This is a genomic window from Aeromonas rivipollensis (genome assembly GCF_037811135.1).
GTDB classification, from domain to species: domain Bacteria; phylum Pseudomonadota; class Gammaproteobacteria; order Enterobacterales; family Aeromonadaceae; genus Aeromonas; species Aeromonas rivipollensis.
Window position 1 is genome coordinate 80,001 of the sequence record NZ_CP149130.1, and the last position, 113,482, is coordinate 193,482.

Consider the following 113,482-nt stretch of genomic DNA (forward strand, 5'->3'; position numbering starts at 1 on the left):
TGTTGTACGACAACAAGCCGTGCCGGTTTCACCGACACTTCTTGGGGTTGTATGGTTAAGTGACTAAGCGTACATGGTGGATGCCTTGGCAGTCAGAGGCGATGAAGGACGTACTAACCTGCGATAAGCTGTGAGAAGTCGGTAAGAGACGCTATTACTCACAGATTTCCGAATGGGGAAACCCACCCAAGATAACTTGGGTATCGTTGCATGAATACATAGTGCAACGAGGCGAACCGGGAGAACTGAAACATCTAAGTACCCCGAGGAAAAGAAATCAACCGAGATTCCCTCAGTAGCGGCGAGCGAACGGGGATTAGCCCTTAAGCATCTTGGAAGTTAGTGGAACGGTCCTGGAAAGGCCGGCGATACAGGGTGATAGCCCCGTACACGAAAACAACCTTGATGTGAAATCGAGTAGGGCGGGACACGTGACATCCTGTCTGAATATGGGGGGACCATCCTCCAAGGCTAAATACTCCTGACTGACCGATAGTGAACCAGTACCGTGAGGGAAAGGCGAAAAGAACCCCTGTGAGGGGAGTGAAATAGAACCTGAAACCGTGTACGTACAAGCAGTGGGAGCCCTTCGGGGTGACTGCGTACCTTTTGTATAATGGGTCAGCGACTTACATTTTGTAGCGAGGTTAACCGTATAGGGGAGCCGTAGGGAAACCGAGTCTTAACTGGGCGTCTAGTTGCAAGGTGTAGACCCGAAACCGGGTGATCTAGCCATGGGCAGGTTGAAGGTTGAGTAACATCAACTGGAGGACCGAACCCACTAACGTTGCAAAGTTAGGGGATGACCTGTGGCTGGGGGTGAAAGGCCAATCAAACTCGGAGATAGCTGGTTCTCCCCGAAAGCTATTTAGGTAGCGCCTCGGACGAATACTACTGGGGGTAGAGCACTGTTTGGACTAGGGGGTCATCCCGACTTACCAACTCCATGCAAACTCCGAATACCAGTAAGTAATATCCGGGAGACACACGGCGGGTGCTAACGTCCGTCGTGAAGAGGGAAACAACCCAGACCGCCGGCTAAGGTCCCAAAGTTCTGGTTAAGTGGGAAACGATGTGGGAAGGCTCAGACAGCTAGGATGTTGGCTTAGAAGCAGCCATCATTTAAAGAAAGCGTAATAGCTCACTAGTCGAGTCGGCCTGCGCGGAAGATGTAACGGGGCTCAAACCAGGCACCGAAGCCGCGGATTCATACTTATGTATGAGTGGTAGGGGAGCGTTCTGTAAGTCTGCGAAGGTGTATCGAGAGGTATGCTGGAGATATCAGAAGTGCGAATGCTGACGTAAGTAACGATAAAGGGGGTGAAAAGCCTCCTCGCCGGAAGACCAAGGGTTCCTGTCCAACGTTAATCGGGGCAGGGTGAGTCGACCCCTAAGGTGAGGCCGAAAGGCGTAATCGATGGGAAGCAGGTTAATATTCCTGCACGACTTGTAATTGCGATGGGGGGACGGAGAAGGCTAGGTGGGCCAGGCGACGGTTGTCCTGGTGAAAGTGCGTAGGTGGTGTTTCTAGGCAAATCCGGAGACACAACACTGAGACACGAGACGAAGCCACTACGGTGGTGAAGCCATTGATGCCCTGCTTCCAGGAAAAGCCTCTAAGCTTCAGATTACAAGTCATCGTACCCCAAACCGACACAGGTGGTCGGGTAGAGAATACCAAGGCGCTTGAGAGAACTCGGGTGAAGGAACTAGGCAAAATAGAACCGTAACTTCGGGAGAAGGTTCGCTCTTGACAGTGAAGTCCCTTGCGGATGGAGCAGTTGGGAGTCGCAGTGACCAGATGGCTGGGACTGTTTATCAAAAACACAGCACTCTGCAAACACGAAAGTGGACGTATAGGGTGTGACACCTGCCCGGTGCCGGAAGGTTAATTGATGGGGTTAGCGCAAGCGAAGCTCTTGATCGAAGCCCCGGTAAACGGCGGCCGTAACTATAACGGTCCTAAGGTAGCGAAATTCCTTGTCGGGTAAGTTCCGACCTGCACGAATGGTGTAACCATGGCCATGCTGTCTCCACCCGAGACTCAGTGAAATCGAATTCGCCGTGAAGATGCGGTGTACCCGCGGCTAGACGGAAAGACCCCGTGAACCTTTACTACAGCTTGGCACTGAACATTGAACCTACATGTGTAGGATAGGTGGGAGGCTTTGAAGGCGTGACGCCAGTTGCGCTGGAGCCGTCCTTGAAATACCACCCTTGTATGTTTGATGTTCTAACGCAGGGCCCTGAATCGGGCTCGCGGACAGTGCCTGGTGGGTAGTTTGACTGGGGCGGTCTCCTCCCAAAGAGTAACGGAGGAGCACGAAGGTTGGCTAATCCTGGTCGGACATCAGGAGGTTAGTGCAATGGCATAAGCCAGCTTAACTGCGAGACGGACAGGTCGAGCAGGTACGAAAGTAGGTCATAGTGATCCGGTGGTTCTGAATGGAAGGGCCATCGCTCAACGGATAAAAGGTACTCCGGGGATAACAGGCTGATACCGCCCAAGAGTTCATATCGACGGCGGTGTTTGGCACCTCGATGTCGGCTCATCACATCCTGGGGCTGAAGTCGGTCCCAAGGGTATGGCTGTTCGCCATTTAAAGTGGTACGCGAGCTGGGTTCAGAACGTCGTGAGACAGTTCGGTCCCTATCTGCCGTGGGCGTTGGATGATTGAAGGGAGTTGCTCCTAGTACGAGAGGACCGGAGTGAACGAACCTCTGGTGTTCGGGTTGTCACGCCAGTGGCACTGCCCGGTAGCTAAGTTCGGAATCGATAACCGCTGAAAGCATCTAAGCGGGAAGCGAGCCCTGAGATGAGTCATCCCTGACCCCTTGAGGGTCCTAAAGGGCCGTTGGAGACCACAACGTTGATAGGTGGGGTGTGTAAGCGCGGCGACGTGTTGAGCTAACCCATACTAATTACCCGTGAGGCTTAACCATACAACACCCAAGAAGTGTTCTAAGGCTTGTAGCAAGTGAACGAACTACTTACCTAATTCAGTGATAGCGACGAGGCAACAGCCAATCAGTCGTTACTCACGTCAGCTTTCCGAGATTGAAGAATTTGCCTGGCGGCCATAGCGCCGTGGAACCACCTGATCCCATGCCGAACTCAGAAGTGAAACGCGGTAGCGCCGATGGTAGTGTGGCATTCGCCATGCGAGAGTAGGACACTGCCAGGCACCCAATTAGAAGAAACCCCGCTCAATGAGCGGGGTTTTTTATTGCCTGACATTCACGGTCTTCATCTCTATCTGGTTGATTGGTAACCGGACTCTATCTTTATCGGCCCTGATCTGCACAGGGCAGCACCATATTGACTACGCCGTCTTCCAGCTGGATATCGATCTGGAAACCCAGCCGCTTGGCCAGGTTGATCATGCCGCGATTGCTGGGCATGGTCATGCCCGACAGCTGGCCGATGCCGCGATCTCTGGCGTAGCGCACTATCTTCTCCATCATCAGCTTGCCGAGCCCCAGCCCTTTCATATCCGATCGCACCAGGATGGCAAATTCCGCGTCAGACTGGTCCGGATTGGAGATGGCGCGCACCACCCCCAGGATCTGCTGGCTGAAGGCGCCGTCCTGTCCGACCGCGACGAAGGCCATCTCCCGGTCGTAATCTATCTGGGTCATGCGGGCCAGTTCCTCGTGCCCCAGCTCCCCCACGTCGGCGAAGAAGCGTTTGTATCTGTCCTCATCGGAGACCTTGAGCACGAACTGCTTGTGGGCCGGTTCGTCCTCCGGCCGGATAGGGCGCAGCAGGACATGGCTCTGATCCTTGAGCCAGGCGCCCTCCTCCAGCTCGGTAGGATAGGGGCGAATGGCCAGTGGCAGCATCTGCCGACCCTCTTCCATCAGTACCAACCTGGCATCCAGGATCACCATCTCTTCGCCACACGCCTGCAGTGGATGCAGGTCCAGCTCCTGGATTTCGGGGAAGGCCAGCAGCAGTTCGGACAGCTGGCACAAGACCTGGCCGAGGGCATCGATGTCGAGTCGTATCGGACTGGCCTGTTCGCGGATCTTGCCGTTCTTGAGGGCTCCGATGATCTGGTAGCGAGCGAGCGCCTGGTTGAGCGGCGGCAGGGCCGCGACCATCTCGTGGGGTTCTGCGCCGGACTCCCCGAGCAGGATGACGGGGCCGAACACGGGATCCTGCTGCAAGCGGATCCGCAGCTCCAGACCCCCGCTGCGGCGCGCCATGCGCTGCACCAGCAGGCCTTCTATTCGGGCCCCAGGGTCGTGCTGACGAACCCGGTCCAGGATGGCATCCGCCGCCTGGGCCACTTCCGCTGAGGTACGCAGATTCAGCATGACACCGTGCACTTCGGACTTGTGGGCTATGTCCGGTGAGCGCAGCTTCACCGCTACCGGGTAGCCTATCTGTTCTGCGGTCAGCGCCGCTTCGATGGCATCGGAAACGATCCAGGTCGGCAGGGTGGTGAGACCGGCCGCCTGCATTATGGGTTGTGCCAGGTGGGTGTCCAGTACCCGCTGCTTGCGATCCAGTGCCTGGCGGAACAACTGCTGGCAGCGCTCGACGTCGAGCCTGTCCCCTTGGAGGGAGGCCGGGGTCTCCATCAACTGCTTCTGGTTGCGGCGATATTCCACCATGTGCATGAAAGCGGTGACGGCACTCTCCGGTGTACGGTAAGTCGGGATCCCCGCCTCATTGAACAGGCGGCGACCCTCTTGAGCCGAGTATTCACCCGCCCAGTTGGTCAGTATGTTGAAACGCCTTGCCCTGGGGTGCTGCTTGAGGAAATCGATCAGGCTGCTGGCCAGAGTTGCCCCGCGGGCGGTGAGGGAGGGGGCGTGGATCAGCAGAATGGCATCGGCCCCGTCCCCTTGCAGCAGCTCGTCCAGCGCGGTTATGTAGGCCTCCACATCGGCATCGCTGCCTATGTCCAGAGGGGGCATGGCCATCTTGCCACCGCGCGCCAGCAGCACGTCAACGGCCATGTTGGCCAGACCGCGCCCGTTGGAGAGGATGGCGAGTCGCTCCCCCTTGAGGGTCAAGGAGTGGCTCAGGGTTTCGACGGTGGCAAACAGCTCATGGGTGTCCCGGACCCGCAGCATGCCGGCCCGGCGGATGGCGGCGTCATAGACGTTGTCGAGGCCGTTGGCCGGATCGTGGCGGCCGCTCTTGAGCACCAGAATGGGCTTGTTGCGGGAGGCGGCACGGGCGGCGGAGAGAAAGTGGCGGGCATCGTGCAGCTTGTCCATGTAGATCAGGATGGCGCGGGTTGCCCCGTCGCGGGAGAGCTGATCCAGCAGCTGGCCGAAGTCGATGTCGCAGTGATCCCCAAGCGAAATGAAGGCCGAAAAGCCAATCTCCCGCTGCTTGGCCCAATCGAGAATGGTGGTGCTGACCGCCGCCGACTGGGACAAAAAGGCCACCTGACCCGGGGTGGCGGCTATGGGGGAGAAGCTGGCGTTGATGCCCTGTCTGGGCAACAGCATGCCCATGCTGTTGGGGCCGAGCAGGCGGATGCCGTATTGCTGGCAGAGCTGCCTGAGCCGCTGGCGCTCGTCGCCGGAGAACTGGGCGGCCAATATGATGGCCGCCCCTGTACCCTTCTTGCCGAGCTCCTCGATGAGCGGCAGCACCCGCTCGCGCCGGGTGCAGACGATGGCAAGATCCGGGGAGAGGGGGAGGCTCTCGATATCGGGATAGGCGAGCACCCCGGCGACGGCCCGGCAGTGGGGGCTGACCGGCAGTATGGGGCCCTTGAACTGGCCCGCGAGCAGATGCCGGATGACTACATACCCGGCCTTCTGGGGGTCACTGGAGGCACCGATGACGGCAATCGATTGGGGTTTGAAGAGCCGATCCAGGCCGCTCGGTTTCATGGGCACTCCTCATGGCGACCCCCAAGGCGAGGGTGACGTATGGTGCCAGTCTAATACGCTTTAGGCGTTCGTTCTGTGACCCATTGCGGATCACGACCGGGCCAGGGCATTGGCACGCAGATAAAATCTCAGCTCACCCTGGATGCGCCGCACAGTGGCCAGGTGCCTGTCCTGCACATAGATCTCCTGCTCCCGATCGAGCGGGGTGCGCTGGACTCCGAGGCTCTGCAGGTACTCTGCAAACAGGATGGCACTCTGGATTTCGACAAGATGCTGGCTCACGGCATGGTCCTCTGTGGTGGATGGGGTTGCCGGCCAGTGTCCCCTCTTCTCCAGGGGTTTCATACTGACACATTTGACACTGATGCTGGGGCCATCCCGGAGTCAGCGCAGTCCTCCCTGACCGCGGGCCGTGTCCCAGAAGGCGCGGATCAGCGGCTCTTCCAGCCGCTTCTTGAGCACGGCGATGCCGACATCGAACGGCTTGAGGGCAGGCTTGGGGTCGACGATGCGCACCTTGTCCCCCATGGGGCTGTGGTCGATCACGGCAGCAGGCACCAGGCCTACGCCGAAGCCGAGGGCCACCATGGCGACTATGCCCTCGTTGCCCGCCACTTCGGCATAGATGTTGGGGGCTATGCCCTTGTTGCGAAACCACTGATCACAGCGTTTGCGGGCCAGCCCCTGCTCCGAGAGGATGAGCGGCAGCCGCTCCCAGTCGGGCTCTCCCTGCGAGAACCACTGGCTCGATTGCGGTGCGGCCCGGGGGGCGATGAACACCAGCGGCACCTGTTGCAGACTGGCGAACTCCAGCTTGGCGGAGAGCGCATCCGGCCTGGCGGCGATGGCGAGATCGGCCTCGTCGGCCAGGATCTTGTCTACCGCCAGGGCGGGGTCGCCGGTCTCGAGCTTGATCTCGAGTTGGGGGTAGCGGCGACGAAAGCGCTCCAGCACCTCGGGCAGCAGGAAGTAGCTGGCAGTGACCGAGCAGAACACCCGCAGCCGGCCCTGCAACGGCTCGTCGCTGCGCCTGAGTTCCTGCTTGAGCCGTCGCCACTCCTGCAGCAGGCTGCCACCGAACTCCCGCAGCTTCTCTCCCGCCGGGGTGAGCCGCACGCTGCGGTTGTCCCGCTCGAACAGCACGCAGCCGGTCTCCTGCTCCAGCCGCTGGATGGCGCGGCTCAGGGTGGAGGGGCTGACCGCCATGGCATCGGCGCTCTTGCCGAAGTGGAGGGAGTCGGCGAGGTGGAGAAACAGTTCGAGATTACGAAGGTCCATCTTTGAATTCCTGCAACGGCGCTTGTGCCGACTATATCCGTTCAGGCAGCTGCACCGGGCGGGAAAAACGGCCTGAGATTGCCAAGAGTAACATTTCAATTTATGCAACGTACTGTTTCGAATATATCAGTTCAGGCAATAAGTGTCCCGCGCTATAGTGGTTTAGACAACGCCGCTACCCGGCATGGAATCAATCGAACGGAGCAATCACCATGGCTAACTATTTCAACACCTTGAACCTGCGTCAGCAGTTGGCCCAGCTGGGCAAGTGTCGTTTCATGCAGCGCGAAGAGTTCGCTGACGGTTGTGCGGCGCTCAAGGGCAAGAAGGTGGTGATTGTGGGCTGTGGCGCCCAGGGTCTGAACCAGGGCCTGAACATGCGCGACTCCGGGCTGGACATCTCCTATGCCCTGCGCAAGGCCGCCATCACCGAGAAGCGTGCCTCCTGGCAGAAAGCCACCGACAACGGCTTCGTCGTCGGTACCTACGAAGATCTGATCCCGACCGCCGACCTGGTACTGAACCTGACTCCGGACAAGCAGCACTCCGACGTGGTGAAGACTGTCATGCCGCTGATGAAGCAGGGTGCTGCTCTGGGTTACTCCCACGGTTTCAACGTGGTGGAAGAGGGTCAGCAGATCCGCGCCGACATCACAGTCGTCATGGTGGCGCCCAAGTGCCCGGGTACCGAGGTGCGTGAAGAGTACAAGCGCGGTTTCGGTGTGCCGACCCTGATCGCCGTCCACCCGGAGAATGATCCCCAGGGCGAAGGCATGGCCATCGCCAAGGCCTGGGCCTCAGCCACCGGCGGCGACCGTGCCGGCGTACTGGAATCCTCCTTCGTGGCGGAAGTGAAATCCGACCTGATGGGCGAACAGACCATTCTGTGCGGCATGCTGCAGGCCGGTTCCCTGCTCTGCTACGACAAGCTGGTTGCCGAAGGGACCGACCCGGCCTACGCCGGCAAGCTGATCCAGTTCGGCTGGGAGACCATCACCGAAGCCCTGAAGCAGGGTGGCATCAGCCTGATGATGGACCGTCTGTCCAACCCGGCCAAGCTGCGCGCCTTCGAGCTGTCCGAGCAACTGCGCACCCTGATGCGTCCGCTGTTCGAGAAGCACATGGATGACATCATTGCCGGCGAATTCTCCCGCGGCATGATGGCCGACTGGGCCGAAGACGATGCCAAGCTGTTCGGCTGGCGTGAAGAGACCGGCAAGTCCGCCTTCGAGAATGCCCCTGCCTATGCCGGCAAGATCGCCGAGCAGGAGTACTTCGACAACGGCGTGGTCATGGTGGCCATGGTCAAGGCGGGTGTCGAGCTGGCGTTCGAAACCATGGTGGCCTCCGGCATCTATGAAGAGTCCGCCTACTACGAATCCCTGCACGAGTTGCCGCTGATCGCCAACACAGTCGCTCGCAAGCGTCTGTACGAGATGAACGTGGTCATCTCCGACACCGCCGAGTACGGCAACTACCTGTTCGCCAACGCCGCCGTGCCGCTGCTGCGCGAGCACTTTATGCCGACCCTTCAGGCTGGTGATCTGGGCAGTGCCCGTGCCGAGAGCAAAGCCGTGGACAACCTGGCGCTGCTGGCCGCCAACGAGGCGACCCGCAATCACCCCATCGAGAAGATCGGCCAGACCCTGCGCGGCTACATGAAAGACATGAAGCGTATCGCCGTCGGCGGTTAATCGGAGATGACCGCCGCCATGCCTCGAGCGAAAAACCGGTCAGGTACTGCGGTGGTTATATGAAAGACATGAAGCGTATCGCCGTCGGCGGCTAACGCCCGATAGGTCAGACGATGGGAGGACGGGGGTGACGATCCCCGTCTTCTGGCTGGCTTGGACACCTGGCCAGATCTCCACAGGATGGCAACGCCGGCTCCCGGCAATAAAAAGCCCCGCTCTATGAGCGGGGCTTTTGCATTCAGAAAGACTTGGAAAATCAGGCTTTCCACGCTTTCCAGGTGTTGATAAGGCCATTGGTGGAGCAGTCGTGGCTGGTGACAGCCTCGTTGTTGCCCAGCTCCGGCAGTATCTTGTTGGCCAGCTGTTTGCCCAGCTCCACGCCCCACTGGTCGAAGCTGAAGATGTTCCAGATTGCGCCCTGTACGAAGATCTTGTGCTCGTACATGGCGATCAGGGCACCCAGGGTCTTCGGGGTCAGGCTCTTGAACAGGATGGAGTTGGTCGGGCAGTTGCCTTCGAATACCTTGAACGGCACCAGATCCTTGACCTGTTCCAGCGTCTTGCCTGCAGCCAGGAACTCGGCCTCGACCTGCTCCTTGCTCTTGCCGAAGGCCAGCGCTTCGGTCTGGGCGAAGAAGTTGGCCAGCAGCTTCGGATGGTGGTCACCGATCGGGTTGTGGCTGATGGCCGGCGCCAGGAAGTCGCAGGGGATCAGCTTGGTGCCCTGGTGGATCAGCTGGTAGAAGGCGTGCTGGCCGTTGGTGCCCGGCTCACCCCAGATGATGGGGCCGGTCTGGTAGTCGACCTTGTTGCCGTTGCGATCCACGTACTTGCCGTTGGATTCCATGTTGCCTTGCTGGAAGTAGGCAGGGAAGCGGTGCATGTACTGATCGTACGGCAGAATGGCTTCGGACTCGGCACCATGGAAGTTGTTGTACCAGAGGCCGATCAGCGCCAGCAGCACCGGCACGTTCTGCTCATAGGAGGCAGTGGCGAAGTGCATGTCCATCTCGAAGGCGCCTTGCAGCAGGGCTTCGAAGTTGTCGAAACCGACGGACAGGGCGATAGGCATGCCGATGGCAGACCAGGAGGAGTAACGGCCGCCAACCCAGTCCCAGAACTCGAACATGTTGTCGGTGTCGATGCCGAACTCGGCCACGGCCTTGCCGTTGGTGGAGAGCGCAGCGAAGTGCTTGGCAACGTGGGCCTTGTCACCGGCGATGTCGATGAACCAGTCGCGGGCGGTCAGGGCGTTGGTCATGGTCTCCTGAGTGGTGAAGGTCTTGGAGGCCACCAGGAACAGGGTGGTTTCCGGATCGATCTTCTTCAGGGTCTCGGCGATGTGGGTGCCATCGACGTTGGAGACGAAGTGCATCTGCAGGTGGTTTTTGTAGGGGCGCAGCGCCTCGGTGATCATCACAGGGCCCAGATCGGAACCGCCGATGCCGATGTTGACCACGTGCTGGATCGCCTTGCCGGTGTAGCCCTTCCACTCGCCGGAAATGATCTTCTCGCAGAAGCCCTTCATCTTGGCCAGCACGGCCTTCACTTCCGGCATCACGTCCTTGCCGTCGCACTCGATGGGGCGGTCGGAGCGGTTGCGCAGGGCCACGTGCAGCACGGCGCGGCCCTCGGTCATGTTGATCTTGTCGCCATTGAACATGGCATCGATGGCGCTGCGCAGATCGGTCTCTTTGGCCAGATCAATGAGCAGCTTGAGAGTCTCCTCGGTGATCAGGTTCTTGGAGTAGTCGACCAGGATGTCGCCTTGATAGGTGAGGGAGAACTTGTCGAAACGCTGGGGATCCTGGGCGAACAGATCTTTCAGCCGGGTCTCTTTGTTCGCTGCAAAGTGGGCTTCCAGTGCCTGCCAGGCCTGGGTCTGGGTTGGATTGATGTTTTTCATAGGATTATCAGTCTTCCAAGTTGTGTATGAACCTTGCTGGCAAGGCTCCCGCCAAACCTTATTATTCGAGCACTATACCGGGCCCATTATACCGAGCACATGGTGCGGCCCGTGTAACAGAGCTTTACCAATTGTCTGCATCGAAGGAGTTTACAACCAAAACGCTGCGATTATGAGTCAGCAGGGGTCACGAGATCTTGCGTTGGCTCATGCTTCGCCGGTCTCGTCAGGTTGAAAGGGGTTTCAGTGTGGCAGGGGGGAGGCGGGGCGCACCAGGTGCCGGAGATGGGGTGAAGCGGTCGCCTTTCGAGCGGATGTCGGGCAGGGGTCAGACTGATCTGGCGGCCCTGCCCCGGAAACGACAATGCCAGCCCGGAGGCTGGCATTGTGGCCATCATGACTGGATTCAGGCCTGGGTCTTCTGCATGTGCATGACCATCTGGGGGAAGGGGATCTCGACGCCCTCGGCATCGAAGGCCAGCTTCACCTTCTCGTGGAAGTCGAACCAGACACCCCAGTAATCGCCCGTCTTGACCCAGGGGCGCACCACTATGTTGACCGAGGAGTCGGCCAGGGCGGCGACGGCGATGACGGCTTCCGGATCTTTCAGGATGCGTGGGTCCTCGTTCACCAGTCGCTCCAGGATCTGCTTGGCTTTGCGCAGGTCAGAGCCGTAGCCGATGCCGAAGGTCATGTCGACCCGGCGGGTCTCCATGCGCGAGTAGTTGACAATGGTGCCGTTGAGGATGGCGGAGTTCGGCACCACCACCATCTTGTTGTCACCGGAGGTGAGGGTGGTGGTGAACAGCTGGACGGATTGCACCACGCCATTGGTGCCCGCGACCTCAATAAACTCGCCCGCCTTGATGGGGCGGAAGATGATCAGCAGGAAACCGGCGGCGAAGTTGGAGAGGGACCCCTGCAGCGCCAGGCCTATGGCCAGACCGGCGGCACCTATGATGGCGACGAAGGAGGCAGTCTGCACCCCGACCCGGCCAAGGGCCGCTATCACCACGAACACCAGAATGGTGTACTTGAGAATGCTGCCGACGAAGTGGGTGACGGTGGCATCCAGCTTGCGGGTCTGCATCACTCTGACCACGCCACCGCTGAGAATATTGGCGGCGATGTAACCGACCAGCAGGGTGAGCAGGGCGGCAGCGATGTTGACCGCGTACTCGATGATCAGCCCCTGGTTGTTGACCAGCCAGGTCTGCGCTTCGGTAATGATCTCGGGTTCCATAGGATGTCCTGTTGGTATAAAGGTTTATGGCGCATGAATCTAACACCGGAACGCGACAACCTGGGTCGCATCTGGTGCTTATTTTGTGCCATAAAACGCTGCCACAAAAAACAAGGGAGGCCAAGGCCTCCCATTGTATTCGAACCGGTCTTGCTCAGCTTTGCAGCAGCTGGCTGCGCATAAACTGCCACTGATCTTCAAAACCGGCGGTGGGCTTGAGCTTGAACTCGGAACGGACGCCTTGGTCGATCCGCTCCTCTGGCTACTCAGCTTTGCAGCAGTTGGCTGCGCATAAACTGCCACTGATCCTCGAACCCGGCGGTGGGCTTGAGCTTGAACTCGGAACGGACGAACTGGCTGATCCGTCCCTCGGCATAGGCCAGCAACAGGTTGGCCAGCATGGTCTCATCGAGCTGGAAGCCCTGGCCTTCCCGCAGCCGCTTCTCCCTCAGCGCCTGCTTGAGCTGGGTCTCCAGCTTGTCAAACAGGGCGCTGATGCGATCCCGCAGCCGATCGTGCTCGCCCAGCAGGGCATCGCCGTTGAGGATGCGGGTGATGCCGGGATTGCGCTCGGCGAACACCAGCAGCAGCTGCAGTATATGGTGGCAGCGGGCCATGGTGTCCTTCTCTTCGGCCATGATCAGGTTGACCCGTGACAGCAGGGAATCCTCGATAAAGTCGATCAGCCCCTCGAACATCCGCGCCTTGCTCGGAAAGTGTCGATAGAGGGCCGCCTCGGACACACCCACCTCGGCCGCGAGGCGCGCCGTGGTGATGCGCTGACCCGGACTGGTTTCCAGCATATGGGCGAGTGCCTGCAGGATCTGATCGCGCCGACTCTGTTTCTGGTTACTGCTTGCCATGGATTCCCCTAAAAAAACAATGGCTTGATTCTGTTATTAGACACAGACCCCAGGGGCCTGTGTGGTCTTGTTATTGGCGACCAGAAGAACCAAACCCGCCTTCACCCCGTTCACTCTGATTGAATTCGTCGACCAGCTGGAAGCTGGCCTGCACCACGGGCAGGATCACCAGCTGGGCGATGCGCTCCCCTGGTTGCATGGTGAAGCTGTCGTTGCCGCGATTCCAGACCGAGACCATCAGCTGGCCCTGGTAGTCGGAATCGATGAGACCGACCAGGTTGCCGAGCACTATGCCGTGCTTATGACCCAGGCCGGAGCGGGGCAGGATGGTGGCGCACAGACCCGGATCCTGAATGTGGATGGCGAGCCCGGTCGGCACCAGGGTGGTGTCGCCCGGTGCCAGCGTGATCGGTGCATCCAGCAGGGCGCGCAGATCCATGCCGGCGGAACCCGGGGTGGCGTAGGCAGGCAGCGGGAAGTCGGTGCCGATGCGGGCATCCAGGATTTTCAGTTCAATTTGTGTCGTCATGAATCGTTTTTCAATTGGATCGCCCGGGGGAGATCGAGTGGTTCAGTGGGCGCCCTTGGGTCGCCAGCATGTTGTCAATGCGATGCCGATCGCCGTGAGTCCGCCGCCAGTGGCAGTGGCTCAGGGTCGATAGTGGCGTGCAATCAGGGCGACAAGATGACGAGCCAGCGTCAGCTTGTCGGCCAGGGGCAGGGCGGCCTGACCCCCTTGCCAGAAGACGGTCAGGGCGTTGTCATCGGCATTGAAGCCTTGGCCCGCGCGGGACACATCGTTGGCGGCGATCATGTCCAGCCGCTTACGTCGCAGTTTGTCGAGGGCGTATTGTTCCACATCCACGGTTTCGGCGGCAAATCCGACGGTGAAGGGCTTGTCTGACAGTGCGCCCACGGCGGCGATGATGTCGGGATTCTTGACCAGGCTCAGCGCCATCTGGTCGTTGTCACCTGTCTTCTTGATCTTCTGGCTGGCGACCTGGGCCGGGCGGTAGTCCGCCACGGCGGCGCAGCCGATGAAGAGATCGCACTCATGAACCCGGCTCATCACCGCCTGGTGCATCTGCAGGGCGCTTTCCACGTCGACCCGCTCAATCCCCTGGGGCGTGGCCAGGGCGACCGGGCCGCTCACCAGCGTCACCTCGGCACCCGCCTCGCGGGCGGCGCGGGCGATGGCGTAACCCATCTTGCCGGAGCTGTGGTTGCTGATGTAGCGCACCGGATCCAGCGCCTCTCGGGTCGGCCCTGCGGTGAGCAGCAGTTTGACCCCCGCCAGCAGAGGCTCGGCAGTCAGCTGCTGGCAGCAGCGCTCCACCAAGTCCAGGGGATCCAGCATCCGGCCCGGACCCACGTCACCGCAGGCCTGGCTGCCGGAGTCCGGCCCCCACAGCAGAATGCCGCGGCTGGCCAGGGTATCGAGATTGGCCTGGGTGGCGGCGTTGCGATACATCTGCTGGTTCATGGCCGGGGCCAGCGCCACTGTTGCCGGGGTGGCCAGACAGAGGGTGGTCAGCAGCTCGTCCGCCATGCCGGCGGCCATGCGCGCCATCAGGTTGGCACTGGCGGGGGCGATCAGCACCAGATCCGCCCACTTGGCCAGCTCGATGTGGCCCATGCCCGCCTCGGCGGCCGGGTCCAGCAGGCTGTCGGCGACCGGGTGGCCGGAGACGGCCTGCAGGGTCAGGGGAGTGATGAACTCCTTGGCGGAGCGGGTCATCACCACCCTTACCTCGGCACCCTGATCTTTCAGGCGGCGTACCAGCTCGGCACTCTTGTAGGCGGCGATCCCGCCACTGACACCCAACAGGATGCGTTTATCGGCCAATCTCATCTGCTGCTTCTCTTTCGGCTCACTCTGACTGGTCGGCTAAGATAGCACAGGCGATGGACGACGACAGAGGCTGACATGGGGGAGTTGTGGTCGGGCTCCCGTGATTTTTTGCTATTTTTTCTCTCAATAGCCATGGGGGAGAGACAAATGAGCATCAAGGAGTGGCCGGAAGATGAGCGCCCCCGGGAGAAGCTGTTGCGCCGTGGGGCGGGGGTGCTGTCCGATGCGGAATTGCTGGCGATCTTCCTGCGCACCGGGGTCAGCGGACTGAGCGCGGTGGATCTTTCCCGCCAGCTGTTGCGGCAGTTCGGATCCTTGCGGGCGCTGCTTGGGGCCGAGCAGCAGGCTTTTTGCGGCGCTCACGGGCTGGGGCCGGCCAAATATGCCCAGTTGCAGGCGGTGCTGGAGATGGGCAGACGGCATCTTGCCGAGCAGTTGCAACGGGGGGAGGCCCTCACGTCTCCCCAGCTGACCCGGGAGTATCTGCAGGCTCAACTGCGGGACAGGCCGCGGGAAGTGTTTGCGCTGTTATTGCTCGATAACCAGCACAGAGTGATTCAATTTGTTAAACTTTTCTACGGCACCCTGGATTCGGCAAGCGTCTGGCCCAGGGAAATCGTGCAGATCGCGCTCAAACATAATGCAGCCGCCGTGATTCTGGCGCATAATCACCCGTCCGGCGTAGCCGAGCCCAGTCGGGCCGACCGCCAGATCACGGATCGGATCCTGGCCGCCCTGGCCTTGGTCGATATCAGAGTGCTGGATCACTTGGTGATCGGTGACGGCATCACGGTTTCTTTCGCAGAGCGTGGTTGGTTATGACTGGGCTCTGGCACTGTATTAGTTGATCTTTGATCACGGATGCTGTATAAAATGCCGCCTTCTGTTTGCCCCGCAATCGAAGGCCAGCGGGGCAGATATTTGCTCGAGCAATGAAGTAAGATTTGGAGAGACTGACATGTCTAGAGTATGCCAAGTAACCGGCAAGCGCCCGGCAGTTGGTAACAACCGTTCGCACGCTAACAACGCTACCAAGCGTCGTTTCCTGCCGAACCTGCACACTCACCGTTTTTGGGTTGAGAGTGAAAAACGCTTCGTAAGCCTGCGCGTATCCGCAAAAGGCATGCGTATCATCGACAAGCGCGGCGTTGAAGTGGTTCTGGCTGAACTGCGTGCCAGCGGCGTTAAGGTATAAGGAATTAGATCATGGCTAAAGGTATTCGCGATAAGATTCGCCTGAACTCCAGCGCCGGTACTGGTCACTTCTATACCACTACCAAGAACAAGCGCACCATGCCCGAAAAAATGGAGATCAAGAAATTTGATCCCGTTATTCGTCAGCATGTGATCTACAAGGAAGGCAAAATCAAGTAATCACTTGATGCTGCACTCCCAAAAAACCCGGCTTAGTGCCGGGTTTTTTTATGGATGGAATTCAGTACACTGCCGCTTCGAAGGGAGGCTTGCCATGTTCAAATTGAGCCGTAAAGGCTGGAATAACGTGATCATAGTGGTGGTGCTGATAGTGATCACCCTGCTGCACCGGCTGGAGCAGGCCCAGCAGGAGAACAGCGCCCAGCGACCGCGTCCGCTGTTGCCGGAGAGCGCCGTGGTGCTCACCTGGCAGGGGCCGAGCTGGCAGATAGAGCGCATCGGCCAGGGCTGGCGCAGCGGGCCGGATCTGGGGCTCAGCAGCGCCCAGCTGGCCGCCCGCATCGAGGCCTGGCAAGGCTGGCTGCTGCCGCCGAGCGGGGCCGTGCGCGGCACCCCTGTTACCCTCAAGATATGGGTCGCCGGTCAGAGCGATCCCGTGGAGGTGGGGCTCTATCAGGACGACGGCAAGTTTGCCGCCCTGCTGCCCCCCTCGACCTGGCTCACCCTGAGCCAGGAGCAGTACCGCGACCTGCTGCGTCCCACCCCCTGAACCCTGCCGTGAGCGAGAGGCCTGTCTATGCCTGAATTACCGGAAGTCGAAGTCAGCCGCCAGGGGATCTCTCCCTGGCTCACCGGCATCAAGGTGACCCGAGTGGTGGTCAGGGATGGCCGACTGCGCTGGCCCGTGCCTGGCGAGATCCAGGAACTGGTGGATCTCGTCATCCACAGGGTCAGTCGCCGCGCCAAGTACCTGCTGCTGGAGACCGATTTTGGCACCGCCATCCTGCACCTTGGCATGTCCGGCAGCCTGCGGGTGCTGGACATAGGCACCCCGGCCGAGAAGCACGATCACGTGGACATCGAGCTCGCCAACGGCAAGCTGCTGCGACTCAACGATCCGCGCCGCTTCGGTGTCCTGCTGTGGACCCGCGAACCGGCCGAGGCCCACGCCCTGCTCGCCAAGCTGGGGCCGGAGCCGCTTACCGACGCCTTCAGCGCCGACTACCTGCGGGCGCGGGCCAGGGGGCGCAGCACCGCCATCAAGCAGTTCCTGATGGACAACCAGGTGGTGGTCGGGGTGGGCAACATCTACGCCAACGAGGCCCTCTATGCCGCCGGCATTCACCCCAAGCGGGCGGCGGGCAACATCAGTGGTGAGCGGCTGGGTACCCTGGTGGCCGAGATCAAGCGGGTGTTGACCGAGGCCATTCGCCAGGGGGGCACCACCCTCAAGGACTTCACCAGTGCCGATGGCAAACCGGGCTATTTCGTGCAGCAGTTGCAGGTCTATGGCCGGGGCGGCCAGCCCTGTTTCCACTGCCATACCCTGCTGACCGAGGTGAGGATGGGCCAGAGAACCACGGTGTTCTGCTCCCACTGCCAACGCTGAATTGCCGTTTTTTGGGCCATATCCGGCCAAGTTGTAAGAGAGTATTGCCAGTCTGTTGATGCCGCTTTCGTCCATGACTACTATCTCGCCAGTTCAGGCTGCGAGGTAATAAAAATGACAGCAGAATCAATAGACTGGGATCATCTATCCCGGCAGGGGCACTATTGCGCCCAAAAAATGGCCCGCTTCCTTTATCCCGATGATAGCGCCCGCAAGACCTTCAATCGCGGCAAGTTCGTGCTGCGCAGTCTGCTCTACCGGCCGCAGTTGAACCGGGTGTTCGAGCTGTTTCAGACAGAACCCCTGAGGGCCCTGCCTGCCCACTACCCCGAGCTGCTCGACAAGCCGATGCGACCCTATCGCTTCGCCTGCTCGACCGTGAACCAGCGAGTCAGGATGATGGAGGATCACTACCGGCTGCTGCTGGCCCGTTATCCTGACCTGATCGACCCGCTCTATCTGGGGGAGGGGATCGAACTCGGCCGCTACCCCGAGGGCGGCTGTCGCCTGGTGCTGCGCCACGACGGCACCTTCCGGCGGGAGGCCGAACTGGCCCTCTCCATCGTCAACGAACAGGGGGAGCGGCTCTACAGCTGCGCCTTCTCGCTGGCGGGCAGCGAGCACGATCTGGCGCTGGTTATCGGCTCGGTGCAGGGGCCCGAGCCCGGTGTCGAGCAGCCCCAGGAGCAGGTACGGGCACTGACCAAAGCGGGCCATGGTCTGAGACCCAAGTCGCTGGTGGTGATGCTGGTGATGGCGCTGGCCGGGGCCATGGGGGCAAGCCGTGTCTCGGCCGTGCGGATGAAGGCGCACATCTTCCAGGCCAGACGCTACAGCAAGAAGAAAAAAGCCTGCCTGCAGGCGGATTATGACGAGCTGTGGCAGGAGTTCGGTGCCCTGGATCAGGATGCCAACTTCGTGCGGTTGCAGCCCGCGGTGCGCAAGCCGCTGGAAGAGGTGGCCGCCAAGAAGCGCGCCATGTACCGGCGTCGCTACGCCTGGCTGGACGAGCTGACGCTCAACTGTCAGCAGGCGCTGAACCGCGCGCCGGACTGACGGCAGGGGCGGGAGACCGGGGCTGCGCCAGCTGCCCCGACAAACAGGCTACCCTCGGGTAGCCTGTTTGCGTTGTCACTTGCCCTGTTTGGCGGCGATGGCCTGCGCCACCAGGGGATCGACGAACTGGTGGATGTCGCCGCCGTGCAGGGCGACTTCCTTCACCAGGGTGGAGGAGATGAAGGAGTTCTCTTCCGCCGGGGTGAGGAAGACGCTCTCCAGCTCCGGCATCAGGCGGCGGTTCATGTTGGCCAGCTGGAATTCGTACTCGAAGTCGGAGACGGCGCGCAGGCCCCGGATCAGCACGTTGGCCTGCTGCTCTTTGGCAAAATCCACCAGCAGGCCGGAGAAGCCCACCACCTTGACGTTGGGCAGGTGGGCAGTCACCTGCTGGGCCAGCAGGACGCGCTCCGCCAGATCGAACAACGGCCGCTTGCTCGGGCTGTTGGCGACCCCGACCACCACCTCGTCAAACAGCCTGGCGGCCCGGCCAATCAGGTCGGTGTGGCCGTTGGTGATGGGGTCGAAGGTGCCGGGATATATTACCTTGTTGGTCATGCTGCTGATTCCTGCAACCGGGAAAATTGGTCGCATTATAGAGTCTGTTGGTGGTTTGTCGCGACCGGGATGGCGCGGATTTCTGGCGCGACGCCCAAGGTTTGATCGCCCTAATCAGGGCCCCTCGGCGTCTTCGCTTGAGAATAGCCCTGCATCAGGCAAGAATACCCGCACCGCGCATCAAGCCTCCCTGCATTGGTGACAGGGAGCAAAGGGATTTTTTATGAAACGTATTCTGGTAGTACGCAATGACAAGATTGGTGACTTCATGCTGGCCTGGCCGAGTTTTGCCATGCTCAAGCGTTCCATGGAGTGTCATGTGACTGCCCTGGTTCCCGCCTACACGGCGCCGCTGGCCCGCCTCTGTCCCTGGATCGACGAGATCATCCTGGATCCGGGTGCCCGGGCCGACAAGGAACAGCAACGCGCCTTGCTGGCCCGCATCAAGGCGGCCGCTTTCGATGCCTCCATCTGCCTCTTCTCCAACACCCGTAACGCCAAGCTGGTGTGGAAGGCGCACATTCCCTACCGGCTGGCTCCGGCCACCAAGCTGGCCCAGGTGCTCTACAACCAGCGGCTGGTGCAGCGCCGTTCCCGCTCCCAGAAGCCGGAGTACGAGTACAACCTGGATCTGGTGCGCCGCTTCCTGGCCGACCAGCAACTGAGCGCGGTGGAGCCCCGGGGGCCCTACCTCAGTTTCGATCCCGAGAGCCTGCAACAGGTGCGCGAACAGGTCGCCAGCCGGCTTAGGCTGGATGCGAGCCGCCCCTGGCTGATGGTGCATGCCGGCAGCGGCGGCTCGGCCAACAACCTCTCCATAGAGCAGTACTCGCGCCTCATCATCAAGCTCAACCAGGCCTGCCCTGAACTGCAGTGCGTGCTGACGGCGGGGCCCGGGGAGGAGAGCAAGGCGGAACAGCTGGCGGCCGAGCTGCTGGCCCACGGCGGCAACGGCTGGATCTACCGCTCAGACGAGGGGCTGCCGAAGTTCTGTCAGGTGATGGCCAATGCCGCCCTGTTCGTGGCGGGCAGCACTGGACCGCTGCACATAGCAGCGGCGCTGGACGTGCCCACCATCGGCTTCTTCCCGGCACACCGCTCCGCCACGCCGCTGCGCTGGCGTCCGCTCAACAGCGAGGGGCGTCATCTGGCCTTCAGCCCGCCGGAAGACAGCGATCACCCGGAAGACATGAGCCAGCTCGATCCCAAGACGATGGCGGCGGCGATCGCCCGCTGGGCACCGCCGTTCTGGCGGGCAGAGAGCTGAGAATGCAGACAGGGCCCCTCGGGGCCCTGTCTCGTCATGGGGGGGTCGCGATGCTTGCTTACTTTTGGGCCTGGTCCGGCGCCTGTGGCTGCTGGCGGATCCAGAGGTCGGCGTACTTCGCGAAGGTGGAGTGGGCCGAGAGGATGGCCAGCAGCAGCCCCTGCTTGCCGTCGAGGAAGCCGGCCTTGAGCAGGTACATCTTGAGGAAGCAGCCGACGGCGTGCACCAGCCCCTGGCCGAGGGAGCCTTTCTTGCCACGGGCGGTGCGCTGATCGGCCCAGGCCCTGGCGTAGCCGGCGGATTTGACCAGATAGTGCTCCAGATCCCGGTAGGTGAAGTGCAGCAGGTCGCCGTGCAGGTTGACGATCTTCATGTTGGCACGCACCTCCACCTTCTCGTGCACCAGCGCCTCGTTGTAGCCGGTGAGCGCCCTGGGATAGAGGCGCAGCACCCGATCCGGATACCAGCCGCTGTGGCGGATGAAGCGGCCGAACACCCAGGAGAGGCGGGGAATCGAGTAGATGGTGTCGTCAGCCGGGTTGGCCATGACCCCCTTGATAGCGTCCTTGAGCTCGGGAGTGAGCCGCTCGTCCGCATCCAGCCACAGCACCCATTCCGACTGGACATGGGACTGGGCGAGGCGGCGCTGGCGGCCGAAGCCAGGCCAGGCCGTGTTGACGAAGAAGCGGGCGCCGAATTCGGCGGCGATGGCGGGGGTGTCATCCTGACTGCCGGAGTCCAGGATGACGATTTCGTCCACCAGGCCATCGAGGGAGGCGAGGCAGGCGCGCAGGTTGTCGGCTTCGTTCTTGACGATCAGGACGGCCGCCAGGGTCGGTTTTTTCACGGGTTCTGGACTCTTGTTGGCGCCCGGCGGGCGGGTCATGCTCGGATTGGCGCCCATTCTAGCCTAAAACCCCGGCGGGGGCATGGGCCCGCTGGCCATGGCGAGCCGCTTTCGACGGGGGGAGAGGGCGCCGGTGCTGACAAGAGGGAGCATCCACGTCCCGCAGCGCGGCCCTGAAGGCCTCTTGCGCATCAGGCAGGGATCTTCTGTTATTTCTTCGGCCTTTCTTGGGGCATAATCTCGCCCAGTAACGATTAACAGCCGGGCCAGTCCCGAGAGAAGACGTGCGATGAAGATATTGGTGATCGGCCCCTCCTGGGTCGGCGACATGGTGATGTCCCAGAGCCTCTACAAGGCGCTCAAGAGCAATCACCCGGACAGCGAGCTGCATGTGATGGCGCCGGCCTGGTGCGTGGCCCTGCTGGAGCGGATGCCCGAGGTGGACAAGGCTATTCCCATGCCGCTCGGCCACGGTGACTTCAAGCTGGGGGCCCGCCGCCGGCTCGGCAAGCAGCTGGCCGCCGAAAAGTACGATCAGGCCATCATCCAGCCCAATTCCATGAAGTCGGCGCTCATCCCCTGGTTTGCCAGGATCCCGGTGCGTACCGGCTGGAAGGGGGAGCACCGCTTCGGCCTGCTCAACGACATGCGCAGCAACAAGCAGGCCTTCCCGCTGATGGTGGAGGCCTATCTGGCGCTGGCCTACCCCAAGGCACAGATGAAGAGCAGGAGCGACATTCCGTCCATCCCCCATCCGTCCCTGCACGTGGATCTCGTCAACCAGGGCAAGGCCCTGGAGCGGCTCTGCCTGAATCGCGCCCGCCCCGTGCTGGTGCTCTGCCCGGGGGCCGAGTTCGGCCCGGCCAAGCGCTGGCCCGAGGGGCACTACGCCGTGGTGGCCCAGAAGCATCTGGATGAAGGCTGGCAGGTGTGGATCTTCGGCTCCGGCAAGGATGTGGAGGTGGCCAACACCATACGGGACCGGATCAACCCCCTGTCCCGTCCCAATTGTCACGTGCTGGCGGGCAAGACCAGCCTGCACGAGGCGATCGATCTCATGGCCCTGGCAGGTCGGGTCATCGCCAACGATTCGGGCCTGATGCACGTCGCCGCCGCCCTCAACCGGCCGCTGATCGGCGTCTATGGCTCCACCTCGCCGCTCTACACGCCGCCCCTGGCGGACAGGGTCGAGATAGTCCACACCGACATCGAATGCCGCCCCTGTTTCAAGCGCACCTGCAAGTTCGGCCACCTCAAGTGCCTGATCGAGTTGATGCCGGAGCAGGTCATAGAGGCGGGCAAACGGCTGGAGCGCAGTGACGGGGCGGACCTGATCATAGCGCTGCAGCCGGTGGCTGAGCCCGCGACCGGCGGCGAAGGCCAATAGCATGATCTATCGGCTGCTCTACAACCTGCTGATCCACCTGGGCCTGCCGCTGGCGCTGCTGGCGCTCTACAAGCCCAAAAAAGGCAAGCCCGGCTTCGGCAAGCGCTGGGCCGAGCACCTGGGGCGGGCACCTGCCACCGGGCAGGAGGCGCCGCTCTGGATCCATGCGGTGAGCGTGGGGGAGACGCTGGCCATCAGCCCCTTCATCCGCGCCCTCAAGGCGGAGCAGCCCTCCTTGCCCATACTGCTCACCACTACTACCCGCACCGGCGCCGAGCAGGCGGCCAAGCTCGGGGATCTGGTGGTGCATCGCTATGCGCCCCTGGACTACCCCTGGGCGGTCTCGGCATTTCTGGCCACCTTCAAGCCCCGCGCCCTCTGGGTGATGGAGACCGAGCTGTGGCCGAACTGGCTGGCGGCCTGCGAGGCGCGCCACCTGCCGGTGACCATCCTCAATGCCCGCCTCTCCGAGCGATCCTGCCAGCGCTATGCCCGTTTCCAGGGCGCCTTCGATGCCCTCAGCCATCCGCTGACCCATCTGCTGTGCCAGCACCAGGACGACGCGGATCGCTTCCATCGTCTGGGCATAGGCCGCGAGCGGCTGGCGGTGACCGGCTCCATCAAGTTCGACATCCAGTTTGGCGACGAGGTGCAGGCCCGGGGCCGCGCCCTGCGCCAGCAGCTTGGGCAGGAGCGGCCGATCTGGATCGCCGCCAGCACCCATCAGGGGGAAGACGAGCAGGTGCTGGCCGCCTTCGATCGGGTGCTCAAGGCACATCCGTCTGCCCTGCTTATCCTGGTGCCGCGCCACCCCGAGCGCTTTGCCCGGGTGGCCGAGCTGTGCGCCCCCTACGGCTGCGTGCTGCGCTCTCATTGCCAGGGTCAGGGCAAGCCGGTGAGCGAGACGGACAAGGTCTATCTCGGCGATACCATGGGCGAGTTGCCGCTGATGCTGGCGGCGGCTGATGTGGCCTTCGTCGGCGGCAGCCTGGTGAAGATTGGTGGCCACAACCTGCTGGAGCCGGCGGCGCTCGGCAAACCCTGCCTGACCGGCCCCGCCTATTTCAATTTCAGCGACATCACCCGCCAGCTGGTGGCTCAGGGTGGGGCCGCCGTGGTGGCGGATGCAGATGCCCTGGGCGACAAGGTGAATATGCTGCTCGGCGATGCGGGCGCCCGTCGCCAGATGGGGGAGCAGGCCCGTGCCGTGGTGCTGCATAACCAGGGGGCGCTGGCGCGCACCCTGTCCCACTGCCTCGCCGCACTGGAAAACGACTAGCGCGGGTGGCCCTGGTGGCCACCCAGTGCCTTATCCCGTACCCGCTCATAGTCCCGCCTGATCCCGGGGCAGGGGCAAAACGCCGCAGGCAATCCGGCCTGCTTTCCTTTATGCTCTGCCCTTTGCCTTGACCCTGTGATGCCCCGATGAACCGCGCTCCCCTGCTGCTGATGATACTGGTCACCCTGCTGGCCGCCGCTGGCTGGCTCTTCTCGAAAGAGGCTATTCGCGAACTGCCCACCGCCGCCTTTATCGGCAGCCGCTTCCTGTTGGCCGCCCTGCTGCTGCTGCCACTCGCCTGGCTGCGGGAGCCGCCCCCCAGCCGTTCGCAACTGCTGCGTGCTGCCGGGTGCGGCACCCTGCTCGGGGCCAGCCTGCTGTTCTGGGTCACCGCCATCAGCCAGAGCGATGCGCTTGGCAGTGGCGCCTTCATCATGAGCGTGGCCACCCTGATGGCGCCGCTCGCCGCCTGGGCCGCCTTCAAGGCCAGGCCCGGCCGCCACTACTGGCTCACCCTGCCCATCGCCGTGGCCGGCCTGCTGCTACTCTCCAGCAGCACCCAGTGGGGCGTGTCCCTGTCCCTGTTCTGGTTTCTGGCCGCTGCTGCCACCCTGGGGGTTCAGCTCGCGGTGCACCGCCACTTCGCCCAGTCCATTCCCCCTACCTGGCTCACCTGCATCCAGCTGGCGGTGACCGGCCTGATCGGCACCCTGCTCTCCCTGCTGACAGAGCAGTGGCCCGCCGACATCAGCCAGGGAATCTGGGGCTGGTTTGCCGCCAGCGTCCTGATCGCCACCACACTGCGTTACTGGCTGCTCACCCATGCCCTGAGCCGGATGACCACGGCCCACGCCGCCCTGCTGATGCTGCTGGAACCCGTCTGGACCCTGATCCTGAGCACCCTCTTCTATGACGAGCCGCTGGGCCCTGCCAAGCTGGCCGGCGCCGGTCTGGTGCTGGGGGCTCTGGTGCTCTACCAGCTCCCCCTGTTGCTGCGAAGCCGCAAATTCAAAGCATCCAATGGATAAGTGGCCGCTCCATCGACAGTAACGGGGTGGCTATCGGAAATGAAAACGGGCCTGCACTTGCAGGCCCGTTCTTTTGGGCAGGGCGTCGTCCCATGGCCGCGCCGCCATCGCCTCGATGACAAGGTGGCTCAAGTTGCGGTGGATTGTGCGACGAGGCCATGCCGTAGAGCGTCCTGGGGATATGACATAAAAAAGCCCCCGCATGGCGGAGGCTGGTGCATCGGCGAGAGGGATCACTCGATGTTCTGAATTTGCTCGCGCATCTGTTCGATGAGGACTTTCAACTCGACGGCGGACTGGGTCACCTCGGCGTTGATGGATTTGGAGCCCAGGGTGTTCGACTCGCGGTTGAACTCCTGCATCATGAAGTCGAGGCGACGGCCGCAGGCGCCACCCTTCTTCATGATCTTGATGGTTTCGCTGATGTGCATCTCCAGGCGATCCAGCTCCTCGGCCACGTCGATCTTCTGGGCCAGCAGCACGATTTCCTGCTCGATGCGTGCAGGGTCCAGCTCCACCTTGGCCTCGGCCAGGCGGTCGGTGAGCTTCTGGCGCTGCCACTCGATGATTTGCGGCAGGTGGACGCGCACCTTCTTCACTTCCACCTGGATGCCGTCCAGACGCTGCTGGATCAGCGCCTTGAGGTTGGCCCCTTCGCTGGCGCGGGAGGCGAGGAAATCTTCCATGGTCAGATCGAAGCCGCCGAGCAGCTCGGTGGCCACCGCGTCCATGTCCTGCTCGGCGGCAGCCATGACACCCGGCCAGCGCAGCACGTCCACCGGATTGAGCTGGCCCTGGCCCGCCTCTTTCATCACCCAGTTGGCGCTGTCGATGATCAGCTTGGCCAGCTCTTCATTGATGTGGAGCTGGCTGGCGGCGGCTTGGGCTGCCTCGAACCTCAGGTTGCACTCCACCTTGCCGCGCTGCAGCTTGGCACGGAAACGCTCACGCAGTACCGGCTCCAGGCTGCGCAGCTGCTCCGGCAGGCGGATGTAGGTTTCCAGATAGCGCTGGTTGACCGAACGAATTTCCCAAACGGCTGTGCCCCAGTCGCCCTTGAATTCCTTGCGGGCGTAGGCGGTCATGCTGTGAATCATTGATTGTTCCGGGCTTGATGAAGTGTGCGGCCAGTATACTCAGCCAGGCTTGCCCCGTCAGCCGATGCCGTGGTTTTAGCGGCTGATATTTGGGGCGGGATCACTTATAATCCCCCGCCAATTTGAGCCAGCCCAGAGGTCAGTCCCATGTCCCGTCCCAGCGATCGCAGTGCCGCGCAAGTGCGCCCGGTTACCATCACCCGCAACTTCACCAAGCATGCGGAAGGATCTGTGCTGGTGGAGTTCGGCCACACCCGCGTGCTGTGCACCGCCAGCGTCGACACCAGCGTGCCGCGCTTCCTGAAAGGCAAGGGTCAGGGCTGGGTCACCGCCGAGTACGGCATGCTGCCGCGCTCCACCCATTCGCGCATGAACCGCGAGGCGGCCGCCGGCAAGCAGAGCGGTCGCACCCTGGAGATCTCCCGACTGATCGCCCGCTCCCTGCGTGCCGCCGTGGACTTGACTGCCCTGGGCGAACACTCCATCACGGTGGATTGCGACGTGCTGCAGGCCGACGGCGGCACCCGCACCGCCGCCATCACCGGTGCCTGCGTGGCCCTGGTGGATGCGTTGAACTGGATGGTCGAGAAGGGCATGCTCAAGCAGAGTCCGCTCAAGCAGATGATCGCCGCCGTCTCCGTCGGCATGTATCAGGGCGAAGCCATCTGCGATCTGGAGTATGTAGAAGACTCCGCCGCCGAGACCGACATGAACGTGGTGATGACCGAAGACGGCCGCATCATAGAGGTGCAGGGCACCGCCGAGGCCGAGCCCTTCACCCACGAGGAGCTGCTGGCGATGCTGGCGCTCGCCAAGGGCGGCATCGACGACATCATAGCGCTGCAGAAGCAGGCGCTCTCCTGAATTTCTGATTTGAAAAACGCGGCATTGACCGCGTTTTTTTATACCCCCACACCAGTAAACGACAAGCCAAGCAAGGAGCCAGAATGAAAGCCTACCAGCGTCAATTTATCGAGTTCGCCCTGGAGAAACAGGTTCTCAAATTCGGTGAGTTCACCCTGAAATCCGGCCGCAAGAGCCCCTACTTCTTCAACGCCGGCCTGTTCAACAGTGGCCGCGATCTGGCCCGCCTCGGCCGCTTCTATGCCGCCGCCCTGATGGATGCCGGCATCGAATTCGATGTGCTGTTTGGCCCGGCCTACAAGGGGATCCCCATCGCCTCCGCCACCGCGGTGCAACTGGTGGAGCAGCACGACGTAGACGTGCCCTGGTGCTTCAACCGCAAGGAGGCCAAGGATCACGGCGAGGGCGGCAATCTGGTGGGCAGCCCGCTCAAGGGGCGCATCATGCTGGTGGACGACGTCATCACCGCCGGGACCGCCATCCGCGAATCCATGGATCTGATCCAGGCCAACGGCGCCTCCCTGGCCGGCGTGCTGATCGCCCTGGACCGTCAGGAGAAGGGCAAGGGCGAGCTCTCCGCCATCCAGGAAGTGGAGCGTGACTACGGCGCCCACATCATTGCCATCATCCAGATGAGCGACCTGATCCAGTATCTGGAAGAGAAGCTGGCAGAGCAGCCCGCGCTGGCCGAGCAACTGGCGGCCATGCAGGCCTATCGCGCCCAGTACGGCATCTGACGACCCGCTTTCCCCTCATCCCCGTCCCTTCTCCCGCGAGGGGAGAAGGGAGCAAATCGGTATGCTGCAGATCGCATCAGCGGCGCCAAAAGGCGCCGTTTCTTATTTGCACAAAAAGTTGGTGCGCTCACTTGAGCTTGCCCTTACAGTAAAGGTTAAGGTTTGCTGGTCTATCCGAGGAGGATTGTCATGACCATGCATATTCAACTTCCCGTCAGCGGCATGAGCTGCGCCAACTGCGCCAGCCGCATCACCGCCGCCCTCAATCAGCTCGATGGGGTATCGGCCAGCGTCAACTTCGCGCTGGAGCAGGCGGCCATCGAGCTCGCCAGCAGCGATCGTCTGCCAGCTGTGCTGGACAGCATAGCCGCGCAGGGGTACGGCTATGGCAGTGAATCAGTGTCGTTTCAAATCAGTGGCATGACCTGTGCCGGTTGTTCGGCGCGGCTGAACAAGATGCTGGCTGCCTTGCCTGGCGTCATCTCGGCCGAGGTGAATTTTTCCCTCGAGCAGGCCCGCATCCTGTTGGTGCCCGGCACCCAGACCCCGGCTTCCCTGCGCACCCGGATTGAAGCGCTGGGCTTCGGTGCCCAGCTGGCGCAAGGCTCCGTCAGCCAGCGTCGTCAGCAACTGCTGGCCCGTGAGGAGCAGGAGGCCACCGCCGCCCGCCAGGCGCTGACTCAGGTGGTGATCTCGGCCCTGCTCACCCTGCCGCTGCTGGTGGGCATGGTCGCCATGGCCGGCCTGCTGCCCTGGCATCTACCCGCCTGGCTGGAGCTGGTGCTCGCCACTCCGGTGCAGTTCTGGATCGGGGCCCGCTTCTATCGCGGCGCCTGGCTTGCCCTCAAGAACCGCGCCGCCAACATGGATGTGCTGGTGGTGACAGGCACCAGTGCCGCCTATTTCTACAGCCTCTATCTGTTGCTGACCCTGGGGATGGCCGCCAGCGGCAAGCTCTATTTCGAGGCGAGTGCCATCATCATTACCTTGATTTCACTCGGGAAACTGCTGGAGGCGAGAGCCCGCCGCAGCACCCAGTCCGCCATTCGCGAGCTGATGGCGCTGCGGCCGGACACCGCCACCGTCTGGCGCGGCGAGGCCTGGCAGAGCGTCGCCATCGACGAGGTGCTGCGCGGCGACAGGTTGCGGGTGCTGGTGGGGGAGCGGGTGCCGGTGGACGGCAAGATCCTGAGTGGTGAGAGCGAGCTGGATGAATCCATTCTCACCGGCGAGAGCCTGCCGGTGCCGCGCGCACTGGGGGATGCCGTGCTGGGCGGCGCCATCAACCGCTCCGGCGTGCTGGAGATAGAGGCCACGACCGTGGGTGAGGACTCCAGCCTCAGCAAGATCATCACCCTGGTGGAGCGTGCCCAGATGGGCAAGGCGCCGCTGCAGCAGCTGGTGGACAAGGTCTCCGCCATCTTCGTGCCTGTGGTCATGGCCATCGCCCTGTTCACCCTGCTGGCCTGGTATGCCTACAGTAACGACTTCGGCCAGGCGCTGCTCGCCGCCGTTGCCGTGCTGGTCATCGCTTGCCCCTGCGCCCTCGGCTTGGCGACCCCGGCCGCCATCGTCACCGGCACCGGGGTGGCGGCTCGCCACGGCATTCTGATCAAGGATGTGGATACCCTGCAGAAGGCCCACGCCATCAAGGCGCTCATCTTCGACAAGACAGGCACCCTCACCCAGGGCAAACCCGTGCTGGCGAGCTGGAGCGGCACCGACGAACAACTACGCCTCGCCGCCGCCCTGCAACAGGCGAGCGAGCACCCGCTGGCGCTGGCGATGCGCGAGGCGATCGGCAAGGAGGTGGCGCTGCCCCAGCCCGAAGCCGTGGAGGTACGGGTCGGTGCCGGTATTCTCGGTCAGGTGGCGGGTCACAAGGTGGCCATCGGCAACGCCTCCCTGCTGGCTCAGCTCGGCATTGAGCCGCCACAACAGGATGAAGCACCCGCCGACGGCGCGACCCGGGTCTGGGTCGCCATCGACGGCGTTGCGGTGGCTATCGCCGCCCTGGCCGATACCCTGCGCCCAGAGAGCCCCGAGGCTATCGCCATCCTGCGCCAGCGCGGCATTGCCAGCTGGCTGGTGAGCGGCGACGCCCCGGCACCGGTGGCCCATATCGCCGCCAAACTGGGGCTGGACGGGGCTTTTGACTCTGTGCTGCCCGCTGGCAAAGTGGAGAAAGTGGAGGCGCTGCGCGCCCGCACCCAGGGCCTGGTGGCCATGGTGGGGGACGGGGTGAACGACGCCCCGGCGCTGGCGGCGGCAGACGTGGGGATCGCCATGGGCTCAGGCTCGGATGTGGCGATGGAGACCGCCTCCATCACCCTCATGCGATCCGACCCGCGGCTGGTGGCCGATGCCATCGACATCTCGGCGGCCACCTGGCGCACCATACAGCAGAACCTGTTCTGGGCCTTCGTGTTCAATGTGATCGGCATTCCGCTGGCGGCGCTGGGCTATCTCAGCCCCGAGCTGGCGGGGGCGGCCATGGCCCTGAGCAGCATCACGGTATTGAGCAATTCCCTGTTACTGAAACGCTGGCAGCCCAGGGCGGGTGGCCAGCGCCAATCTGAATCGCAAAGGAGTCATCCATGAACATCAGCAAGGTTGCCAAGGCCACTGGGCTGTCCGCCAAGACCATTCGCTACTACGAGAGCATCGGCCTCATCTCGGCTCCGGTGCGCAGTGACAACGGCTATCGCAGTTACACAGACGGTGCTCTGCGGGAGCTGCGCTTCGTCAAGCGGGCGCGGGAGACCGGCTTCAACCTCGAGGAGTGCCAGGAGCTGCTGGCGCTCTATCGGGACGAGCACAGGACCAGCGCCCAGGTGAAGAAGCTGGCGCAGGAGAAGATCGTCGATCTGCGGGCCCGGATCGCCGGTCTGCAGGCCATGCTCAGCTCCCTGGAGGAGGTGGTGGGGTGCTGCCACGGGGACGCGAATCCCCAATGCCCCATCCTCGACGAACTCGAAAAGGGCTGAGGGAGCCCGGGCAGGCTGGAGTGTCCCGGGATCCTGCCTGTGCTGCGCGGCGCACGGCGGATTGGGGGCTGAGTGGCTGCTTAATAGCGGGCGATTGATTGTTGAGCAGGAAAAGGGAGTGTTAAACTGTGCGGCTCTTGTACAGGGAGTACCCAGTTGACCCAGAGTGTGAATCACCAGGTGCGGCGGGCCATCATGGTCCAGCTCTATACCCACGCCTCCTTCAGCCTGCCTTGTCTGGCGCTGCTGGCGATCAGCTGGAGCCTGCTGTTCCACGACTACCTGCCCGCTAGGGAGGCGCTCGGCTGGCTTGGCCTGGTCTTCCTGCTGTTGCTGGGGCGCTGGTGGCACCTGCGCTGGCGTCAGCCACGGCTGGCAGAGCTCCCGCTGCCGGTGCTGGAGCGGGAGCTCTTCATAGGGGTGACCATCACCTCCATCATCTGGGCGCTTGGCGTGCTGCTCTACATGGACAGACTGCCGGACACCTACCGCGCCGCCATGATGATGCTCACCAGCCTGATCCTCACCGGCAGCGCCATCATGCTGTTCGGCAGTCGCCGCACCCTCTATGGGGCAGTGCTGCCGCTCGGGTTCGCCATGCTGTTCGAGCTCAGCGACGGCAACGAGCAGGAGCGGATCGTCTCCTGCATGCTGGCGGGTTACCTGTTCGTGTTCCTGCCGACCCTGCTGCGCCGGTTGCGCCGGGATCAGGTAGCCTCCCTCTACCACAGTTTTTCCAACGCCGACCTGGTGGCCGAACTCAAGGTGGTCTCGGAGCATCTCAAGCTCACCTCCCGCCTGGACGGCCTGACCGGCATCGCCAACCGGGCTCACCTGGACGACACCCTGGCGCGAGCCTGGCGCCGCTGTCACAGGGCCAGGGCGCCTCTCTCCCTGGTGCTGGTGGATGTGGACTACTTCAAGCAGTTCAACGATCACTATGGCCATCAGCTGGGGGACCAGTGCCTGCAGCAAGTGGCGGGCCTGCTGGCCGAGGTGCTGCGGCGGGAAGACGATCTGGCCGCTCGTTACGGCGGGGAGGAGTTCGCCCTGCTGCTGCCCTGCACCACCTTGCAGGGGGCCATGCAGATCGCCGAACAGGTGCAAACGGCCCTGCGAACCCTGGGCATTCCCCACCACAAGTCCCGGGTATCCGGCCGGGTCAGTTGCAGCTTCGGGGTGGCGACCCTGGTGCCGGATCAGCACAACTCCATCACCGAGCTTATCCAAAAAGCGGATGCGGCCCTCTATCAGGCCAAGCATAATGGCCGGGATCGTATCGAAGTAGCCTTGATGGGTAAGGTTGCCTGAGTTTCACATGACAGATTAAAGAGGTCGTCTATGCAATGTCATCGTATCGAAGAGCTGCTGGAGCTGCTGCAGCCCGCCTGGATCAAGGAGCAGGATCTCAGCTTGGTGCAATTCATCGCCAAACTGGCGGCCGAGGCCGGCTATGAGGGCGCCCTGTCCGAGCTGACCGACGACATGCTGATCTACCACCTCAAGATGCGCGAATCCGACAAGCAGGCGATGATCCCGGGCCTGGCCAAGGATCATGTTCCTGACTTCAAGGAAGCCCTGCTCAAGGCCCGCGGCATCAAGTAACGCGACCGCCGGGTTGCCGGAAGAGGAAGGTTTCAAGAGAATCTCTAAAAAGGCCCATAGTCAACTGGCTATGGGCCTTTTTTGTTGCCTGAAATTGCGACGGCACTCGAACTATAGATACATTTAACCCACACAATTAGCAGGCTGTTTAAGATATAATCGCCTTCATAACAATATGAGTGGAGCTATGTGCTGCAATGGCCGACCAGGACAAGATCGATATCAAGGATGTGACCGACAAGAACGTCACCGGGACCTTCAATCCCCACACGTTCAAGGCGGGCGATGACAGGTTCAATCCCGGCAACCGCATCTACGTCAGGTCCCAGACCGGCTACTGGCAGCGGGTGCGCAAGGTCATGGGCTGGTTCTTCGTCGCCCTCTTCGTCACCTTGCCCCTGCTGCGCTACGACGGCCGCCAGGCGGTACTGTTCGATCTGGAGCATCAGCAGTTCCACATCTTCGGCGCTACCATCTGGCCGCAGGATCTGACCCTGCTGGCCTGGGTCTTCATGATCGCCGCCTTCGCCCTCTTCTTCGTCACCACCTTCCTCGGCCGGGTCTGGTGCGGCTATCTCTGCCCCCAGACGGTGTGGACCTTCATGTTCATCTGGTTCGAGGAGAAGCTGGAAGGCGCCGCCAACAAGCGCCGCAAGCTGGATGCAGCCCCCTGGAGTGGCGAGAAGCTGGCCCGCAAGGGCGCCAAGCACCTGGCCTGGATCCTGCTGTCGCTGGGCACCGGCCTCACCTTCGTCGCCTACTTCCAGGATGTGTTCCAGCTGGTGCCTGACTTCTTCACCTTGCAGGCGAGCGGCTGGGTCATCTTCTGGGTGCTCTTCTTCGCCGCCTGCACCTACGGCAACGCCGGCTGGATGCGCGCCATCATGTGCATCCACATGTGCCCCTATGCCCGCTTCCAGTCCGCCATGTTCGACAAGGACACCTACATAGTCGGCTACGACAGCAAGCGCGGCGAGACCCGTGGCGCCCGTGGCCGCAAGGCCGATCCCAAGGCGCTGGGGCTGGGGGACTGCATCGATTGCGATCTCTGCGTGCAGGTCTGCCCGACCGGCATCGACATCCGCGACGGCCTGCAGTACGAGTGCATCAACTGCGGCGCCTGCGTCGATGCCTGCGATCAGACCATGGATCGGATGGGCTATCCGAAGGGGCTGATCAGCTACACCACTGAGCACAAGCTGGCCCACAACCAGACCCATGTGGCCAGGCCCAAGCTGCTCGGCTATGGCCTGGTGATGGTCATCATGCTGGGGGTCTTCGTCTACAACGCCATGTCCATCATGCCCATGGGGCTCGACATACTGCGGGATCGCAACCAGCTGTTCCGGGAGAACAGCGAGGGGCTCATCGAGAACACCTATACCCTGAAGATCCTCAACAAGACACTGCAATCCCAGACCTATCAACTGGATGTGGAAGGGTTGCCGGAGCACCAGTGGTTCGGCCCGCGGGAAGTGACTCTCAAACCAGGGGAAATCTTCACCCTGCCGGTGAGCCTGGCGGTGGATCCCTTCAACCTGAAGCGGCCGACCCTGGATGTCCAGTTCGTGCTCAAACGGGAAGGAGCCGCACCGGACGACAGCAAGGGCACCCTGCGCCAGCCCAGCAAGTTTATCAGCCGGCTCTGAGGGGCCGTCCCGGACAGCTGATCCGGCGTGCCACGGGCGTCCGTGGAATGTTCCGGATCGGGATCATGGGCGGCATTGATTGGCTATCTCGGATAGAATGGGGCGCAACAGCGCCCCTTTCTCATGGTGGATGACATGCGTTTCAACTATTCCGACCTCAATCCCGACCTCATCATGGATGCGATCGATCTCAGCGGCCTGCGCATCGACTCCGGCCTCATCGAGCTCAACAGCTATGAAAACCGGGTCTACCAGTTTCAGGATGAGGAGCGTCGCCGTTACGTGGTGAAGTTCTACCGCCCCGGTCGCTGGAGCCGGGCCCAGATCCTCGAGGAGCACGAGTTTGCCGCTCGCCTGCGTGAGACGGAGATCCCGGTCGCCGCCCCCATCGCCTTTGCCGGCGAGACCCTGCTGGAGCATCAGGGCTATCCCTTCGCCATCTGGCAGAGCGTCGGTGGCCGTCAGTTCGAGGTGGACAACCTGGATCAGCTGGAGTGGGTGGGGCGCTATCTCGGCCGCATCCACAGGGTCGGGGCCAGTCACTCCTTCCATCATCGGGTCCAGCTGGACGTGGAGAGCATGCTGCACGAGCCGCGTCAGTTGCTGGCGGCCGGAGAGTGGGTGCCGAGCGGCCTGGCCAAGCAGTTCTTCGGGGTGCTCGACGAGCTGATCCGCCATGTGGGCGACGCCATGAGCCTGGATGTGGCCCGGATCTCCCTGCACGGAGACTGCCACCCCGGCAACATACTGTGGCGCGATGGCCCCCTGTTCGTCGATCTCGACGACTGCCGCACCGGTCCCGCCATCCAGGATCTCTGGATGATGCTGAGCGGCGAGCGCCACGAGCAGCAGATCCAGCTCGACACCCTGCTGGCCGGCTACGAGGAGTTCATGGAGTTCGACCCGCGGGAGCTGGCGCTGATCGAACCGCTGCGCGCCATGCGCATAGTCCACTACATGGCCTGGCTGGCCCGGCGCTGGGAGGATCCCGCTTTCCCCCGTCACTTCCCCTGGTTCAATACGGATCACTACTGGCGCCAGCAGATAGCGACCCTGCACGACCAGCTGGAAGCGCTCAAGGCGCCGCCCCTGACGCTGATGCCGAACTGGTAAGGCAGACTGTCGCGGTACCCGCAGTACGACCAGCAGGATGCGATCCAGCTACTGCTGCTGACGTTGATGCCGGCCGGGCAAGCCCTGGCAACCGGACCCAGGATGCCGCGGCCAGGAGGTCGCCCAGCCGCCTTTGCCATTGACGGCGGGAGGGGGACGCAATAGGCTTGGACTGCTTCGGTTCGCCGGGCGTGCCTCACAGTGATCCCTTAACAGGAAACGTCATGAAAAAAGTACTATTTTTCCTCGCTGCCATGCTGATGATCCCCATGGTTCACGCCGCCCCGCAATTCAAGGAAGGCGTCAACTATGACGTGGTCACCCAGACCGGCAGCGCCCAACCGGAAGTGCTGGAGTTCTTCTCCTATTTCTGCCCGCACTGCGCCAAGTTCGAGCCGATCGCCGAAGATCTGAAGAAGAGCCTGCCGGAAGGCGTGCCGATGAAGAAGAACCCGGTGGCCTTCCTGGGCCGTGAGATGGGCCCGGAGATGCAACGCGCCTACGCCGTCGCCAACCTGCTGAACGTCGAAGGCAAGCTGACTCCGGTCATCTTCGACAAGATCCACACCCAGCGTCAGGTGCCGCAGAGCCGTGCCGACGTGAAGCAGATCTTCGTGGACAACGGCGTACCGGCCGAAGAGTTTGACGGTGCCGTCGACAGCTTCGCCGTCTCCGGCATGGTCTCCCAGTTCGATCGCAACACCGAGAGCTACAACATTCGCGGTGTGCCGGCCTTCCTGGTCAATGGCAAGTACCTGGTGAAGATTGAATCCATCACCTCCCAGGAGCAGTTCAACCAGCTGGTGAAATTCCTGCTGGCCAAGAAAGACTGACCCCTCCTGGGTCGATAAAAAAGCCCGCCGGTGCGAACCGGCGGGCTTTTTGTTGTCTGCTGTTCCCGGGCGGTCACACCCCGACGTGGAAGGCCTGCTTGAGGTTGCGGATGAAGTCCGCGTCCCGACACAGGGTCTTGCCCGGGCTGTCGGAGATCTTGGCAACAGGGCCGCCGTTGCACTCCATCAGCTTGAAGACGATGTTCATCGGGCTGACGCCGGGCAGATCGCAGGTGAGCTTGGTGCCGATACCGAAGCTGGTGTTGATGCGGCCACGGAAGTGACGGAACAACTCGACCGCCTTGTCGAGGTTGAGGCCGTCGGAGAAGACCAGGGTCTTGTCTTTGGGATCTATGCCGAGGCGCTGGTAGTGGCTGATGGCCTTCTCGCCCCACACCACGGGGTCACCGGAATCGTGGCGCAGTCCCTGATAGCGGCTGGCCAGCTCGAAATCGAAGTCGCGCAGGAAGGCATCCATGGTGATGCAGTCGGTCAGGGCTATGCCCAGATGGTTGGTGAACTCGTCAAGCCAGCTGATGAGGGCGGCGCGCTGGCTGTGTTCCAGCGGGAAGCCGAGCTGCTGGTGGGCCTGGAACCACTCGTGGGCCTGGGTGCCCACCGCTGGCAGCCGGTACTTCTGGGCCAGCTGGTAGTTGCTGGTGCCCCGAAATGCCGGCAGGCGCTCCTTGAGGCGGCCCACCACGGCATCTTGCACGGCATGGGAGAAGCGGCGGCGGGTGCCGAAGTCGATGAGGTTGAACTCGCTCATCTCCTCGGGGCTGAGTTCCCGCTCCAGCTTGTCGATCTTCTGATCCAGCCGCGCCAGGGCATGGCTCACCCCGAACTGGGGATAGCGGAAGCGGTTGCGCATCTCGCTGATGATAGCGAGCACCGGGATCTCCCACAGGATCACATCCTGCCAGGGCCCCTCGACCCGCACATTGATGCGGCCATCCTGCTCGAACACCTTGAGCAGGGAGGCATCCAGCGGCTTGCGGCGCAGGTGATCGAGGTAATCGGCGGTGAAGAAGGGGCGCTCGGCCAGGAAATCGAGTTCGGAGCCGGTCAGGCGCAGGGAGCCGGCGAGGCGCAGTTGCTCCTCGATCTCGCCCATCATGGGCAGCAGATCTTCCTCGTTGCGGCTGTGAAACTCGGCCACCACCTCGGCATCCGGGTAGCGATGGAACACCGCCTGCTGCATGTGCAGCTTGTAGGCGTCGGTGTCGAGCAGGCTGGTGAGGATAGGGGGCATATCAGTATCCTGGCAGGCGGGTGACCTGCCGCATGGGTAATTTGCGGGCGCCGGGCAGGCTGGTGAGAATGGGTGACATATCAGGCGTCCAGCAGGCGTTGTACATCGACCAGGGTCTGGGCCAGTTCGGCGCCAGCCTCGATCATCTGGGTGTGGGCGCTGGCAACAGTCTCTGGGGCTATGCCACGGCAGGCATCGAGGTGCACTATGACCCGCAGACCGGCACGGCGCAGTTGCAGCACGCTGGTCTTGACGCAGTAGTCGGTGGCGAGGCCGCCCACCAGTACTGTGCTGACGCCCCGTGCTTGCAGGAATTCGATAAGCCCTGTGCTGCGGCGCTCGGCCAGGTCATGGTAGCAGGCGCCATAGGGATGCAGGTCCGGCTCGACCCCCTTCCAGACGAAGAAGTCATAGTCGATGGGGGCGGGCAGGCCATCGAGCAGCTCGAAGCCAGGAGTGCCCGGTACGCAATGGGTCGGCCAGGTGAGATCGGCGTTGGGCAGGTCCAGCGGTTGCAGCATGGCGGCGGGGGTTGTCACCACCCAGGCGGCGTTCGCTGGGTGGGCGTCCTTGCTGCCGATCCGCAGGCAGGCGAGGGCGGCTTGCGCGTTGAGAGCGGCCACTATGTCAGCCCCGCCCGCGACGGGCAGCTCGTTCGGGCAGAGGGGGGTAAAGCCCTTCTGCGCATCTATATCCAGGCTGGCGATGGTTCCCATGGGTGGCTCCTGCACATAATATTCTTGTGATATTATCTACCAAACATTATTAGAAGGCGAGCAGGTCGACCAGGATGCCGAGAATGAGTCTGGATATGGTGGTGCTGCGGTTGAACGAGGAGCGGCTCGAACTGCTCCTCGAAACCCGGGATCGCCCCCCCTTTAGCCACTGCTGGCAGTTGCCGGCCCTGCGCATCGACGAGACCCGGGATCGGGATCTGGATGCCGCCCGCCACCGCCTGCTGGGGGAGTGGGGGCTGGGTCATTGCTACAGCGAGCAGGTCTGTACCCTCGGAAATCTGGAACGGGATCCCCGTGGCTGGTCCACCACCCTCGTCTATCTGTGTCTGGTGGAGCCGGAGGCGGAGGCCGTGCGAGGTCATTGGCACCCGCTCTCGGCCCTGCCTGGCCTCGATCTTGCTTTCGATCACGGCCAGCTGGTCGCCATGGGGCTGGAGCGGCTGCGCATCAAGAGCCGCTACAGCACACTGCCGCTGCAACTGCTGGGGGCCGAGTTTACCCTCTCCGAGGTGCAGCGGGCCTTCGAGATCGTTCTTCAGACCCCCATGAACACGGCGGCGTTTCGCAAGCGGATCCATCGTGCCGACATCCTGGTGGATACCGGCCGCAAGCGTACCGGCAAGCAGCGTCCCGCCATCCTCTACCGGCTGGAGAGCCCCTGCTGCGTGATGTTCGATCAGGTGATGCACGGAGCGGAAGCATGAGTAAAACGCCGCCCCGGGTGCTGGTGAGTGCCTGCCTGCTGGGTCAACCAGTACGTTACGACGGCCAGAGCAAGGGGATCGTCAGTGACTGGTTGAATGCGCTTGGGGCCGAGGGGAGGGCGCTGGCGTTCTGCCCCGAGGTGGCGGGCGGCCTGCCGACCCCGCGTCCGCCCGCCGAGCGGCAGGGTGAGCTTGTGGTAACCGAGAGCGGGCTGGATGTGACCGCCGAGTTCGATCGCGGCGCCGAGCTGGCGCTCGGGCTCTGCCTGGCGCAGGGCATTCGTTTTGCCCTGCTCAAGGAGGGGAGCCCCTCCTGCGGCAGTGGCCGCATCTACAGCGGCAGCTTCGAAGGAGTCTCTATGGCGGGAGAGGGCAAGACCACGGCCCTGCTGCGCCGTCACGGCATTGAGGTGTTCAGCGAAGATCAGTTGCCCGAGCTGGCACTGGCACTCTCCCTGGCGGCCACCATAGCGGGCTCCTGAGCTCGCTGCCACCCTTCCAATACCCCGTCCTTCTCCTGCCAGCGCTGGTTCAGCCACGCCTGAAAACCGCGCTTGAACTGCTTGTCGTTGAAGTAGTCACCCACCAGTGCCTCATCCACCGGCAGCTCCTCGATGCGCACCTGAATGCGCTTCATCCGCCCCATCAGAAAGTCCTTGAACGGCGTTTCGCTGTTGTCCGGGTAGCGGATGGTGACGTTGATCAGGCTGTCGAACTGCTCCCCCATGGCCGCCAGGGTGAAGGCCAGCCCCGCCGCCTTGGGCGGCATCAGGTGGCGGTAGCGGGAGCGGGTCGCCTCTCGCTTTTGCTCGGTGAAGCGGGTCCCCTCCACGAAGTTGATGACGGTGGTGGGGATGTGGCGAAACTTCTCGCAGGCGTTGCGGGTGGTCTCGATATCCTTGCCCCTCAGGTGCGGGTTGCGCAGCAAAAACTCCCGTGAGTAGCGACGCATAAAGGGCATATCGAGCCCCCAGCAGGCGAGCCCCAGCAGCGGTATGTAGATGAGCTCGTGCTTCATGAAGAACTTGGGCACCGGCAGCCGGTCGCGGAACAGGTGGCCCAGCACCACTATGTCGGTCCAGCTCATGTGGTTGCTGATGATGAGGTACCAGCCATCCTTGCGCAGCAGGGTCTCATCCTCGAGCTGCCAGTCGATACGGGTGGTGAGGCGGATCACCAGGGCGTTGCAACCCAACCACAGCCTCATGAAGCCATTGTTGAGCCGGCTGCAGGCGCGGCCAAAGGCCGGGAGGGGCAACAGCAATTTCGCCAGGGAGACCAGCAGGATCAGGCTGGCGCACAGGGCGGTGAACAATATGGTCAGGCCGGCGCTGATGAACAGCACCAGGGGGCCGGGGAGCAGGCTTAGCATGGGCGTCGTTTACTGCGTCTTGTCCGCCAGCAGCTGACCCAGTGTCTGGTCCTTCTCGCGCCAGATCCCGTTCAGCCACTGTTGAAACTCTTGTTGGAACTCGGGGTCATTGAAGTAATCCCCCACCAGATTGCGTTCGATCGGCAGAAAGCGGACCCGAACCTTGATCTCCTTGACCCGACCGCACATGAAGTCCCAGTAACTGGGGATGCCGCCCGGATAGGCGATGGTCACATCCACCAGCTTGTGCAGTTGGTCCCCCATGGCCGCCAGGGTGAAGGCGATGCCGCCAGCCCTCGGGTGCAGCAGGTGGCGATAGGGAGCGCCCTGTTTGTCATGCTTGTGGGCGGTGAAGCGGGTGCCCTCCACGAAGTTCATCACACTCACCGGAATGTGGCGGAACTTGGCACAGGCCTTGCGCGTCGTTTCTATGTCTTTTCCCTTCAGATGCGGCTTCTTTTCCAGCAAGCTGCGTGAATATCGCCGCATGAAGGGGAAGTCGAGCGCCCACCAGGCCAGCCCGAGAAAAGGTACCCAAATCAGTTCTTTCTTGAGGAAAAACTTCAGGAAGGGGATTTTTTGATTAAAAATCCGCTGCAGTACCAGTATGTCGACCCAGGATTGATGGTTGGCAACCACCATATACCACTCGTTCCGGCGCCCTTTGTCCACTCCGACCACCTCGAAAGGGGTTCTGATGATGGTTTTCTGGATCAGATTGTTGAAACCTATCCAGCAGCTGGCACAGCCGTCCAGCAGGGCGTTGCAGAGGGTGCGCCAGCCCTTGAGGGGCAGCAGCAGCTTGATGAGGCCGAGCAGCAGTATGGGGACAAACCAGAAGAGGGTGTTGAGGAAATAGAGCAGGGTCGAGAGGCAGCCGCGCAGCCGCTCTATCAGCTTGTTGTGCATGAATCGGATCCGTTTTCGTGTCTGTGGGTGGCAACCAAGTGGTCAGATCTGTGGCCATAATATCAGCCGATCCGACGCTAGACCATGGATGTACCGCACTGATGCCGGGATCTCCTGGCGCTCACTGGCCGCTGCGCAGCCGTGACAGCAGCCGGTCCATGGCTCTGTAGCCGAGCGCTTCGATCAGGTGCTCCTTCTCGATGGCGGGCCGTCCCGCCAGATCCGCTATGGTACGCGACACCCGCAGTATGCGGTGCCAGGCCCGGATGCTGAGCCCCAGCCTCTGGATGGCATTCTCCAAAAACTCGGCATCCTGCGGTGATAATCGGCAAATATCCTCTATCTCGCGACTATCAAGCAGGTTGTTGAGCTTGCCGTTGCGGTTTTGCATTCGCTCCCGCGCTGCCAGCACCCGATCGCGGATCTGCCGGCTAGACTCACCCCGTTCCGCCTTGCCGGTCAGGCTCCCCTTGGGCAGCAGCGGCACCTCCACCGTCAGATCGAATCTGTCGAGGAAGGGGCCCGAGAGCTTGCCGAGGTAGCGCAGTATCTGATCCGGGCTGGAGCGGGTCTGGCCATCGCCATAGTGGCCGCAGGGGCTGGGGTTCATGGCACCCACCAGCTGGAAACGGGCGGGGAAATCCACCTGGCGGGCGGCCCGGCTGATGGTGATGTGGCCGGTTTCCAGCGGCTCACGCAGGGAATCGAGCACCTTGCGTTCGAACTCCGGCAACTCGTCGAGAAACAGCACGCCGTTGTGGGCTAGCGAGATCTCCCCCGGTCTTGGGTGGCTGCCACCGCCCACCAGGGCCACCGCCGAGGCGCTATGGTGCGGCGTGCGATAGGGCCTGTGATGCCAGTGGCCGGCGCGGGGGGTGAGGCCGCCGATGGAGTGGATGGCGGCGGTCTGCTGCGCCTCTTGCTCGCTGAGCGGCGGCAGTATGCCGGGCAGGCGGCTTGCCAGCATGCTCTTACCGGTGCCGGGCGGGCCAATGAACAGCAGGTTGTGGCTACCCGCGGCAGCGATTTCCAGCGCCCGCTTGGCCTGGGACTGGCCGATCACATCCTGCAGATCCGGCACATCGGGCAGGGCGTCCGTGGTCTGGGGCTCCGGCAGGGGCAGCTCGTACTGACCCGCCAGCCAGGCGGTGACGGCCAGCAGCTGGTGGGCGGTGCGCACCTCGGCATCCTGGATGAGGGAGGCCTCGGGGCCGTTCTCTCGCGGCACCAGCAGGGTGCGCCCGGCGTCGCGGCAGGCGAGCACGGCGGGCAGCACCCCGAGCACGGGGCGGATCTCGCCGGTCAGGGCCAACTCCCCTAAAAATTCGTGATCGAGCAGGTATGTTGCCGGTATCTGCTTGGAAGCGGCGAGAATGCCGATGGCGATGGCCAGATCGAAACGGCCTCCCTCCTTGGGCAGGTCGGCGGGGGCCAGATTGACTGTGATGTGCTTGGAGGGGAACTCGAAGTTGCCGTTGAGCAGGGCGCTGCGCACCCGATCCCGCGACTCCTTCACCGAGGTTTCCGGCAATCCCACCATGTTGAAGGCGGGCAGCCCGTTGGATAAATGGACTTCCACCGTGACTTGCGGTGCCGCTATTCCCAGGCTGGCACGGCTATAAACCACAGCTAATGACATAAATCCCGTCCTTGGTTTGATGTATGTGCTGGTTAACCGTTTTTTATTAGTTTTTTGTTCCAGAGAGCAGCTTGCTGATCAGTCAAAATCAGAGTCTTGTCAGGTAAAAAATGCTTGCCCAATAAAAATCACCATGCTAGTTCTAATAGTCATTCGCGGTGCAAATCGCCCCCATTTCACAGGATTTCCGGTTGTAACTATGAACATGGCCTCCCGTTTCGTCAGCATTATTGTGGTCCTAGTGGTGATTATTATCTCACCGCTCGGGGCTCGTTTAGCTGCACGGAACAAGGGATAGACCCACCACCGGACAGAACGAAACAAGCGACCCCCGAGCCTCATGGCCCGGGGGTTTTTTTTCGACCAAAGGACAGGATTTCCACATGAACGGCGCGCAGTTTTTGGTACAGGCTCTCAAGAAACAGGGTGTGACCCAGGTGTTTGGTTACCCGGGCGGGGCCATCATGCCGGTCTATGACGCCCTGTATGACGGTGGCCTGGCCCATCAGCTCTGCCGTCACGAGCAGGGGGCCGCCTTGGCCGCCGTGGGTTATGCCCGCGCCTCCGGTCAGGTGGGGGTCTGCATCGCCACCTCGGGTCCGGGCGCCACCAACCTGGTGACCGGCCTGGCGGAGGCGCTGCTCGATTCCGTGCCGCTGGTCGCCATCAGCGGTCAGGTCGCCTGCGCCGCCGTGGGCACCGATGCGTTTCAGGAGGTCGACGTGCTCGGCATGTCCCTCTCCTGCACCAAGCACTCCTTCATGGTGACCGATGCCGCCGATCTGGGTCGGGTGCTGGCGGAAGCCTTCGCCATCGCCACCGAGGGGCGTCCGGGTCCTGTGCTCATCGACTTTCCCAAGGATGTTCAGCTAGCCGCCGTGCCGGCCCAGAGCCCGCTGTTTGCGGTGGAGGAGCCAGAGCCCCTCAATCCGGCCGAGCTGACCCTGGCCCGCACCCTGCTGGCCGCTGCCGAGCGCCCGGTGCTCTACGTCGGGGGCGGGGTGGGCATGGCCAATGCGGAGCAGCAACTGCGTGATTTTGCCGCCGCCACCGGCATGCCGGCGGTCACCACCCTCAAGGGGATAGGCGCGCTCGACCCCGACAGCCCCGTCTACCTCGGCATGCTCGGCATGCACGGCACCAAGGCCGCCAACTATGCGGTGCAGCAGTGCGACCTGCTGCTGGTGGTAGGCGCCCGTTTCGATGACCGGGTGACCGGCAAGCTGGAGGAGTTCGCCCCCGAGGCCAGAGTGATCCACCTGGACGTGGATGCCGCCGAGTTCGGCAAACGCCGCGCCGCCGATGTGGGCATCACCACGGATCTCAAGCGGGTGTTGCCCGCCCTGGCCATGGCGCTGGCGATCGATCCCTGGCGTGAGCACTGCGCCGCCATGGCTCGCGAGTATGCCTTCCGCTACGACCATCCCGGCCAGCCCATCTATGCCCCGGCCCTGCTCAAACAGCTTTCGGCACTGCTGCCCGAGACCAGCGTGGTGGCCTGCGACGTGGGTCAACACCAGATGTGGGTGGCCCAGCACATGCGCTTCACCAGCCCGCGCAACCACCTCTCCAGCGCCGGCCTCGGCACCATGGGCTTCGGCCTGCCCGCCGCCATCGGCGCCAAGATGTCGCGCCCGGATGACGAGGTAGTGCTGGTGAGCGGTGACGGCTCCTTCATGATGAACGTGCAGGAGCTCGGCACCATACGCCGGGCCCAGCTCAAGGTGAAGATGGTGCTGATCGACAATCAACGTCTCGGCATGGTGCGCCAGTGGCAGGAGCTGTTCTTCGACGGCCGTTACAGCGAGACCATACTCTCCGACAACCCGGATTTCATCGCTCTGGCCGCCGCCTTCGGCATCCCGGGCGAAACCATCACATGCAAGGATGAGATAGCACCGGCGCTCGATCGCCTGCTGACAAGCGAGAGCGCCTACCTGCTGCATGTGGCTATTTCAGAGGAAGAAAACGTCTGGCCCCTGGTTCCGCCGGGAGTCGCCAACCACAAGATGATGGAGCAACGCCCATGAAGCAGCACAGCTTTCACCAACCCGGATGTGCGCAGCACACCCTGCATATTCACGCCCAGCCCAGACCCGAAGTGATGGAGCGGGTACTGCGGGTGGTGCGTCACCGTGGCTTCGCCCTCTGCGCCCTTAACATGGAGCAGGATTGCCAACAGCTGCGGATCACGGTTACTGTCGAGTCAGAGCGTCCCATCCAGCAGTTGTGGAGCCAGCTGGTCAAGCTGGTGGATGTCTCCCGGGTCGATGCACTGGAACAGCAACCCCGGATCAGCGCTTAAGGAGCCAAGCCAATGTCACAGCCTTCCCAATCCGCCAATCACCCTCAATACATCTGGTTCAACGGCAAGCTGGTGCCCTGGCAGGATGCCCAGGTCCATGTCATGAGCCATGCCCTGCACTACGGCTCCTCGGTGTTCGAGGGGGTGCGCGCCTACGATACCCCCAGGGGCACCTGCATCTTCCGCCTGCAGGAGCACACCCGCCGCCTGTTCGACTCCGCCAAAATCTACTGGATGGACGTGCCCTACAGCGAATCCGAAGTGAATGAAGCCTGCCGCACAGTGGTGCGCGAGAACGGCCTGAAGAGCGGCTATCTGCGCCCGCTGGCCTTTGTCGGCAACGTGGGGCTGGGGCTGCATCCTCCGCTGGATGCCAAGGCGGATCTCATGGTTGCGGCCTTGCCCTGGGGCGCCTATCTGGGGGAAGAGGGGCTGAAGAACGGGGTGGATGTGTGCGTCACCTCCTGGAACCGGCTCGCCCCCAATACCATTCCCACCGGCGCCAAGGCGGGGGGCAACTACCTCTCGTCCCAGCTCATCAGTCGTGAGGCCAAGCGCAACGGCTTCGCAGAGGGGCTGGCGCTGGACGTGAACGGTTACCTGAGCGAAGGGGCCGGTGAGAACCTGTTCCTGGTGAAAAACGGCGTGATCTTCACCCCGCCCGCCACCGCCGCCATCCTGCCCGGCATCACCCGCGACACCATCATGACGCTGGCCCGGGATCTCGGTTACGAGGTGCGCGAGCAGGCGCTGCCCCGGGAGGCCCTGTATGTCGCAGACGAAATCTTCATGACCGGCACCGCCGCCGAGGTGACCCCGGTACGCTCGGTGGATCGGATGAAGGTGGGCGCCGGCAGCCGTGGCCCGGTGACCGAGCAGTTGCAGAATGCCTTCTTCGGCCTGTTCAACGGTCAGACCGAGGACAAATGGAACTGGTTGACCCCAGTTAACGATTGAATCAGCAGGGGCAGCATTTGCCCCCATGCAACGGCCAGACCGAGGACAAATGGAACTGGTTGACCCCGGTCAACGACTGATTGAGAACGAGCGGGCGACCCGTCGCCCGCTCGCGCCAGCAAGAGTCGGCTATGGCAAGGGCAGATCCCTTGCCACAACCGATTTGAAGCGACAGCTTCGCACCATAAGTTTGCCCAGTCGGGCTCATGTATTCAGGGAGTAGAGACAATGCCGAAGTTGAGATCCGCCACCACCACCCACGGACGTAACATGGCCGGGGCCCGCGCCCTCTGGCGTGCCACCGGCATGACAGATCAGGATTTCGGCAAGCCCATCATCGCCGTGGTCAACTCCTTCACCCAGTTCGTACCCGGTCACGTGCACCTCAAGGATCTCGGCCAGCTGGTGGCCCGGGAGATCGAGGCCGCCGGCGGCGTCGCCAAGGAATTCAACACCATAGCGGTCGATGACGGCATCGCCATGGGCCACGGCGGCATGCTCTATTCGCTGCCGTCCCGCGAGCTTATCGCCGATTCTGTGGAGTACATGGTCAACGCCCACTGCGCCGACGCCATGGTCTGCATCTCCAACTGCGACAAGATCACCCCGGGGATGCTGATGGCCGCCCTGCGTATCAACATACCGGTGATCTTCGTCTCCGGCGGCCCCATGGAGGCGGGCAAGACCAAGCTCTCCGATCAGATCATCAAGCTGGATCTGGTGGACGCCATGATCCAGGGGGCCGATCCCAAGGTCTCCGACGCCCAGAGCGATCAGATAGAGCGCAGCGCCTGTCCCACCTGCGGCTCCTGCTCCGGCATGTTCACCGCCAACTCCATGAACTGCCTGACCGAGGCCCTGGGCCTTTCCCAGCCGGGCAACGGCTCCCTGCTGGCGACCCACGCCGATCGGGAACAGCTGTTCAAGCTGGCGGGTCAGCGCATCGTCGCTTTGGCCAATCGTTACTACCAGCAGGATGACGAGAGCGCCCTGCCGCGCAACATCGCCACCAAGGCGGCGTTCGAGAACGCCATGGCCCTGGACATCGCCATGGGCGGCTCCACCAATACGGTGCTGCACCTGCTGGCGGCGGCCCAGGAGGCCGGCGTGGACTTCACCATGGCCGACATCGACCGCATGTCCCGCAAGGTGCCCCAGCTGTGCAAGGTGGCGCCGTCCACCCAGAAGTACCACATGGAAGACGTACACCGCGCCGGTGGCGTGGTCGCCATCCTGGGTCAGCTGGAAAAGGCGGGCCTGGTGCACGGCGATACCCGCAACGTGCTCGGCACCAGCTTGCACGAGCTGCTGGAGCAGTACGACGTCAGCCGCTGCGATGACAAGGCGGTGCATGACTTCTACCGCGCCGGCCCGGCCGGGATCCGCACCACCAAGGCATTCAGCCAGGATTGCCGCTGGCCAGAGCTGGATCTGGATCGGGCAGAAGGCTGCATCCGCTCCCTGGACAACGCCTACAGCCTGGAAGGGGGCCTGGCCGTGCTCTCCGGCAACCTGGCCCTCGATGGTGCCATCGTCAAGACCGCCGGGGTGGATGACGAGAACCTCTGCTTCCGCGGCCCGGCCCGGGTGTTCGAGAGCCAGGACACGGCGGTCGCCGGCATTCTGGATGGCACAGTGAAAGCCGGTGAAGTGGTGGTGATCCGCTACGAAGGCCCGAAAGGAGGCCCCGGTATGCAGGAGATGCTCTACCCCACCACCTATCTGAAATCCATGGGCCTCGGCAAGGCCTGCGCCCTCATCACAGACGGCCGTTTCTCCGGCGGTACCTCGGGTCTCTCCATCGGCCACGTCTCCCCCGAGGCGGCGTCCGGCGGCACCATAGGGCTGGTAGAGGATGGCGACATCATCAACATCAACATCCCGGCCCGCAGCATGGTGCTGGAGGTGGCTGATAGCGTGCTGGCCGCTCGCCGCGCCGCAGTCGAGGCCCGTGGCTGGAAGCCGCTCAATCGCCAGCGCCAGGTCTCCTACGCCCTGCGCGCCTATGCCATGCTCGCCACCAGCGCAGATAAAGGCGCGGTGCGCGATTTAAGCAAGCTGGAGGAGTGATGATGAGCGCGACGACAAATCATTCATGCAAAGTGCTGCTCGCCTCCTCCTGTGCCGACAAAGGTGCGGTACGTGATTTAAGCAAGCTGGAGGAATAGGACATGGTTTCAGCGGCAGATTATCTACGCAAGGTGTTGCTCTCCCCCGTCTATGAGGCGGCGCGGGTGACCCCCTTGCAGACCCTCAAGAAGCTCTCCGAGCGACTCGGCAACCAGGTGGCGCTCAAGCGGGAAGACCTGCAGCCGGTGCACTCCTTCAAGCTGCGCGGTGCCTATCACAAGATCGCCACCCTGAGCGCCGAGCAGAAATCCCACGGTGTGGTGGCGGCCTCGGCGGGCAACCATGCCCAGGGGGTGGCGCTGTCGGCGGCCAAGCTCGGCATCAAGGCCATCATAGTGATGCCCAAGACCACGCCGGACATCAAGATAGATGCGGTGCGTCGCCTGGGCGGCAACGTGCTGCTGTTTGGCAATAGCTTCGACGAGGCCTATGCCGAGAGCCGCCGCCTGTCAGAAACCGAGGGCTACACCCTGATACCGCCGTTCGACGACGTCGAGGTGATCGCGGGCCAGGGCACCATCGGCAAGGAGCTGCTGGAGCAGGACACCCACCTGACCCACGTCTTCGTGCCGGTGGGGGGCGGCGGCCTGGCCGCCGGGGTGGCTGTCTACATCAAGCAGTTGCTGCCGGACGTCAAGGTGATAGGGGTGGAAGCCGAGGGCTCCGCCTGCCTCAAGGCCGCCATGGAGGCCGGCGAGCCGGTCAATCTGGAGCGGGTCTCCCTGTTTGCGGACGGGGTGGCGGTCAAGCGCATCGGCACCGAGACCTTCCGCCTGTGCAACCAGTATCTGGACGAGGTGGTGACCGTCTCCAACGACCAGATCTGCGCGGCGCTGAAAGACATCTTCGACGACTGCCGTGCCATCGCCGAGCCGTCGGGGGCCCTGTCGCTGGCGGGGCTCAAGGCCTACAGCGAGCGGGAGCAGGTCAAGGGCGGGCGGATGGCGGCCATACTGTCGGGCGCCAACGTCAACTTCCACAGCCTGCGCTATGTGTCGGAGCGCTGCGAGATCGGCGAGAAGCGCGAGGGCATGCTGGCGGTGACCATACCCGAGCGCAAGGGGGCCTTCCTCGACTTCTGCCGTCAGCTTGGGCCCCGCATGGTGACCGAGTTCAACTACCGCTACGCGGATGCGGCCCAGGCCTCCCTGTTCGTCTCGGTGCGCCTCAGCGGGGGCGACGAGGAGCTGGGCCAGATCATCGATCAGCTCGGTGGCAACGGTTACCCCGTGGTCAACATGACAGAGAGCGAGCTGGCCAAGAACCACGTGCGCTACATGATTGGCGGCCGCCCGGCCCGGCCCCTCGGCGAGCGTCTCTACAGCTTCAAGTTCCCGGAGCAGCCGGGCGCCTTGATGCGCTTCCTGGAGACCCTCGGTTGTCGCTGGAACATCAGCCTTTTCCACTACCGCAACCACGGCGCCGACTATGGCCGGGTGCTCTGCGCCTTCGAGCTGCCGGACGAGGACGTGGCCGCCTTCCACGACTACCTGCACGAGATTGGCTATGGCTGGAAGGAGGTGAGCGAGGATCCCGCCTATCGCCTGTTCCTGGCGAGCCAGGGCAGTCAGTGACTGCGGCTTGACCATCCCCATCCCGAGATGAAAACGAAGAGCCTGGCTCTTCGTTTTTTTATGGGCGCTCCGGGGGGCGCATCTGCCGATAATGTCGCCAATATCACACTCCTGAGTCCCTGGTCGTTTGAGGCTGGTTGCAGATGGGATAATCTCAATGCGGGGCTTGGGTTCAGGGCCCCGTCAGGGAAGAGAGGCGCATCCGCGTCATAACAATTCATTGCAGGGGCTCATCCATGAACAGATCTATGCTCGCCGTCCTGATCGGCGCTCTGATGGCAACGGGGACGGTGCAGGCTGCCGCCCAGGACAACACCTGGTATGTCGGCGGCAAGGCCGGCTGGTCCAATTTTTACGGGGTGGATTACGACGAGCAGGTCAAGGAGCTGTTCGATGCCTTTGATCCCGGCCAGGACCACAGCGACCTCGGCCTGGGGCTCTTCGCCGGCTATCAGGTAAACCGGAATGTGGCCGTCGAACTCGGTTATGACTGGCTCGGCAAGTATCAGGTCGATCAGCGCTTCAGCGGCAACGGGGTGGAAGCAGGACTGGATGGGGAGGCCAAGGCCCAGATGATCCAGGCCACCATGAAGATCGGCTTCCCGGCGACCGAGGCTCTGGACATCTACGGCCGGCTGGGGGGCGCCTACGCCTGGACCGACAGCTCCATCAGTGCCTGGGCCAACGATGGCACCAGCAACCTCTCGGCATCGGGTGGGGGCAAGTATCACGGCGCCGCCTTTGTGGGGGCATTGGGCATCGAATATGCCATCGACAGGGATTGGGCCGCCCGCCTCGAATACCAGTACACCACCCCGCTCGGCAAGACCTCGCTGGATGAATCCGGCATAGAGCTGGATAACGGCCTGCTGGCGGTGGGCATGCTCTATCGCTTCGGTCAGGTCGGTGACGAGCCGGTGGCGCCGACGCCGGCTCCCGTACCTGAGCCTGCACCGGCTCCCGTGCTGGTGGAGAAGCAGTTCAGCCTGGACTCGGACGTCTTGTTTGAATTCAACAAGGCGACCCTGAAGCCGGCCGCGAGCCAGGCGCTCGACAACCTGTTTGCCCAGATCCTGGCGGCCAACCCGAAAGACGGCGTGGCCACTGTGATCGGTCATACCGACCGCATCGGCTCCGATGCCTACAACCAGGCCCTCTCGGAGCAGCGTGCCCGCACCGTGGCCGACTACCTGATCGCCAAGGGATTGTTTGCCGACAAGGTGCGGGCCGAGGGGCAGGGCGAGTCGTCACCGGTGACGGGGGGCAGCTGCCCGGACGGTGCCAAGGCGCAGATGATCGCCTGTCTGGCCCCGGATCGCCGGGTCGAGGTGCGGCTGACCGGGGTCTCCCAGGTCGCCGAGTAAGCCATCTTTGCCTTGCTATTAAACAACGAGGGGGCCTTGGCCCCCTCGTTGCATTCTGGCTCCCCCCCTCATCCCCAACCCTTCTCCCGCGAGGGGAGAAGGGAGCAAAGACGCCATGGTGGGTGCGCACTATCGCAAGATCCGTAGGTTTGATTAGCGAAGCGTAATCGGACCAGCGCAGCGACCCTTAATTCAACTCCGTGGGATCTATGTCCAGACTCCAGCGCACCTTCTTGGTCTCCGGCCAGCCGTCCAGCTCCTTCACCGCCCAATCCAGCAGTTGCGCCAGGGGGGGGCGGCTGGGTCCCTGCACCAGCAGCTGCATGCGGAACTTGCCTGCCTTGCGCTCCATGAAGCCGCTGATGGGCCCCAGCACCTGCACCTGGGGATAACGGGCGCTGCGCAGGGTATCGGCGAGCCGGCCGAGGAACAGCTGCACCTCGTCCCGGCCGTTGGCCTCGGCCCGGAACAATCCCTGATAGCTGAAGGGCGGCAACCCCAGCAGGCGGCGCTCTTTGAGCGCGGTATCGGCGAAGTGGCCGTAACCGTTCTGGGTCAGATCCTGCAGCAGGGCGTGCTCGGGGTGGTGGCTCTGCAGCACCACCAGCCCGGGTTTGCTGGCGCGACCGGCGCGGCCCGCCACCTGGGTGTAGAGCTGGGCCAGCTTCTCGGCGGCGCGAAAATCGGCGGAAAACAGGGCGCCATCCACATCCAGCAGGCCCACCAGGGTTACGTCCGGGAAGTGGTGCCCCTTGGCCAGCATCTGGGTGCCGATCAGGATCTTGTACTTGCCCGCCTTGATGTCGCCGAGGTGGGTCTCCAGCTCCCCCTTGCGGCGGGTGTTGTCCCGATCGATACGCACCACAGGGTATTGGGGGAATACGGTGGTGAGCAGCTGCTCCAGTTGCTCGGTGCCCACTCCCGAGCCGATCAACTCATTGCTGCCGCACTCCGGACAGCTATGGGGCAGCGGGCGCACGCTGTCGCAGTGGTGGCAGTGCAGCCGACGCCCGGCCTGATGCCAGGTGTACCAGGCGTCACAGCGCTCGCAGGCGGCGCTCCAGCCACACTGGTGGCAGATCAGCGAAGGGGCATAGCCGCGCCGGTTGAGGAACAGCATCACCTGATTGCCGGCCACCAGGTGCTCCGCCATCAGCTGCTCCAGCTGGGGGGAGAGCCCGGCCTGCAAGCGCACGCTCTTGATATCCAGGATCACCTGGCGGGCGGTCTGGGCGTTGCCGGCACGTCGCGTCAGGCTGAGGTGGTGATACTTGCCAGTGCGGGCGTTATGCAGCGTCTCCAGCGACGGAGTGGCCGAGCCAAGCAGGATCGGAATACCGGCACGGTGGGCCCGCATCACCGCCAGATCCCGGGCGTGGTAGCGAAAACCGTCCTGCTGCTTGAAGGATCCGTCGTGCTCCTCGTCGATGATGATGATGCCGAGGTTCTTGAACGGGGTGAACACCGCAGAGCGGGTGCCGATCAGGATGGCGGCGCCACCGTCGCGACAGGCGAGCCAGGCATCGAGCCGCTCCCGATCGTTCATGGCGGAGTTCATCGCCACCACCGGTACCTTGAAGCGGCGGCGGAAGCGGTTGATGGTCTGGGGGGTGAGGCCGATCTCCGGCACCATCACCAGGGCCTGCTTGCCCGCACGGAGCAGGGGCTCGAGGATGCTCAGGTACACCTCTGTCTTGCCGGAGCCGGTGATGCCGTCCAGCAGGAAGGCGCCGAACTTGTCGCTCTGGCTGGTGACGGCGGCCACCGCCAGCGCCTGCTCGCCGTTGAGGCGCAGCCCCTCACCGGCGTCAAAATGGGCTGCCCAGTCGCCGTCGTGGCTCGGCTCCAGCGAGCGTTTCTCCAGCAGCCCCTTCTTTTCCAGTGCAGTAAGGGCGGCACTCTGGATCTCCTCCTGTTTGAGGGCGGAGGGAGTCTGAGGCCCCTTGCGCAGCAGGGCGAGGGCCTGTTGCTGCTTGGCAGCCCGCTTGAGCTCGTTGAGATCGACTGCCATCCCGGCTTCTGTGGCAAACCAGAACTCCAGCTCCCGGTAGGCGGCGGGCTCCCCCTTGCGCACCAGCACAGGCAGGGCGTGAGGCAGCACCTCACCCAGGGGATGCTGGTAGTAGCCGGCGCTCCAGGCCATCAGCGCCAGTATGTCGGGCCCGAGCACAGGAGTGGTGTCGAGTACCCGCTTCAAGGGCTTTAATTTGGCGCGAGGCACCTGACTCTCGGTCGGGTGATCCACCACCAGACCGACCAGGGTCTGGGGGCCGAAAGGGATCTCGACCCGGCAACCGGGCTCAGGCAAGGGCAAGGGGGAGAGATAGTCGAAGTGACGGCGCAAGGGCACCGGGACAGCGACACGAACCAGATCCAGCATTTGGGAAGAATTCACCAGGGGTTGCCTATTTTTTCTGCGAAGCCACTTGCCTGATCTCAGGCATTTCCTATATTATTCGCAGCCTTTGAAACTGTGTTCAACAATCGTGTGGTGTCCGACAAGAGATCGGATGGCGACACGGCCTGATAATCGAGGTTGTCCATGAAAGCTGGTATCCATCCCGAGTACGTAGCCATCACCTGCAAGTGCTCTTGCGGTAACGTCATCAATACCTTCTCTACCCTGGGTAAAGATCTGAACCTGGACGTGTGCTCCGAGTGCCACCCGTTCTATACCGGCAAGCAGAAAGAAGTTTCTAGCGGCGGCCGCGTAGACAAGTTCAACAAGCGTTTCGGTGGTCTGACTGCCAAGAAGTAATCTTGCTTCTGAAGAATTCTGAAAAAGGCGCCCATCGGGCGCCTTTTTTATTGGCTGGCGTTCTGTATTGCCCCGCTTTGTCCTATGGTGTTGGCTCAATCATGGGAGAAGAACAGATGCGCACATGTCTGGTGATGGGGGCGGCCGGTTACATCGGATCTTACCTGGTGCCCCACCTGCAAACGCTGGGCTACAGGGTGATCGCCGGGGCCCGCCGCCCCTGCCGCCTGCCGGAGGGGGTGGAGTTTCGTCTCGCCGACAGCCTCAAGCCCATCACCCTGCTGCCGGCCCTTGCCGGGGTGGATACCGTCTTCTATCTGGTGCACGCCATGGGGGCAGGCGCCGGTTTTCACCGGCTGGAGCAGCAAGGGGTGAAGAACTTCGCCGCCGCCGCCCGCGCCGCCGGGGTGCGCCGCATCATCTATCTCGGCGCCATCCAGCCAGAGCGCTGCAACAGCCGCCATCTCAACTCCCGTCGCCACTGCGGCGAGCTGTTTCGGGAGGCGGGCGTGCCCACGGTGGAGCTGCGGGCCGGCATCATCATAGGCCCTGGCTCGGCCGCCTTCGAGGTGATGCGGGATCTGGTGTTCAACCTGCCCATGATGGTGACGCCCAAGTGGGTGCGCTCCCGCACGCCCCCCATCGCCCTCTCCAACCTGCTTCACTATCTGGGCGGGCTGGTGGAGGCGCCAGGGGTGGATGGCCAGATCTTCAACGCGGCGGGCCCCGAGCTGCTCAGCTATCAGCAGCAGTTGCAGAGGTTTGCCGCCCACATCGGCAAGCGTTGCCCCATTGTTCCCATCCCCTTCCTGAGCCCGCGCCTCTCCGCCTGGTGGCTGCAGTTTGCCACCTCTGTGCCCCAACCCATCGCCAAGGCGCTGGTGGGCGGCCTCAAGCACGACATTCCGGCCGACGATGGTCCACTGCGGGCCCTGTTGCCCCAGCACCTGCTCAGCTTCGACGAGGCGCTGACGGAGAGCCTGGCGCTGGAGCAGAAGCTCGGCGCCGAGCAGCAGGGGGAGGAGACGCCACTCGGCCTGCGCTGGCGACATCCCGAGTACGGTTTCTACGATCGCACCGCCAGCGGGGAGGCCGAGTGCCTCGCTTCCCCCGAGGTGGTGTGGCAGGTGCTGCAGCAGCTGGGGGGTGAGCAGCGCTACTTCTACATGAATGAGCTGTGGGTGGTGCGCGAATGGATGGATCACCTGATTGGGGGCCCGGCGCTCACCCGGGGTCGCACCAATCCGGATCGCTTCGTGAAGGGAGACATGCTGGACTCCTGGCAGATCCTCGGGGTGGACGAGGGGCGCAGGCTGGATCTGCTGTTCAACATGAAGGCCCCCGGCGTCGGGCGACTGGAGTTCAACATCCAGCCCCAGGAGTCCGGCCTGACCCGGCTCAGGGTGACCGCTCACTGGCACCCCCAGGGGGCCTGGGGGCTGGCCTACTGGCTCGCCATGCTGCCCTTCCACCTCTTCATCTTCCAGGGGATGACGGAGGCCATCGCCCGCCAGGCGGAGGCGAGGGCCGGCATTCCCGTGATGGACTGAAATCGCATCTATAACTAAATAGGTATTTATGCGTGGCAGGAGATGCTGCTGAGTCGACTGTCAGTGCGACTTGGCGATATTTTCTGCTGTGAAAGGGGGCGGGTTTTCTTTATGATCCCCAGCCCTCGCCACAGGCGAGCCAATGCACCACTCATTCACTTCCGTATCGGGGTCCCCCATGTCCGATCTGCGTCACGATCTTCGTCAACAAGCGCTCGATTACCACGCCCAGCCCATTCCCGGCAAGATAGCCATCGCCCTCACCAAGCCCGCCGAGACCGCCCGCGATCTGGCCCTGGCCTACAGCCCGGGCGTCGCCGAGCCGGTGCGCGAGATCGCCGCCAACCCGGCCGATGCCTACCGCTACACCGGCAAGGGCAACCTGGTGGCCGTCATCTCCAACGGCACCGCCATCCTGGGGCTGGGCAATCTGGGGCCGCTGGCCTCCAAGCCGGTGATGGAGGGCAAGGCCCTGCTGTTCAAGCGCTTCGCCGGCATCGACGCCATCGACATCGAGGTCAAGCACGAGACCAGCCAGCAGTTCATCGACACAGTGGCAGCCATCGCCGACACCTTCGGTGGCATAAACCTGGAAGACATCAAGGCCCCCGAGTGCTTCGAGATAGAGCAGGCGCTGATCGAGCGCTGCGACATACCGGTGTTCCACGATGATCAGCACGGTACCGCCATCGTCACCGCCGCCGGCCTGCTCAATGCGCTGGAAGTGCAAGGCAAGCGCATCGAGCAGAGCCGCATCGTCTGCATGGGGGCCGGTGCCGCCGCCACCGCCTGCATGGATCTGCTGATCAAATGCGGCGCTGCGCCACAGAACATCTTCATGCTGGACCGTCAGGGGGTGATCCACAGCGGTCGCACCGATCTCAACCAGTACAAGCAGCGCTTCGCCAACGACACGCCCCTGCGTACCCTGATGGATGTCATCGACGGGGCGGACGTGTTTGTCGGCGTCTCCGGCCCGGATGTGCTGCCTGCCGAGGCGGTGGCGCTGATGGCCCCCAATCCGGTGATCTTCGCCTGCTCCAACCCGGATCCCGAGATCAAGCCCGCCCTGGCGCACTCGGTGCGCGACGATCTCATCATGGGCACGGGCCGTTCCGACTATCCGAACCAGATCAACAACGTCATCTGCTTCCCCTTCATCTTCCGCGGCGCCCTGGACGCGCGCGCCAGCCGCATCAACGATGCCATGAAGGTGGCTGCGGTGGAGGCCATTCGTGGCCTGGTCAAGGAGCCGGTCCCGGCCGAGGTGCTGACCGCCGCCGGGGTGAGTGCGCTCACCTTCGGCAAGGAGTACGTCATTCCCAAGCCGATGGATGCCCGTCTGCTGCCTCGCGTGGCCCGCGCCGTGGCGCTGGCGGCGGTGGCCTCCGGCGTGGCGCGCATCGCGCTGTCGGCAGATTACATGCAAGATTGAGCCGACTGAGCACGACAAAAGGGGCCCCATGATGGGGCCCCTTTTCATTGGGAGCTTGTGCGCCTGTTACTTGGTCTTGGGGGCCACTTTCACGGCCGGTGCGGCATGGGTTGCCTTGTGATGTTTTTTCACCACCTTGGTCTGGGTGGCCTGGGGTGCGGCAGCCTTGGTCGGGGTGGCAGCCATGGTGAAGCCGGAGGTCAGGGCGAAGACAGCGGCCAGGCTCAGGGGGATCAGCTTTTTCATATTCCAGTTCCTCGTTCGGTTTGATGACATGGAGCGGCTCTCCATGACGTCATCCTAGGGCTGCCGGGCCTGAGGTTCAGTGAGTGGCTGGTGACGGTTTGTATCCAAATGTACGGGCAGCCTGAGGCAGAAGCGGGCCCCCGTCTCGGCGGGCAGCAACTGCACCTCGCCACCGTGGTGGCGCGCTATGCTGCGCACTATGGCGAGGCCTAAGCCGGTGCCGCCGGTGCGCCTGTCCCGGCTCTGGTCCAGCCGCACGAAGGGCTCGAAGATCTGGGGTGCCAGCGCCGGATCTATGCCGGGACCGTCGTCGGCCACCTCCAGCAGATAGTGATCCTGCTGCCGGCTCATGGTGAGGCTCACTCGGCTGGCGGCATGGCGCAGGGCGTTGCCGATGAGGTTCTCCAGCGCCCTGTCCAGCAGGCGGATGTCGCCGCGCCAGGGCAGGGGATGGGCGGGAAGCAGGAGGGCGAGTCGTCTGTCCGGGCGCAGCGCCTGCCAGTCCGGGAGTCGCTCCCCGGCCCAGCGACTCAGCTCGAGATCGCTGCACTGCAGCGGCAGCTCGGGGCGATCCAGCTTGGCATAGGTGAGCATCTCCTCGATGAGGGCGTCCAGCGCGCCGAGATCCCGCTCCAGCCCCTGCTGCTCCTCGGCGGTGGGAGGCTCGGCCAGCATGGCGAGTCGGTAGCGCAGCCGCACCAGGGGGGTGCGCAGCTCGTGGGCGATGGCGTCGGTCAGCTGCTTGCGGCTGGCCAGCATGGCCTGCAACTGCTCGGCCATCTGATCGAAGGTGCGTCCCACCCGGCCCAGGCTGCTGCCGGGAGGCAGGCCGGTGCGGCAGGAGAGATCCCCGTCACCAACTCGGCGGGCGGTCTGTTCGAGCCGTTGCAGGCCGTGCCAGTGGGGGCGCAGCCAGAGCAGAATGGGCAGGCCGAGGGAGAGGCCGATGAGCAGCAGCAGGCCCACGTCCACCCAGTGCAGCTCGTGCAGGTAGGAGAGATAGGGGACGGGGCCGACGATCAGCACCTGGTCGGTGCCCGGAATGCGCTGCAGGAAGGTGTCATCCTCCTCGACGATGACGATGTTGCCCGCCTCGAGGAAGGCCTGATCCTCCCTGGCCAGCGGCTGGTTGGCCAGGGCGCCGAGTTGCAGCGGCAGCTTGAGCTGCTGGCTCTGCTCCCCCATGCGGACGGGCCAGCGCGCGGGTGGCAGCCGGGCCAGCTCGCCGGTGAGCAGCCCCAGGGAGCCCTGCATCATGTGCTCGAGATAGCGATCACCGGCCCTCTCGGCACTGACCTGATAGACCAGGCCGATGAGCAGGATGGCGAGGCCGAAGCAGCCGATCAGCAGCAGGTAGAACTGGATAAACAGGCGGCGCATGGGGGCTCTCCTCTTGTCTGGATTGCGTCTGGGCGTTGCTTTGTTGCCCCCTCATCCCCAACCCTTCTCCCGCAAGGGGAGAAGGGAGCAGAGAGCATCAAGGTCATTCGGTAACTGCTTATTCCCAGGCCTGGGGCACCAGCAGATAGCCCTTCTGGCGCACCGTCTTGATCCGGGTCGGGTTGGTGCTGTCATCCCCAAGCCGGCGGCGCAGGCGGGAGATGGCCACATCCATGCTGCGGTCCTGGCCGTCGTAGTCGCGGCCCCGCAGGCTGCGAAACAGCGCCTCCCGTCCCAGGATCTGGCCGGCGTGGCAGGCCAGCTCCCACAAGAGATCGAAATCGGCGGTGGAGAGCGGGATGCTGTTGCCGTCGAGGCGCACATCCCTCCCCGGGCCATCGATCCGCAGGCGGCCGAACTGCAGGCGCTGGGGAGGCGTGCTGAGGGCGGCCGGTTGCGGCGCCTGCCCCTGCTGGCGGAACTGGACCCGTAGCCGGGCCAGCAGCACGGGGGGCGGCGTGGTCTTGAGGATGTAGTCGTTGGCCCCGAGCTCCAGGCTGAGGATCTGGTTCATGTCGCTGTCCAGCGAGGTGAGCATGACGATGGGGCCGGCAAAGCGTGGGCGCAGATCCCGGCACAGGGAGAGGCCGTCCTGGCCGGGCAGCATGATGTCGAGCAGCACCAGATCGGGCTGTTCGACCTCCACCCTGGCCAGCGCGAGATCGCCCCGGGTCTCCAGCAGCACCTCTATGTCGTGGCGGCCGAGCCAGCTGCTGATGAGCTGGCCTATCTCGGGATCATCTTCAACAAACAGAACACGTGGCATGGTGGCGTGGCCCCCGGCGATGGCGCGAATGCGCGTGTCGCCAGCATAACGGCTGCGCCAGCGCCCTGCACCGGGATAACTAATCAAAACAGGGCCCGAGGGCCCTGTTGTCATTCTGCCTGTCGAGCGGGGATCGGTGTGTCCCCTGCGGCATCAACCCGCCTTGCGGCGCAGATAGACCCCGGCTTCCATGTGGTGGGTCCAGGGGGAAATGGCTCGGACAGGGCGAAGCGGTCTTCCCTGTGACATCAGTCCGCTTTGCGCTTGAGATAGACCCCGGCTTCCATATGGTGGGTCCAGGGGAACTGGTCGAACAGGGCGAAGCGGGCGATCTCGTGGGTCTCGCCCAGCACCGCCATGTTGGCCTGCAGGGTCTCGGGGTTGCAGGAGATGTAGAGGATGTTGTCGTACTCCTGCACCAGCCGGACTGTGGCGTCGTCGAGACCGGCACGGGGCGGGTCGACGAAGATGGTGTTGCACTGGTAAGCGCCGAGATCGACCCCCTTGAGGCGGTTGAACTCACGTTCGCCGCGCATCGCCATGGTGAACTCCTCCGCCGACATGCGCAGTATGATCAGGTTGTCCACCCCGTTGGCGGCGATGTTGAACTGGGCAGAATCCACGCTCGGCTTGGCGATCTCGGTGGCCAGCACCTTGCGGAAGTTCTGGGCCAGGGCGATGGAGAAGTTGCCGTTGCCGCAGTAGAGCTCCAGCAGGTCCCCCTCGCTGCCGCGGGTCACATCCAGCGCCCAGCCCAGCATCTGCTCGTTGATGGCGGCATTGGGCTGGGTGAAGCTGTTCTCCACCTGCTTGTAGACCAGCTCGCGCCCCTGCACCTTGAGTCGCTCGATGACGAACTCCTCCCCCAGGCAGATCTTCTGCTTGTGGGCGCGGCCAATCAGTTGCAGATCGAACCCCTGGGCCCGCAGGTCGGCCTGCAGGGCCTCTGCGGCCTGCTGCCACTCCGCCTCCAGCTTGCGGTGGTAGAGCAGGCTGACGCAGAGCTGGCCGGACTGGGTGGAGAGGTAGTCTATCTGGAACAGCTTGCGGCGCAGCACCGGGTGTGGGCGCAGCCCCTCCAGCAGCACCGGCATCAGCCGGTTGATGAGCAGGCTGGCGGTGGGGAAGCTGTCGACCCGGATGATCTCCTTGGTGGCCTGGGCATACATGCAGTGGAAGAGGTCATCCCCCTCGTGCCAGATGCGGAACTCGGCACGCATCCGGTAGTGCTCGGCGGGGGAGGCATGGACCTCAAGCGCGGGCGGGTTGAAGTCGGCGAACAGCTGGGTGAGGCGATCGCGCTTCTCGTCGAGCTGGGCCTGGTAGTCGGCGGGGGTCCGCTGGGATTGGGTCATAGATACCTCAGATGCACACCGGCAGGGCCGGGCAGAAACCGGGGGAAGGCCGCAGCCAACCAAAGGGTGGGGATTTTAAAAGGCCGTCGCGGATTGTCCAAGTTTTTTGTGGTCAAGAAGTGGCCAGTCGGGCCGATAACCGATCCACCAGTATGGCGGGAGAGTGATGATGCAGATCGATGGCATGGGCGCAGCCCAACCCAAGGGAGTGGGCATTGCTCCCAAATCGCCTCAACAGGCAGAGTCGAAACCGGCAGGCAGCGGGGAGGAGGTCTCCCTGAACAAGCCCCCGAAGTGGGCCCAGGTGCTGATCCAGCAGGCGCTGCAATTCGCGCTGGAGATCAATGGCCAGCACTATCAGGCCCCCAGGAGTCAGGAGTTCAAGCTGGATCCGCCAGAGGCGATCACCCCGGAGACCCTGTTCGATTTCGAGGCCGTGGCGGACAACGTGCTGCAGTTCGTCACCGGACGGCTGGGGGCGGCCCGGGCCGACGGCAAGTCGGATGAGGATCTGGCCAAGATGATGGAGCAGGCCCGCAAAGGGGTGGAGATGGGTTTCGGCGATGCCAGAAAGCAGCTTGGGGACTGGGCGGACAACGAGGACATCAAGACCGGCATGGAGCAGAGTTACAAGCTGATCCAGGAGGGACTGGAGTCCTTCGAGCAAGAGTTCCTTGGCGAGGTCTCGACCACGGATCTCGGGGCGGCCAAGATGGCCAGCCGGCAGCAGGCCTTCCTCGAGATCGAGACCCGGGACGGGGACAAGGTGATGCTGAGGTTCAGCGACAGCTGGCAGTTCAAGTCCCGTAACGACGACAGCGGCAGCCAGTTCAGCCTCAAGTCGAGCCAGAGCTTCGACTTCTCCCTGGAGGGGGATCTCGACAGTGGCGAGATGGACGCCATCGGCAAGCTGGTCAAGGGGCTGGACGAGCTGGCCGGCCAGTTCTTCGGGGGCGGGGAGGGCAAGACCCTGGCCGACAGACTGGATGGGTTGCAACTCGACGACAGCCAGCTGGCCTCCTACTCCCTCAAGCTCAAACAGTCGGCCCGTTTGAGCCAGACCTATCAGGGGGCCCATTCGCTGCAGGAGGGGCTCAAGCCGCTGGCGGACTACCTGCCGAAGCTGAGTCAGCTGCAGCAGCAGGCCGATGCCCTGTTGCCGCCCGCCCAGCAGCAGGCGTTGACCCCTGCGGTGCTGGCGGTGCTGGCGGCGCGAGGCCAGGGCGAGGCAGCCGAGGGCGCCGGTTTCATGGGCTTCAACCAGCGGATGCTGGAGGCCATGAGGCTGCTCGGCCAGCAGATGGCGACGAGCTGATCCCGGTTCGTCGCCCCTCTGATGCGGCGTTTGCCAGCCCAGGCCCGGGCTGGCACACTGCCCTTTTCTCCAGCCAGACGATGCCATGAACCCCAAGAAGCCAAGAGACAAGCGCGAGCTCTGCTACCCCTTCATCTTCGAGACCCAGTTCCAGTGCGACTACGAGATCGCCACCGACGAGCTCTGCTGCCAGGTGGGGGCCGTGCTGTCCCACCTTGTGCCGGATGCCGACACCCATCCCATGCTGGCGGATCTGGCGATCTTGCAGCGACTCATCTACAACCTCAACGGCTCGGTGCGCGGCAGGCTCGGGATCTTCGAGGAGGATCTGGACTGGCTGAAGGGGCGTTACGATCACTACAACGAGGCGAGCCGCGGCCGGGTCACCGGCTTCGTGCTGCCCCAGGGACCCCAGCCCATCCCCACCCTGCACCTGTGCCGCTGCGGCAGCAAGAAGGTGGTGCGCCTGCTGGTGCGCCTCGAAGAGAGCGGCGTAAGCTTTGACCCCATCCTCTACCGTTTCGCCAACCTGCTGGCGAACTTCTTCTTCGTACTCACCGTCTACCTCAAGCAGGCGTGGGATGTGACCGAAGTCCCCTATGTCAGCATCAACTACTGAGGTCGCCTGGGGGTTGCCACAAGGTTTGCCGAAGCGACATAAAGCAAAACCGGAGCACAGGCTCCGGTTTTGCTTTTCAGCGTGCCAACAGCGCATTTAGCTGGAGAGCAGCACCCTGGCCGAGTTGGCCGGTATGGTGAGCTGTACCTCCCCTTGCACCACCTCGAACTTGTCGCCGTTGAAGGCGTCGGTGAAGCGGCTGGCGGGGCTGGCGGTCTGCCACAGGGGCAGGCTGATGGTACGCGGCTCGGTCGGGTGGCGGTTGCAGGCCACCACCACCTGATCGCTTTGCAGGGTGCGGGCGAACACATAGCTGTGAGGGCCGGCGTAGAGGGTCTGGATGTCGCCCCGGCGCAGGGCCGGACGCTGGCGGCGCAGCTGGATCAGTCGGCGATAGTGATCGTGCAGCACATGATCCCAGTCGGTGGTGTCCCAGGGGAAGCAGCGACGGCAGTCCGGATCGTTGCCGCCGGAGAGCCCCACCTCGTCGCCGTAGTAGATGGACGGCACGCCGATGTAGGTGATGAGCAGGGTGGCAGCGAGCCGCATGCGCTGCTTGTCCTCCCCCAGCAGGTGGAGGAAGCGGGCGGTGTCGTGACTGTCCAGCAGGTTGAACTGGGCCAGCTGGTTCTTGAAGGGGATATGGGCCCGGGCCAGCTTGAGCCATCTGTCCAGCTCCTCGGCGCTGATCTTGATGGGGTGATAGGCGATGTCCTGCCCCGCCAGGAAGGCGCGGATGGGGTGGGCGAAGCCGTAGTAGTTCATGGCGCCGTCTTCCTGATCCCCCTGCAGCCACTGGCTCGCCTCGAAGAAGTGTTCGCCGAGCACGTAGGCGTCCGGGTTCTCCTGCTTGACAGCGCCGCGAATGGCGCGCACATGGCCGCTGTTGCCCATGGCCGAGCCCCGCTCCCCCAGCATGTGGATGACGTCGAAGCGCCAGCCATCGATCTGGTAGGGGGCGCGCATCCAGTAGCGCAGAATGGCGTTGTCTGCCCGATACACGGCGTCCTGCACCTGCTCGCTGGCGAAGTCCAGCTTGGGCAGGCTGCGAATGCCTTTCCAGCTGACATAATCCCCTTCCTGGTCGAAGGTGTAGAAGCTGCGCCAGGGGGAGTCCGGGTTGCTCTGGGCTCCCAGCGGCGGGCAGAACCAGGGGTGATCGGTGGAGGTGTGGTTGACCACGGCATCCAGGATGATCCTCATGCCGCGCTGGTGCAGGTTGCGGGTCAGCTCGGCAAACTGGGCGTTGGTGCCGAGGTGCGCATCCACCTTGAAGTAGTCCTGGGTGTCGTATTTGTGGTTGCTCGGCGAATCGAAGATGGGGTTGAGATAGAGCGCCGTCACCCCGAGGGATTGCAGGTAGTGCAGCTTGGCGTCGATGCCCGCCAGATCTCCGCCGTAGAACTCGCAGGCGCCGTGTCCCTCTTCGTGGCGGCTGACCGGCTCGCCCCAGGCCTTGCTGATCACCGCCTTGCCGCGGTACTCGTACTCGTGATGCTTGACGCTGAGGGACGGGTCGCCGTTGCAGAAGCGGTCGGGGAAGATCTGGTAGAAGACCTGATCCTGTACCCAGGTCGGCGGCTGATGATGGCTGTTGAAGCGGAAATGCTGCTCCCGCGGCGGCATGGCGGCGCTGACGCCCGCCCCGTGCAACCACCACTGCTCCTGGTCGGTGAGGCACTTGAAGCAGTAGAGGTGGATCTCCTGCCCCTTGGCCAGCGGCAGCTCGACCTGCCAGACCTGCAGCCTGTCCCGGGTCGAGACGGGGCGCATGGCCACCAGGTACTCCTCGTTGTCCGGCTCGTGACGCAGCCACACCTCGCGGATGGGGGCGTCCAGCTCGCTGAACAGGGTGAGCAACAGGGTATCGGCACTCTCTTTGAACCAGGGTGCCACCTGGGGATGAAACAGGAAGGGATGGGTCATGGTATCTACTGCATCAGAGGGTGGCCAAAGGCTACTGGGTCAGGAGGTCGGCGAGGGCATTGCCCTGCTCGTGGAGTTGCTCCAGCTGATCCGCCAGGGTGGCGGGATCCAGCCCGAGCTGGTCGGCCAGCGGCTTGGGGAAGCGCGCTATGATGGTCTGGGCCGGTACCCCGGCGTGCCAGGCGAAGGAGACGAAGACGGAGAGCCGGATCAGCACCGCCTCCTTGCTGACCGGATCGTGGGAGAGGGGATCCAGCTGCTGGGCGATGGCATCGACGAAGGAGGCCGACAGGTTCCAGCGCTTCGCCAGCTCGGCGCCGAGCTGGGCATAGTCGTACCCCAGCATCTCCCGCTGGGCCTCGACCCTGCTGCTCCCCTTCTCGATGGCCAGGTTGATGAGCCCGGCCTCCTCCGGCAGGGTGCTCTGGATCAGCAGCTCGCCGATGTTGTGAATGAGGGCGCAGGTGAAGGCGCTCTCCGGATCCACCGCCCTGGTCTGCTGGGCCAGGGTGCGGGCTATGGTGGCGACCTGGAAGGTCTGGGTCCAGAAGCGGTGCTTGTCAAAGCCCGGGGGGGCCTTGAAGCTGCTGATGATGCCGGAGGCGACCACCACGGAGCGCAAGCGGTTGAAGCCGAGACGGATCACCGCCTGCTCGATGGAGGTCACCTCGTTGCCCCGGCGCAGGGCGGCGGAGTTGGCCATCCGCAGCACCTTGACGCTGATCACCTGATCCATGGCGATCTTGGCCGCGATCTCGTCGATGCGGGCATTCTCATCGTTGAAACTCTGCATCAGCTCGTGCAGCAGCTGCGGGATTGTGGGCAGTTGTTTGATCTTGCCAAACAGGCGATCCATCGACATGGCTGAGGCAGCCTCCATTGCGAACAGTGCCTCATATTGTGCCACAGCTGGGCCAGTTGTTCCTGTCGGCGAGTGGTTTTGTGAGCCCTAGTACACCCAGTCTCGCAGTCTGTATTCCAAACGGTGCCGTTTTCCGGTCAGGATCAGGGTCTGTGGCGTGCCGCTCAGGGTCGCGCCCTCCATCAGGGTGGCGAGTACCGCCTGTTCGATCTGGTCGAGCCGGGGCGGGCAGGCCATGGCCGTGCTGCCGAGGCTGGTAACCCAGAGTCTGTCATCCTCGAGATGGCCCTGGCCGAAGTAGCGGTTGCACCCTGCGATGCCATTGACGGTGAAGTGCTCCCCTATCTCGATGTCGGGGGGATTGACGCGGCTGCTGGGGATGATCTGGCCATCCAGCTTGTCGAGCACCCAGTGGTGGTGCTGCAGATCTTGCGAGGCGAAGCGGGGAGCACTGCTGCAGGCGCTGAGCAGGAGCAGGGCGAGCAGCAGTAGCAGAAATCTGGGCATGGAAGGGGCTCCGGTGATGGGAGCGACAAGCATACCCGTGCCACGGCCCGGGAGGCAGGGCGAGGGGGGGCCAGCCCGACCGCTTCTGTCGCCCTCAGGGGCAGGGGGGTGTCGGTAAATGGCAACACCCGCCCCGGGCGAGTCGGGTTGCACGCAAAAGGGGTCACAATGTGACCCCTTTTGCGTGTTTATTGGTGAACCGGCTTATGCATCGGTAAACAGCCGTTCGGCGTAGCGGGCAAGGCCCGAGGCCACAGAGCCGAAGTCATCCCCTCCTTCCAGAGGCACTGCGGGCAGCTTCTGGCGAATGTAGGCCTTGATGAGGGGGGAGCGGGCGCTGCCACCTGTGACGAAGACCCGGTCCGGCGACACGCCGGCGGCGGCGATCGCCTCGTCCATCAGCTCGCCAATCTTCTCCAGCAGCGGTGCCGAGGCACTGGCCAGCTGAGGGCGAGTGAGCTCCGCCTCCAACCCTTTCTCCAGCTCGTTCAGGGTCTGGTGATTGAGCTCATGGTCGGACAGGGCGATCTTGCCCTGCTCGGCGCGCCACACCAGCTGGTGGCTCAGCTTGTGGGCCCGCAGGCTGGCGAGCCGTGAGAGCTTGCTGCCGGGCTGGCTGTCGAGCTGCAGATCCTGCAGCTGGCGGGCGGTATCCAGGCTGTAGAAGCGGCTCTGGGCGCTGACGTCGTTGATGGCGGCCGCGTCCCAGAACAGCGGGTGGGGCAGGGGCTTGCCGGTCTTGAGGGTCTCGTGCATGCCGAGCAGCGGCATCATGCCCTCCACCGTCAGGCGGATGTCGAAGTCGTTGCCGCCGATGCGCTGGCCGCTGTGACCGAGCAGATCGCCGCTGCGATCGAGCCGGTCGCGGTGGCTGGGGCCCATGCGCAGCATGGAGCAGTCAGTGGTACCGCCGCCTATGTCCACCACCAGCACCACGGCATCCTCGGTGAGGCGCGCCTCGAACTCGAAGCCGGCGGCGACCGGTTCGTAGAGAAACTCCACCCGTTCGAAGCCGGCGAGGCGGGCAGCCTCACCCAGGATGGCGATGGCCTGGCGGTTGCTCTCCTCCCCGGCCAGCCCCTGGAAGTTGACCGGGCGACCTATCACCGCCTGGCGTACGGGGGCCCCTGTCTGCTGCTCCGCCTCGTGGCGGACGTGCAGCATCATGGCGCAGACGATGTCCTCGAACAGGGCGATCTGGGGCGCCTTGAGGCCGTAGGCCCCGAGGAAGGATTTCGGCGACTTGATGTAGTAACCGTCATCCGGCTCCTCCAGGTAGCGCTCCAGCGCCGCCCCGCCGAAGCTGAGCTCGTCGATGAGCCCCTCTTCGCGCATCTGGCGGCGTACCGCCTGGGCCCGGGTCACCACGGGGCCGCGCAGCTTGAGGTATTCCGCTTGCTGGGTGCTGGCCAGCCGTTCGGCCAGCAGGCCGGCGATGGCATCCCGGTGCGGCGCGTGCAGGGTGGAGGGGAGGTAGTGGGAGCCGGAGAGGGTCAGCAGCCTGGGGCTGCCCTGTTCCATCACGGCGACGGCACAGTTGGAGGTACCGTAATCAAATCCGATAAACATGGGTGCCAGACTCCAGAGTAAAAAAGGAGGACTGGCCTGCCCGAAGGTGCCGGGTCTTACAACCCGACGCACAGTCGGAGGTACAGTGAGCAAATCCGATGAACATGCTTGCCAGACTCCTGTACAAAAAAGGGCTGGTAGCCTACCTGATGATGTCGGGTCTCACAACCCGGCACCCAGGTTATTGAGGTCGCAGGGAGCAATAGGACGAGCGGGGTGTCTGTCGGCGCAAAGAACAGAGGGAGTGGCTCCCTCTGTTTTCATCGCTATGGGGGAGGGGTCACTCCACCTCGTTGTCGCTGCGGCCCTGGCTCTCGATGGCCTGGATGTTGCCGAGGGTGGTGTCGGCGATGGCGTGCAGCGCCTCCCGGGTCAGGAAGGCCTGGTGACCGGTGAACAGCACGTTGTGGCAGGCGGAGAGACGGCGGAAGACGTCATCGGTGATCACCTCGTTGGACTTGTCCTCGAAGAAGAGATCTTCCTCCTCCTCGTAGACGTCCAGCCCCAGGGCGCCGATGCGGGAGGTCTTGAGGGCCTCGATGGCGGCATTGGAGTCGAGCAGGCCGCCCCGGCTGGTGTTGATGATCATCACCCCGTCCTTCATCTTGGCGAAGGCCTCCTTGTTCAGCAGGTGGTAGTTCTCCTTGAACAGGGGACAGTGCAGGCTGATGACGTCGGACTGGCGCAGCAGGGTGTCGATGTCCACGTACTCGGCCCCCAGATCGATGGCCGCCTGGCTCGGGTAGGGGTCGCTCACCAGCAGCCGCATGCCGAAGCCCTTGAGGATGCGCAGGGTGGCGATGCCGATCTTGCCGGTGCCTATGATGCCGGCGGTGCGGCCGTGCATGTTGAAGCCGACCAGGCCTTCCAGGGAGAAGTTGGCGTCGCGGGTGCGCTGGTAGGCCTTATGGATGCGGCGGTTGAGGGTCATCATCAGACCCACGGCGTGTTCGGCGACGGCTTCGGGGGAGTAGGCGGGCACCCGCACTACTTTCAGCCCCAGCTCCTTGGCGGCGACCAGATCCACGTTGTTGTAACCGGCGCAGCGCAGGGCGATCACCTTGGTGCCGTTGGCGGCCAGCTCGGTCAGCACCTCCCGGTCGGCATCGTCATTGACGAACAGGCAGACCACGGGGAAGTGATGGGCGAGGCGGGCTGTCTTGGCCTCCAGCCGCACGTCGAAGAACTCCAGCTCGAAGCCGTACTGGCTGTTGGCCTGATTGAAGTGTTCCTTGTCGTAGCTCTTGGTACTGAAAACGGCGACTCTCATGGTGCGCTCTCCGCAGATAATGATGTGGTTAAATTACAACAAATAGTGACCGTCATCACGGGATAAATGGTGAGGATTCAGCCCCAGGGCATGATGGGGACGGCGCTCACTGCGCTCTTGTACGAACCATCCACCAACTTGGTGCTGTAAGTCAGATAGACCAGCGCATTGCGCTTCTCGTCGTAAAAACGCACCACCTTCTGCTCCTTGAACACCAGGGAGGTGCTGACGTCGAACACCTCTTCCCCGGCTTTGAGCTTGGCGGGGAGGGTGATGGGACCTGTCTGGTGGCACGACAGTGAGGCGTGGGAGGGATCTTCCGCCAGCCCGAGACCGCCCTTGACGCCGCCGGTCTTGGGGCGGGCCAGGTAGCAGGCGACGCCGGCTATCTTGGGGTCGTCGAACGCCTCCACCAGGATCTTGTGATTGGGGCCGACCAGCTTGAAGGCGGTGCTCACCTCGCCGACGGGATCGGCCTTGTCGGCCAGCGCCGGACCGGCAAACAGCATGCCCAGCAGCAGAGGCAGGGCGCGGGTGAGGGGGAAATAGTGTGTCATGGTTTCTCCTTTGGACTCCCTCAGTAGGGGATACCCAAGCGACGATAGAGGCTGGCCAGCACCCAGGCGGGGCCGACCAGCAGAAATTGCAGGTCGGTGAGGAAGGAGGGGCGCCTCCCCTCTATCCGATGGCCGACGAACTGGGCTACCCAGAGCAGCGCGAAGCCGCACAGGGCGGGCCACAGTAAGGGTCCTTGCCAGCTGTGACAGAAGGCCAGCCCCAGCGCGGTCAGCGCCGCCATCCCCACGAACAGGGCAAACGACAGTTGCAGGTAGAAGGCCAGCACCGGAATGGCAACCAGCGCCGCCCAGTTGAGGGAGGGGGGCAAGGGCCCGGCCGGCAGGCACCAGAGCAGGGCCAGGGTGCAGAGGTAGATACCGGGCACCGCCACCTTGTGGATGGCCACATTGACCGGGTGCCGGTGGCTCTGGCCGTAGTCGCTGAACCAGTCGTCGAGTCGTTTCATGGCACCTCCCTGGTGCGGCTGGTTGAGACCGGCCCGCTTATTCCCTGCGAGCCGGTGGTCAGGGACTACTGCTCCTGCAACAAATAGGGCTCTGGAATCCCGGCGTTACTGCCCCTGCCTGGGTGGATAGTCCCAATATTGGGCTGGAATGCTCCTGAGCAAGGGTGTCATGTCCGGATTGGGCAGGGATATGGTGACCCGCAGCTCCAGGTTCGCGCTGGCCAGGGCCTCGCGGACCCTGGGATTCTCGTGGAAGAACTTCATGAAGCTGCCGTCGGTATAGGCCCGCTCCAGTCCGCTCTGGAGCGCTTTGGCCAGCTTGGGGGACTCTGGGCTGACGAAGAAGAACTCGGCGAAGGGGTAGCGGATCAGCAAGTGCTGCTCTATGGCGAGATTGGGGTACTGGGCCGCCAGCTCACGGCGTTCCGCGAAGATCTCCACCAGACCGCGGGGGAAGAAGTCGAGCTTGTCGCCGTCGTTGATGAGGCGGAACAGGTTGCTGTAGCGCCCCGCGTAGGTCGCTATGCCCGCCTGCTCCAGGATCTTGTTGTCGGCCCAGCCGACCCCCTGGGCCGCCTTCAGCTGCTTGAGATCTGCCAGGGTGTTGACCTGGTTGAACTTCTCCTGGGCATCGCTGTGGATGAACGACAGCCGCAGCCCTTCCAGACCGCGGAACAGCGGAATGGGGACTGGGATCAGGGCGGATTCGAGGGCGCTGGAGGTACCCATCCAGAACACATTGATGGTTTTGCCCTTGCGCAGTTCCTGCTGCAGGGTGAACTGATTGAGATTGAGGTCGACCCGCTCCAGCTTGTAGGGCTGTCCGGCACGGTCGAGTGCCAGCTCCAGTAGCTTGAGCTGGTATTCGCTGTCGAGGTCATTGATCGGTCGGCTGGGGACCTTGACGGTGAGAGTCTGCGCCTGTGCCAGCAGCGGCAGGCACAAACACAGCTTGATGAGCCATTTCACGCTCTGATCTCCTGTAGAGTCCGGGACTTGCCCGGAGTCTAACAGAAGTTGTCACGCTCTTGCTGTGAAGCCGCAAACAAGGTTCATGTGCAGCCCGGCATGCCCGTCTGTCTACAAGGACGCCGGTGCCTGCACACTGCCTTGCCAGCGGCCCGGTGCGACAAGGGGGTGACGGTTCACTGGCGCCTCAGGCGACGCGGCGGAACACGTGGGTGTCGTTGAATTCCTTGGTGCTCTGGCACTCGACACAGAAGCGGGACTCAGGACGAGCCTGCAGCCGCTTGAGAGAGATCTCGTCACCGCAGGATTCGCAGTAACCAAAGTCCCCTTCATTGATGCGTCTCAGCGCCCCTTTCAGCTTGCGCAGATGCAGCTTGTCGTGCTCGATGCGGTTCAGCTCCAGACGGCGGGCCTCCTCGATGCTGGCACGATCAATTTCATCGGCCATCTCGTTGGTATCGGTGGCGATGGCCTGGCTGGCTTGGGAGTTGAGACGCTCTTCGAGCTCGAGGATTTGTCGCTCGATCTGACCCTTGTAAAAGGCCAGTTGGTCTTCAGTCATGAAATCACACATAGGGTTTGCTACCAGTCAGTTTCCCAATTTTTCCCATTTATGGGGGCTGTAGGCCCGCAGACCAAGCCCCTGTAGTCCGATTTGCACCAAATCCATGCAGGAGAGTGCAAATCAGGGCGGGCCTTGTACCAAAAAAATGCAGGTATGCAAAGAGAATTGGATAAGGATTGTGCGCCCTTGCAAAGAAATGGGCCCGCTCCGACAGGGGCTGACTGAGTATCGAGCAGCTTCCGTCCAGCCTTGGCATCGAGCTTGCAGTGGGCTGATCGTGACACAGAGTGTTTAGTATTTGGTGCCGCAGTGGTCATTATATCGGCCGTTGTTTATAGTTTTTTAAACACCACTGCTTGACAAAGGCCTTTATCACGGGCTTTTATGGTGATGTCGATTACATTTTCTTAACAAGGGTGTTCCTTATATTAGACACCCTTGCCAATGACAACCGTAGAGTCGGGGTTTAACATGGACAGTATCAAGGGCTGGATGGAGAGCAATCGCATCACGGAAGTGGAGTGCCTGTTCCCGGATTTCACCGGCAATGCCCGAGGCAAGATCATTCCGGCCAACAAGTTTCTGCGCGAAGGGGGCATGCGGCTGCCCGAGGTCATCTTCACCCAGACGGTGACCGGCGAGTACCCGGATGACGACAGCATGATTGACCCGCTGGAGCGGGACATGCAGCTCTATCCCGATCCCAACACCATTCGTTTCGTGCCCTGGGCACTGGAGCCCACGGCTCAGGTGATCCACGACTGTTTCGACATCAATGGCAAGCTGATCGACATAGCGCCGCGCTCCGTGCTGCGCCGGGTCTTGTCATTTTACGAGAAGCAGGGCTGGAAGCCGGTGGTGGCCCCCGAGCTCGAATTCTATCTGGTCAAGCGCAATGAAGACCCCGACTATCCGCTGGTGCCGCCGGTGGGCCGCAACGGCCGCCCCGAGACGGCTCGCCAGTCGTTCAGCATCGATGCGGTCAACGAATTCGATCCCATCTTCGAGGACATGTACGACTACTGCGAGGCCCAGGAGCTGGAGGTGGACACCTTGATCCACGAGTCCGGCGCCGCCCAGATGGAGATCAACTTCCTGCACGGTGACGCCATCGATCTCGCCGACCAGGTGTTCCTGTTCAAGCGCACCATGCGGGAAGCGGCACACCGTCACGGTATCTATGCCACCTTCATGGCCAAGCCCATGAGCGATGAGCCGGGCTCCGCCATGCACATCCACCAGAGCCTGGAAGATGCCGAGGGGCGCAACCTGTTTGGCACCAGCGAAGGGGGCAACTCCGCCCTGTTCATGCACTTCATCGCCGGTCTGCAGAAGTACACCCCGGCGGTAACCGCCCTGCTGGCGCCGAACGTCAACTCCTACCGCCGCCTCACCTTCGGCGAGAGCGCGCCGCGCAACGTGCAGTGGGGCGTGGAAAACCGCACCTGCGGCCTACGGGTGCCCTTCTCCGAGCCGAGCGCGCGCCGGGTCGAGAACCGCTTCGCCGGTGCCGACGCCAACCCCTATCTGGCACTGGCCGCCACCCTGGCCTGCGGCTACCTCGGCATGCTGGAGAAGCTGGAGCCGATGCAGGAGATGAAGGCGAGTGCCTATGACCTGCCCTACAGCCTGCCCCGTTCCCTGGAGGAGTCGCTCAGCCATCTGGAGCAGTGCGAGCCCATCAAGGACATGCTGGGGGAGCGTTTCATCCGCGCCTTCGTCGCGGTCAAGCGCAAGGAGTATGAGACCTACTTCGGGGTGATCAGCCGCTGGGAACGGGAATTCCTGCTGCTGAACGTCTGACCCGTCTCGGGAGGGGCGCAGATCCCTCCCGTCACTCTCAAAGCAAGATGGCACTGGCTCGTGAGGGGCGGCTGATGGCGCCCGCTCGCGGCCGCACCGTGCCCGTGGGCCAGCCCATGGATGCATGCACGAAGATCGCTTAAATCGAAGGAACCGAGGAGCAGGCAATGACGCAGACCGCCCGTGAGTAGCAGTGACCGGGGGAGTGCCAGCCGCCCTCAGCAATTGACGAACAAACATCGCTTAAATCGAAGGAACCGAGGAGCAAGCAATGAAGCAGACCACCCGTGAGTGGCAGCAACTGGATGCCAGCCACCACCTGCATCCCTTTACCGACTTTCAGGCCCTGAACAAGAAGGGCAGCCGCATCATCACCAAGGCCGAGGGGGTCTATCTGGAAGACTCCGACGGGCGCCGCATCCTGGACGGGATGGCGGGCCTGTGGTGCGTCAACCTGGGTTATGGCCGCCAGGAGCTGGTGGATGCCGCCACCAAGCAGATGCAGCAACTGCCCTATTACAACCTCTTCTTCCAGACCAGCCATCCCCCCGCCGCCGAACTGGCGACCCTGCTGGCCGAGATCACCCCTTCCCATCTCAACCACGTCTTCTTCACCGGTTCGGGCTCGGAGTGCAACGACACTGTGCTGCGCATGGTGCGTCACTACTGGGCCAGCAAGGGGCAGCCGGACAAGCAGGTGATCATCAGCCGTCACAACGCCTATCACGGCTCCACGGTGGCAGGCGCCAGTCTGGGGGGCATGAAGGGCATGCACGCCCAGGGTGGCCTGCCCATTCCCGGCATAGTCCATATCGATCAGCCCTATCACTTCGGTGAGGGGGAGGGCATGAGCGCCCACGAGTTCGGCCTGGCCCGTGCCCGCCAGCTGGAAGAGAAGATTCTGGCGCTGGGGGTGGACAAGGTGGCGGCCTTCATCGGCGAGCCTATCCAGGGGGCCGGCGGCGTCATCATTCCGCCCGACAGCTACTGGCCCGAGATCCAGCGCATCTGTGACAAGTACGGCATCCTGCTCATCGCCGACGAGGTGATCTGCGGTTTCGGTCGCACCGGCCACTGGTTCGCCAGCGAAGGCTTCGGCATCAAGCCTGACCTCATGTGTCTGGCCAAGGGCATCACCTCGGGTTACCTGCCGATGGGGGCCGTGATGGTGGGGGACAGGGTCGCCAAAGTGCTGGTGGAAGAGGGGGGCGAGTTCAACCATGGCTTCACCTATTCCGGTCATCCGGTGGCCTGCGCCGTAGCCATTGCCAACATCCAGCTTATGCAAAGTGAGAGCATAGTTAAGCGTGTTCATGATAGTATCGGCCCCTATTTGCAGCGCCGCTGGAGCGAGCTTGCCGATCACCCGCTGGTGGGAGAAACCCGGGGTAAAGGTCTGGTTGCCGCGTTGGAAATAGTCCAGGACAAACAGACGAAACGTCGTTTCCCGGCCGAACTGCACGCCGGGATGACCTGTCGGGAGTTCTGTTTTAACAATGGCTTGGTGATGAGGGCTGTCGGCGATACCATGATCATATCGCCCCCCTTGGTGATCACCGAGGAACAGGTGGATGAATTGGTCAAACTGGCCAGGCTCAGTCTGGATCTGACGGCTGCAAAGCTGCAGGAATAGGCTGAAACCGGGCAGATTGGCTTACGCATACAATTTGCTTAGGAGACAAGGACTATGTCTTTTAAAAAGGGAATGATGGCTGCTTCCGTGGCGCTGGTCATGATGAGTACCGGGGCGATGGCCGACGAGAAGGTGCTGCACGTCTATAACTGGAGCGATTACATCGCGCCGGATACGCTGGAAAACTTCCAGAAGGAGACGGGCATCAAGGTGGTGTATGACGTGTTCGACAGCAACGAGGTGCTGGAAGCCAAGTTGCTGGCGGGCAGTTCGGGTTATGACATCGTCGTCCCGTCCAACCCCTTCCTGGCCAAGCAGATCAAGGCAGGCGTCTTCCAGAAGCTGGACAAGTCCAAACTCTCCAACTGGCAGAACATGGATGTCGATCTGCTCAAGGCGCTCGAACCGAGCGATCCGGGCAACCAGTACTCCATCCCTTACCTGTGGGGCACCATTGGCTACGCCTACAACGCCGAGAAGGTGAAGGCCGTGCTGGGTGCCGATGCGCCGGTCAACTCCTGGGATCTGGTGTTCAAGCCGGAGAACATGGCCAAGTTGAAGGAGTGCGGTGTCTCCTTCCTCGACTCGCCGACCGAAATGCTGCCGGCCGCCCTGCAATACCTGGGCTTCAAGCCGGATAGCCAGAAGCCGGACGAGTTGAAGAAGGCTGAGGAGCTGTTCCTCTCCATCCGCCCCTATACCGCCTACTTCCACTCCTCCAAGTACATTTCGGATCTGGCCAACGGCAACCTGTGCGTGGCGGTGGGTTACTCAGGTGACTTGCAGCAGTCCAAGGCACGTGCCGCCGAAGCCAAGAACGGTGTCAGTCTGACTTACACCATTCCGAAAGAGGGGGCTGGCAGCTTCTTCGACATGATCGCCATCCCGGCGGATGCCAAGAACGTCGAGGCAGCCCACACCTTCATCAACTATCTGATGAAGCCGGAAGTGATCGCGAACATCACCAACGTGGTGCAGTTCCCGAACGGCAACAAGGCCGCCACCCCGCTGGTGGACGAGGCGATCCGTACCGATCCGGGCATCTACCCGACGGCGGACACCCTCAAGAAGATCTACACCTTCCCGGATCTGCCGGCCAAGGTGCAGCGTCTGATGACCCGCAGCTGGACCAAGATCAAATCAGGTAAGTAAGTGACGAGTACCCCTCCCGGTCCGCAGTTCGGCCGGGAGGGTGGTGACCACCCGACAGGTTGGACGGCGCGTATGGATGCGCGACTGGCAAAATCACACAAACGAGGACTGATAAGTGCACATGACCAAGATGGCAACGCTGGCCCTGACCCTGGGGTTTGCAAATCTGACCCAGGCAGCCCCTGTGGTTCATTTTTACAACTGGTCCGATTATATCGGCGAGACCACCCTCAGTGACTTTCAGCAGAAGACCGGGATCAAGACCGTCTACGACGTGTTTGACTCCAACGAGACGCTGGAGGGCAAGCTGCTGACCGGCCGCACCGGTTACGATCTGGTCGTGCCTTCCAACAATTTCCTGGCCAAGCAGATCAAGGCGGGGGCATTCCAGAAGCTGGATCCCGCCCTGCTGCCCAACCTGAGCAACCTGGATCCCCTGCTGCTCAAGCAGCTCGACAAGGTGGATCCGGGTCATCAGTACGCCGTGCCCTATCTGTGGGGCACCAACGGCATCGGTTACAACGTCGAGAAGGTGAAGGCGGTGCTGGGGGTCGACAAGATCGACTCCTGGGCCATCATCTTCGAGCCGGAAAACATGAAGAAGCTCTCCCAGTGCGGGGTGGCCTTCCTCGACTCGGCGGACGAGATGATCCCGGCGGCCCTGAACTACCTCGGCCTCAACCCCAACAGCCACGATCCTGCGGATCTCAAGCGTGCCGAAGAGCAGTTGCTCAAGGTGCGGCCCTATGTGACCTACTTCCACTCCTCCAAGTACATAGGGGATCTCGCCAATGGCGACATCTGTGTGGCGGCGGGGTTCTCCGGTGACATACTGCAGGCGGCGGCCCGGGCCGACGAGGCGGGCAAGGGGATCAAGATTGCCTACAGCATCCCCAAGGAGGGGGGCAATCTGTGGTTCGACATGATGGCGATCCCCTCCGATGCCACCAACGTCAAAGAGGCTCACGCCCTGATCAACTACATTCTCGAGCCGCAAGTGATCGCCAAGGTGAGCGACTACGTGGGCTACGCGAACCCGAACATCAAGGCGGGAGAGTTCATGGACAAGGCCGTGCGCGATGACGAGTCCGTCTACCCCCCCCAGGCGGTGCTGGAGCGTCTGTATGTGCAGGAAGCACATCCCCGCTCGGTGCAGCGCCTGATCACCCGGAGTTGGACCAAGATCAAGTCCGGAACCTAACCTTGGCGCCCATCCCGGGGCGCCAGATTGTATTGATGGATCGGCCCCGGCCGGTATCACCTTTGGGAGTTTGGTAATGGCGATAGCCTCCAGTGCCTACAAGAAAGCCCTCGAGGGCAGCCAGCAGCGTAAAGAAGTGCTGGTCAAAATAGACAGGGTAAGCAAGCAGTTCGACGAAACGCTGGCGGTCGATAACGTGTCTCTCAACATCCACAAGGGCGAGATCTTCGCCCTGCTGGGTGGGTCCGGCTCCGGCAAGTCCACCTTGCTGCGGATGCTGGCCGGGTTCGAGCGCCCCACCGAAGGGCGGCTGTTCCTGGATGGGGTCGACATTACCGACATGCCGCCCTATGAACGTCCCATCAACATGATGTTCCAGTCCTACGCCCTGTTTCCCCACATGACGGTGGCGCAGAACATCGCCTTCGGCCTCAAGCAGGATGGCCTGCCCAAGGCAGAGGTCGACGCCCGGGTGGAAGAGATGCTCAAGCTGGTGCAGATGACCCAGTATGCCCGTCGCAAGCCGCATCAGCTCTCCGGTGGTCAGCGCCAGCGGGTCGCCCTGGCCCGCTCTCTGGCCAAGCGCCCCAAGTTGCTGCTGCTGGATGAGCCCATGGGGGCGCTGGACAAGAAGCTGCGTTCCAAGATGCAGCTGGAGCTGGTGGAGATCATCGAGCGAGTCGGCGTAACCTGCGTCATGGTGACCCACGATCAGGAAGAGGCCATGACCATGGCCGAACGGATCGCCATCATGCACCTGGGTTGCATCGAGCAGATTGGCAGCCCGATGGACATCTACGAGACCCCGGCCAGCCGGCTGGTGTGCGAGTTCATCGGCAACGTCAACCTGTTTGACGGCCTGCTGGTGGAAGATGAGCAGGACCACGCCACCATCGCCTGCGCGGATCTGGAGCAGCCCATCTACGTGGGCCACGGCATCAGCTCCCGTGCCGAGAACAAGAAGGTGACCTACGCCCTGCGGCCGGAAAAATTGCTGATGAGCCTGCACAAGCCGGAGGAGATCGAGCATCCGGACTTCAACTGGACCAAGGGTGAGGTCTATGACATCGCCTATCTGGGCGGTCACTCGGTTTATCACATCCAGCTGCCCTCGGGCAAAATCGTTCAGGCTTTCATCGCCAATGCCGAACGCCACGGCAAGCGGCCAACCTGGGATGACCAGGTGTTCCTCTATTGGGAAGATGACAGCGGCGTGGTGCTGCAATCATGAAGGCATTGAGACGACTCAAGCAGATGGGGGGGCGCCAGCTGGTGATCGGCATCCCCTTCTTCTGGCTGTTCCTGTTCTTCCTGCTGCCCTTCGTCATAGTGGTGAAGATCAGCTTCGCCGAAGCGGATGTGGCTATTCCGCCCTACACCGATGTGATGAGCTGGGCCGACAATCAGCTCACCATCCTGCTCAACATGGGCAACTACCTGCTGTTGCAGGAGGACGAGCTCTACATCGCCGCCTATCTGGGCTCCCTCAAGATGGCCTTCATCAGCACCCTGCTGTGCCTGCTGATCGGCTATCCCATGGCCTACTCCATCGCGCGGGCCAACAAGGAGACCCAGACCGTTCTGCTGTTGCTCATCATGATGCCGACCTGGACCGCGATCCTGATCCGGGTCTACGCCTGGATGGGCATCCTCAGCAACAACGGCCTGCTCAACAGCTTCTTGCTGGGGATAGGAGTGATAGACGAGCCGCTGCAGATCCTCAACACCAACCTGGCGGTCTATATCGGTATCGTTTACTCCTACCTGCCGTTCATGGTGCTGCCGCTCTACGCCAACCTGGTCAAGCACGATCAGAGCCTGCTGGAGGCGGCCTCCGATCTCGGCGCCCGCAACCTGACCCGCTTCTGGCAGATCACTGTGCCGCTCTCCAAGAACGGCATCATCGCCGGTTGCATGCTGGTCTTCATCCCCGTGGTGGGCGAGTTCGTCATCCCCGAGATGCTGGGCGGCCCCGAGACTCTGATGATAGGCAAGGTGCTGTGGCAGGAGTTCTTCAACAACCGCGACTGGCCGGTAGCGTCCGCCCTGGCGGTGGTGATGCTGGCGGTGCTGATCATTCCGATCATCCTGTTCAACCGCAACCAGGCCAAAGAGCTGGAGGGCAAGGTATGAAAACTGGACTGTTGATTGTCCCCGTACCATCCCTGTTCAACTGCCACCAGGCGAAGGAAGTGGAGGCTAAGGTATGAGGCGCTTTGGTTTTGCCAAGCTGATGCTCTGGCTGGGGCTGCTGTTCATCTACCTGCCCATGATCATCATGGTCATCTACTCCTTCAACGCTTCCAAGCTGGTGACGGTATGGGGAGGCTGGTCGCTCAAGTGGTACTTCGGTCTGCTCGACAACAAGCAGTTGATTGGCTCAGTGTTCCGCTCCCTGGAGATCGCCTTCTACACCGCCATCGCCGCGGTGGCGCTGGGGACTGTGGCCGCCTTCGTGCTGACCCGGATCCCTCACTTCCGTGGCCGCACCCTGTTTGGCGGCATGGTGACGGCGCCGCTGGTGATGCCGGAGGTGATCACCGGTCTGTCGCTGCTGCTGCTGTTCGTGGCCATGGCCCAGCTGGTGGGCTGGCCCGCCGAGCGGGGCATGCTGACCATCTGGATCGCTCACACCACCTTCTGTACCGCCTACGTGGCGATAGTGGTGTCGGCGCGGTTGCGGGAACTGGATCTCTCCATCGAGGAGGCGGCGATGGATCTCGGCGCCAAGCCCTGGAAGGTGTTCTTCCTCATCACCATCCCGATGATAGCGCCGTCGCTGGCGGCGGGCGGCATGATGTCGTTTGCCCTGTCGCTGGATGATCTGGTGCTGGCGAGCTTCGTCTCAGGCCCGGGGTCCACTACCTTGCCGATGGAGGTGTTCTCGGCGGTGCGGCTCGGGGTGAAACCCGAGATCAACGCGGTGGCGAGCCTGATCCTGCTGTCGGTGTCGCTGTTCACCTTCGGCAGCTGGTACCTGATGGCGAGGGCAGAGAAACGCCGCCGCGCCGAGATTGCCATGACCACCCAGATGCAGGCCGTCGCCTGACCCCGGGGCTGTTGACGCAGTAACACGGCTTGCGCCGACGGCTCAACAGCCCCTAAGATCCGCATTCTCTCATCCGTCAGGAGAATGGAATGCGGATCTCCCTCTTTATCGGCCAGAGCGCCGAGATGAATGCCGAACTCGCCCCCGGACTCGTCAGTGCCATTGACAAGCGTGAGGCAGATCATCCCCTGTGGTGCAGCTTCTCTGGCCTGGAGGGCGATGAGCAGAGCGACCGACGCCATCACGGCGGCCCGGATCGTGCCCTGCACTATTATCCTGCGGATCACTACCCCTGGTGGAAGACCTGGCAGACAGCGCTGGGTCTGCCTGCCCCCCGTGCTCCCTGGCAGCCGGCGGCCTTTGGCGAAAACCTCTCCGGCCTCGGATTGACCGAGGCCCAGGCCTGCATCGGCGATGTCTATCGCCTCGGCGCCGCCCTGGTCCAGATCAGTCAGCCGAGATCCCCCTGCTTCAAGCTCAATCAACGCTTTGGCTACCCGCACCTCTCCCTGGTGATGCAGCTCAACGGCCGCTGCGGCTGGTTGCTGCGGGTGCTGGAGGAGGGGCGCGTGGCCCCGGTGGATGAACTGCTGCTGATGGACAGGCCCTATCCCGAGCTGACGGTGACGCGCACCGCCGACATCCTGTTCAACCAGACCCGCCACGAAGGGGACCTGCAACTGCTGCTGGACAACCCGGCGCTCTCTCCCAACTGGCGCCAGCATGCGGCCCACTGGCTGGAGCACGGGGTCGTTGCCGATTGGAGTCGGCGTCTGCTGGGACCGGCCGAGTTTCAGCTGCCGCCAAAGGCGTAACTGAGTACCGGGACGAGCCGGCGCCCCTATCGCCATGAAACGCTGAATTATTGAGCGCAAAGCCCTTTTTTTACGGCAGATGCAAAAAAAGGCTTGTGTCATGTCGGGGCTTTCGGTAAATTCTCGCCCCGCAGACATCGGTGTGTAGCGCAGCTTGGTAGCGCACTTCGTTCGGGACGAAGGGGTCGGAGGTTCGAATCCTCTCACACCGACCACATTAGAAAAGGCCGCTCATCGAGCGGCCTTTTCGCATTTGGCTCTTTGCCTTGGTCCCCCCTCGGCAGACGGGGCAGGATAGGTACATGGGGTCGATTGCCCGGGGCTGAATGCTGCCCATTAAAAGGGCCACCGCTCGGTGGCCCCACAGGTGGAGTCTGATCCTGACTCCGGCACTCTAGATTGTGGCAATCTCGTTGTGGGTCTTGTCTATGGTGCCCTCCTTGCGCCCTGGGCGCATGATCAGATATGCCAGTGTTGATGCTGCAATGCCTTGAAGCCGTGCTGAGTTTGCAGAGCCGCATGCTTGGGGTACTCACTAATGAAATGTGCTATTCCCTCCATCAGTTGTGACCGCAGAGAAGACACGGGCTCGTGCCAGGCCTGCAGGCAGAGATGGCCGGGGATCAACTGCTCTCGATACGCTTCCAGCAGCTGTTCTGGCCAGGGCTCGATATGGGAATCATGACGCAGTAAATAGTGGGCGGCGGGTTCACGGGCATAGATGAACTGAACTTGGGCCAGGTCGCGTTGGCTGAGCGTTTGGCTGCCGATGTGGCAAGTCAAATATTTCCCCGTCTTCAGATTCAGGAAGTGACCGCGTTGCCGACAGGCAATGATGCGATACCAAGGCAGGGGTGAACAGAGAGAATACCCCTTCAGCTCCTGTTCCAACCAGTGACGGCACTCGGGCGTCTGCACCTCTTCGCGCATGGACTCGAGCTGTGTCAACAAGGCTCTGGATGGTTTGGTAGCCAGCATCGCGCTCATCGTCTGCAATCCTCCCTCTGCACAGAATCCCGACTTCCAGTATGGACCCTGACCGGTGGAGGGGGTAACAATTCTAATGATTAAAATCGGCTTAGAAGCGCACTTTTTATGCAATAAAGGCCATTAGCCAACCAGGTAGGTGCCGGTACCAAAGGCGATATGAGTCCCTTCTTCGTTGTGCAGTTCCATACGGGCGACGGCGACCTTGCTGCCCGCCCGGATGATATGGGCGGTGGCGATAAACTCGTTGCCGCGACCGGGTCGCAGATAGTCGACTCTCAGGTCTATGGTGCCGAGGCGGGAGAAGCGCTCCTTGAGGTAGCTGGGGGAGAAGTCTTCCAGCTCGTCGATGCAGGAGGCGGCGACTATCATGCCGCCCGCCACGTCCAGCAGGCTGGCGGTCACACCGCCGTGCAGTATGTTGTGGAAGGGGTTGCCGATCAGCTTGTCATCCATCTTGATGCGCAGCTCCACCTTCTCGAAGTCATAGTGGGTCACCTGCATGCCGATCAATTTGTTGAACGGCATCTTCTCGGCGAACAGATTGGCAATGCCACTGAGCGCCATCTTCTTCAACATCTGTTTCATTCTCTGATACCGATCCCTGTCATCAAAGCCGAGTAAAAACTCCAGCCAGTCTGCAACACTTCCTTAACAGTCGCAATGGCAGGTTTATTGTGGGCGGCGGCTGCTTTAGAATGGCGACCCCAAAGGAGAGCCCATGACCGCCATTGCCGACACCTTGCCCGATACCCCCCTTGCCCTGCTGCAGGCGGTCTTCGGCTACCAGCAATTTCGGCCTGGCCAGCTCGAGATCATCGAACAGATAGTGACGGGGCGTGATGCCCTGGTGCTCAAGCCCACCGGTGGCGGCAAGTCGCTCTGTTACCAGATCCCGGCGCTGCTGCGCCCCGGGCTAGGGGTGGTGGTCTCCCCCCTCATTTCGCTGATGAAGGATCAGGTGGACAGCCTGCGTGCCAACGGCGTGGCGGCTGTCTACATCAACTCGGCCCTGAGCCGGGAGGAGATGATCCAGAACTTTGCCGCCATGCGTCGCGGCGAGATCAAGCTGGTCTATGTCTCCCCCGAGCGGCTGCTGCAGCACGAGTTTCTGGATCGGCTGGCAGAACTGCCCCTCGGGCTGTTCGCCATCGACGAGGCCCACTGCGTCTCCCAGTGGGGCCACGATTTTCGCCCCGAATACGCGGCGCTGGGGCGGCTCAAGCAGTGGTTCCCCCAGGTGCCCGTGGTGGCGCTCACCGCCACCGCCGACGAGGCGACCCGCAGCGACATGCTGCACCGGTTGGAGCTCCACGATCCCTTCATCCACACCGCCAGCTTCGACAGACCCAACATCCGCTACAGCCTGGTGGAGAAGTTCAAGGGGGCTGAGCAGTTGCTGCGCTACGTGCAGAGCCAGAAGGGCAACTGCGGCATCGTTTATTGCTCCAGCCGCAACCGGGTGGAAGAGGTCGCAGAGCGGCTCTCCCGCCATGGCTGCAAGGCGTCGCCCTATCATGCGGGCTTGCCGCTGGATCAGCGGCTGCGCACCCAGGATGCCTTCCTCAAGGACGATGTCGAGATAGTGGTGGCGACGGTGGCGTTCGGCATGGGCATCGACAAGCCCAACGTGCGCTTCGTGGTGCACTACGACATCCCCAAGAACATCGAATCCTACTATCAGGAAACCGGCCGGGCCGGTCGTGATGGGACCCCCGCCGAGGCGCTGCTGCTCTACGATCCCGCCGACATAGGCCGGGTGCGGCGCCTGCTCGACAACATAGAGAACCCCCAGCAGTTGCAGGTGGAGCAGTACAAGCTCAACGTGATGGCGGCCTTCGCCGAGGCGCAGACCTGCCGCCGTCAGGTGCTGCTCAACTACTTCGGCGAGTACAACGACAAGCCGTGCGGCAACTGCGACATCTGCCTGGATCCCCCCAAGAGCTATGACGGCACCGAAGATGCCCAGAAGGCGCTCTCCTGCGTCTGGCGGGTGGGTCAGAACTTCGGGGTGGGTTATGTGGTGGAGGTGCTCAGGGGCTCGCTCAACCAGCGCATCAAGGATCACGGCCACGACAAGCTGTCGACCTACGGCATCGGCAAGGATCAGAGCCACGAATACTGGATGAGCGTGATCCGCCAGCTGATCCACAAGGGACTGCTGACCCAGAACATCACCCGCAACCTGGTGTTGCAGCTGACCGAGGCGGCCCGGCCCGTGCTGCGCGGCGAGACGACGCTGGCCCTGGCGGTGCCGCGGCTGCAGCCCATCTCCAGCCGCAAGGAGAAGCGCAGCGGCCTGCTCGACAATGCCAACTACGACAAGCGGCTGTTCAAGGAGCTGCGGGCCCTGCGCAAGCAGATCGCCGAGGATGAAGAGGTGCCGCCCTACGTGGTGTTCAACGACGCTACCCTGGTGGAGATGGCCCAGCTGATGCCGATGACCGAGGACGAGATGCTGGCCGTCAACGGTGTCGGTCACCGCAAGCTGGAGCGCTTCGGCGAAGCCTTTATGGACCTTATCATCGAGTATTGCCGCCGGTAGGGTCGATTAGCGCAGCGTAATCGACCGCATCGGGGATAGGGCGTCGCCAGGCTACTTCAAGCTGGCGTAATAGGCCGCCAGGTTCTCCATGTCCGCCTCGGTCAGCATCGCCATGAAGGGGGCCATCAGCGGCTCGGTGCGGCTGCCCTCCTTGAAGGCTTTCATCTGTTTCAGCAGATAGGCAGAGTTCTGGCCGGCCAGATGGGGATAGACGGGGACGGTCGCCTTGCCATCCACCCCATGACAGGCGGCGCAGACAGTCGCCTTGGCCTTGCCTGCTTCGATGTCGGCGGCCTTGGCCTGATGTCCCCAGGCCAGTGCCAGCAGGGGCAGGGCATATATCCATTTTTGCATTGTTTTCTCCGTGAAATGAAATAGCGCGATCGCTTGTTAGCCTGTGCGGACAGACGGCGGTATAAAGAGTGACACGAGCATACGCAGGGACGAATCACGCCACCATGAAGTTGATCAACACTTTCGCCACCGAACTGCCCTGGGCCTGCGAGCCCGTGGCCCCTCAGCCCCTGCGTGAGCCCAGGCTGCTGCACCTCAATCAGGGGCTGCTGCGGGAGCTGGGGCTGGACGGGGTCGCTGAGGCCGACTGGCTCGCCTGCTGCGGGCAGGGGCAGCCGTTGCCGGGCATGCAGCCGGTGGCCCAGGTCTATGCCGGCCATCAGTTCGGGGGTTATAGCCCCCGGCTCGGTGATGGTCGAGCCCTGTTGCTGGGGGAGCAGTTGGCGCCGGACGGTCAACGCTGGGATCTGCACCTGAAGGGGGCGGGCAAGACGCCCTTCTCCCGCTTCGGCGACGGCCGCGCCGTGCTGCGCTCCAGCATCCGCGAATACCTCGCCTCGGAGGCGCTCCATGCCCTCGGCATCCCGACCACCCGGGCCCTGGTGCTGGTGGGCAGTGACGAACCCGTCTACCGGGAGCAGGTCGAGAGCGGGGCGACAGTGCTGCGCACAGCGCCTAGCCACCTGCGCTTCGGCCACTTCGAATATTTCGCCTGGAGCGGCCAGGGGGAGAAGATCCCCGCCCTCATCGACTATGCGCTGCGCCACCATTTCCCCGAATTGGCAAACGGCGCAGAGCTGTTTACCGAGGTGGTGCGCCGCACCGCGCGCCTCATCGCCAAGTGGCAGGCGGCGGGTTTCTGCCACGGGGTGATGAACACAGACAACATGTCCCTGCTCGGGCTGACCCTGGATTACGGCCCCTACGGCTTCATCGATGCCTATGTGCCCGACTTCGTCTGCAACCACTCGGATCCGGGTGGTCGCTACGCCCTGGATCAGCAGCCGGCGGTGGGTTACTGGAACTTGCAGAAGCTGGCCCAGGCGCTGGCGGATCAGGTGGACGGCGACGCCCTGGCAGGGGCGCTGGCCCAGTACGAGCATCAGCTGATGTTTCACTACTCCGAACTGATGCGGGCCCGACTCGGCCTGGAAACCTGGGAGGATGAAGACCCGGCCCTGTTCCGCCAGCTGTTCCAGCTGCTGGCGGAACACCGGGTGGACTATCACCTCTTCCTGCGCCGCCTGGGTGAGCTGACGTCTCAGGGGGAGTGGCCCGCCTCCCTGCTGGCGCTGCTGCCGGATCCCGCCCCCTGGCAGGGATGGCTCGACGCCTATCGGGCCCGGCTGGCCCGGGAAGGGAGCCAGGATGCGGCACGCAAGGCGCGGATGGACGCCGTCAATCCCAAGTACGTGCTGCGCAACGCCCTGGCCCAGCAGGTCATCGACGCCGCCGAGACGGGGAACATGGCACCGTTCGAGCGCCTGTTTGCTGCCCTGCAGCACCCCTATGACGAGCAGCCGGAATACGAGGACCTGGCGACCCCGGTTCCCCAGTGGTATTGCGGTGGTGAGCTCTCTTGCAGCAGTTGAGGAGTGAAAGATGAACTGGCGGGTAACGGAGGTGGATGCCGAGTCGGCTGTGCTGCTGCTGACTTGTCCCGGGCTCTGCTGGGACAACTTCCCGGCTCTGGCCGAGGAGCTGGTCGAGGGGTGGGAGCTTATACCGATCGAGCGGGAGTGGGGAGCCGATCGCCATAGCTGGCTACTGGAGTTCGAAGGCAGCAGGTTGCGGCTGGAGTATGAGCAGCACAGCGGCTGCTGGCTGGAGGCGACACACTCGGACGACAGGGAGGTGGTGCTCTGGCTGGGTCGGCAATATGGGGCATGAGCCCTGGCGGATGACGGCTGCCGGGCCTGTCACACAGGCATTGGATGACCGGCCTGTGACGTCGCCCTTCGGCGATGGTTGCCACAGGCTGAACCCACAGCATAAAGATTGAACTATCGGTATTGGGGCGTATAATCTCGCCCCTCAATTATCGCCAATGGTGGCGGTATGGGTTCCCTAACCCCATTAACCAAAAAGGTCACAATATGAATCTGACCCCTGCTCAGCACCAGACGGCGCTGGTGCGTCTCTCGTTGTTCCACATCCTGATCATCGCCAGCAGCAACTACTTGGTGCAGCTGCCGATCACCATCTTTGGCTTCCACACCACCTGGGGTGCCTTCAGCTTCCCGTTCATCTTCCTGGCCACCGATCTGACGGTGCGGATCTTCGGCGCCGGACTGGCCCGCAAGATCATCCAGACCGTGATGCTGCCGGCCCTGGCCGTTTCCTATGTGCTCTCTGTGCTCTTCTTCGAGGGCAGTTATCAGGGCATGGGCAACCTGGCGGAGTTCAACCTCTTCGTGGCGCGCATCGCCCTGGCCAGCTTTATGGCCTATCTGGTGGGCCAGTTCATGGACGTGGTGGTGTTCAACCGCCTGCGGCTGCTCAGGGCCTGGTGGGTGGCACCGGCCGCCTCGACTCTGTTCGGCAACCTGGTGGATACCATCGCCTTCTTCAGCATCGCCTTCTGGCGCAGCACGGATCCCTTCATGGCCGAGCACTGGGTCGAGATCGCGACCGTGGATTATGTGTTCAAGCTGCTGATAAGCCTGGGATTGTTCGTGCCGCTCTACGGTGTGCTGCTGCGCTACCTCAGCCGCAAGCTGGTGGGGGAGGCCGGCCTGGTCGGTCTGCAAACGGCCACGCGACAGGCCTGACGACAATGACCACCCGTGCGGTGGTCATTTTTTTGCTCTTCTCGCAAATAAGGCTTGCACAGTTAAATGAGAATGATTATTGTTAACTCGTTTTCCGGGAAAGACTTCATTCGTTCCAACGTGATGGACTTCTTGTGAAGGCACGACATTGCTCACATTGCTTCCAGTTAAGGGGCCAGTTGTTTACTGGCCCTCTTTTTTGTCTTTTTTTCAGCAAGTCGCAGCCATAAAAAATGGGAGCCAAGGCTCCCATCTTCAGTCTGTGTCGGCTCATTCTATGTCGAGCGCATCGGGGGAGAGGATCACCCCTGTGGTATCGGCGTAGAGGTGATCATCCGGCAGGAAGGTGACACCACCGAAGTTGACCGGCAGATCCGTCTCTCCCACATCCTTGTGGTCGGCACCGACCGGGATGGCGGCCAGGGCCTGGATGCCGATATCCAGATCCTCCAGGATGTCGACCTCGCGCACGCAGCCGTAGCAGACGATGCCTTCCCACTCGTTTTCCGCCGCCGTGGTGGCGATCTCGCTGTCGATCAGGGCCCGGCGCATGGAGCCGCCGCCGTCGATCAGCAGCACGCGGCCGACGCCGTTCTCTTTGACGACTTCACGGATAAGACCGTTCGATTCGAAGCATTTGACCGTGGTGATGACGCCGCCGAAAGAGGCACGACCGCCGAAGGAGCAGAGCATGGGTTCGAGTACATCCACCATGTCCTGATAGATGTCGCACAGTTCTGAAGTGTTGTATTCCATTGTGTCAGATCCACCGCTGGAAACAGGTGGATCCAGTATAAGGAGTGGGGTTGGCATTTCAACGACTATTCCTTGCCCAGAGGCGGGAATCCCCGTTTTTGTTGCGGCGGCGCCCCCTGATTTCCTATGTAGGACAAGGGCCTGCCATTCGGGGCTGCCGCTGTCTGAGGCCACTAGGGGGCCGGGCACCCTGGTGGCAGCCATCTGGGGCTAGAGCAGGAACAGGGTCGCGAGGCCGAGGAAGATGAAGAAGCCGCCGGTGTCGGTGATGGCGGTGATCATCACGCTGGCCCCCACCGCCGGATCTCGCCCCAGCCGACTCATGGTCATGGGGATGATGACCCCCATCAGGGCCGCGACCAGCAGGTTCAGCACCATGGCGAGCGTCATGACGGCGCCCAGGGCCGCATCCTGATAGAGGAAGTAGGTAGCGACCCCCATGGTGCCGCCCCACACCAGGCCGTTGATCAGCGCCACTCCCAGCTCCCGCCACAGCAGGAAGGAGACGTTGCCCGGCTGGATGTGCTGCAGCGCCAGAGCCCGCACTATCATGGTGATGGTCTGGTTGCCTGTGTTGCCGCCAATCCCCGCGACTATGGGCATCAGGGCCGCCAGCGCCACCAGCTGCGAGATGCTGTGCTCGAACAGGCCTATGACCCGGGAGGCCACGAAGGCGGTACAGAGGTTGAGGGCGAGCCAGGCCCAGCGGGTCTTGACCGCCTTGGCGACAGGGGCGAACACGTCTTCTTCCTCGCTGATCCCCCCCATGCGGCGCAGATCGGTGTCGCTCTCCTCATAGACCAGGTCCACCACTTCGGCGACGGTGAGCCGCCCCATCAGCTTGCCCTTGGCATCTACCACGGCGGCGGAGACGAGATCGTCCCGCTCGAAGGTACGAGCCGCCGCCTCGTCGTTGTCTTCCGGATCGAAGGTGACGGGGTTCTTCTCCATCACGTCTTCCACCCTGGTATCCGGCTTGTGCAGCAGCACTGTGGTGAGGGGCAGCTCCCCCTGCAGCCGGTTGCGTCTGTCGGTGACGAACAGCTTGTCGGTGTTGGCGGGGATCTTGCCGAGCTGGCGCAGATAGCGCTGCACAGTCGCCAGGCTTATGTCCGCCCGCACCGTGATCAGCTCGAAGTCCATCATGGCGCCGACAGTGTGCTTGCCGTAGCGGATCACCTCCCGCACCCGGTCGCGCTGGTCGGGGGCCATGGAGGTGAGCAGCCGGCCCATCAGATTGCGGGGCAGGTATTGGCCCAGATATATCTGATCGTCTATGTCGAGGGTGCGCAGGGCGTGCAGCAGCGCCTTGTCGCTCATGCCGCTGATGAGGCTGTCCCACACCGTCTCGGACGCCTCGACCAGGATCTGGCCGTGGCGCTCCGGGTCTACCTGCTGCCAGAGTACATGGCGCTCGTCCGGCGGCAGTGACTCCAGCGCATCGGCGACGTCGGCGGCCGGCAGGCTGTTGACCAGACGCGTCAGCTCGCTGGTCTGATCCCGGAGCTCGGCGTCCTGCACCCCTTGGGGATCGAGCAGGCTGTCGGTGAGGGCATCGTCGGCCAGCAGCAGGGTGAGGATGCGGGCTCTGTCGTGTTCACGCTGTTTGGCGCTGTTCTTGGGGGGGAGAGACATGCAACAAGATTCCTGAATTCGGTTGGCCGGATGGCCTTGCTCCATAGGATACCAAATTCAAAACAAGAGGTTATGACAGTAAATGCAGGATAAAGAAACGCCACCCCAAGGTGGCGCTTTCAATACTGGTGTTGGACGTAGCCTCAGGCCGATGCCGCGATCCGCGCTGCGTCATTGCCCTGGCCGAACCAGGCGAGCTGGTCGGCCAGGGTCACCACGGATCCCACCATGATGAGGGCCGGGCTCTCGACGCCGATGGCCAGCTCCGGCAACTGGTCCAGGGTGCCACGAATGACCCGCTGGCTCGGCTGGGTGCCGCGCTCGATCAGTGCCACCGGGGTGTCGCCCCCCTTGCCGTGGGCCAGCAGTTGCTCGCGGATGGTGGCGCAGCTTGATAGCCCCATGTAGAACACCAGGGTCTGCCGATCCCGGGCCAGCAGCGGCCAGTCGAGATCCCGGGCACCGCCCTTGCCGTGAGCGGTGACGAAGCGCACGCTCTGGGCGTGATCCCGGTGGGTCAGGGGAATGCCCGCGTAGGCGGCGCAGCCACTCGCCGCCGTGATCCCCGGCACCACCTGAAAGCCCACGCCGCTGCCCACCAGCGTCTCCAGCTCCTCGCCGCCGCGACCGAAGATGAAGGGGTCGCCCCCCTTCAGCCGTACCACCCGCTGCCCCTTCTTCGCCTCGTCCAGCAACAGTTGGTTGATGCCCTCCTGGGGCACGCAGTGGTTGCCCGCCTGTTTGCCGACGAAGATGCGCCTGGCATCCCGTCGCACCAGCGCCATCACCTCGTCCGAGACCAGCCTGTCATAGACCACCAGGTCCGCCTGCTGCATCTGGCGCAGGGCGTGCAGGGTGAGCAGGCCGGGATCGCCGGGGCCTGCCCCCACCAGCACCACCTCGCCAGCGCTCTGGCTTTCATCGGCAAACAGGCTGTCGGCCAGCTGGTGGGCAGAGGCGTGATCCCCCCGCGCCAGCGCCTGCCCGAGCCGGTCGGCTCCGAGCAGCCGTTCCCAGAACTGGCGTCGCTCTCCCATGCTGGCGAAACGGGCCTTGACCCGATCCCGCAGGCTGCCGGCGAAGGTCGCCACGGCGCCCAGATGCTGCGGCAGCAGGGCCTCGAGTTTTTCCCGCAGCAAACGGGCCAGCACCGGCGCCTTGCCACCGGAGGAGATGGCGACCATCAGCGGCGAGCGGTCGATGATGGACGGCATGATGAAGCTGGAGCGTTTGGGGTCATCCACCACGTTCGCAAAGATCCTCGCCAGGTTCGCGCTCTGGTAGACCAGGGCGTTGACCTCGCGCCTGTCGGTGGCGGCCACCACCAGCCACTTGCCCGCCAGCTGAGCCGGCTCGAATTCGGTCGCCAGCCACTCTATCTCACCGTCAGCGGCAAGGGTCGCCAGCTCGGGGTCGAGGGCGGGGGAGACCAGGGTCAGCCGGGCACCGGCATCCAGCAGCAGGCGCGCCTTGCGCGCCGCCACCTCACCGCCGCCAACCAGCAGCACGGGTTTGTTGTCGAGTCGGCAAAAGATGGGCAAGTAGTCCATGGGGCCTCCGGATCAGGCGGTTTGGGTCTGGCTGGCAGTAGTGGTGGCGTCGCTCACGGCAACCGGTCGCTCCGCCTTGGGGGTGGCATACCAGTAGCCCAGACCCATGAAGAGGGCGCCGGAGACGGTATTGCCGAGGGTCACCCACAGCAGGTTGTGGCCTATGCCGCCCAGGGTATAGGCGTCTGAGTGAGCACCGAACCAGGAGAGGGCGAACAGGGTCATGTTGGCGACCGAGTGCTCGTAGCCGGAGGCGATGAAGGCCAGCAGGCACCACCAGATGGCGATGAACTTGGCCGCGCCCTCGGTGCGCAGCGCCATCCAGATGGCGAGGCAGACCAGCCAGTTACACAGCACGCCCTTCATGAACAGGGTCAGGGCCGGTGCCTGGGTCTTGGCCAGCGCCACCTTGTGGGCCAGGCTGCCCGCGTCCGGCAGCAGACTGCCGCCGTAGGAGTAGATCAGCGCCACCGCGATGGATCCGAGCAGGTTGCCGGCCCAGGTCTGGGGCAGGATGCGCAGCAGATCCCCCATGGCAATCTTGCCCGTCTTCACCCCGAAGGTGAGGAACATGGTGTGGCCGGTGAACAGCTCGGAGCCGGCGATGACAACCAGGGTCAGGGCTATGCCGAAGGTGGCCCCCATCACCAGCGGACGCACGCTGGGATCAACCAGGTTGCCCAGGGTGAAGATAAGGATGATGCCCAGGCCCACATAGGCCCCTGCCATGGCGGAGCTGAGCCAGAAGCCGAGCTTGTCATCCCGCTCGAAGCGGTTGATGCGGGCCGCGTTGGCGGCGCACTTGTTGATGCTGTCGGTATACATGTTGATTCTCTTTAGAGGGGCCGCCCGCAGGCAGCCCTGATATTCATGGTGTTAGACGGCGACCCAGACCTGCTGGTCGCGCACTTCGACTGGGTAGCTCTGCACGGACATGGCTGCGTTTTCGAGGCAGTGGCCGTCGCTCAGGCGAAAGTGCTGCTTCTTGAGGGGGCTGGCGACCCAGAGCTCACCCTCGTGTTCACCGACTATGCCGCGCGACAACACGTTGGCGGCGAAGAAGGGGTCCCGGTTGTCGATGGCGAACACCTCGGCCGCGTCGCTCGGGCGGAACAGCGCTATCTGACGACCCTCGATCAGGGCGCAGACGCCGGTGCCTGGGAATATGTCATTGAGTTGGCATGCGAGTTTCATCACTTTGCCTCCATGTCGATCTGGTAGACGGGAATGCGCTCGGCCGGGGTGGCAGGTCTGTGCTGGTCGCGCTCGGTGACGAACTGCACGTCCGGGTCGCGCTTGTCGCTGTTGATGAAGTGGCTGAAGCGCTTGAGCGCTTCCTCTTCGTTGAGGGTGCGCGACCATTCGCACTCGTAGCTGTCGATCAGGGTCTGGATATCGCGCTCCAGGGTGTCGGCCAATCCCAGCTTGTCGTCGACTATCACTTCGCGCAGGTAGTCGACTCCGCCCTCCAGGTTGCCGAGCCAGACCGAGGTGCGCTGCAGTTTGTCGGCGCTGGTGACGTAGAACATCATAAAGCGGTCGATCAGCTTGATCAGGGTCTCGCGGTCGAGGTCGGAGGCCAGCAGGTCGGCGTGGCGCGGTTTCATGCCGCCGTTGCCGCCCACATAGAGGTTCCAGCCCGCGTCGGTGGCGATGATGCCGACATCCTTACCTTGGGCTTCCGCACATTCACGGGTACAACCGGAGACGCCGAACTTCATCTTGTGGGGGGTGCGAATACCCTTGTAGCGATTCTCGAGGAAGACCCCGAGGCCGACGCTGTCCTGCACGCCAAAGCGGCACCAGGTGCTGCCGACGCAGGTCTTGGCCATGCGCAGCGCCTTGGCGTAGGCCTGACCGGTCTCGAAACCGGCCGCCAGCAGTTTGCGCCAGATGGCGGGCAGATCATCCTTCTGGGCTCCGAACAGGCCGATGCGCTGGGCGCCGGTGATCTTGGTGTAGAGCTTGTAGTCGCGGGCCACTTCGGCCACCGCCAGCAGCCCTTCCGGGGTCACTTCACCGCCGGCCATGCGCGGTATGACGGAGTAGCTGCCGTCCTTTTGCATGTTGCCGAGGAAGATGTCGTTGGTGTCCTGCAGCTGGGTGTTGAGCGGGCTCAGCACATAGTCGTTCCAGCAGGAGGCGAGGATGGAGCCGACGGTGGGCTTGCACACCTCGCAGCCATGGCCGTGGCCGTGCTTGGCCAGCAGCTCGTCGAAGCTCTTGATCCCCTCCACCTTGACCAGGTGGAACAGCTCCTGGCGGGAATGGGGGAAGTGGCCGCAGAGGTGGTTGTTGACCTCGATGCCCTGCTTCACCAGCTCGGCGTTGAGCACCTGGCTGATGAGCGGCACGCAGCCGCCACAGCCGGTACCGGCCTTGGTGTGCTGCTTGATGGCGGCCAGCGTGGTGTGACCCTCGGCCACCGCCTTGGCGATGTCGCCCTTGGAGACATCGAAGCAGGAGCAGATCTGGGCGCTCTCCGGCAGGGCATCCACCCCCAGGGTCGGTTTGGCACCGGCGTAGGCGGGCAGGATCAGGGTGTCCGGGTGGCTCGGCAGCGGCAGGGCGTTGAGCATCATCTGCTGCAGGTTGCCGTAGTCGTCCACGTCACCCACCAGCACGGCGCCGAGCAATCGGCTGTTGTCCTCGCTCACCACTATCTTCTTGTAGACGCCAGCCTGATCGTCCTGGAACACATAGCTGTGGCTGCCCGGGGTGCGGCCATGGGCATCACCGATGGAGCCGACGGAGACGCCGAGCAGTTTCAGCTTGGCGCTCATGTCCGCCCCTTCGAAGCGGCTGTCGCCGCCGAGCAGATGGTCGACGGTGATCTGGGCCATCTTGTAGCCCGGCGCCACCAGCCCGAAGAAGCGGCCCTGCCAGGCTGCGCACTCGCCGATGGCGTAGATGTCGGGATCGGAGGTGAGGCAGTGATCGTCGATCAGCACGCCGCCACGGTCGGCAATGGCAAGTTCACAGTAACGGCCCAGGGTATCCTGCGGGCGGATGCCGGTGGAGAAGACCACCACGTCTACTTCCAGCTGGCTGCCGTCGGCAAAGGCGAGGCGGTGCTGGGCGTCGCGGCCGCCGTGCATCAGGATCTCGCTGGTGCTCTTGCTGGTGTGCACCTGCACGCCCATGGATTCGATTTTGCGGCGCAGCAGCTGGCCGCCCTGGCCGTCGAGCTGCTCGGCCATTAGCACCGGAGCAAACTCCACCACGTGGGTCTCGAGACCCAGCGCCTTGAGGGCGCCGGCGGCTTCGAGGCCGAGCAGGCCACCCCCGATCACCACCCCGCTCTTGCCGCTCCTGGCGGCGCTGCGGATGGCCTTCAGATCCTCGATGGTGCGGTAGACGAAGCACTCGTGGTGCTGACTGCCCTGGATGGGCGGCACCCAGGGGTAGGAACCGGTGGCCAGCACCAGCTTGTCATAGCCGACCACAGTGCCCTTGTTGGAGTGCACTTCGAGGGCTGCCCTGTCGATTTTTTTCACCGCTTCGCCGAGCAGCAGGCGGATGCCGTGCTTGTCGTAGAAACCAGGTTTGACGAGGGAGAGATCTTCGCTGGTGTGATGGGAGAAGTAGGAGGAGAGATGGACGCGATCGTAGGCGGGACGGGGTTCTGCACCGAAGACGGTGATCTCGAACCGGTCCGGATCGGATCGCTCGATCAACTCTTCGATGAAGCGGTGCCCCACCATGCCGTTGCCCACAACGACCAGTCTGACTTTGCTCATAGTTGCCTCAAGTTTGGAGTAATAAAACATCATTCTGAGGCTAGGCTACCCAGTCGGCGGGGGCGGTCGATTGATGCAAATCAAGTGTCTATTTATATATCTCCTCAGGGGTAATTCGAGGAAATTCAAATTTATACATAAATAGGTATACCAGTTGACGGTTTCCGTGCCCGGCGCGGCCGCTGGCCCCGGTCGAGTTCCGGCATGGGGGGCAAGAGGCCGACCCCTGGCAGGGGCCGGGTCATCAGGCGATATGGCGGCGGAACATGGCCAGCGCCAGGGAGAGGGTGACGCCGGCGATGGCGAGCAGGGGCCAGAGCAGGGGCCAGGCCGCCGACCAGCCGAGATCCTTGAGGAAGACCCCCTTGAGCAGCAGGATGAAATGGCTGAGGGGGTCGATGACCGCCAGCCACTGGAACAACAGCGGCATGTTCTCGATGGGGGAGACATAGCCGGAGAGGATCACCGCCGGCACCATGAAGGAGAAGACCCCGAGAAACGCCTGCTGCTGGGTCGAACAGAGGGACGAGACGAAGAGCCCTATCCCCGCCAGCGCCAGGCCGTAGCAGACCATGCCCGCCATCAGCAGCGTGGTGCTGCCGCCAAACGGCACCTGATAGAGGAAGCGGGCCGCCAGCGCGACTATGGTGCCCTGGCCCACCGCCACCAGAATGCCGGGTACCGCTTTGCCCGCCATGATCCAGACCGCGGTGAGGGGGGAGACCAGCAACTGGTCGAAGGTGCCCTCTTCCCGCTCCCGCGCCACCGACAGGGCGGTGACGATGAGGCAGCCTATGGTGGTGATGATGGCCACCAGGGAGGGCAGTATGTGCCAGCTGAACTCTATGTTGGGGTTGTAGAGGTGGCGCACCGTGAGCGTAGGCAGCCCCTTGCCCTCGCTCTGCCAGCGGGCGATCACCTGATTGATGTAGCCTGCCGCCACCTGCCCCCCGTTGGAGCGGCGCCCGTCGATGATGAGCTGCAGTTTGGCCTGTTCGCCCCTGGCCAGGCGGCGGGAGAAATCCTGCGGGATGATGAGACCGATCAGGGCCTGCTGCCCGGTGATGGCATCTGTCATCCCAGCCTCGCCCGCCACCGGCATCACAGTGGTGAAGGCGGGCATGTGGGTGAGGCGTTCGATGAGCTCCCGGCTCTGCGCCCCCCCATCCTGGTCGTAGATGGCCAGGGTGTTGCCGGTCACCTCCAGGGTGGCGGCGAAGGGGAAGAGGGCCGTTTGCAGCAGCACCGGCATGATGAGCAGGAAGCGTCCCTGGGTATTGCCCATCAGGGCCTGCAACTCTTTTCGGATCAGCCACCAGAGTCGGATCAGCATGGGGTCACTCCAGGGTGCGCCGCGTCTTGCGGGCGGTGAGGGCCAGCCAGAAGGCGGCCAGCAGCAACAGGCAGACGCCGTTGACCAGCAGGATGGAAAGCACGTTGCCCGCCTGGTAGAGGGTCTGCAACGAGCTCGCGAAGTAGCGGGCCGGGATCAGGTGCGTGATGGCTCGCAGCAGCGGCGGCATGCTGGCGATTTCGAACACGAAACCCGAGAGCATCATGGCCGGCAGAAACGCCGCCGTCAGCGCGGCCTGGGCGGCGTTGAACTGGCTGCGCATCACTGTGGAGAGAAAGAGCCCGAGCCCGAGGGCGCTGCCGAGAAACAGGGTGGTGAGCATGAACAGGGAGATCAGCGAGCCGCGCCAGGGCACCCCCATCACCGCCACCGAGAAGAGCAGGCAGATGAGCATGGCGGCGATGCCGAGTCCGTAGTAGGGCAACAGCTTGGAGAGCAGCAGCTCTGTCTTGGTCACCGGGGTGGCGAGCAGCGCCTCCATGGTGCCGCGCTCCCACTCCCGGGCCACCACCAGGGAGGTGAGCAGGGCGCCTATGATGGTCATCACCACGGCGATGGACCCGGGCACCAGGAAGTTGCGGCTCACCAGCGCCGGGTTGAACCAGGCGCGGCTCTCCACCGCCACCGGCAGGGAGACTCCCTCCCTGGCGAGCCATCCCTGCCAGATCCCCTGCACGTAGTTGGTGACGAAGTTTGCCGTGTTGGGTTCGGAGCCGTCGGTGAGCAGCAAGACCCTGGGGGTGCTGCCGCCCTGGCCCGCCATGGCACGGGAGAACCCCTCGTCGATCACCAGCAGGCCGCGGATCTCGCCGCGCTCCAGGCTGCCGAGCAGCGCCTCCTTGCTCGAACCGTCCTGCACCTCAAGGGCGTTCGAGCCGCGCAGGGCCTGTTCGAGGCGGATGGCCGGTGCGCCGCCGTCGGTGCGCCAGATGCCGAGTCGCAGGTGGTCCACGTCCAGGTTGATGGCGTAGCCCATCACCACCAGCAGCACCACAGGCATGATGAAGGCGATGAGGATGCTGCTGGGGTCGCGCACTATTTGCAGGGACTCCTTGTGGCACAGGGCCAGCAAACGGCGGCGGTTGATGCTCATGCTTCCTCCTCGCTGGCCTGCTCGACCAGGGTGATGAAGGCCTCTTCCATCGTTGGTAATGAAGAGGTTGGTAAGGAGAGGGTGACCCCCCCGGCGGCACTGGCCTTGAGTTCGTCCGGGGTGCCGAGCGCCAGCAGGCGACCGCGGTAGATGAGGGCGATGCGGTCGCAGTACTCCGCCTCGTCCATGAAGTGGGTGGTGACCAGCACTGTGACCCCGTGATCGGCCAGGGCGTTGATGTGGGACCAGAACTCCCGCCGGGTCACAGGATCGACCCCTGAGGTAGGCTCGTCGAGGAACAGCAGCGGCGGCTCGTGGAGCAGGGCGCAGGCGAGGGAGAGGCGCTGGCGCAGGCCAAGGGGCAGGGATTCCGTCTGCTGGTCGAGCCAGGAGCCGAGGGTGAACGCCTTCACCATGGCGTCGATGCGCGTCTGCTGCTGGCGACCGAACAGGCCGTAGATACCGGCGAAGAACGACAGGTTCTGGGCCACGGTGAGCTGCTTGTAGAGGGAGAACTTCTGGGCCATGTAGCCGAGGTGCTGACGCGCCGCCGAGGGGCTGCGGGCCAGATCGATGCCGGTCACCAGTGCCTGCCCGCTGCTTGGGCGCAGCAGGCCGCACTCCATCTTGAAGGTGGTGGACTTGCCCGCGCCGTTGGGGCCGAGCAAGCCGAAGATCTCCCCCCGGCGCACCGCGAAGCTGACGTCGTCGGTGGCGGTGAAATCGCCAAAACGCTTGGTGAGGCTGCGCGCCTCGATCACCGCCTCCGGTGATACCCCCTCGGGCAGGCTGGCCTCGCGCATCAGCTGCGCCAGGCTGGATTCCCCACCCGGGCCGCCCCCCAGCAGATCGATAAAGGCATCTTCGAGCCGCGCAGGGGTCGGTACGAAGCCACCCTCCGAGAGGCTGAGCTCCGCCAGGGGAGGCGGCATCTGGTCCGGGTGCAGCAGCAGGCGCACCCGCTCCCCCGCCACAGTGCCGTCCATCACCGCGGGGTGAGCCAGCGCCCGACGCAGCAGGGCGCGCCGCTCACGGCCGTCCAGTTCTCCGGCTTCCAGCAGCCAGCAGCGGCTCGCCATGGCGCCCATGAGATCCGCCGGGGTGCCGCTGGTGCGCAGCTCGCCGTCCGCCATCAGCAGCACGTGGTCGCACAGCTCAGCCTCATCGAGGTAGGCGGTGCTCCAGAGCACCGTCATGCCTCCCTGGGCCAGCTCGCGCACCATCTTCCAGAGGGCGCGGCGGGAGATGGGATCGACCCCGACCCCGGGCTCGTCGAGCAGCAGCACGTCCGGGGTGCCGAGCAGGGCGCAGGCCAGCCCCAGCTTCTGCTTCATCCCCCCCGACAGCTTGCCCGCCGGCCGTGCGGTGAAGCGGGCGAGATCGGTGAAGGCGAGCAGGCGCGCAAAGGTGGGGCTGCGCTCTGGCTCCAGCACCCCGCGCAAGTCAGCATAGAGGATGAGGTTCTCCTGCACGCTGAGATCCTCGTAGAGCCCGAACTGCTGGGGCATGTAGCCCAGCCGCTGACGCAGGGCATCCCCCTCGCGCACCGGATCCAGCCCCAGCACCCGGATTTCCCCGGCCTCCGGTACCAGCAGACCGGCCAGCAGGCGCAGCAGTGTGCTCTTGCCCGCTCCGTCCGGCCCTACCAGGCCCGTGATGCCGCCGGTCGGAATGGTGGCTGAGATGGCGTTGAGGGCCACCCGTTCGCCGAAGCGCTTGGTGAGCCCGGCGAGCTGGATGGCGGCGTTCATGGCTGCAGCCTGACGGTGACCGGCATCCCCTGGCGCAGGGCGGAGTCAGGATCCTGCACCACTATGCGCAGCCGGTAGACCAGGTGAGTGCGAAGATCCGGCGTCTCCACGGATTTGGGGGTGAACTCGGCGGTGGGGGAGACAAAGCCCACCACCCCCTGATAGGGCTTGTCCGGCCTGGAGTCAGTGGTCAGGGTCACCCTGGCACCGCTCGGGAAGTGGCCGAGCCAGGGCTCCTCCACATAGGCACGCACCCAGACCGGCGCTGTCAGCGAGAGGTTGAAGGCGGTAGCCCCCGGCTGCACCATGCTGCCGGTCTCGATGGCGCGGGTGAGGAGGATGCCGTCGCTCGGGGCTGTCAGCACGGCGTCGGCGAGCGCCAGTTCGGCGCTGGCCAGCGCCGCCTTGGCCCCTTGCAGCTGGGCATCGGACTGGGCTATCTCCTCCGGACGGTAGCCGGTCTCGAGCTGGCCGAGCTGCTCGCGGGCGGAGCGCACCTGGGCCTGGGTCTGATCCCGCTGGGAGCGGGCGCTGTCGAGCTGGCCACGGGAGATGGCGCCGGTCGCCGCCAGCGCACTCTGGCGACGCCACTGCTGCTCTGCCTCGAGGGCGGCCGCCTCGGCGGCGGCCAGCTCGGCCCGAGCCCTGTCAGTCTCTTCCCTGCGATACCCCTTGTGCATCAAGGCGTTGGCCGCTTCGATCGCGGCCAGATTGGCGCGGGCGCTGTCGCGCTGGTGGGCAAGGGGCACGGGATCGAGACGGGCCAGCGGCTGACCCGCCTTGATGGCGTCCCCCTCATCGACCAGCACCTCGCTGACCCTGCCGCCGACCCTGAATGCCAGATTCACATCGCGGATGTCGACGTTGCCGTAGAGGATGGAGCCGTCGGCCGGGCGGCCCTGCCACCAGAGGTAGCCACTGAGCAGGGTCAGCAGCACGGCCAGGATGGCGATGCGTTGTTTCATGCGGGATCTCCTTCGGAGCGGCGCAGGCCGCGCAGGGCCCATACCAGGCGTTGCCGGGCGGCCTCGGGGCTGTCTATCTGGGACAAAAACGGCGCCGCCTCCGGAGGCAGCCAGCCGAGCTGGCGACCGCCACCGGCGATCACCAGGGGCAGACCGACGGAGCCCATGATGAAGATCATCAGCTGCAACGGGTTGCCCGCCACCAGGGATCCCTCCGCCTGCGCCTTCTGGACCTGCTCGAGCAGCAGCAGGGGGTGGCGGCGTGGCAGGCTCAGCAGAAAGCGCTGGGCCGCGTTCTCGCCGGCCAGGGCATCGCCAAACAGGTGATTGATGAAGCTGCGCTGGCGCGCCACCAGGGCGATCACCGCCACCATGGTGGCTTCGAAGGTCGCCAGGGCAGAGGGGTAGGTGCCGCGGGCAGCCACCGCCTTGAGCTCATCAAAGAGGGGGGCGTACCAGAGCTCCACCAGCTCGTCGATGAAGGCGTCGCGGTTGCCGAAGTGGTAGACGAAAGTGCCGAGATTGACCTCGGCCGCCGCCGCCAGCTCGCGCACAGTGAGGCCGCGCAGCCCCTTGTCGGTGGCGATCGCAAGGCCCGTATCGAGCAGTTTTTGACGAGTGGGGTGCATCTAGTAGCGCTCCTGTTGCACAGATTTTGATCTGAATTATACGCTCGTATAAATTCTAGGGAAGGGGGCGGGTCGATCTTTTTTGAACAAGGGGTGAGCGGCGCCTCGCTGCTCTGTGTGACGGAGGGAAAAGGCGGATGCAGCGGGCCGGAGCCCTCGGGATCCCGGGCTGCCGCGCCCTGCTCCCCGGGCGGCCAGGAGGTGGATTTGTCTGCCGCCGGGGGGATCAGCTGTCCCTGATGTCCACTCCATAGGGGGCCTGGGCGCAGGTCTCGCGGATGAGAGTGCGCAGCCAGCGGTGAGCCGGGTCGGCGTCCTGACTGGGGTGCCAGATCAGGGCGACCCTGATCCCTGCCAGCGGGAAGGGCAGGGGCAGGGTCACCAGATCGGCGTGCAGGGCGGTGCAGTGCCGTTCGGGCACTGTCGCCACCAGGTCGCTGCCTCGCACCAGGGCCAGGGCAGTGGCAAAGCCGGGGACCAAGGTCGCCGCCTCCCGTGCCAGGCCGAGGTGTGCCAGGGCCTCGTCTATGGGACCCTGCTCCAGCCCGCGCCGCGACACCAATATGTGGTGGGCGGCGGCATAGCGGGGGGCGGTCAGGGAGCCCTCGCACAGGGGGTGGCCCGGACGCACCACGGCGACGAAGTGGTCCTGAAACAGCGCCTGGGTACGCAGCTCGGGCGCCGTCTCTGCACCTATGACGCCGGTTTCGAAATCCAGCTCGCCGCTGCGCAGGGGGCCGCTCCCCTTGTCGGGCTTGGCCAGAAAGTGCAGCCTGACCCCGGGGGCCTCGGCGGCGAGTCGCGCCAGCAGGGCAGGGCCGACCGCCTCCACGAAGCCGTCGCTGGATCTCAGGCGGAAGGTGCGCACCAGCCGGGCCGGGTCTATCTCCTGCTGGGGGCGCAGCACGGCGTGCGCGTCCTGCACCAGCTGGCTGACCTGGGCGCGCAGGGCCAGGGCACGCGGCGTGGGCACCAGACCCCGGCCAGCCCTGACCAGCAGGGGGTCACCCGTGGTCTCGCGCAGCCTGGCCAGGGCCCGGCTCATGGCGGAGGGGCTCAAGGAGAGTCGCCTGGCGGCACCGGCCACGCTGCCCTCGTCCAGCAGGGCATCCAGGGTCAGCAGCAGATTGAAGTCGGGGGTGTTCATGGCATTGCCCTCGCCGAGCCGGGGATCCCGGGTGATGACCCATGACGGTCGGTTGGCTTCATCATACGCGAGAACCCCGATTTTCATATGGCGTCTCATGCAGCTATAAGCTGCAAGTCGTGCGTCTTCCGCCAGCTCATGCCCCCCGCTAGCCTTGTGGCATCATCCTCTGCCGGAGACAGTGCCATGTCAGAACCCAAGCCCCTCCCAACCCCTGCCGCTCGCCGCCTCGGCCTGCTGGCGCTCGGCCTCGCCACCCTGCTGCCCATGTTGGGGGGGAGTCTGGCCAACATGGTGCTGCCTGCCCTGGGGCAGGCCTTTGCGGTGCCCTTTGCCAGCCTGCAGTGGGTGCTGGTGGCCTATCTGCTGGGGATCACCTGCCTGACGGTGGTGGCTGGCCGACTGGGGGACAGGTTCGGTCGGCATCGTCTGCTGCTTCTGGGGCTGGGGCTCTTTGCGCTGGCCTCGTTGCTATGCGCCCTGGCGCCGACCATAGGCTGGCTGATCGGGGCCCGTGCCCTGCAGGGGGTCGCTGCGGCCTGCATGCTCTCCCTGGCGCTGGCCATGGTGGGTCAGCTGGTGCCGCCGGCGCGGCGGGGCTGGGGTATGGGGCTGCTCGGTACCCTGTCGGCCTGCGGCACTGCGCTCGGCCCCTCCTTTGGCGGCATGCTGACGGCCGGCTTTGGCTGGCAGGCCCCCTTCCTGCTGCTGGTGCCCCTTAGCCTGCTGGCGCTGGGTTGTGCCTGGCTCGGCTTGCCCCGGGACGGCTCCCCGCCACAGAAGGAGGGGATGAACTTCGTGAGCCTGTCACTGCTGGTGGCTGCCCTGCTCTGCTACGGCCTGGCGCTGACCCTGGGGGGCGCCCTGGCTCTCTGGTGGGGGGCGGGGGCCCTGCTGGTCACTGCCTCGTTCGTTCGCCGCGAGCGCCGTGCCCCTGTACCCCTGTTGCCGCTGGCGCTGCTGGGGGCCCCGGGGCTGCGCGACGGCCTTGTCGCCAGCGCCCTGGTGGCCAGCGTCATGGTGCTGACCCTGCTCATAGGCCCCTTCTACCTGAGGGGCGTCTTCGGTCTCAGTCTCGGGACTGTCGGCCTGATGATATCGGGCGGGCCCCTGCTGGCGGCCCTGACGGGCATGCCCGCCGGCTGGCTGGTGGACAGGCTGGGCGCGCGGCCGGTGGTCCGGCTGGGGCTGGCCGTCATGGGGACTGCGGCCCTCGGCCTGGCCGGGGCGGCGGGGCAGTTCGGCCCGCTCGGCTACCTGCTGCCCATACTGCTGCTGACCGCCGGTTATGCCCTGTTCCAGACCGCCAACAACAGTGCCGTGGTGGGCGGGGCGAGTGAGCAGACCCGGGGCGCCGTGGCCGGTCTGCTGACCCTGTCGCGCAATCTGGGCCAGTTGACCGGGGTGGCCGGGCTCGGCGGCCTGTTCGCCGCCCTGGTGGGAGAGCAGGGCCTGACCCTGGCCAGCGAGCTGCTGTTTGGCACCCGGGCCCTCTTCGCCCTGAGCGCCCTGCTGATTGGCCTGGCGCTCTGGCTGGTGGGTCGCCGCCGGGAGGGGGTGCTGGTCAGCACCTGAGCTGGAGCAGAAACGCATACAAAAACGCCTCCCCGAAGGGAGGCGTTTGTTTAACGGGAGGGGCGCGCTTACAGAATGTAGCGGCTCAGATCCTCGTCCTCGATCAGGGCGCCGAGGTGGGCGTTGACGTAGTCGGTGTCGATGACGAAGGTCTCGCCGGACTTCTCGGAGGCGTCGTAGGAGATGTCTTCCATCAGCCGTTCCATCACTGTGTGCAGGCGGCGGGCGCCTATGTTCTCGGTGCGCTCGTTGACCTGCCAGGCCGCCTCGGCCAGACGGCGGATGCCGTCCTGGGTGAACTCGATCTTGACCCCTTCGGTAGCCATCAGCGCCTGGTACTGATCGGTCAGGGAGGCGTTCGGCTCGGTCAGGATCCGCTCGAAGTCATGGGTAGTCAGTGCGGTTAGCTCGACCCGGATCGGCAGGCGACCCTGCAGCTCGGGGATGAGGTCCGACGGACGGGCCACCTGGAAGGCGCCGGAGGCGACGAACAGTATGTGGTCTGTCTTGACCATGCCGTGCTTGGTGTTGACGGTGCAACCTTCCACCAGCGGCAGCAGGTCGCGCTGTACCCCTTCACGGGAGACATCGGGGCCCGAGCTCTCGCCGCGCTTGCAGATCTTGTCGATCTCGTCGAGGAAGACGATGCCGTTGTTCTCGACTGCGGCGATCGCTTTTTGCTTCAGCTCTTCCGGGTTGACCAGGCGGGCCGCTTCCTCTTCGATCAGCGCCTTCATGGCCTCCTTGACCTTGATCTTGCGCTTCTTCTTCTGCTGCTGGCCGAGGTTCTGGAACAGCCCCTGCAGCTGGTTGGCCATCTCTTCCATGCCCGGCGGGGTCATGATGTCGACGCCCATGGGGGTGGCGGCCAGATCCAGCTCGATCTCCTTGTCATCCAGCTGACCTTCCCGCAGTTTCTTGCGGAAGATCTGGCGGGTGTTGGAGTTGTCGGCCTTCTCCTCCTCGCCCCAGCTGTTGCGCGGGTTCGGCAGCAGGGCGTCGAGGATGCGCTCCTCGGCGGCTTCCTCGGCGCGGTATTTCATCTTCTCCATCTCGGTCTCGCGCACCAGCTTGATGGCGACATCGGTGAGATCGCGGATGATGCTGTCCACTTCCTTGCCCACATAGCCCACTTCGGTGAACTTGGTCGCTTCCACCTTGATGAAGGGGGCGTTGGCGAGCTTGGCCAGACGACGGGCGATCTCGGTCTTGCCGACCCCGGTCGGGCCTATCATCAGGATGTTTTTCGGGGTCACTTCATGGCGCATCTCTTCGCTGAGCTGCATCCGGCGCCAGCGGTTGCGCAGGGCCACGGCCACCGCACGCTTGGCATCGGCCTGACCGATGATGTGTCTGTCCAGCTCGTGGACGATTTCTCTCGGGGTCATCTCGGACATGATGGAGTTCCTGTATCCGGGGCGGGCAGGGCCCACCCCTTGGAGAATGAGTTGGCTGACGGGCGTCCTTACTTGGCGCTGTAGTCCAGCACTTCGATGGTGTGGTTGCCGTTGGTGAAGACGCAGATGTCGCCCGCAATCTTGAGGGACTTCTCGACTATGGTCCTGGCATCCAGATCGGTGTTTTCCAGCAGGGCGATGGCGGCGGACTGGGCGAAGTTGCCGCCGCTGCCGATGGCGATCAGGTCATGCTCCGGCTGCACCACGTCACCGTTGCCGGTGATGATGAAGGATTTGTGCTCATCGGCCACGGCCAGCAGGGCCTCGAGGCGGCGCAGGGCGCGATCGGTGCGCCAGTCCTTGGCCAGCGCCACTGCGGCGCGTTCCAGGTTGCCCTGATGGGCCTGCAGTTTGGCTTCGAAGCGCTCGAGCAGGGTGAAGGCGTCGGCGGTGCCGCCGGCAAAACCTGCCAGCACCTTGCCGTTGTAGAGACGATGAACCTTGCGGGCGTTGCCCTTCATGACGGTGTTGCCGAGGGAGACCTGGCCATCACCGCCGATCACGACCTGGCCGTTGCGGCGGACGGAAACTATGGTAGTCACTTTACTTACCTCGCTTGAGCCGAATGACGGCCGGACTGTGCATGGCAAGAAAGATGGGGATGGCAAACCGGCTTTTCAAGCCTGCCTGTTGTCGGGAGAAAGGGGGAGGCCATGTCGGCGAGGGAGAGGGGAGTCGAAAGGAGAAGGGCCGAGGTTGTCCCCCGGCCCTTCCTGTTTGGCTCTGTGGCTAGCCTTTCTTGGGAATGCAGCCGCTGATGCCGGAGCCTTGCAGCTTGCGGTTGGCCGCATCGACGGCCGCCTTGCCGCTGAAGGGCCCCACCATCACCTTGTAGACGGTGCCATTGGCGCCATTGACCACCTGCAGGCTGGAGGAGAGGCCGGCACCGAAGGCGATGCGCGCCTTGAGCGATTCGGCGGAATCCTGCGAGCGCAGGGCGGCGCACTGCATCATGTAGCGACCACCGTCGGCTGCCGCCGTCTGGGTCGCCGCCTTGGCCTTGGCGGCCTCGGCACGCTCCCGCTCCAGCTCGGCACGGATCTCCCGCTCCATCCGCTCACGCTCGGCCTTCTGGTTGATCACCTGCTCTTGGGCGCTGGCGACCGGGGCACCGGTGGCCGGCTTGGTCGGTTGCACCGGTTGCGGCTGGAAGGGCTTCACCTGACCGAGGGGGGTCCCGGGTTGGGGGATCTCGGTCGGTACCGGCTGCGGCAGCTTCTCGGGTTGCAGGGTGAGGGTCTCGGCAGGCGGTGGCGGCAGCACGCCCGGCTGGGGCGGCGGCTCTATGATGTCCACCTGCTTGTTCTCCAGCCGTTCGATGTAGCTCCACTTCTCCTGGGGCAGGGTATTGCCCTGTGCCTTGGGTTTGTTGGCCTTCACCTGCTCTTCGATGGTGGGGGCATCAGCCCCCTTGCCGTTGATCAGGTAAAGGAAGGCGCCAAAGCCGACGACCAGGGCCCCGGCCAGCAGTGCCGGGATAACAGGAAAGCGGCGAGGTGCCGCTTTCTTGATGTTACGACCACCGGCCCGTCGTCTCGGGCTGTTGCCGACGTAATCCCGGGTCGCCATCTATTACATGCGCTCCAGGGTGTATATGCCCAGCACGCCCAGGCCCAGCTTGAGCACCTTAGCGGTGGCGGCGCACAGCAGCAGGCGGCTGTTGCGGGTCGCTTCGTCCACGCCGTCCTTGTTGATCGGGCAGGCTTCGTAGAAGGTCATGAAGTTGCCGGACAGCTCGTACAGATAGGTGCACAGCAGGTGCGGCATGCCCTTGTCCGCCACGCCGTTGACCGCGTCGGAGAACTGGATCAGCTTCTGGGCCAGCACCTCTTCGGCCTCTTCGTTCAGGGTCACGTGGCCGGTCAGGGCCTCGGCATCGATGTTCGCCTTGCGGAAGATGGACTGGATGCGGGTGTAGGCGTACTGCAGGTAAGGAGCAGTGTTGCCTTCGAACGACAGCATCATGTCCCAGTCGAAGATGTAGTCGGTGGTGCGGTTCTTGGAGAGATCCGCATACTTGACCGCGCCCATGGCGATGGCGTGGACCACCTTGGCCTTCTCTTCGGCAGAGAGGTCGCTGTTGCGGCTCTCCAGCAGGGCACTGGCGCGCTCTTCGGCTTCGTTCAGCAGATCGACCAGCTTGACGGTGCCGCCGGAGCGGGTCTTGTAGGGACGGCCGTCCTTGCCCAGCATCATGCCGAAGGCGTGGTGCTCAAGCGGTACGGATTCCGGCACATAGCCCGCCTTGCGGGTGATGGTCCAGGCTTGCATCAGGTGCTGGTGCTGACGGGAGTCGATGAAGTACATGACACGGTCGGCGCCCAGGTTTTCATAACGGTACTTGGCACAGGCGATGTCGGTGGTGGTGTAGAGGAAGCCGCCATCGCTCTTCTGGATGATGACGCCCATGGGCTCGCCATCCTTGTTCTTGAACTCGTCGAGGAAGACCACGGTGGCCCCTTCGCTCTCGACCGCCAGGCCCTTGGCCTTCAGGTCGGCCACTATCTGGGGCAGCATGTCGTTGTACATGGACTCGCCCATGATGTCCTTGTTGGACAGGGAGATGTTCAGGCGGTCGTAGTTGCGCTGGTTCTGCTCCATGGTCATGTCGACCAGCTTCTTCCACATGGTGCGGCAGTACTCATCGCCACCCTGCAGTTTGACCACGTAGTTGCGCGCGCGCTCGGCGAAGGCTTCGTCTTCGTCGTAGTGACGCTTGGCCTGGGTGTAGAAGGCTTCCAGGTCTTTGAGCTCCATGTCGGAGGCGTGTTCGTTGGCCATCTTCTCCAGGTAGGCGATCAGCATGCCGAACTGGGTACCCCAGTCGCCGATGTGGTTGGCACGCACCACCTTGTGGCCGAGGAACTCCAGGGCGCGGGCGGCCACGTCACCGAGGACGGTGGAGCGGATGTGGTGCACCGCCATCTCCTTGGCCACGTTCGGCGCCGAGTAGTCCACCACCACTGTTTGTGGCGCGGGCAGCTTCACGTTGGCGTTGGCACTGGTCACCATGGCTTCCACCTGACCGGCCAGCCAGCTCGGGTCGAAGAAGAAGTTGATGAAGCCGGGACCGGCGATCTCGACCTTGGCGATCAGATCGGAGGCGGGCAGGTGCTCAATGATGGCAGCGGCCAGCTCACGGGGGTTCTTGCGGGCCGGTTTGGCCAGCAGCATGGCCAGGTTGGTGGCCAGGTCGCCGTGAGCCTTCTCCTTGCATCGGTCTACTTGCACCCGGGCTTCCAGGTCGGCCGGCAAGACGCCCGCGGACTTGAGATTGGCTACCGTTTGTTCAAGTAGATGATGAATATGCTCTTTCATAACTGACCACCGAGGTTGCGCGTCGAAAAATGACTGACTGGATAAGGGCGTGAATTTTACCCGCATCGGGCCGAGAAAACTATAGGAATGGCCCGACCCCCTAGGGGTGGCGGATATTTCACTGCGTTTTCCACCACATTGCAGAATATTGATTTGAATAAGTGGTGGTTATCCATTTCTACTGCATATCGAAGCGGCTTGTCCAGGCTATTTTCCCCTGATTGTTAAGGGGTTATTTATTCCAATTTGGTCTGAATGATCCCGCGCCGTCCGGCGGTCGTATCCTTAGAGGAAGTCGCTAGAGGACGATCCCGATGACACTGGTGCTGTTTCCACTCTCCGCCCACCTGCTGCCCGGTGGCATCATGCCGCTGCGCATCTTCGAGCCCAGGTATCAGCGCATGATAGCCGAGGTGCGGGAGCGGGAGTTTGCGCTCTGCATGCTGGACCCCCGCCAGCCCGACGCCATGCGCAACATGTATCCCATCGCCACCCGGGTGCGGATCATCGATTTCGATCTGCTGCCGGATGGCCTGCTCGGCATCACAGTGCTCGGGGTGGAGCGGGTCAGGATAGTCGATCTGTGGCAGGAGCCTGACGGCCTGCGGGTCGGCGAGGTGGAGCCGCTGCCCCCCTGGCAGAGCGGCCGGCTCAAGGCCGACCAGCACACCCTGGCCAAGGCGCTGCAGGATGTGTTCAACGACTACCCGGAATACGCTGCCCTCTACCCCGAGCCCGACTGGGACGACGCCAGCTGGGTAGCCCAGCGCTGGCTGGAGGTACTGCCCATCCCGGTGGAGCAGAAGCAGTGGCTGGTCGCGGCCAAGGATAACCAGCCCGCCCTCTCCCTGCTGAGCGGCCTGCTGGTCGCGAGCCACTGAATTCCCGTCCCCGGTGATCCTTTTGCCCCGCCCGTCGTAATGGTGATGACAGCAACACTCAAGGGATGGCGCAATGGCATATACTGGCCAACCACAATCGGCTCCACGCAGGATATCGCCCCCCATGGACAACCCAGATGGCGATCTGACGTCTCTTCTCATTCGGGTGGCCGAGCATGGCGACAAGGTCGCCTTCGCCACCCTGTTCCACCACTTCGCGCCGCGCATCCGCAGCTATGGGATGCGCCACCTCGGCAGCGAGGCCAACGCCCTCGAGCTGGTGCAGGAAACCATGCTGCTGGTGTGGCAGAAGGCGCGCCTCTATCACCCCGAGAAGGGGGCGCCGACCACCTGGATCTACACCGTCATGCGCAACCAGAGCTTCGACATGCTGCGGCGCCGTCGCGCCAGCAAGGAGGATCTCTGCGCCGAGGAGCTGTGGCCGCTGCTGGAGTTCAGGGCGGAAGAGGAGCACCTGAGCGGCGGGGAGGACGCCGTGCTGACTCGCCAGATGGCAGATTACCTCGCCACTCTGCCGGAGCCGCAACAACAGGTGGTGCGCGGCATCTATCTGCAGGAGTTTTCCCAGCAGGAGCTGGCCGATCGGCTAGGCGTCCCGCTCGGGACCATCAAGTCCCGCCTCCGGCTGGCATTACAGAAACTGAAAGAGCAAGTGGAGCAAGGCCATGATTAAGACCCATCCGACCGAACTCATGTTGCGGGCCTTCGCCGCCGACGAGTTGCCCCTGCCGCTGGCCGTCGGTGTCTCTGCCCATTGCGAGCTCTGCCCCGCTTGTGCCGCCCAGGTACAGACCCTTGAGGCCGAGTTGGCGAACCAGCTCCTGGCGCCGACCGCGCCGGATCAGGAGCTGCCGGTCGGGCTCGACGCCATGCTGGCGGAGATACTGCAACAACCCGTGGCAACGGCGGCCGAGCTAGCGCAGCAGGTGCTGCCAGCCCCCGAGTTGCGGGTCGCGGGCCAATCCTACCGGCTGCCACGGGTGCTGGCCCGCCACCATGCGCCCAAGTGGCGCCATGTGGGCGCCATTCGCCAGCACAGCCTGCCGCTCGACGAAATGGGGGCTCGCGCCAGCCTGCTCCATATCGAGGCCGGTGGCCGCATCCCCGAGCATACCCACAAGGGCTATGAGCTGACCCTGCTGCTGGCGGGCAACATGCAGGAGGGGGACATCTGCTATCAGGCGGGGGACTTCATCTGGCGCGATGCCAGTCACGCCCACAGCCCGCACACCCCGGACGGCTGCCTCTGCTACACGGTGCAGGATGCGCCCGTCCACTTCACCAAGGGGCTGTCGCGGCTGCTCAACGGCATCAGCCATCGCCTCTACTGAGCCGTGTCGGGCAATAAAAGTCGGGCAACAAAAAAGGGACCATAAAGGTCCCTTTTTTCATCAGGTAATCCCTCGGGATCAGGCCACAAATACCAGGTAGACGGCGAAGGCCACCACGAAGCGGTAGATGGCGAACGGGATGAAGTCGAGGCGACGGATCAGCGCCAGGAAGGTCTTGATGGCGATCATGGCGACCACGAAGGCGGTGACGAAACCCACCGCAAACATGGGGAAGTCGGCCATGGAGAGGAAGTCACGGCTCTTGTAGAGGTCCAGTCCGCTGGCCGCCATCATCATGGGCACCGCCATGATGAAGGAGAACTCGGCCGCCGCATGGCGGCTGATGCCCATCAACATGCCGCCGCTGATGGTGGCGCCGGAGCGGGAGAAGCCGGGCCAGAGCGCCAGGCACTGGAACAGACCTATGCCGAACGCCTGCTTGTAGCTGATGTCGTCCAGGGTCTCGGCGGTGACGGCGGGGCGGCACTTCTCGGCGATGATGAGCAGTATGCCGCCGGCCACCAGGGCATACATCACGGTTTCAGGGCCAAACAGATGGGCCTTGATCCAGCTGTGGATGGCCAGCCCGATGAGCACGGCGGGCAGCATGCCGAGGATGATGTGCACCAGGGAGAGGGTGGCATGCCCAGGTGCCGGTTTCTGACCGAAATGGATGCCGATGAGGCCGAAAAGGCGGCGCCAGAACATGACGACCACCGCCAGGATGGAACCCAGCTGGATCACCACCTCGAAGGTGGCGGCCTTGGGGCCTTCGAAACCGAGCAGGTGGCCGACGATGATCATATGGCCGGTGGAGGAAACGGGCAGAAACTCGGTCAGGCCTTCCACTATGCCCAGCACGAAGGCCACAAACAGGGCGTAGGATTCGGTCATGGTACAGATCTCTTGGTTGATGGGTGCGGATAAAATCAGCCCCGATCAGGGTCGGGGCGGCCAATGATGGCGGAAAATCACGCGGGCAACCAGAGAATATTGGAGGGGCCTCTGCGGTTTCCGGCCCTTGTATGGCGGCTGGCGCCTTCCGCATGGAGGCGATGCGGGTTTAGTGGCAAAGCCCCGGGCGTTGTTGCCACCCCGTCACCTTCTGACATGGCCGCCACGGGCAGTCAGCCGCCCGTGGCGGGGCCGATTCATCATGCCAGCACCGCCAGGATCTGCTGTTGCAGCGCCTCCTCCAGTGGCGGCAGGGCCAGGGCCTCGACCGCGCTCACTATCTGCTGCGGGCTGCTGGCGCCGATGAGGGCGCAGCTCACCACGGGATCGCGCAGTACCCACTGCAATGCCAGCTGTGACAGGGGTTGACCCCTTTGCTGCGCCAGGGCGTGGAGGGCGCGGATGCGGGCCAGCTTGTCCGCGGTGATCTGATCTGGCTTGAGGAAGGGGCTGGCGCTGGCGGCGCGGGAGTCCGCCGGGATCCCTTCCAGATAGCGATCGCTCAGCAGACCGCCCGCCAGCGGCGAGAAGGCGACCACGCCCACCCCCTGTTCGCGGCAGACCGGCAGCGTCTCGGCCTCGATGTCGCGCTGGAACAGGGAGTATTTGAGCTGATTGACCAGGCAGGGGGTGCCGAGCTCCGCCAGTCGGGTCGCCGCCTGGGCGGCAAGCGGGGCAGGGTAGTTGGAGAGGCCTATGTAGAGCGCCTTGCCCTGGCGCACCATGAGCGACAGCGCCTGGCAGGTCTCCTCCAGCGGGGTGCGGGGATCCGGCCTGTGGTGATAGAAGATGTCCACATAGTCGAGACCGAGCCGGCGCAGACTCTGGTGCAGGCTGGCAAAGAGGTACTTGGCGCTGCCGCCGTCGCCGTAGGGGCCGTCCCACATCACATAACCCGCCTTGCTGGCGATGATCAGCTCGTCTCTGTAGGGAGCCAGACTGCCCTTGAGCACGCCGCCGAAGGTGGTCTCGGCGGCGCCCGGCGGCGGCCCGTAGTTGTTGGCGAGATCGAAGTGGGTGATCCCCAGATCGAAGGCCTGATGCACCATGACCTTCACCCTGGCGGGATCGCTCCCTTCACCGAAGTTGTGCCAGAGGCCGAGACCTATGCCGGGCAGGCGAAGGCCGTGGCGACCAGCGGGTCGGTAGGGCAGGCGCTGGTAACGATCCGGCGCGGCGAGGTAGGGATCATCCATGAGTACTCCTGATTCAGCTTTCATGTGCAGGACCTTCGGCCTCAAGCCGTTGCTGGTGCGGGCATCGACACGCCGGGGGGTGTCTGAATGCATCGCCATACAACGCCAGAAGCCATCGCTGTTGTCAACGGCAATGACGGCTGCAACGGCTGTTTGGTCACAGATTGTAAATTCAACATAAAACAACGGGTTGGCATAGTTCCTATGCCAACCCGTCGCGCCTCAATTACTGCCGGTTCTCAGCCCCATCCCTGTGGAGCACGGGGATCGGCAGCGGATCCTGGCCGGGTGGTTACCACCATACGTTGGCTTGCAGGCCGACAGTCCAGGTGTCATCGGCGGTGCCGTTGTCGAAGGCGTGGGAGCCATCCCAGTCGGCGTTGTCGCTGTCGAGGTAGCTGGCGAACAGGCGCAGCTCCGGCTCGCCACGGCCGAAGGAGAAGGCCTGGGCGATGGTGGTCTTGGAGCCACTGCGGGAGTCGACGTCACCGTTCTCGGTCTTCTCGTCCTCGAAGTAACCGGCTTCCACATAGGTGCGGGTGATGTCGGTCCAGTGGTAGGTCACCTTGGCACTCACGGCGAAGGCGCTTGCATCACCCTCGACGCCATCCCACCGCTTGATGTCGTTCGCTTCGGCGTAGTTGATGGCGTGGCTCAGATCCCAGTCTGCGGCCAGCGGGATGATGCCGTAGTTGCGGATGGCGAAGCCGTTGCCGCTCTCGACACGGCCGCTCAGGGTATCGGCAGAGCCGAAGGTGACCCCTTGCAGGGCGGAACCGTCGGCGTAGTACTGGAGGGTGGTCTTGTTCCAACCTGTCTCCAGGAGCGACTGATTCAGTTCCAGCATCACGGCATGGCCGTCGGCGTAGTCATGGTTGCCCAGATCGGCATCGATCTGCTCGGCGGTGGCATCGGCCTTCAGGAACTTGTAACCCATGGCCAGGGTGGCGCCATTCCACAGCGGCAGGTCGGTGTAGAGCAGATCCAGCTGGTT

At 63.4% G+C, this 113,482-nt stretch carries 102 protein-coding genes, 1 tRNA gene and 2 rRNA genes (1 of these 105 running past the window's edge); 52 read left to right on the forward strand and 53 right to left on the reverse strand.

What is annotated here, in order from left to right:
- The first annotated feature begins 53 nt into the window (after positions 1-53).
- Both WIR04_RS00365 and rrf read left to right on the forward strand, forming a co-directional pair.
- A 23S ribosomal RNA gene (locus tag WIR04_RS00365) occupies positions 54-2,943 on the forward strand.
- 127 nt (positions 2,944-3,070) lie between these two features.
- Positions 3,071-3,185, forward strand: a 5S ribosomal RNA gene (gene rrf / locus WIR04_RS00370).
- Between the two features lie 100 nt (positions 3,186-3,285).
- Here the strand turns inward: rrf and WIR04_RS00375 are convergent.
- The 3 genes from WIR04_RS00375 to ilvY all read right to left on the reverse strand — a co-directional run bounded on the left by WIR04_RS00375 (position 3,286) and on the right by ilvY (position 7,137).
- Positions 3,286-5,859: a bifunctional acetate--CoA ligase family protein/GNAT family N-acetyltransferase gene (locus tag WIR04_RS00375; RefSeq protein WP_338889644.1), complete on the reverse strand. Its 2,574-nt coding sequence runs from the start codon at positions 5,857-5,859 to the stop codon at positions 3,286-3,288.
- Between the two features lie 90 nt (positions 5,860-5,949).
- Positions 5,950-6,141 carry a hypothetical protein gene (locus WIR04_RS00380; RefSeq protein WP_025328781.1) on the reverse strand — a complete coding sequence of 64 codons (192 nt, stop codon included), beginning with the start codon at positions 6,139-6,141 and terminating at the stop codon, positions 5,950-5,952.
- A gap of 102 nt (positions 6,142-6,243) precedes the next feature.
- Entirely contained in the window at positions 6,244-7,137 is an 894-nt protein-coding gene (gene ilvY / locus WIR04_RS00385; protein ID WP_289978627.1) for an HTH-type transcriptional activator IlvY, read from the reverse strand.
- 212 nt (positions 7,138-7,349) lie between these two features.
- Between ilvY and ilvC the strand changes: the two genes are divergently transcribed.
- On the forward strand, positions 7,350-8,831 hold the full coding sequence (gene ilvC / locus WIR04_RS00390) for a ketol-acid reductoisomerase (RefSeq protein ID WP_025328779.1): 1,482 nt from the start codon (positions 7,350-7,352) through the stop codon (positions 8,829-8,831).
- A 256-nt stretch (positions 8,832-9,087) separates the two neighbouring features.
- On the opposite strand, the gene pgi is transcribed toward ilvC, so the two are convergent.
- From pgi to coaBC, 6 genes are all read right to left on the reverse strand, one after another.
- Entirely contained in the window at positions 9,088-10,737 is a 1,650-nt protein-coding gene (gene pgi, locus WIR04_RS00395) for a glucose-6-phosphate isomerase (RefSeq protein ID WP_338889653.1), read from the reverse strand.
- Positions 10,738-11,143: 406 nt separating this feature from the next.
- The gene (locus WIR04_RS00400; RefSeq protein WP_338889655.1) at positions 11,144-11,980 is read right to left on the reverse strand and encodes a mechanosensitive ion channel domain-containing protein; all 837 of its coding nucleotides are present in this window, start codon (positions 11,978-11,980) and stop codon (positions 11,144-11,146) included.
- Between the two features lie 154 nt (positions 11,981-12,134).
- Entirely contained in the window at positions 12,135-12,230 is a 96-nt protein-coding gene (locus WIR04_RS00405) for a hypothetical protein (RefSeq protein ID WP_392415242.1), read from the reverse strand.
- A 16-nt stretch (positions 12,231-12,246) separates the two neighbouring features.
- Positions 12,247-12,843, reverse strand: a complete 597-nt coding sequence (gene slmA, locus WIR04_RS00410; RefSeq protein ID WP_005323760.1) for a nucleoid occlusion factor SlmA — start codon at positions 12,841-12,843, stop codon at positions 12,247-12,249.
- 70 nt (positions 12,844-12,913) lie between these two features.
- Positions 12,914-13,372, reverse strand: coding sequence for a dUTP diphosphatase (dut, locus tag WIR04_RS00415; protein WP_025328776.1), 459 nt, complete (start codon positions 13,370-13,372; stop codon positions 12,914-12,916).
- A 120-nt stretch (positions 13,373-13,492) separates the two neighbouring features.
- Positions 13,493-14,695 carry a bifunctional phosphopantothenoylcysteine decarboxylase/phosphopantothenate--cysteine ligase CoaBC gene (coaBC, locus tag WIR04_RS00420; RefSeq protein WP_338889658.1) on the reverse strand — a complete coding sequence of 401 codons (1,203 nt, stop codon included), beginning with the start codon at positions 14,693-14,695 and terminating at the stop codon, positions 13,493-13,495.
- Between the two features lie 147 nt (positions 14,696-14,842).
- Between coaBC and radC the strand changes: the two genes are divergently transcribed.
- The 6 genes from radC (at position 14,843) to WIR04_RS00450 (ending at position 18,515) form a co-directional block, all read left to right on the forward strand.
- The gene (gene radC, locus WIR04_RS00425) at positions 14,843-15,517 is read left to right on the forward strand and encodes a RadC family protein (protein ID WP_338889660.1); all 675 of its coding nucleotides are present in this window, start codon (positions 14,843-14,845) and stop codon (positions 15,515-15,517) included.
- Positions 15,518-15,653: 136 nt separating this feature from the next.
- Positions 15,654-15,890, forward strand: coding sequence for a 50S ribosomal protein L28 (gene rpmB / locus WIR04_RS00430; protein ID WP_005307492.1), 237 nt, complete (start codon positions 15,654-15,656; stop codon positions 15,888-15,890).
- Between the two features lie 11 nt (positions 15,891-15,901).
- Entirely contained in the window at positions 15,902-16,069 is a 168-nt protein-coding gene (gene rpmG / locus WIR04_RS00435; protein WP_005323752.1) for a 50S ribosomal protein L33, read from the forward strand.
- Positions 16,070-16,163: 94 nt separating this feature from the next.
- Positions 16,164-16,619 carry a hypothetical protein gene (locus tag WIR04_RS00440; RefSeq protein WP_338889663.1) on the forward strand — a complete coding sequence of 152 codons (456 nt, stop codon included), beginning with the start codon at positions 16,164-16,166 and terminating at the stop codon, positions 16,617-16,619.
- A gap of 27 nt (positions 16,620-16,646) precedes the next feature.
- Positions 16,647-17,459 (forward strand): bifunctional DNA-formamidopyrimidine glycosylase/DNA-(apurinic or apyrimidinic site) lyase, encoded by an 813-nt coding sequence (gene mutM / locus WIR04_RS00445; protein ID WP_338889665.1) that lies wholly within the window; start codon positions 16,647-16,649, stop codon positions 17,457-17,459.
- Positions 17,460-17,636: 177 nt separating this feature from the next.
- On the forward strand, positions 17,637-18,515 hold the full coding sequence (locus WIR04_RS00450; protein ID WP_338892413.1) for a VirK/YbjX family protein: 879 nt from the start codon (positions 17,637-17,639) through the stop codon (positions 18,513-18,515).
- Positions 18,516-18,590: 75 nt separating this feature from the next.
- On the opposite strand, the gene coaD is transcribed toward WIR04_RS00450, so the two are convergent.
- Positions 18,591-19,073 (reverse strand): pantetheine-phosphate adenylyltransferase, encoded by a 483-nt coding sequence (coaD, locus tag WIR04_RS00455; RefSeq protein WP_025328770.1) that lies wholly within the window; start codon positions 19,071-19,073, stop codon positions 18,591-18,593.
- A 223-nt stretch (positions 19,074-19,296) separates the two neighbouring features.
- Here coaD and WIR04_RS00460 point away from each other — a divergent pair, with 223 nt between their 5' ends.
- Positions 19,297-20,340 carry a glycosyltransferase family 9 protein gene (locus tag WIR04_RS00460; RefSeq protein WP_338889668.1) on the forward strand — a complete coding sequence of 348 codons (1,044 nt, stop codon included), beginning with the start codon at positions 19,297-19,299 and terminating at the stop codon, positions 20,338-20,340.
- 58 nt (positions 20,341-20,398) lie between these two features.
- Here the strand turns inward: WIR04_RS00460 and WIR04_RS00465 are convergent, their stop codons facing one another.
- Positions 20,399-21,187: a glycosyltransferase family 2 protein gene (locus tag WIR04_RS00465; protein WP_338889669.1), complete on the reverse strand. Its 789-nt coding sequence runs from the start codon at positions 21,185-21,187 to the stop codon at positions 20,399-20,401.
- Between the two features lie 289 nt (positions 21,188-21,476).
- On the opposite strand from WIR04_RS00465, the gene waaF reads away from it, so the two are divergent.
- The 3 genes from waaF to WIR04_RS00480 all read left to right on the forward strand — a co-directional run bounded on the left by waaF (position 21,477) and on the right by WIR04_RS00480 (position 24,881).
- On the forward strand, positions 21,477-22,574 hold the full coding sequence (waaF, locus tag WIR04_RS00470; RefSeq protein WP_338889670.1) for a lipopolysaccharide heptosyltransferase II: 1,098 nt from the start codon (positions 21,477-21,479) through the stop codon (positions 22,572-22,574).
- Position 22,575: 1 nt separating this feature from the next.
- Positions 22,576-23,853 (forward strand): lipid IV(A) 3-deoxy-D-manno-octulosonic acid transferase, encoded by a 1,278-nt coding sequence (waaA, locus tag WIR04_RS00475; protein WP_338889672.1) that lies wholly within the window; start codon positions 22,576-22,578, stop codon positions 23,851-23,853.
- A gap of 146 nt (positions 23,854-23,999) precedes the next feature.
- Positions 24,000-24,881 (forward strand): DMT family transporter, encoded by an 882-nt coding sequence (locus WIR04_RS00480; RefSeq protein WP_025328765.1) that lies wholly within the window; start codon positions 24,000-24,002, stop codon positions 24,879-24,881.
- A gap of 233 nt (positions 24,882-25,114) precedes the next feature.
- Here the strand turns inward: WIR04_RS00480 and WIR04_RS00485 are convergent, their stop codons facing one another.
- The gene (locus tag WIR04_RS00485) at positions 25,115-25,978 is read right to left on the reverse strand and encodes a YicC/YloC family endoribonuclease (protein WP_163157541.1); all 864 of its coding nucleotides are present in this window, start codon (positions 25,976-25,978) and stop codon (positions 25,115-25,117) included.
- Positions 25,979-26,125: 147 nt separating this feature from the next.
- On the opposite strand from WIR04_RS00485, the gene rph reads away from it, so the two are divergent.
- From rph to WIR04_RS00530, 9 genes are all read left to right on the forward strand, one after another.
- A complete protein-coding gene (gene rph, locus WIR04_RS00490) occupies positions 26,126-26,842 on the forward strand; it encodes a ribonuclease PH (protein ID WP_025328763.1) in 717 nt (238 codons plus the stop codon).
- A gap of 83 nt (positions 26,843-26,925) precedes the next feature.
- Complete coding sequence (pyrE, locus tag WIR04_RS00495; protein ID WP_025328762.1) at positions 26,926-27,579, forward strand: orotate phosphoribosyltransferase; 654 nt, start codon at positions 26,926-26,928, stop codon at positions 27,577-27,579.
- Positions 27,580-27,768: 189 nt separating this feature from the next.
- On the forward strand, positions 27,769-30,180 hold the full coding sequence (locus tag WIR04_RS00500) for a heavy metal translocating P-type ATPase (RefSeq protein WP_338889678.1): 2,412 nt from the start codon (positions 27,769-27,771) through the stop codon (positions 30,178-30,180).
- Positions 30,177-30,566 carry a Cu(I)-responsive transcriptional regulator gene (cueR, locus tag WIR04_RS00505; RefSeq protein WP_005323722.1) on the forward strand — a complete coding sequence of 130 codons (390 nt, stop codon included), beginning with the start codon at positions 30,177-30,179 and terminating at the stop codon, positions 30,564-30,566. Before WIR04_RS00500 ends, cueR begins: the two co-directional genes overlap by 4 nt.
- 156 nt (positions 30,567-30,722) lie before the next feature.
- Entirely contained in the window at positions 30,723-31,877 is a 1,155-nt protein-coding gene (locus tag WIR04_RS00510; protein ID WP_338889680.1) for a diguanylate cyclase, read from the forward strand.
- 30 nt (positions 31,878-31,907) lie between these two features.
- Positions 31,908-32,171: a YihD family protein gene (locus tag WIR04_RS00515; protein WP_025328759.1), complete on the forward strand. Its 264-nt coding sequence runs from the start codon at positions 31,908-31,910 to the stop codon at positions 32,169-32,171.
- Positions 32,172-32,368: 197 nt separating this feature from the next.
- Positions 32,369-33,820, forward strand: coding sequence for a cytochrome c oxidase accessory protein CcoG (ccoG, locus tag WIR04_RS00520; protein WP_111910824.1), 1,452 nt, complete (start codon positions 32,369-32,371; stop codon positions 33,818-33,820).
- A gap of 123 nt (positions 33,821-33,943) precedes the next feature.
- Positions 33,944-34,933, forward strand: a complete 990-nt coding sequence (locus WIR04_RS00525) for a serine/threonine protein kinase (protein ID WP_338889685.1) — start codon at positions 33,944-33,946, stop codon at positions 34,931-34,933.
- Positions 34,934-35,157: 224 nt separating this feature from the next.
- Positions 35,158-35,766, forward strand: a complete 609-nt coding sequence (locus WIR04_RS00530) for a thiol:disulfide interchange protein DsbA/DsbL (protein WP_025328756.1) — start codon at positions 35,158-35,160, stop codon at positions 35,764-35,766.
- A 73-nt stretch (positions 35,767-35,839) separates the two neighbouring features.
- On the opposite strand, the gene pncB is transcribed toward WIR04_RS00530, so the two are convergent.
- A complete protein-coding gene (gene pncB / locus WIR04_RS00535; protein ID WP_307765723.1) occupies positions 35,840-37,018 on the reverse strand; it encodes a nicotinate phosphoribosyltransferase in 1,179 nt (392 codons plus the stop codon).
- 80 nt (positions 37,019-37,098) lie between these two features.
- Positions 37,099-37,734, reverse strand: a complete 636-nt coding sequence (locus WIR04_RS00540; protein ID WP_338889690.1) for a nicotinamidase — start codon at positions 37,732-37,734, stop codon at positions 37,099-37,101.
- 74 nt (positions 37,735-37,808) lie between these two features.
- Here WIR04_RS00540 and WIR04_RS00545 point away from each other — a divergent pair, with 74 nt between their 5' ends.
- Together WIR04_RS00545 and WIR04_RS00550 are read left to right on the forward strand one after the other, a co-directional pair.
- Positions 37,809-38,459, forward strand: a complete 651-nt coding sequence (locus tag WIR04_RS00545) for an NUDIX hydrolase (RefSeq protein ID WP_111910828.1) — start codon at positions 37,809-37,811, stop codon at positions 38,457-38,459.
- On the forward strand, positions 38,456-38,941 hold the full coding sequence (locus WIR04_RS00550; RefSeq protein ID WP_338889692.1) for a DUF523 domain-containing protein: 486 nt from the start codon (positions 38,456-38,458) through the stop codon (positions 38,939-38,941). Before WIR04_RS00545 ends, WIR04_RS00550 begins: the two co-directional genes overlap by 4 nt.
- Here WIR04_RS00550 and WIR04_RS00555 read toward each other — a convergent pair.
- The 3 genes from WIR04_RS00555 to WIR04_RS00565 form a co-directional block, all read right to left on the reverse strand.
- The gene (locus tag WIR04_RS00555) at positions 38,884-39,831 is read right to left on the reverse strand and encodes an acyltransferase (RefSeq protein ID WP_338889695.1); all 948 of its coding nucleotides are present in this window, start codon (positions 39,829-39,831) and stop codon (positions 38,884-38,886) included. The genes WIR04_RS00550 and WIR04_RS00555 overlap by 58 nt on opposite strands.
- 9 nt (positions 39,832-39,840) lie before the next feature.
- Positions 39,841-40,740 (reverse strand): acyltransferase, encoded by a 900-nt coding sequence (locus WIR04_RS00560; protein ID WP_025328750.1) that lies wholly within the window; start codon positions 40,738-40,740, stop codon positions 39,841-39,843.
- Between the two features lie 121 nt (positions 40,741-40,861).
- Positions 40,862-42,379, reverse strand: a complete 1,518-nt coding sequence (locus tag WIR04_RS00565; protein ID WP_338889698.1) for a YifB family Mg chelatase-like AAA ATPase — start codon at positions 42,377-42,379, stop codon at positions 40,862-40,864.
- A gap of 383 nt (positions 42,380-42,762) precedes the next feature.
- Here WIR04_RS00565 and ilvG point away from each other — a divergent pair, with 383 nt between their 5' ends.
- The 6 genes from ilvG (at position 42,763) to ompA (ending at position 50,709) form a co-directional block, all read left to right on the forward strand.
- On the forward strand, positions 42,763-44,409 hold the full coding sequence (gene ilvG / locus WIR04_RS00570) for an acetolactate synthase 2 catalytic subunit (protein WP_338889700.1): 1,647 nt from the start codon (positions 42,763-42,765) through the stop codon (positions 44,407-44,409).
- Positions 44,406-44,684, forward strand: coding sequence for an acetolactate synthase 2 small subunit (gene ilvM / locus WIR04_RS00575; RefSeq protein ID WP_307765715.1), 279 nt, complete (start codon positions 44,406-44,408; stop codon positions 44,682-44,684). The genes ilvG and ilvM overlap by 4 nt, the downstream gene beginning before the upstream one ends.
- A 12-nt stretch (positions 44,685-44,696) precedes the next feature.
- Positions 44,697-45,641: a branched-chain amino acid transaminase gene (locus tag WIR04_RS00580; RefSeq protein WP_338889703.1), complete on the forward strand. Its 945-nt coding sequence runs from the start codon at positions 44,697-44,699 to the stop codon at positions 45,639-45,641.
- 228 nt (positions 45,642-45,869) lie between these two features.
- Entirely contained in the window at positions 45,870-47,711 is a 1,842-nt protein-coding gene (gene ilvD, locus WIR04_RS00585) for a dihydroxy-acid dehydratase (RefSeq protein ID WP_025328745.1), read from the forward strand.
- A gap of 101 nt (positions 47,712-47,812) precedes the next feature.
- Entirely contained in the window at positions 47,813-49,345 is a 1,533-nt protein-coding gene (gene ilvA, locus WIR04_RS00590) for a threonine ammonia-lyase, biosynthetic (RefSeq protein WP_338889706.1), read from the forward strand.
- Between the two features lie 236 nt (positions 49,346-49,581).
- Positions 49,582-50,709, forward strand: coding sequence for a porin OmpA (gene ompA, locus WIR04_RS00595; RefSeq protein WP_338889708.1), 1,128 nt, complete (start codon positions 49,582-49,584; stop codon positions 50,707-50,709).
- A gap of 187 nt (positions 50,710-50,896) precedes the next feature.
- Here ompA and priA read toward each other — a convergent pair whose 3' ends face one another.
- Positions 50,897-53,104, reverse strand: a complete 2,208-nt coding sequence (gene priA / locus WIR04_RS00600) for a primosomal protein N' (protein ID WP_338889711.1) — start codon at positions 53,102-53,104, stop codon at positions 50,897-50,899.
- Positions 53,105-53,251: 147 nt separating this feature from the next.
- On the opposite strand from priA, the gene rpmE reads away from it, so the two are divergent.
- The 3 genes from rpmE to WIR04_RS00615 all read left to right on the forward strand — a co-directional run bounded on the left by rpmE (position 53,252) and on the right by WIR04_RS00615 (position 56,452).
- On the forward strand, positions 53,252-53,467 hold the full coding sequence (rpmE, locus tag WIR04_RS00605; protein WP_307765709.1) for a 50S ribosomal protein L31: 216 nt from the start codon (positions 53,252-53,254) through the stop codon (positions 53,465-53,467).
- Positions 53,468-53,583: 116 nt separating this feature from the next.
- On the forward strand, positions 53,584-55,017 hold the full coding sequence (locus tag WIR04_RS00610) for a DUF2867 domain-containing protein (protein WP_338889714.1): 1,434 nt from the start codon (positions 53,584-53,586) through the stop codon (positions 55,015-55,017).
- A gap of 178 nt (positions 55,018-55,195) precedes the next feature.
- On the forward strand, positions 55,196-56,452 hold the full coding sequence (locus WIR04_RS00615; protein ID WP_338889716.1) for a malic enzyme-like NAD(P)-binding protein: 1,257 nt from the start codon (positions 55,196-55,198) through the stop codon (positions 56,450-56,452).
- A gap of 66 nt (positions 56,453-56,518) precedes the next feature.
- Here WIR04_RS00615 and WIR04_RS00620 read toward each other — a convergent pair whose 3' ends face one another.
- The 4 genes from WIR04_RS00620 to trmA all read right to left on the reverse strand — a co-directional run bounded on the left by WIR04_RS00620 (position 56,519) and on the right by trmA (position 60,259).
- Complete coding sequence (locus WIR04_RS00620) at positions 56,519-56,698, reverse strand: hypothetical protein (RefSeq protein WP_025328738.1); 180 nt, start codon at positions 56,696-56,698, stop codon at positions 56,519-56,521.
- A gap of 54 nt (positions 56,699-56,752) precedes the next feature.
- On the reverse strand, positions 56,753-58,078 hold the full coding sequence (rstB, locus tag WIR04_RS00625) for a two-component system sensor histidine kinase RstB (protein ID WP_338889719.1): 1,326 nt from the start codon (positions 58,076-58,078) through the stop codon (positions 56,753-56,755).
- 118 nt (positions 58,079-58,196) lie between these two features.
- Positions 58,197-58,904, reverse strand: coding sequence for a two-component system response regulator RstA (gene rstA / locus WIR04_RS00630; protein ID WP_338892415.1), 708 nt, complete (start codon positions 58,902-58,904; stop codon positions 58,197-58,199).
- A 248-nt stretch (positions 58,905-59,152) separates the two neighbouring features.
- Positions 59,153-60,259 (reverse strand): tRNA (uridine(54)-C5)-methyltransferase TrmA, encoded by a 1,107-nt coding sequence (gene trmA / locus WIR04_RS00635; RefSeq protein ID WP_338889721.1) that lies wholly within the window; start codon positions 60,257-60,259, stop codon positions 59,153-59,155.
- A gap of 169 nt (positions 60,260-60,428) precedes the next feature.
- Between trmA and WIR04_RS00640 the strand changes: the two genes are divergently transcribed.
- A complete protein-coding gene (locus WIR04_RS00640) occupies positions 60,429-61,574 on the forward strand; it encodes a DUF5610 domain-containing protein (protein WP_338892417.1) in 1,146 nt (381 codons plus the stop codon).
- An 85-nt stretch (positions 61,575-61,659) separates the two neighbouring features.
- Positions 61,660-62,193, forward strand: a complete 534-nt coding sequence (locus tag WIR04_RS00645; protein WP_338889723.1) for an ATP--cob(I)alamin adenosyltransferase — start codon at positions 61,660-61,662, stop codon at positions 62,191-62,193.
- 96 nt (positions 62,194-62,289) lie between these two features.
- Here the strand turns inward: WIR04_RS00645 and malZ are convergent, their stop codons facing one another.
- The 9 genes from malZ to WIR04_RS00690 form a co-directional block, all read right to left on the reverse strand.
- Entirely contained in the window at positions 62,290-64,119 is a 1,830-nt protein-coding gene (gene malZ / locus WIR04_RS00650) for a maltodextrin glucosidase (RefSeq protein ID WP_338889725.1), read from the reverse strand.
- 31 nt (positions 64,120-64,150) lie between these two features.
- The gene (locus WIR04_RS00655) at positions 64,151-64,999 is read right to left on the reverse strand and encodes an HDOD domain-containing protein (protein ID WP_041204403.1); all 849 of its coding nucleotides are present in this window, start codon (positions 64,997-64,999) and stop codon (positions 64,151-64,153) included.
- A 69-nt stretch (positions 65,000-65,068) separates the two neighbouring features.
- On the reverse strand, positions 65,069-65,488 hold the full coding sequence (locus WIR04_RS00660) for an META domain-containing protein (protein WP_338889728.1): 420 nt from the start codon (positions 65,486-65,488) through the stop codon (positions 65,069-65,071).
- A 204-nt stretch (positions 65,489-65,692) separates the two neighbouring features.
- On the reverse strand, positions 65,693-67,057 hold the full coding sequence (gene yegD, locus WIR04_RS00665) for a molecular chaperone (RefSeq protein WP_338889730.1): 1,365 nt from the start codon (positions 67,055-67,057) through the stop codon (positions 65,693-65,695).
- 280 nt (positions 67,058-67,337) lie between these two features.
- The gene (locus tag WIR04_RS00670) at positions 67,338-68,327 is read right to left on the reverse strand and encodes a 2-hydroxyacid dehydrogenase (protein WP_025328728.1); all 990 of its coding nucleotides are present in this window, start codon (positions 68,325-68,327) and stop codon (positions 67,338-67,340) included.
- 77 nt (positions 68,328-68,404) lie between these two features.
- Positions 68,405-68,884: a CreA family protein gene (locus WIR04_RS00675; protein ID WP_338889733.1), complete on the reverse strand. Its 480-nt coding sequence runs from the start codon at positions 68,882-68,884 to the stop codon at positions 68,405-68,407.
- A 20-nt stretch (positions 68,885-68,904) separates the two neighbouring features.
- A complete protein-coding gene (locus tag WIR04_RS00680; RefSeq protein ID WP_338889735.1) occupies positions 68,905-69,351 on the reverse strand; it encodes a DUF962 domain-containing protein in 447 nt (148 codons plus the stop codon).
- A 105-nt stretch (positions 69,352-69,456) separates the two neighbouring features.
- Positions 69,457-70,320, reverse strand: coding sequence for a hypothetical protein (locus tag WIR04_RS00685; RefSeq protein ID WP_338889737.1), 864 nt, complete (start codon positions 70,318-70,320; stop codon positions 69,457-69,459).
- 187 nt (positions 70,321-70,507) lie between these two features.
- Complete coding sequence (locus WIR04_RS00690; protein WP_025328724.1) at positions 70,508-70,894, reverse strand: TraR/DksA family transcriptional regulator; 387 nt, start codon at positions 70,892-70,894, stop codon at positions 70,508-70,510.
- A gap of 462 nt (positions 70,895-71,356) precedes the next feature.
- Between WIR04_RS00690 and WIR04_RS00695 the strand changes: the two genes are divergently transcribed.
- From WIR04_RS00695 to WIR04_RS00735, 9 genes are all read left to right on the forward strand, one after another.
- Complete coding sequence (locus tag WIR04_RS00695; protein ID WP_005328484.1) at positions 71,357-72,688, forward strand: glutamine synthetase family protein; 1,332 nt, start codon at positions 71,357-71,359, stop codon at positions 72,686-72,688.
- A 271-nt stretch (positions 72,689-72,959) separates the two neighbouring features.
- On the forward strand, positions 72,960-74,321 hold the full coding sequence (locus tag WIR04_RS00700; protein WP_338889740.1) for an aspartate aminotransferase family protein: 1,362 nt from the start codon (positions 72,960-72,962) through the stop codon (positions 74,319-74,321).
- 54 nt (positions 74,322-74,375) lie between these two features.
- Positions 74,376-75,473, forward strand: a complete 1,098-nt coding sequence (locus WIR04_RS00705; RefSeq protein WP_106885489.1) for an extracellular solute-binding protein — start codon at positions 74,376-74,378, stop codon at positions 75,471-75,473.
- 121 nt (positions 75,474-75,594) lie between these two features.
- On the forward strand, positions 75,595-76,674 hold the full coding sequence (locus tag WIR04_RS00710; RefSeq protein WP_041204402.1) for a polyamine ABC transporter substrate-binding protein: 1,080 nt from the start codon (positions 75,595-75,597) through the stop codon (positions 76,672-76,674).
- Positions 76,675-76,750: 76 nt separating this feature from the next.
- Positions 76,751-77,905 (forward strand): polyamine ABC transporter ATP-binding protein, encoded by a 1,155-nt coding sequence (gene potA / locus WIR04_RS00715; protein ID WP_005328474.1) that lies wholly within the window; start codon positions 76,751-76,753, stop codon positions 77,903-77,905.
- Positions 77,902-78,807 carry an ABC transporter permease subunit gene (locus tag WIR04_RS00720; protein WP_025328720.1) on the forward strand — a complete coding sequence of 302 codons (906 nt, stop codon included), beginning with the start codon at positions 77,902-77,904 and terminating at the stop codon, positions 78,805-78,807. Before potA ends, WIR04_RS00720 begins: the two co-directional genes overlap by 4 nt.
- Positions 78,808-78,880: 73 nt before the next feature.
- Positions 78,881-79,723 carry an ABC transporter permease subunit gene (locus WIR04_RS00725; protein WP_025328719.1) on the forward strand — a complete coding sequence of 281 codons (843 nt, stop codon included), beginning with the start codon at positions 78,881-78,883 and terminating at the stop codon, positions 79,721-79,723.
- An 89-nt stretch (positions 79,724-79,812) separates the two neighbouring features.
- The gene (locus WIR04_RS00730; protein WP_338889750.1) at positions 79,813-80,538 is read left to right on the forward strand and encodes an MOSC domain-containing protein; all 726 of its coding nucleotides are present in this window, start codon (positions 79,813-79,815) and stop codon (positions 80,536-80,538) included.
- Between the two features lie 138 nt (positions 80,539-80,676).
- A tRNA-Pro gene (locus WIR04_RS00735) sits at positions 80,677-80,753 on the forward strand.
- 244 nt (positions 80,754-80,997) lie between these two features.
- On the opposite strand, the gene WIR04_RS00740 is transcribed toward WIR04_RS00735, so the two are convergent.
- Both WIR04_RS00740 and WIR04_RS00745 read right to left on the reverse strand, forming a co-directional pair.
- Positions 80,998-81,525 (reverse strand): hypothetical protein, encoded by a 528-nt coding sequence (locus WIR04_RS00740; RefSeq protein WP_025328717.1) that lies wholly within the window; start codon positions 81,523-81,525, stop codon positions 80,998-81,000.
- Positions 81,526-81,648: 123 nt separating this feature from the next.
- The gene (locus WIR04_RS00745) at positions 81,649-82,113 is read right to left on the reverse strand and encodes a thioesterase family protein (protein ID WP_162519265.1); all 465 of its coding nucleotides are present in this window, start codon (positions 82,111-82,113) and stop codon (positions 81,649-81,651) included.
- Positions 82,114-82,246: 133 nt separating this feature from the next.
- On the opposite strand from WIR04_RS00745, the gene recQ reads away from it, so the two are divergent.
- The gene (recQ, locus tag WIR04_RS00750) at positions 82,247-84,070 is read left to right on the forward strand and encodes an ATP-dependent DNA helicase RecQ (RefSeq protein WP_338889754.1); all 1,824 of its coding nucleotides are present in this window, start codon (positions 82,247-82,249) and stop codon (positions 84,068-84,070) included.
- Between the two features lie 51 nt (positions 84,071-84,121).
- Here recQ and WIR04_RS00755 read toward each other — a convergent pair whose 3' ends face one another.
- A complete protein-coding gene (locus WIR04_RS00755) occupies positions 84,122-84,424 on the reverse strand; it encodes a c-type cytochrome (RefSeq protein ID WP_303806586.1) in 303 nt (100 codons plus the stop codon).
- A 104-nt stretch (positions 84,425-84,528) separates the two neighbouring features.
- Here WIR04_RS00755 and WIR04_RS00760 point away from each other — a divergent pair, with 104 nt between their 5' ends.
- The 3 genes from WIR04_RS00760 to WIR04_RS00770 all read left to right on the forward strand — a co-directional run bounded on the left by WIR04_RS00760 (position 84,529) and on the right by WIR04_RS00770 (position 87,135).
- Positions 84,529-85,956, forward strand: a complete 1,428-nt coding sequence (locus tag WIR04_RS00760) for a protein adenylyltransferase SelO (RefSeq protein WP_338889760.1) — start codon at positions 84,529-84,531, stop codon at positions 85,954-85,956.
- A 10-nt stretch (positions 85,957-85,966) separates the two neighbouring features.
- Entirely contained in the window at positions 85,967-86,254 is a 288-nt protein-coding gene (locus tag WIR04_RS00765) for a DUF3630 family protein (protein WP_338889762.1), read from the forward strand.
- Positions 86,255-86,460: 206 nt separating this feature from the next.
- Positions 86,461-87,135 carry a 7-cyano-7-deazaguanine/7-aminomethyl-7-deazaguanine transporter gene (locus WIR04_RS00770; protein WP_338889765.1) on the forward strand — a complete coding sequence of 225 codons (675 nt, stop codon included), beginning with the start codon at positions 86,461-86,463 and terminating at the stop codon, positions 87,133-87,135.
- Between the two features lie 270 nt (positions 87,136-87,405).
- Here WIR04_RS00770 and rraA read toward each other — a convergent pair whose 3' ends face one another.
- The 12 genes from rraA to WIR04_RS00830 form a co-directional block, all read right to left on the reverse strand.
- A complete protein-coding gene (rraA, locus tag WIR04_RS00775) occupies positions 87,406-87,891 on the reverse strand; it encodes a ribonuclease E activity regulator RraA (protein WP_005328442.1) in 486 nt (161 codons plus the stop codon).
- Between the two features lie 210 nt (positions 87,892-88,101).
- The gene (mgtE, locus tag WIR04_RS00780) at positions 88,102-89,526 is read right to left on the reverse strand and encodes a magnesium transporter (protein ID WP_338889767.1); all 1,425 of its coding nucleotides are present in this window, start codon (positions 89,524-89,526) and stop codon (positions 88,102-88,104) included.
- A gap of 143 nt (positions 89,527-89,669) precedes the next feature.
- The gene (gene cysG / locus WIR04_RS00785; protein ID WP_338889769.1) at positions 89,670-91,076 is read right to left on the reverse strand and encodes a siroheme synthase CysG; all 1,407 of its coding nucleotides are present in this window, start codon (positions 91,074-91,076) and stop codon (positions 89,670-89,672) included.
- 12 nt (positions 91,077-91,088) lie between these two features.
- Positions 91,089-91,901, reverse strand: coding sequence for a nitrite transporter NirC (gene nirC / locus WIR04_RS00790; RefSeq protein WP_338889771.1), 813 nt, complete (start codon positions 91,899-91,901; stop codon positions 91,089-91,091).
- Positions 91,902-91,952: 51 nt separating this feature from the next.
- Positions 91,953-92,270: a nitrite reductase small subunit NirD gene (gene nirD / locus WIR04_RS00795; RefSeq protein WP_338889773.1), complete on the reverse strand. Its 318-nt coding sequence runs from the start codon at positions 92,268-92,270 to the stop codon at positions 91,953-91,955.
- A complete protein-coding gene (nirB, locus tag WIR04_RS00800) occupies positions 92,270-94,816 on the reverse strand; it encodes a nitrite reductase large subunit NirB (protein WP_338889775.1) in 2,547 nt (848 codons plus the stop codon). Before nirB ends, nirD begins: the two co-directional genes overlap by 1 nt.
- Before the next feature lie 244 nt (positions 94,817-95,060).
- Positions 95,061-96,149 (reverse strand): ABC transporter permease, encoded by a 1,089-nt coding sequence (locus WIR04_RS00805; RefSeq protein WP_338889777.1) that lies wholly within the window; start codon positions 96,147-96,149, stop codon positions 95,061-95,063.
- Positions 96,150-96,153: 4 nt separating this feature from the next.
- Positions 96,154-97,263, reverse strand: a complete 1,110-nt coding sequence (locus WIR04_RS00810; RefSeq protein ID WP_338889779.1) for an ABC transporter permease — start codon at positions 97,261-97,263, stop codon at positions 96,154-96,156.
- Entirely contained in the window at positions 97,260-99,014 is a 1,755-nt protein-coding gene (locus WIR04_RS00815) for an ATP-binding cassette domain-containing protein (protein ID WP_338889781.1), read from the reverse strand. The genes WIR04_RS00810 and WIR04_RS00815 overlap by 4 nt, the downstream gene beginning before the upstream one ends.
- Positions 99,011-99,979, reverse strand: a complete 969-nt coding sequence (gene hlyD, locus WIR04_RS00820) for a secretion protein HlyD (RefSeq protein ID WP_338889783.1) — start codon at positions 99,977-99,979, stop codon at positions 99,011-99,013. The genes WIR04_RS00815 and hlyD overlap by 4 nt, the downstream gene beginning before the upstream one ends.
- Positions 99,976-100,608 (reverse strand): TetR/AcrR family transcriptional regulator, encoded by a 633-nt coding sequence (locus WIR04_RS00825; RefSeq protein WP_307765682.1) that lies wholly within the window; start codon positions 100,606-100,608, stop codon positions 99,976-99,978. Before WIR04_RS00825 ends, hlyD begins: the two co-directional genes overlap by 4 nt.
- 226 nt (positions 100,609-100,834) lie before the next feature.
- Positions 100,835-101,755 carry a LysR family transcriptional regulator gene (locus WIR04_RS00830; protein ID WP_338892419.1) on the reverse strand — a complete coding sequence of 307 codons (921 nt, stop codon included), beginning with the start codon at positions 101,753-101,755 and terminating at the stop codon, positions 100,835-100,837.
- A 186-nt stretch (positions 101,756-101,941) separates the two neighbouring features.
- Here WIR04_RS00830 and WIR04_RS00835 point away from each other — a divergent pair, with 186 nt between their 5' ends.
- Positions 101,942-103,330 carry an MFS transporter gene (locus tag WIR04_RS00835; RefSeq protein WP_338889787.1) on the forward strand — a complete coding sequence of 463 codons (1,389 nt, stop codon included), beginning with the start codon at positions 101,942-101,944 and terminating at the stop codon, positions 103,328-103,330.
- A 68-nt stretch (positions 103,331-103,398) separates the two neighbouring features.
- Here WIR04_RS00835 and hslU read toward each other — a convergent pair whose 3' ends face one another.
- The 4 genes from hslU to argS form a co-directional block, all read right to left on the reverse strand.
- Entirely contained in the window at positions 103,399-104,727 is a 1,329-nt protein-coding gene (gene hslU, locus WIR04_RS00840; protein WP_005328414.1) for an HslU--HslV peptidase ATPase subunit, read from the reverse strand.
- Between the two features lie 68 nt (positions 104,728-104,795).
- A complete protein-coding gene (gene hslV, locus WIR04_RS00845; protein ID WP_025328697.1) occupies positions 104,796-105,329 on the reverse strand; it encodes an ATP-dependent protease subunit HslV in 534 nt (177 codons plus the stop codon).
- Between the two features lie 187 nt (positions 105,330-105,516).
- Entirely contained in the window at positions 105,517-106,356 is an 840-nt protein-coding gene (locus WIR04_RS00850) for an SPOR domain-containing protein (RefSeq protein WP_161507696.1), read from the reverse strand.
- Between the two features lie 3 nt (positions 106,357-106,359).
- A complete protein-coding gene (gene argS / locus WIR04_RS00855; protein WP_338889796.1) occupies positions 106,360-108,105 on the reverse strand; it encodes an arginine--tRNA ligase in 1,746 nt (581 codons plus the stop codon).
- Between the two features lie 314 nt (positions 108,106-108,419).
- On the opposite strand from argS, the gene WIR04_RS00860 reads away from it, so the two are divergent.
- The 3 genes from WIR04_RS00860 (at position 108,420) to WIR04_RS00870 (ending at position 110,338) form a co-directional block, all read left to right on the forward strand.
- Entirely contained in the window at positions 108,420-108,986 is a 567-nt protein-coding gene (locus tag WIR04_RS00860; RefSeq protein ID WP_025328694.1) for an LON peptidase substrate-binding domain-containing protein, read from the forward strand.
- 124 nt (positions 108,987-109,110) lie between these two features.
- The gene (locus WIR04_RS00865) at positions 109,111-109,680 is read left to right on the forward strand and encodes a sigma-70 family RNA polymerase sigma factor (RefSeq protein WP_025328693.1); all 570 of its coding nucleotides are present in this window, start codon (positions 109,111-109,113) and stop codon (positions 109,678-109,680) included.
- Entirely contained in the window at positions 109,673-110,338 is a 666-nt protein-coding gene (locus WIR04_RS00870) for a ChrR family anti-sigma-E factor (protein ID WP_338889801.1), read from the forward strand. Before WIR04_RS00865 ends, WIR04_RS00870 begins: the two co-directional genes overlap by 8 nt.
- A gap of 78 nt (positions 110,339-110,416) precedes the next feature.
- On the opposite strand, the gene bacA is transcribed toward WIR04_RS00870, so the two are convergent.
- The 3 genes from bacA to WIR04_RS00885 form a co-directional block, all read right to left on the reverse strand.
- A complete protein-coding gene (bacA, locus tag WIR04_RS00875; RefSeq protein ID WP_025328691.1) occupies positions 110,417-111,232 on the reverse strand; it encodes an undecaprenyl-diphosphate phosphatase in 816 nt (271 codons plus the stop codon).
- 260 nt (positions 111,233-111,492) lie between these two features.
- The gene (locus WIR04_RS00880) at positions 111,493-112,488 is read right to left on the reverse strand and encodes an aldo/keto reductase (RefSeq protein ID WP_338889803.1); all 996 of its coding nucleotides are present in this window, start codon (positions 112,486-112,488) and stop codon (positions 111,493-111,495) included.
- A gap of 292 nt (positions 112,489-112,780) precedes the next feature.
- On the reverse strand, positions 112,781-113,482 hold the 3' portion of the coding sequence (locus tag WIR04_RS00885; protein WP_338889805.1) for a carbohydrate porin. Its footprint extends 585 nt past the window's final position; only the last 702 of its 1,287 coding nucleotides appear in the window; its start codon lies beyond the right edge, outside the window; it ends in the stop codon at positions 112,781-112,783.

Bases quoted from the DNA above. Each gene is read 5' to 3' on its own strand.
- WIR04_RS00375 (WP_338889644.1), bottom strand. From the start codon at position 5,859: ATGAAACCGAGCGGCCTGGATCGGCTCTTCAAACCCCAATCGATTGCC.
- ilvY (WP_289978627.1), bottom strand. From the start codon at position 7,137: ATGGACCTTCGTAATCTCGAACTGTTTCTCCACCTCGCCGACTCCCTC.
- ilvC (WP_025328779.1), top strand. From the start codon at position 7,350: ATGGCTAACTATTTCAACACCTTGAACCTGCGTCAGCAGTTGGCCCAG.
- pgi (WP_338889653.1), bottom strand. From the start codon at position 10,737: ATGAAAAACATCAATCCAACCCAGACCCAGGCCTGGCAGGCACTGGAA.
- WIR04_RS00400 (WP_338889655.1), bottom strand. From the start codon at position 11,980: ATGGAACCCGAGATCATTACCGAAGCGCAGACCTGGCTGGTCAACAAC.
- slmA (WP_005323760.1), bottom strand. From the start codon at position 12,843: ATGGCAAGCAGTAACCAGAAACAGAGTCGGCGCGATCAGATCCTGCAG.
- dut (WP_025328776.1), bottom strand. From the start codon at position 13,372: ATGACGACACAAATTGAACTGAAAATCCTGGATGCCCGCATCGGCACC.
- coaBC (WP_338889658.1), bottom strand. From the start codon at position 14,695: ATGAGATTGGCCGATAAACGCATCCTGTTGGGTGTCAGTGGCGGGATC.
- radC (WP_338889660.1), top strand. From the start codon at position 14,843: ATGAGCATCAAGGAGTGGCCGGAAGATGAGCGCCCCCGGGAGAAGCTG.
- rpmB (WP_005307492.1), top strand. From the start codon at position 15,654: ATGTCTAGAGTATGCCAAGTAACCGGCAAGCGCCCGGCAGTTGGTAAC.
- rpmG (WP_005323752.1), top strand. From the start codon at position 15,902: ATGGCTAAAGGTATTCGCGATAAGATTCGCCTGAACTCCAGCGCCGGT.
- WIR04_RS00440 (WP_338889663.1), top strand. From the start codon at position 16,164: ATGTTCAAATTGAGCCGTAAAGGCTGGAATAACGTGATCATAGTGGTG.
- mutM (WP_338889665.1), top strand. From the start codon at position 16,647: ATGCCTGAATTACCGGAAGTCGAAGTCAGCCGCCAGGGGATCTCTCCC.
- WIR04_RS00450 (WP_338892413.1), top strand. From the start codon at position 17,637: ATGGCCCGCTTCCTTTATCCCGATGATAGCGCCCGCAAGACCTTCAAT.
- coaD (WP_025328770.1), bottom strand. From the start codon at position 19,073: ATGACCAACAAGGTAATATATCCCGGCACCTTCGACCCCATCACCAAC.
- WIR04_RS00460 (WP_338889668.1), top strand. From the start codon at position 19,297: ATGAAACGTATTCTGGTAGTACGCAATGACAAGATTGGTGACTTCATG.
- waaF (WP_338889670.1), top strand. From the start codon at position 21,477: ATGAAGATATTGGTGATCGGCCCCTCCTGGGTCGGCGACATGGTGATG.
- waaA (WP_338889672.1), top strand. From the start codon at position 22,576: ATGATCTATCGGCTGCTCTACAACCTGCTGATCCACCTGGGCCTGCCG.
- WIR04_RS00480 (WP_025328765.1), top strand. From the start codon at position 24,000: ATGAACCGCGCTCCCCTGCTGCTGATGATACTGGTCACCCTGCTGGCC.
- WIR04_RS00485 (WP_163157541.1), bottom strand. From the start codon at position 25,978: ATGATTCACAGCATGACCGCCTACGCCCGCAAGGAATTCAAGGGCGAC.
- rph (WP_025328763.1), top strand. From the start codon at position 26,126: ATGTCCCGTCCCAGCGATCGCAGTGCCGCGCAAGTGCGCCCGGTTACC.
- pyrE (WP_025328762.1), top strand. From the start codon at position 26,926: ATGAAAGCCTACCAGCGTCAATTTATCGAGTTCGCCCTGGAGAAACAG.
- WIR04_RS00500 (WP_338889678.1), top strand. From the start codon at position 27,769: ATGACCATGCATATTCAACTTCCCGTCAGCGGCATGAGCTGCGCCAAC.
- cueR (WP_005323722.1), top strand. From the start codon at position 30,177: ATGAACATCAGCAAGGTTGCCAAGGCCACTGGGCTGTCCGCCAAGACC.
- WIR04_RS00515 (WP_025328759.1), top strand. From the start codon at position 31,908: ATGCAATGTCATCGTATCGAAGAGCTGCTGGAGCTGCTGCAGCCCGCC.
- ccoG (WP_111910824.1), top strand. From the start codon at position 32,369: ATGGCCGACCAGGACAAGATCGATATCAAGGATGTGACCGACAAGAAC.
- WIR04_RS00525 (WP_338889685.1), top strand. From the start codon at position 33,944: ATGGTGGATGACATGCGTTTCAACTATTCCGACCTCAATCCCGACCTC.
- WIR04_RS00530 (WP_025328756.1), top strand. From the start codon at position 35,158: ATGAAAAAAGTACTATTTTTCCTCGCTGCCATGCTGATGATCCCCATG.
- pncB (WP_307765723.1), bottom strand. From the start codon at position 37,018: ATGCCCCCTATCCTCACCAGCCTGCTCGACACCGACGCCTACAAGCTG.
- WIR04_RS00540 (WP_338889690.1), bottom strand. From the start codon at position 37,734: ATGGGAACCATCGCCAGCCTGGATATAGATGCGCAGAAGGGCTTTACC.
- WIR04_RS00545 (WP_111910828.1), top strand. From the start codon at position 37,809: ATGCCGAGAATGAGTCTGGATATGGTGGTGCTGCGGTTGAACGAGGAG.
- WIR04_RS00550 (WP_338889692.1), top strand. From the start codon at position 38,456: ATGAGTAAAACGCCGCCCCGGGTGCTGGTGAGTGCCTGCCTGCTGGGT.
- WIR04_RS00555 (WP_338889695.1), bottom strand. From the start codon at position 39,831: ATGCTAAGCCTGCTCCCCGGCCCCCTGGTGCTGTTCATCAGCGCCGGC.
- WIR04_RS00560 (WP_025328750.1), bottom strand. From the start codon at position 40,740: ATGCACAACAAGCTGATAGAGCGGCTGCGCGGCTGCCTCTCGACCCTG.
- WIR04_RS00565 (WP_338889698.1), bottom strand. From the start codon at position 42,379: ATGTCATTAGCTGTGGTTTATAGCCGTGCCAGCCTGGGAATAGCGGCA.
- ilvG (WP_338889700.1), top strand. From the start codon at position 42,763: ATGAACGGCGCGCAGTTTTTGGTACAGGCTCTCAAGAAACAGGGTGTG.
- ilvM (WP_307765715.1), top strand. From the start codon at position 44,406: ATGAAGCAGCACAGCTTTCACCAACCCGGATGTGCGCAGCACACCCTG.
- WIR04_RS00580 (WP_338889703.1), top strand. From the start codon at position 44,697: ATGTCACAGCCTTCCCAATCCGCCAATCACCCTCAATACATCTGGTTC.
- ilvD (WP_025328745.1), top strand. From the start codon at position 45,870: ATGCCGAAGTTGAGATCCGCCACCACCACCCACGGACGTAACATGGCC.
- ilvA (WP_338889706.1), top strand. From the start codon at position 47,813: ATGGTTTCAGCGGCAGATTATCTACGCAAGGTGTTGCTCTCCCCCGTC.
- ompA (WP_338889708.1), top strand. From the start codon at position 49,582: ATGAACAGATCTATGCTCGCCGTCCTGATCGGCGCTCTGATGGCAACG.
- rpmE (WP_307765709.1), top strand. From the start codon at position 53,252: ATGAAAGCTGGTATCCATCCCGAGTACGTAGCCATCACCTGCAAGTGC.
- WIR04_RS00610 (WP_338889714.1), top strand. From the start codon at position 53,584: ATGCGCACATGTCTGGTGATGGGGGCGGCCGGTTACATCGGATCTTAC.
- WIR04_RS00615 (WP_338889716.1), top strand. From the start codon at position 55,196: ATGTCCGATCTGCGTCACGATCTTCGTCAACAAGCGCTCGATTACCAC.
- WIR04_RS00620 (WP_025328738.1), bottom strand. From the start codon at position 56,698: ATGAAAAAGCTGATCCCCCTGAGCCTGGCCGCTGTCTTCGCCCTGACC.
- rstB (WP_338889719.1), bottom strand. From the start codon at position 58,078: ATGCGCCGCCTGTTTATCCAGTTCTACCTGCTGCTGATCGGCTGCTTC.
- rstA (WP_338892415.1), bottom strand. From the start codon at position 58,904: ATGCCACGTGTTCTGTTTGTTGAAGATGATCCCGAGATAGGCCAGCTC.
- trmA (WP_338889721.1), bottom strand. From the start codon at position 60,259: ATGACCCAATCCCAGCGGACCCCCGCCGACTACCAGGCCCAGCTCGAC.
- WIR04_RS00640 (WP_338892417.1), top strand. From the start codon at position 60,429: ATGCAGATCGATGGCATGGGCGCAGCCCAACCCAAGGGAGTGGGCATT.
- WIR04_RS00645 (WP_338889723.1), top strand. From the start codon at position 61,660: ATGAACCCCAAGAAGCCAAGAGACAAGCGCGAGCTCTGCTACCCCTTC.
- malZ (WP_338889725.1), bottom strand. From the start codon at position 64,119: ATGACCCATCCCTTCCTGTTTCATCCCCAGGTGGCACCCTGGTTCAAA.
- WIR04_RS00655 (WP_041204403.1), bottom strand. From the start codon at position 64,999: ATGGAGGCTGCCTCAGCCATGTCGATGGATCGCCTGTTTGGCAAGATC.
- WIR04_RS00660 (WP_338889728.1), bottom strand. From the start codon at position 65,488: ATGCCCAGATTTCTGCTACTGCTGCTCGCCCTGCTCCTGCTCAGCGCC.
- yegD (WP_338889730.1), bottom strand. From the start codon at position 67,057: ATGTTTATCGGATTTGATTACGGTACCTCCAACTGTGCCGTCGCCGTG.
- WIR04_RS00670 (WP_025328728.1), bottom strand. From the start codon at position 68,327: ATGAGAGTCGCCGTTTTCAGTACCAAGAGCTACGACAAGGAACACTTC.
- WIR04_RS00675 (WP_338889733.1), bottom strand. From the start codon at position 68,884: ATGACACACTATTTCCCCCTCACCCGCGCCCTGCCTCTGCTGCTGGGC.
- WIR04_RS00680 (WP_338889735.1), bottom strand. From the start codon at position 69,351: ATGAAACGACTCGACGACTGGTTCAGCGACTACGGCCAGAGCCACCGG.
- WIR04_RS00690 (WP_025328724.1), bottom strand. From the start codon at position 70,894: ATGTGTGATTTCATGACTGAAGACCAACTGGCCTTTTACAAGGGTCAG.
- WIR04_RS00695 (WP_005328484.1), top strand. From the start codon at position 71,357: ATGGACAGTATCAAGGGCTGGATGGAGAGCAATCGCATCACGGAAGTG.
- WIR04_RS00700 (WP_338889740.1), top strand. From the start codon at position 72,960: ATGAAGCAGACCACCCGTGAGTGGCAGCAACTGGATGCCAGCCACCAC.
- WIR04_RS00705 (WP_106885489.1), top strand. From the start codon at position 74,376: ATGTCTTTTAAAAAGGGAATGATGGCTGCTTCCGTGGCGCTGGTCATG.
- WIR04_RS00710 (WP_041204402.1), top strand. From the start codon at position 75,595: ATGACCAAGATGGCAACGCTGGCCCTGACCCTGGGGTTTGCAAATCTG.
- potA (WP_005328474.1), top strand. From the start codon at position 76,751: ATGGCGATAGCCTCCAGTGCCTACAAGAAAGCCCTCGAGGGCAGCCAG.
- WIR04_RS00720 (WP_025328720.1), top strand. From the start codon at position 77,902: ATGAAGGCATTGAGACGACTCAAGCAGATGGGGGGGCGCCAGCTGGTG.
- WIR04_RS00725 (WP_025328719.1), top strand. From the start codon at position 78,881: ATGAGGCGCTTTGGTTTTGCCAAGCTGATGCTCTGGCTGGGGCTGCTG.
- WIR04_RS00730 (WP_338889750.1), top strand. From the start codon at position 79,813: ATGCGGATCTCCCTCTTTATCGGCCAGAGCGCCGAGATGAATGCCGAA.
- WIR04_RS00740 (WP_025328717.1), bottom strand. From the start codon at position 81,525: ATGAGCGCGATGCTGGCTACCAAACCATCCAGAGCCTTGTTGACACAG.
- WIR04_RS00745 (WP_162519265.1), bottom strand. From the start codon at position 82,113: ATGAAACAGATGTTGAAGAAGATGGCGCTCAGTGGCATTGCCAATCTG.
- recQ (WP_338889754.1), top strand. From the start codon at position 82,247: ATGACCGCCATTGCCGACACCTTGCCCGATACCCCCCTTGCCCTGCTG.
- WIR04_RS00755 (WP_303806586.1), bottom strand. From the start codon at position 84,424: ATGCAAAAATGGATATATGCCCTGCCCCTGCTGGCACTGGCCTGGGGA.
- WIR04_RS00760 (WP_338889760.1), top strand. From the start codon at position 84,529: ATGAAGTTGATCAACACTTTCGCCACCGAACTGCCCTGGGCCTGCGAG.
- WIR04_RS00765 (WP_338889762.1), top strand. From the start codon at position 85,967: ATGAACTGGCGGGTAACGGAGGTGGATGCCGAGTCGGCTGTGCTGCTG.
- WIR04_RS00770 (WP_338889765.1), top strand. From the start codon at position 86,461: ATGAATCTGACCCCTGCTCAGCACCAGACGGCGCTGGTGCGTCTCTCG.
- rraA (WP_005328442.1), bottom strand. From the start codon at position 87,891: ATGGAATACAACACTTCAGAACTGTGCGACATCTATCAGGACATGGTG.
- mgtE (WP_338889767.1), bottom strand. From the start codon at position 89,526: ATGTCTCTCCCCCCCAAGAACAGCGCCAAACAGCGTGAACACGACAGA.
- cysG (WP_338889769.1), bottom strand. From the start codon at position 91,076: ATGGACTACTTGCCCATCTTTTGCCGACTCGACAACAAACCCGTGCTG.
- nirC (WP_338889771.1), bottom strand. From the start codon at position 91,901: ATGTATACCGACAGCATCAACAAGTGCGCCGCCAACGCGGCCCGCATC.
- nirD (WP_338889773.1), bottom strand. From the start codon at position 92,270: ATGAAACTCGCATGCCAACTCAATGACATATTCCCAGGCACCGGCGTC.
- nirB (WP_338889775.1), bottom strand. From the start codon at position 94,816: ATGAGCAAAGTCAGACTGGTCGTTGTGGGCAACGGCATGGTGGGGCAC.
- WIR04_RS00805 (WP_338889777.1), bottom strand. From the start codon at position 96,149: ATGCTGATCCGACTCTGGTGGCTGATCCGAAAAGAGTTGCAGGCCCTG.
- WIR04_RS00810 (WP_338889779.1), bottom strand. From the start codon at position 97,263: ATGAGCATCAACCGCCGCCGTTTGCTGGCCCTGTGCCACAAGGAGTCC.
- WIR04_RS00815 (WP_338889781.1), bottom strand. From the start codon at position 99,014: ATGAACGCCGCCATCCAGCTCGCCGGGCTCACCAAGCGCTTCGGCGAA.
- hlyD (WP_338889783.1), bottom strand. From the start codon at position 99,979: ATGAAACAACGCATCGCCATCCTGGCCGTGCTGCTGACCCTGCTCAGT.
- WIR04_RS00825 (WP_307765682.1), bottom strand. From the start codon at position 100,608: ATGCACCCCACTCGTCAAAAACTGCTCGATACGGGCCTTGCGATCGCC.
- WIR04_RS00830 (WP_338892419.1), bottom strand. From the start codon at position 101,755: ATGAACACCCCCGACTTCAATCTGCTGCTGACCCTGGATGCCCTGCTG.
- WIR04_RS00835 (WP_338889787.1), top strand. From the start codon at position 101,942: ATGTCAGAACCCAAGCCCCTCCCAACCCCTGCCGCTCGCCGCCTCGGC.
- hslU (WP_005328414.1), bottom strand. From the start codon at position 104,727: ATGTCCGAGATGACCCCGAGAGAAATCGTCCACGAGCTGGACAGACAC.
- WIR04_RS00850 (WP_161507696.1), bottom strand. From the start codon at position 106,356: ATGGCGACCCGGGATTACGTCGGCAACAGCCCGAGACGACGGGCCGGT.
- argS (WP_338889796.1), bottom strand. From the start codon at position 108,105: ATGAAAGAGCATATTCATCATCTACTTGAACAAACGGTAGCCAATCTC.
- WIR04_RS00860 (WP_025328694.1), top strand. From the start codon at position 108,420: ATGACACTGGTGCTGTTTCCACTCTCCGCCCACCTGCTGCCCGGTGGC.
- WIR04_RS00865 (WP_025328693.1), top strand. From the start codon at position 109,111: ATGGACAACCCAGATGGCGATCTGACGTCTCTTCTCATTCGGGTGGCC.
- WIR04_RS00870 (WP_338889801.1), top strand. From the start codon at position 109,673: ATGATTAAGACCCATCCGACCGAACTCATGTTGCGGGCCTTCGCCGCC.
- bacA (WP_025328691.1), bottom strand. From the start codon at position 111,232: ATGACCGAATCCTACGCCCTGTTTGTGGCCTTCGTGCTGGGCATAGTG.
- WIR04_RS00880 (WP_338889803.1), bottom strand. From the start codon at position 112,488: ATGGATGATCCCTACCTCGCCGCGCCGGATCGTTACCAGCGCCTGCCC.